Here is a 115,343-nt window from a genome sequence, read left to right as displayed (position 1 = left end):
CTCGCCGAGGCTGTGCCCGGTCATGGCGTCGGGGCGTACGCCCCACGACATGAGCAACTGGGCGACGGCGTAGTCGATGCTGAAGACGGTGGGCTGGGTGTAGAGGGTCTGCCGCAGCCGCTCCTTGGCCTCGCCCCCGTCGGCGGCGAAGGCCACCTCGCGGACGTCCCAGCCGAGGTGGGGCAGGAGGATGTCGGCGCACCGGTCGAGCGCGTCACGGAACACCGGCTCGGTGCGGTACAGCTCCGCGCCCATGCCCGCGTACTGGGCGCCCTGCCCGGGGAAGACGAACACGACGTCGGGTGCGGTGTCCGGCGCGGCGGCCACGGCACCGACGGCCCGCTCCAGCGCGGCAGCGGCACCGTCACGGCTACCGGCAACGACCGTACGCCGATACGGGAAGTCGGCACGCCCGAGCTGCAGGGTGTAGGCGATGTCGGCGAGCCCGGCGGTGGACTCCTCCGTCGTGAGCGCCGTCGCGAGGCGCGCGGCGGCGGCGTCCAGTGCTTCGGGCGTACGGGCCGAAAGGGGCAGCGCGTGCCAGTCGTCGCCCTCCGCGGGCTCGGTGGCCGGCGTAACAACGGGCGCCGCTTCGAGGACAACGTGCGCGTTGGTGCCGCCGATACCGAAGGCGCTCACCCCCGCGCGCGGCGGCAGCTCCGTCGCGGGCCACGGCACGCCCTCGCCGTTGACCGTGAAGGGGCCCTTGTCGAGGGAGAGCCGGGGGTTCGGGCTGCGGAAGTGGGCCGTCGGCGGGATGAAGCGGTGCTCCAGCGCCAGCGTCGCCTTGATCAGGCCGGTCACACCGGCCGCCGCGTCCAGGTGGCCGACGTTGGACTTCACGGAGCCCAGGCAGACCGACCCGGCGGCCGCGTCCGGGCCGAACGCCTCCGTCAGCGCCTGGACCTCGATCGGGTCGCCGAGCGGGGTCGCGGTGCCGTGCGCCTCGACGTACTGGACCGTGCGCGGCTCGACCCCGGCGACAGCCAGCGCCTCCGAGATCACCTCGGCCTGGCCGTGCGGCGACGGGGCGGTGAAACCGATCTTGGCGGAGCCGTCGTTGTTGACCGCGCTGCCCCGGATCACCGCGTGGATGTGGTCGCCGTCGGCGACCGCGTCCTCCAGCCGCTTGAGGACCACCAGGGCCACACCATCACCGGAGACGGTCCCGGAGGCGTCGGCGTCGAACGGCCGGCAGTGGCCGTCCGTCGAGAGGATCGCCCCCTCCTCGTACCGGTAGCCGCGCGGCTCGAACTCGCGCACCGCGACACCGCCCGCCAGCGCCAGGTCCGACTCCCGGCTGAGCAGCGACTGCACCGCCAGATGAACCGTCACCAGCGACGACGAACACGCACTCTGCACGGTGAAGCTCGGCCCGGTCAGACCGAGCTTGTACGAGACCCGCAGCGCGAGCATGCCGGGGTCGTTGCCGATCGCCACCTGGATCTCGTCCGAGATCCGGCCGTCGCCCGAGCCGCCGCGCGACGCGATCCGCTCCTGGAGGTAGCCGCTCCCCGACGTCCCGGCGAACACACCGGTCCGCCCCTCGAACGCCTTCGCCGGGTACCCGGCCCGCTCCAGCGCCTGCCAGGCGGTCTCCAGCAGCAACCGGTGCTGCGGGTCCATGAGTTCGGCCTCGGACCGGGTGACACCGAAGAAGTCGGCGTCGAAGCGGTCGAACCCGTCCACCGGGAAACCGGACTTCACATACGCCGGGTCGCTCAGCAGTTCCGCGGAAACCCCGGCCGCCGCCAGCTCCTCGTCGGAGTAGGACGTACGCCCCTCCCCGCCCGCCGCCACCATGCGCCACAGCTCGTCGACGTCCGCGGCGCCCGGGAAGCGGCCGCTCATCGCGATGATGGCCACGGCCTGCTCGGGCAGTGGCAGATCCGTCTCGTACGTCATGCGTTCTTCTCCCCGTGCGGGTGGGATGCGGACCGGCTGTCGTCGCCGGTGTCGTGCTGTACGGCGAGCAGCTCGTCCAGGGCGCTCGCGAGTTCCCGTACCGTCGGCCGGTCGAAGAACATCCGCAGCGTCGCGCCGACGCCGAGCTGTTCCTTGGTGAGGGCAACGGCTTCGGTGGCGAGCATCGAGTGGCCGCCGAGTTCGAAGAAGTCGTCGTCCAGTCCCACCCGGTCGACCGCGAGAACCCCGGCCCAGATGTCGGCGAGGGCCTTCTCGACGGGGGTGCCGGGCGCCGCGAACTCCGCGTCCAGCTCGGGGCGTACCGCTTCAGGAGCGGGCAGCGCGCGCCGGTCGACCTTGCCGTTGGGGGTCAGCGGGAGCCGGTCCAGGACGACGTACACATTCGGCAGCATGTACTCGGGCAGCGTCAGCGACAGGTGCTCGCGCAGTTCGGAGGGTCCGGCGGGTGTCCCGGCCGCGGCGACCCAGTACGCGACCAGCCGCGGGTCTCCGGCCGCGTCCTGGTCGACGACCACGACGGTGTCGCGGACGGCGGGGTGGCGGGTGAGGGCGGTCTCGATCTCGCCGAGCTCGATGCGATAGCCGCGGATCTTCACCTGGTGGTCCAGGCGGCCCAGGTACTCGTGGTCGCCGCCGGCCGCGCGCCGCGCGCTGTCGCCCGAGCGGTACCGGCGGGCGCCCGGCACGGCCGCGTCCGGGTCGGGCAGGAAGCGCTCGGCGGTGAGGGAGGGGCGGCCCAGGTAGCCGCGGGCCACGCCCGCGCCACCGACGTACAGCTCGCCGGCCTCGCCGTCCGCCGCCCGCTCGCCGTCCGCGCCGAGCACGTCCAGCGTCCAGCCGCCGATGGCGCCGCCGATCATGCTGCCCGCCGCGCCGTCGAGATCGGCCGAGGTCATCCGGCGGTAGGTGGAGTGCACGGTGGTCTCGGTGATCCCGTACATGTTCACCAGGGCCGGCACCTCGTCGCCGTGCCGCGCGATCCATGGCCGCAGCATCTCGGGCGGCAGCGTCTCCCCGGCGAAGACGACCAGCCGCAGCGACGCGAGTGCGGCCAAGGACCCGTGGCCGGCGGCGTACTCCTCCTCGTACCGCACGAGCTGCCGGAAGGCGGCCGGAGTCTGGTTGAGCACGGTGACGCCCTCGCGGTGCAGCAGCGCGTGCAACTCCTGCGGCGCCCGCCGCACTTCGTCCGGTACGACGACCAGCCGGCCGCCGTGCAGCAGGGCGCCCCACATCTCCCACACGGAGACGTCGAACGCGGCCGACGCGCACATCGACCACACGTCGTCCGGCCCGAAGCCGAACCGGTCACGGACGCCGCTCAGCAGGCCCGTCACATTGCGGTGCTCGATCATGACGCCCTTGGGGGTGCCGGTAGAGCCGCTGGTGTAGATGACGTACGCGAGACTCGCCGGACCGGTGCCGGGCTCTTCGGGGGCGGTCCGCGGGTACGCCGTCAGGTCGACGCCGCCGCCGGATCCGCCGATCAGCACGGTGTGCGCGGCGCGCAGCCCGCGCCCGGCCGTGTCCGCATCCGTCAGCAGGACGGCGGCCCCCGCGTCGCTGAGCGTGAAGCGCAGCCGCTCGTCCGGCGCCGAGGGGTCGAGCGGTACGTACGCCCCGCCCGCCTTGAGCACCGCGAGCAGCGCCGTCACCAGCGAGGTGGTGCGCTCCATTGCAGACGGCGGCCGGCACTTCGGGGCCGACGCCGAGGGTACGCAGGTGGTGGGCGAGCCGGTTGGCGTCGCGCTCCAGCTCGCGGTACGTCAGCCGGCCGTCGCGGCCGGTCACGGCGACGGCGTCGCCGCGCGCTGCCGCCTGCCGTGCGAACCACGCGTCGATGGTCGCCGGGGGTGCGTGTGTGGCCATTTGGTCAACGGTCACGGTGGGGGTTCCTCTCAGTGCCGGCGGCGCCGAACCGGGCCGCAGCGAGCTCCAGTACCGGCGTCTGCGGCAGGGCCGTCGCTTCCGCCAACGTCCGCTCGTAGGCGGCCAGCAGCGCGGCCGGGGTGTCCGGCCCGAACAGATCGGTGTCGTACTCAAGGCTCAGAGCGAGGCCCGCGCCGCGCTCTTCCGCGTACAGGCTGAGGTCGTACTTCGCGGTGTCCTGCGGGCCGGTGAGGTCCAGGGAGCACCCGTCGAGCCCGGCGAAGAAAGGCTCCGGCCGCTCCTTGATGAAGCTGAACATCACCCGGAAGACCGGCATGAAGTCGCGGCTGCGCCGGGAAACCAGGGCCTCGACCAGCTTGTCGAAGGGCAGCTCCTGGTGCGCGGAGGCGTCGAGCACCGCCGTGCGGACGCGGGTCAGGAGCTCGCGGAATCCGGGGCCGCCGTCCAGCCGGACCCGTACCGGCACCATGTTGATCAGGCAGCCGACCAGGTCCTGGAGTTCGGGCCGGTCCCGGCCCGCGACCGGGGTGCCGACCGTGTTGTCGGTGGCGCCCGACCAGCCGGCGAGCAGCGTGTGCAGACCGGCAAGCAGAGTCATGTACGGAGTGACACGCTCGCGGCGGCTGAAGTCCCGTACCACCGCCGTGAGTTCGGACGACAGCTCGCGCGTGACGACAGCGCCACGGAAGCTCCGCGTCGTGCCGCGCGGCCGGTCGGTCGGTACGGCGAGCGCCTTCGGGTCGTCCCCGAGCGCACCGCGCCAGTGCCCGACGAGGGCGTCCAGGGTCTCGCCCTGGAGCCGGTCGCGCTGCCAGGCGGCGTAATCGGCGTAGTGCAGCGTCACATCGGCCAACGAGTCCGGACGCCCGTAGAGCTGCCCCAATTCCCGGAACAGGACCTCCACCGACCACCCGTCAACAGCGATGTGATGGAACGTCACGACGAGCCGGTACTCGTCCGCGCCGACCCGCACCAGCCGGGCCCGCAGCGGCGGCCCGGCGGCCAGGTCGAACACACCCGCGGCCTCCTCGGCCGCGACGCGGTCCGCCTCGCCCGCCGGGTCGGCGGCGCCGGTCAGGTCCGTGTACGGCAGATCCAGCGGCGCCGGGTCCCCGATCACCTGGTACGGGCGGCCGGACGGAGCGGCGTACGTCGTCCGCAGCACCTCGTGGCGGGCGACGAGGGCGTCGAGGGCCCGGCCGAGGGCGGCCCGGTCCAGGGCGCCGCGCAGTCGCAGCACCGTCGGCACGTTGTAGAGGGTGGTGTCGGGGTCGATCTGCTGCATGAACCACAGCCGTTGCTGGGCGAACGACAGCTGGGGCCGCTCCTGCCGGGCCCCGGCGCGGGGACCGGCGGGCGCCCCGAGCACGGAGCCGCCCGCCGGCCCCTGCGCAGACCATTTCGCCCTGGCCCGTTCCATGGCCTCGCGCACCAGACGCCCCATCGCCTCCAGGGTGTCGGCGCCCAGCAGCCGGTCCGCCGCGACGTGCGCGCCGAGTTCCTCGTCGATGCGGGCGGCGAGCAGCCGCGCCTCGCCCGCCCCGCCGCCGAGAGCGGCGAACCCCGACTCCATGTCCACCGGCGCACCGGCGACACCCAGCAGCTCCGCCCACATCTGGGCGAGCTCTTCTTCCACGAATCCCATGGTGTTCATGCGGGTGAGATCTCCGGGCGGGAAGTGCGCACAGTTTCCTGGAGCAGATCGAGAAAGGCTTTCGGCAGCTTGCTCAGATAGAAGTGATCGCCTTCGAAGACGTGCACCTCGGCGTCGCCCGCGGTGGTGTGCGTGCCCCACAGCCCGGCGTCCGCCACCGGCACATCGGGGTCGCTGTCCGCGACGAACACCGTGACGGGGCAGCTCACCGCGGCGCCGCCGACCGCCCGGTAGGACCCCAGGGCTGCCAGGTCGGCGCGTATCGCCGGGAGAACGAGCTCGATCAGCTCCGCGTGCTCGCCCACGTCCTGGGCGGTGCCGCCCAGCCCCATGATCCGCGCGAGCACGTCGCTGTCGTGCTCCTCACCGACCGGACCCGGGCTCTCAGTACGTACCGGACACTCCGCACGGTTGGAAGGGGCCGAACAGGCCGACGCGACAAGTCCGGTGGGTTGCGGGCCACCACCCTCCCGCTCCAGCCGCCGCGCGACCTCGAAGGCGACGATCGCCCCCATGCTGTGTCCGAACAGGACCGGACGTGTGACGCCGAGCCGGCCGGCCAGCACCTCGGTCACGGCGTCCGCCAGCGCCTCGATGGAACGGGCAGGCTCCTCGTACAGCCGGTTCTCCCGGCCCGGGTACTGGATCACCAGCATTTCGATGTCCGCGTCCAGCGCCGCCGAAAGGCCGTAGTAGTAGCTGGCCGAACCGCCCGCGTGCGGAAAGCAGACCAGGGTGTGCGCGGCCTCCGGCTTCGGGTGGAAGCACCGGATCCAGCTCGCCTCAACGTCCATGTCGCCGCGGTTCCCGGCCTTCCTCACCGTGCCTGGAGCGCCGTGGCCCGCAGGGCCCGGTGCGCCTCGGCGAACTCGACGACCTGACCGGCCATCGCGGTCAACTGCCGCTGGATGTGCGGGTCGTCGCAGTCCCCGCCCGCGGTGAAACCCGCCGCCGCGCTGTTCATCGCGACCCCCAGCGGAGTGCTCCAGCCCCGGAGCGCGTGCACGACGTCCCGCAGGGCGCCCAGGGTGCTCACCGCGCCCTGCCAGCCCTGCCCCACGGACAGACAGCCGACGGCGCGCCCGGTGAGGTACGGCCTGCTGTCCTCCCGCAACTCCTCGGTGTAGTCCAGGGCGTTCTTCAGCAGGCCCGACACCGTCCCGTGGTACGCCGGACTGGCGAGGACCACACCGTCGGCGGCGGTGAGCGCGGCCAGCAGGCGGTGGGCCTCGGGCGGCAGTGCCACGGCACGCGGATCGTAGAGGGGCATGACCAGTTCGGCGCCGCCGACCAGGGTGACGTCCGCGCCCAGCCGGGCCGCTTCGGCCAGCACCACCCGCAGCCCCTGCTCCACGGTGGAGCCCGGCCGGGAGGACCCCCCGATTCCGACGACCTTGACGGCCTGCTGCATGAACCCACCCACTCGATTGGCGAACTCCCGGTCGCCCAGGACCGTTCGGCCCAAACCTTCGCCAAGCGAAACTTCGGGGTCAACGTCCTCCCGACGGGCAGATCCGATCGTCGGCTTCGGGGATTCCGATCGGGCGCTCGCCGCGCGTCCGGCCGATCGGCGCCGCCGATGGGAGCCATCGACGATCCGCGGGTCCTGTGATTGCTGGTCAGAGCCGGTACGGCGATAATTGTTTCCCTGCTTTCCCCTGCTTTCGCCCGCTTTCGACACAGGTCGACCACCGACGACCACCGACGACCCCTCCGCGACTCCACTCCCCGGCTCTACTCGATCGGCGATGTCCATGCCCCTGGTCGACGACCCGCTCGCCCCGCGCATCGCCGTGGTCGGCGCGACCGGCGCGGTGGGCGGCACCCTTCTCGAACTCATCGAGGACCGGGGACTGCGCTACCGGGAACTGCACCTGGTGGCCTCCGCCCGCTCGGCAGGCCTCGAAATCCGGGTCGGAGACCGCGACTACCGGGTTACGGACCTGACCGCCTTCCACTTCGGCGACGCCGATGTGGTCTTCTTCTCCGCCGGTCACGCGGTCAGCCGCGCCTGGGTGCCGGTCGCGGTGGCCCACGGCAGCCTGGTGATCGACAACACCTTCGCCTTCCGGATGAACGCCGACATCCCGCTGGTCGTCCCGCAGGTCAACGCCGCGGAACTGGACCGCCGCCCACCGGCCGGCGTGATCGCCAACCCCAACTCCGTCACGATCCCGCTGGTCCGCGTCGTCCGGGACGTGGAGCGCCGCTGGGGCGTGCGCCAGATCGTCGTGAGTACGTACCAGGCCGCGTCCGGCAGCGGACACTCCGGCATCGAAGAGCTCCAGGAGGCGTCCCGGCTCGCCCTGCAGGACCCGCAGGCGCAGATGCCGGCCAAGGAGTTCTCGCCGGCGCTGGCGTTCAACGTCGTACCTCAGATCGGCCAGGTGCTGGCCAACGGCTTCACGCTCCAGGAGCAGAAGCTGCTCCAGGAGTCACGGAAGATCCTGAGCCTCCCCGACCTCGACGTGACGGCGACCTGCGTGCGGGTCCCGGTGGTCAACGGTCATTCGGCGGCGGTGTGGGTGGAGTGCCTGTCGCCGGTGGACCGTACGGAACTGGGCAAACTGCTGGGCGAGTTGGAGGGCGTAACCGTCCATGACGACGGCATGCACGGGGACGTCCTGACGCCCGCCACCCTGGGCGACCCGAACCACATCCACGTGGGACGGATACGAGTCTCCCCCACCAACCCGAACGGTTTCCTGCTCTGGCTGGTCACCGACAACCTCCGGGTGGGCGCCGCGCTCAACGCGCTCCAGATCATGGAGGAACTGGTGGCGAAGGGCCACCTGTGAGGGCGCGCGCCACCCCCGGACGCCAGAAGGCCACCGGCACGTCGACGAGGACGTACCGATGACCTGTGGGCGGGTTCACGTCCGGGACTCACCCCACCAGCTGCAACTGGTCCTGTGCCATGAACTGGACCGTACGGTCGATGAACAACCGCATTTCCCGGGTGAGCTGCCTGCCCCGGCGCCACGCGATCTGCGTGAACACCTCGAACGGCGGCTCCCAGTCCAGGACCGTCAGCGTCCCGGCGGCGACCGCGTCGGACACCGCCATCGTGGGCAGCACGCTGACGCCGAGACCGGCCGCGAGCCCGCGCTTGACCGACTCGATGTTCCCGAACTCCAGCAGCCGTACGGGCCGGACGGCACCGGCATTGAGCTCGGCCTCCAGCAGCCCCCGGTACGCGCACCCCGCCTCGGGCGCCAGGACGCGCGCCCCGCGCAGCTCGTCGGTCGTCACATGGCGCACCGACGCGAGGGGATGGCCGGGCGCGGCGACCGCGACCAGCGGCTCCCGCCCCAGCACCTCGGTCCGTACGCCGGCGTGCTCCGTCCGCGCCTCCATGAGGATCCCCATGTCGAACTCGCCCTGCCGCAGCGCCTCGCAGGTCTGGGCGCACTGACTGGGCCGCAGCGCGAGCTGGAGCAAGGGATAACGGTGGTGGAAGAACTCAAGCACGGGCGGCATGCGGTACGACGTCAGGCTCTCCGTCGTACCGACGGTGAGCACACCCGAAGGCTCCGCCCAGCCGGTCGTCTTGTCCCGGGCCTCGTCGACCAGCGACAGGATCTGCTCGGCGTACGGTACGAGCCGCTCCCCGGCGGCGGTCAGGCGGATACGACCCCTCAGCCTTTCGAAGAGCTCCACGCCCAATGCCACTTCCAGGCCCTTGACCTGGGCGGTGACGCTGGACTGCGCGTACTTCAGCTCGGAGGCGGCGCGGGTGAAGCTCAGCAGCGTCGCGACGCGGTGGAAGGTGGTCAGCTGTCTCAGGTCCACGCCGGCTCCCGGCCGTTCACTGCCAGCCCATGTCCGGCTGAGGCCCCTCGGACGTCGTCCCGGCCCCCTCCGTCTCCGTGGCGGCCGACACGGCGGTGGCGGTGGCGATGGCCGTGTCGGTGGCCGTGTCGCCGGGGGTGAGGGCAACGACGGCGGGTGCGAGGAGCGCCGCGGCGGCGAGCGCGGTGACAGCGGCAGCCTTGGCGATACGGGCACTGAACATGACCGGCGTCCTTTCACGACGTAAATCCAAGAGGAAAACTTCGTCTGGCGAACAGGTCGTGGACCGATTCCTGGCGGATTCGTCCGCCTCGGAAGTAGCATCACCGCCGGTGAACCTTGGGGGAAGGAAAACGGTGGGCCGCTTTGGGTCATGACCCAAAGTGGCCACCGTGTCACTGACCGGCCCTGGCGGGCCGCCCCTGCGCCGTACGAAAAGACGATGGAGCGCCACCGCCGGAACGGGGAACTGAGCGATGCTTGAATTACTGGGACTGGATACGCCGACCGAAGCCGTGTACCGGGCCATGCTGGAGCGGCCTCAGGACGACGTCACCGCACTCGCGCGACACGTGGACCTCGCCGAGGACGCCGTACGAGCCGCCTGGGACAAACTGTCCCAGCTGTCCCTGATACAGCCTTCCGCAGCGCCCACCCAGCCACCCCGTGCCGTCAGCCCCGAGCTGGGCCTGGACTACCTGCTGGCCCGAAGACAGGCGGAGTTCGCCCTGCACCGGCAGCGCATGGCCGCGGCGCGGACGGCAGCGTCCCAGCTGATCTCCGAGTACGCCGACCGCCGGCCGGCGGCGGGCAACAGCCCGGTCAGCATGGAGCACCTGGCCGACGTGGCGCAGATCCGGGCGAGGCTGTCCGTACTCACCGACACCGTGCGGCAGGAGGTGATGGCTTTCTCACCGGGCGGCGCGCAGACCGAGGAGAACATGGCGTCCGCTCGTCCGCTCAACAAAGAACTGCTCGGGCGTGGGGTGAAGATGCGGACGATCTACCTGGAGAGCTTTCGCAACTGCGCGGCCAGCGTCGCCCACGCCAACTGGCTCACCACTCTGGGCGGCCAGGTCCGCACGGCCGGGACGCTCCCACTCCGTATGACCATCCTCGACCGGGAGACGGCCGTAATCCCTCTGAACAGCGAGGACAGCAGCGAAGGAGCGGTGGTCATCACAGGAAAGGGAACGCTCACCGCACTCTGCACCCTCTTCGAGACCGTCTGGGAGGCTTCTCGCCCACTGGGCGAGAAGCCCTGCCGCGACGAGTCCGAACTCGACCGGCAGGAGGCGGCGGCCCTGCGGCTGCTCGCCGAGGGCCACACGGACGAGGGCATAGCCAAGCGCCTCGGCGTCTCGCACCGCACGGCGCGCCGCATCGCGACGGCGCTGATGGACCGCCTGGGAGCCCGCAGCAGATTCGAGGCGGGCGTAAGAGCGGTCCAGCGAGGCTGGCTCCCCCACAACCTGTAACAGCCCCACTTACACCGGCTGACCGGCGGCCCGGCGGACGCTCAGCGGCCGCTGGTCGGTCCAGACGACCTCCACATGCGCCAGGCACTCCTCCCGTGACCCACGGAAGCCCGCACCCCGCCATCCGTCCGGTACGTCGCGCCCCTCCGGCCAGATCGAGTACTGCTCCTCATCGTTGATCACAACGGCGAAACGGCCCTCTTGGTCGTCCTGGACCACGACCCACCTCCACGGCTTCGCTAGGGGTTACACCGCCCACCCTGAGCCGCACCGCCCCCCGGCCACAACACCACACTGATGAAACGTCCCGAACCCCCACATCGGCAGAACCGATGGCGAACCACGCCACACCCACATTCGCCGACTGCGTGCTTCCTGTAAGGGGCCTACCTGGACGCGGAGTTCGCCCGCCTGGCCGGGAGCTGACTTCGACCACCCGCGTGGTGTCGTCCTGCATCCCCGGGAGTACCGAGGGGTGCCGTGGACGGATCAGAATCGAGAAGCGCGGGTCACCGAGCTGCAGTTAACGCCGTCCCCTGACCAGGAGGTGCCCAGACACCCAGGTCATCGCGTTCGCGTGAAGAGACCTAAACGGCGAGCCCGGATTTCAAAACGCCCTGGGCTGTGCGCACCGACCGGCCAACAAACCTGCCTGAACAGCGACACGGGAGGGGACGGGCATGGACGACGTCGGCAATCAAGGACGAGCACTACCCGCAACCTCTCAGGATGACGCTCCATAGCGGGTGGCGATCGTGGCGGCCCGGTTGCGCAGGGAGGTACGAAGCCCTTGCGGGGCCAGGACTTCCGCGTGCGTGGCGTGCTGCCACAGGGCCCATTCGGCGTGTCGCGAATCTTGGAAGGTCACGTTCAGCCGCAGCCAGCCATCCGCGTCGGATTCTTCGGCGCAGACGGCCAGCACGGTGCCCACCAGGTGCTCCCGCCGCGCCGGGTCCACCCGTACCAGCACGGCGACTTGGTCGCCTCCGGTCCGAAACTGCGCGCTGCGTTCCTGCCAGGCCCGGTCCAGGTCGACCGTGTCCGGTCGCTGCGCGGGTTCGTCGAGTGCTTCGGCGGCCAGCACCCGGGCCAGCCGGTAGGTACGGTCCGCGCCGCCCCTCGTGGCCAGCAGGTAGCTCTGCCCGCGTACGGTGACCAGGCCGATCGGGTCCACCGTGCGCCACTTCGGGGTCTGGTCCACAGCCGCGTACTGGATGCGCAGCTTGTGTCCGGCGAAAACCGCGCGCCGCACCTCGGCCACTACGGTGTCGGACACCTCATCTGCGGCCACGCGGCGCGAGAGAAGGTCGGTCTCCGGGTCGATGAGTAATCGCTGCGCCGCGCCGGCCGCGGTGCCTCGAAGGCCTTCGGGCAGAGCGTCGACCACTTTGAGCATGGCCGAGGCGAGCGCCGAGCCAAGGCCGAACAGCTGCGCGCCGCGCCGTGATCCGGCGACCAGCAGGGCGAGCGCCTCGTCGTGGTTCAGTCCGGTGAGCGCTGTCTGGAAACCGGGCAACCGTGCGAAACCGCCGTGCCGGCCGCGTTCGGCGTAGACCGGCACACCGGCCGCGGACAGCGCCTCTATATCGCGCAGCACCGTGCGGGTGGACACCTCCAGCTCACGGGCCAGCGTGTCCGCGGTCATCCGACCGCGCTGGCGCAGGAGGAGCACCAATGAGACCAACCGGTCAGCGCGCATATGGAAACTTTAGCGAAAATACATGACTAGGGATGTCACGTTTTGCTGGAAGGCTCCTTCACACGACGCCAAAGCTCGGCGGCTGCCGAGTCGATGGACGTACGCAGTGTCTGTGAATCGAATGGAGCCAGTGCGGCAATGGAACGAAATGCGGTCAACCCGGTGTCGTGGTCGGTGGAGATGGGCTTCAACCAGGGTGAGGTCGTCTCCGGGCACTCGCGCACCCTTTACATCTCGGGGCAAACCGCGATGAGCAGCGAAGGCAAGCCTGAGCACGACGGTGACATGGCGGCGCAGCTGGCGCTGAGCATCGACAACGTCAAGGCCGTGCTGGCCGAGGCCGGCATGTCCCTCGCGAATCTCGTCCGGCTCAACGTCTACACGACCGACGTCGACCTGCTCTTCCAGCACTACGGCGTACTGGCGGGACAGCTGGGCGCCGCCGGGGTCGCCCCGACCACCACGATGCTCGGGGTGACGCGTCTGGCGATCCCCGGCCAGATGGTCGAGCTCGAGGGCACCGCCGTCGCGTGATGTGATCTCGCCTCTTCCGCTGCTCGTACCCGTCGAACCGGCACGAGCAGCGGCAGGTAGCCGATCGCATTGCCCAGCTCCCTGCGCCTGCGTAGCGGCCGTACCGCAGTGAGCGGGAGTCTCACCGACGGTGCCCGCTCGGACGTCGGCCATGGCCTCATCGATCCCGACGATCACGCCCGAGCACATCCGGGTTGACGAAACCGAGGAGGACCGGCAGATCGACCCGTCAACAGGGCGGCATCGGTTCGATCGAACCGAGCACCTGCGTCAGGTTCCCCTGACACCCACGTCGGCCGACGCCTGAAGGGCTTCCGCCAGGACAGCGAGCCCCAGCACTCACGCTTCGACCAGAGCTACCGCACAGACGGGTCCCCGCCTACGGCGCGAACGCCGCTGTGCTCATCTACGTCGGCTACGCCTGGCTCAGTAACGCCGCCACTCGCGCCATGATCAACCTCGCCCCCCGCAGCCTGACACTCCTAGCCCCTGGTGCACCCACCTGAGAACGCCAGGACCCATGGATCCGAATGCGGATCAAGCGCCACCCGCTACACTGACCGCGGCGGCCTGGCCTCACGACCAGGTCTCCGCACGCTGTCTGCAAGCCTGTCTGGATCATCGCGTCTACCTTGACCGAGTTTTAGACACGTTTTCCGACAGATCCCCGCCTCCGTAGCTCAGGGGATAGAGCACCGCTCTCCTAAAGCGGGTGTCGCAGGTTCGAATCCTGCCGGGGGCACAACGCATTGTCGCTCTGACCTGGGGTTTCTCCCCCGGGGAGGGGCTCTATTCGGCCTCGGACGTCTCGTCCGGGGCCGTTTGCGTGAGCGGTGCGTGAGCGGACGGGCCGCGAGGGCCGGATATTCCTCCCGCCTGATCAGCATCAGTCGGCACAGACGCCGCCGTCGTGTCGGACGAGTGCCGCCGGCAGCCCACTAACCCCCGGCGATCCGCAGCGAGGGTGCTCTAGCTCGACTAGTCTTCCCTCGTTGCCGGAGCAGTACGGGGAGGGGCAGCAGTGGCGCAAGTGGGGCGTGAACATTTCGTCGCCGTCGTAGAAGAGCTCACGGCACGGTGGCTTCAGGGCGGCGAGCGAGAACTGCCCGTCCGCACGCGTGCGGAACTGATCGGAGAACGGGCCCTCGACTCATACGAGAGCACGGCGCCCGAGGGCGCTCTCCCCGACGCCCTCGCGGCGCTCGGTGCAGCTGACGCCCTCGGCTCCAACCTTCCGGCCCTGCGGCAGCGGCTGGGGCACCTCTCCGACGCGGTCAGGTATGCCCGGCCCCAAAATGCAGAGCTCCACGACCGCTCCGAACCGGATGTGACCCGGTTTGACGAGCTGCACGACCTTCTTCGCGTACAGGCCAGTGAGAGCCGAACCGCCTACCGGCCTCTCCGGCCCAGCCTGAAAACCGCCCGCGGCTATGAGAGCGAAGCCCCCGGTTTCGCCCTGCTCGTCTACACCTGCCAGCTACGCGACGCACTCGACACGCACCTGGAAGAGGTCAGAAGCACCCCGCCCATCGAGCACATCCAGCTCTCCCCTAATGACCGCGCTCGCCTCCTCCAGTACGTCCGCACCCGAGCCTCTGCCGCACTGGACCAAGCGGTCGACGGGTTGCAGACTGCCGTCGACGCCAGCACCAACGACGGGCATCCTCGGGGACGGAGCTACACGCTCGGCGATCTGGCTCAGGCCCTGCTGCTGCGCTACGAGGCCCTCAAGCGACCTTCTGACCTCGAACATGCGGTGAGCAATGCCAGGGCAGCGGCGCGGCTGGCTCGGAGCGTCGACGATCGAGACTTGTCCCTATTGTGGACGGGTGTGCTCGGGGTTGCGCTACGAATGCGGCACGATGCCGACGGTGACAGCGAAGATCTGAAAGCTGCCGCCGACGCACTATGGAAGATCAATGACCTGAACTCGCTGACCATCGAACGGGGCGCGCTGGACGGGTGGTTGCGAGCCGTAGGGGCTGTGCAGCGGTATTACTACGCCATCTCGCATGAAGTTTCCTATCTGGAGAAAGCGTTCGAGACCCATCTCGGCCTCTTGCAAGCACACGCATCGCTCGATCTACGCGATGCTCGTGGCACCTCCTCATCCGCGGTGTACGCCAGTTTCGGCTACAGCTGCCTCACCATGTATGAGCACTCAGCCGAGCCGGACCTGCTTGGCAGAGCCGCGCATGCCCTGGACAGCGCCTTGGACCGGGCAGCTTCCGAGGAACGCGGCCCGGTCGAATGGACTGAGTGGACAGGAGCTCTCGCCACAGCTCTGCGGCTCCTCTTCGAACAGCAGGGCGACTCCACCTCTCTAGAGCGGCTGGTCACCGTCCTCACCCTCGGCCTGAAGTCCCCAGCCCTACCGGAGTCGAGCCCAGACCGTACGAGGTGGCGTAACAAGCTCGGTGAGGCATTGCTGCGGCGCTATGAACTCACCGGCGCCGCCACGGACTTGCACACCGCTCGCGGCCTCCTGAGCCATGCCCACTCAGACGCCCTGCTCGCCGCTGCACATTACGCCGAATATCTACGCGCCAGCGACCTGCGGGCTCTGGACAGCGCAGTCCTGACCGCCGTCGCAGCGGTTCGAGCTGTTGTGGGGCCGGAAGGTGCACACCTTCCGGCAGCCTTCCAGCTCGCTCAGTGCCTGCTCGCCCGCGCAGACGTGCTGAGTGCGCCAGACGACGCAAGGCACGCAGCCGATCTGCTTAAGCACTGCCTGGGGTGGTCCGACCAGCCAGCCGAACAGCTAGCACTGCAGACCGTCGAGTACGGACACGCACTACTGACGCTCTATGAGGCACTGACGTCCCCAGTATTGGGCCACGAAGGGGGCGACCCCCCGGATATCAGCACCCTTGGAACCGCAGCTGTGACTCTCACGGAGGTGCTGGTTAATCCCGGCCCTCGGGAGAGGGTCAAAGCACGGGCTGCGAGCCTTCTGGAGCAAGCCGTGTCACTGGACAGGGAGCGCCGCGCGCGTTCCCTTCGACGGGCTGAGGACGACTACGACAGTCATCTTGACGCCCACGCGTGGCGGCAAGCTCACGCCGTCCTGGAGGAGCGGGCCACGGACCACAGGCGGCCTACTCGACCACGAGCGACGGACGACCTCCGCGGCGACCTCGAAGCGATCCGGAACGAGCTTCACCATCGTGTCGTCGATGTGGTGATGGAACACCCCGACGCCGGGCCAGTCGTGCAGGCCCGGTTGGTTACGGCCAAGGCCGACGTTCTTGCTCGTTGGTGTCTGGAGGCCGGTGAGATCCACGCCGCCCTCGAAGTCACGGAGTCGGGTCGGGCTGTGCTGGCGGCAGCGGCCGCAGGAGCAGACGTGATCGGTGACCGGATTGCCCTACGGGCCCTTTCCTCCCTACGGGAGCAAGGTATGGAAACCCGGGTCGCGATCGATGCCGCGGAAGTCGGCCTGCTGGCCAACGCCGACCCACGCCATGCCCTACCCGAGGCCGTCTCCGGGCGCAGTCGCCTTCCCCTACCAGAGAGCATGCGGGAGTCTGTGCGTGCTGCCCTTCGTGACGTCATTCCCGCACCCACGCCGCATGACATTGCGGAGTGGTGTGGTTCGCTGGGCATCGATGCCGTGGTGCATCTCTTCGCCGGACGGCACTGTGGCTGGGCTCTCATCACCCTCTGGGACGGGCGCATCGCTTCTCTGCGGCTGCCCCTCCTTCGACTGAACGCACCCGAGTTGGTTCATTTCACGGCAGCGCACGACAGCCAGCTACGTGTTCAAGGCACCGGGAACCCGCCAGACGATCTTTCCCGGCGGACGGCTATGCGCAATGTCTGCGACTGGGCCTGGAAAGCTGCGATCGGGGCACTGCACGAACATCTCGCCACCGTAGGGATCGAAGGTATACCGCGCGTCGCCGTTATTCCGGCCGGGCCCCTGGGCCTCGTGCCATGGCACGCGGCCCGGCACCGTGTGAAGGAACCCGGCGGATGGGGACACCGCTTCGCGATCGAGTCGATGGCATTCACCTACGCGCCGTCAGCACAAGCTCTGTCCTGGTACGCCTTCCGTGCCCTCCTGCCACTCACGGGAAGTGGCGTGGTTGTCGTCGACCCAACCCGAGACCTACCGCATGCCCGCCAGGAGGGCGAGGACGTTTACCGCTGGTATTACTCCAAGGGCCGACGGTTCAGCGGATCCGGCGAGCCCGGCTCAGTGCCCGCTACTCCGCGAGCAGTGCTGTCCGCACTGAGTGACACGTTCGACGATCTTTCACCCGCATACCCGGTGGCCCATTTCGCCTGCCACGCGCGCAGTCTGGCACTCGCCAGCGAGTCGCACCTGGTGTTGGCGAACGAGCAACGGCTCAGCGTCGCCACGGTTCTCGACCGGCTCCGATGGGATAGCCAAAGGCCGGGTCTAGCACCGCTAGTCGTGCTATCCGCCTGTGCCACGGCCGTACCGGGAGCGCACTATGACAGCGCCTTGAGTCTGGCCACAGCATTCGGGGCAGCAGGCGCGGCGGCCGTAGTGGGGTCGTTGTGGGCGGTGGACGACGCCACGACCGCTGCTCTGATGCGTGACTTTCACACGCTACTCAATCTGGAGGGACTGCCGCCCGCCGAAGCACTGCGCACGGCGCAACTACGTGCTTTGCGGGAGGCCCGGGCCCGAGCACGAGGGAAGAAAACCAAAGCCAAGGCCCTGGCTGGAGACCCTTCGTCCTGGGCCGCATTCGTCCATCAGGGTCTCGGAAACGCATCGGCCACTCAGGGCTCGGTCGTCTCCTCCGCTGTCGCCAGGCTCCCAGAAAGTGAGGGCTCCGACGCCGGCTCGGCGCCCGGTGGCCCGGGGCTTCGTCTGCCGATCTTCGCAAGCCTCCCCGGGCCAGATCCATCCGCCATCGTATGGAAGTGTCCGTTGGACGACTGCACCCAGCAGGCCGACGGCGATATGGACTCCCCATTCGACGCCGACTGCTGCCCGAGCCACCCCGACAACGCGTTCATTCTGGCTTAGGGGCAGAGTTGGGCGGCCTGGTCAAAGGACTCCTCGAACCCATCGCGAAGCGGTGGAGTGCGGTCATGGGCGGCCCCCTGCTTCTGTTCTGGCTGGCGGGTGCGCTGGCCGTGGTGTGGCGGCGGGGTTCAGGCAAGGGCCTATGTCGCCTGCCTGAGCGCCACACCGACGTGCTGTGCACGATCGCTGCGCAGAGGCCGTTGGGGCCAATCCTCTGGGCTGCGGCGGCGACCGCGGTAATCGTGATGTCGGCGTGGGCACTGTCAGCGTCGGCAGGGTTCGCACTCGAGATACTCGCCGGCCGTTGGGGTACCTCAAAGATCGCTCTCGCGTATACCCGGCACCGCATAGCCCGGCATCGCGCCCGCCGCAGTGACCTCGCTACCTGGCGTCAGACGCCACCCGCCGGCCTGAACGGCGAAAACCTTGATGCCTGGCACAGTCAGAACGGTTGGCGCGCCACCCGAAGGCGGGCCGCGTATGCGCGCTACCCACGGATGACCGACTCCCACCACCTGCTCCCTACGTCTGTGGGCAATGCCCTCGTTTCGGTGTCGGCCGAAGCACGTCGCACATACGGACTCGACCTCGCCGTCTGCTGGGACCCGTTTGTGAAGGCCCTAGAAGCACCCGTACGGAGCGAACTAACCGTCGCCGCGACCCGCGTCTTTGCTCGGGTGCAAGGGCTTGTGTGCGCGGCGGGCGCCGCTCTCTGGGCGGCCGTGATCCCGGGAGTGCTACCGCGGCTGCTATGGGTGGCGGTATGCGTACTGCTCGTCTGGGGCGCGCACCGTTCTATTCGGGCTGGCGTCGACGCGTACTGCCGTCACGTGGCCAGCCTCTTCGCTATTCATCGTGTGAGGCTCTACCGGGCGCTGGGATTTACTCCGCCGGCGACCGCACAGGCCGAGGCGGACTGCGGCGCAACGCTGAGTGCCGTACTGTCCCGTAGCCTTCCCACCGGCTCAGACCCGGTGCCGTATGAGTGGGCCTCGCCGGGCGATTCGAGCGCTTAGCAGAGCGGTTTCAGCGCACATCAGCCAGCAGAGCACGCGAGGGTTACGAAGAGGCAGACCCTAGCGAGAGCCTCGGTGGTCGGCCTTTTCACCGGTCACCGGCTTACCCAAAGGCATCTCGGAAGCGGATGCCGCAGGTTCGGATCCGTCAAGGCACAACGAATTACCGATCTGACCCGGGGTCTAGGTAGCAGATTCATCCGTCCTCGAACTCCTCGTTCGGGGCCGATTGCGTGGGCGGACGGCGGCCGGTTGCCTGAGGATCTCCCAACGGATCGGCACCATCCGGCACAGTGCTTTCCACCTCCTCGGACTGAGGATCTACCTCGGGTCCGGTGTGCCAGGATGTGACCCGTGCCCGCGGTACGAGCCGGGCCGCAGCCTCCGCAATTGCCAGATCCGCCTCGGGGAGCAGGCTCGTGTACGTGTCCGACGTGATGGTGATCGAGGAGTGGCCGAGCATCTCCTGGATGTCCTTGAGGCCGGCACCGGCCGCGTGAGCCAGGGTCGCGGCGCCGTGACGGAGGTCGTGGAGTCGGATCGGCGGGAGGCCCGCCGCCTCGTACAGCTCGATGAATCGTCGCGTGACGTTGGCAGGGTGGAGCAGTTCTCCGTTCTCGCGGGTGAAGACCCTTCCGGTCTCCACCCAGGCGCTCCCCCACTTCTCACGGTCTTTGTCCTGCTGGGCGCGGTGCCGCTTGAGGGCCTGGGCCGTGTCGGAGTCGAGGGCGATGGTGCGCGCTCCGGCGTCGGTCTTGGGATCGTCCTCGTACACCTCCCAGCCGTTCACCACGAGTTGCTTGGCGACCGTGAGAAGCCCGGCGTCCAGGTGCGTGTCGGTCCACCTCTGACCGCATGCCTCACCTCGCCGCAGTCCACGGAAGGCGACAAGGTGGAACAGCGCGTACAGGCGGTCCTCGGCTACATGGTCGAGGAAGAGGCCGGTGTGTTCCGGCGTCCAGACCATCACCGGCGAGGGCTTCTCGCCGGTGCGCTTCCAGTGGAGGATGCGCTCCTCTGTCCATACAAGCGCCTTGGGGCGCCTGCCCGCGTCCAACTCGACGTGGGCGGCCGGGTTGAAGGTGATCAACTGCTGGGCGATCGCGGCGTTCAAAGCGGCCCGCAGCGTGGAGCGAACGCGCTGGCGCGTAGCCGGGCCGACGATGCGGCGGTAGGGATCCATCTCAGCGATGGCCGCCTTCATCGCCTTACGGCGGGCGCGGGGCTCTCGCCCCTTCCAGGGGATCTGTGCGAGATCCTCGGACGCCTTGCGTCGTGCGGCGTTCCCCTCGGCGATCTCCACGTTGGCCTCGGCTATGGCCTCGAACATCTCCGACAGGTGAGTGACCCGAATGCGGTCGAGCCGTAGGTGTCCGATGCGCGGCTGGAGGTGGACACGGATGTTGCTCTCGTCGCGGCTGATCGCGCTCTGCCGTCCCTTCTTGCCCGCCAGCCAGATATCCAGCCACTCGCCGACCGTCAAACGGTTGGTGAGGTCCAAGCCGTGACTCAGCCGCCGACGGGTCGACTCGATGTCCGGCAGCGCGGCCTTCTCGTCTGCCACTTTCTCCAGCAACTCGGCGATCTGATCCAGATTTTCGGAGTCGTCGGCGTCGGCAAGGCCGAGGAGCGCGCGTATGTGGTCGAGGTCGGCTTGCGCGGCTTTGAGGCTCTCGTAGCCGGCACGGCTGAAGGAGCGGCGGGTTCCGTCGGCACGGGGCGGCAGTTCCTGGCGTACGGAGTAGGAGCCGTGCTTGCGGCCGGCGAGCCTGGGGCATTTCTTGCCGAGGGGCTTGCCGGTCTTGGGGTCGCGGCAGTAGCAGCGGCGGTGGGTGGAGCCTTTCAATGGCGTTCCTCCGTGGTGGAGTCAGGGGCCCATTCGGGCGGGTCGACGTCGTGGAGCGAGGGTGGGAGATCGGGTGGAGTGGCTCCGTCGTCGCGGAGGTCGCGGCGGAGGTAGCGGAGCTTGTACTTGGCGCTGATGGCCTGGTCGGCGTACGCACTCCGCTTGCGTTCGGCTTCTTCCTGCTGGGCGCGACTAGTTGCCGTCTTGGCCGCGAACCGTGCCTGCTCTTGTTCGTCGAGTGCGGCCAGGGCGGTGCGTACGAGGCTGGCGTGGGCTTCGAAGTCGGGCACGAGGCCCGGGTCGTGTCCGGGGACTTCCTGTTCGCCGGTGAAGCGACGCAGGGCGTCCCAGGTCGGCACGAGGCTCTGGAATGGGAGTTCCTGGGTCCGGTCGACGTAGCCGACCGGGAAGATCAGGCAGGCCGGGTACGTCTCCAGGGCGGCGGCCAAGACGATGACGTCCACCAGCGGGAGGCTGGCCCGGCGCCCCGACTCCATGTTGGCGATCACGTTGCGCGGGATGGGATGCCCGAGCTCCTCGCACCGGTCGGCCAGTTCCTGCGCGCTCCACCCCATCTCCTTCCTTCTCCGGCGGACCTCACCGGCCACGTTTGCCTGGACCCGGTCCACCCACTCCGGGAAGTCGTCCTCTTCATCATCGAAACCACGTTGTGTCATACAGACACATTAGCTTGAGGATGCTGATTGGTGGACGCCTGGAGACGGACGTAATGACCGCGTTCGCCGAGGGCTGTACCGAAAGGGATGCCGCATGCGCGAAAACACCACTGGGGGGCCGTCCAAGGGGATGAGCCGGGAGGTTTTGCTGGCCCTGCCGGTAGCCGTTGACCTGGAGACCAGCAACCGTGCCCTGGGCCTCGGTCGGAGCAAAGGGTATGAGCTGGCGAAGCGGGGCGCGTACCCGTGCAAGGTCCTTCGGCTCGGCAACGCCTACCGGGTTGTGACCGCAGATCTGCTGGATCTGCTCGGGCTGGCGGCATGAAGGGACGGCAACGTAGCAAACGATTCTGCGTTGAGCTGACACAGAATCGCTGGACTGTGGGCGCGTGTGGCCGTACGGTCCGTGTTCCCTCGGGCAACGAAATGGGCCCCCGGCGACGCAACGCCGGAGGCCCGAGCAACCCCGAGCGGCCCTGGAAGAACCAACCCGGCGGCAAGGGCACGCAAGCCCACCACCGCCAGACGAGGAGCTGCCCCGTGGAACACGCGGGAACCGAGCCCTATTCCACCCCCGACAAGCCCTCCTGGCCGCCGGTCGCCGTACCCGGCCAGCCGGCGGGCCGCCCTTCTCCAGCGGGAGGGCCGCCCGCCGCCGCCATACCCGATGCTGCCCCGGCATCCGAGGGGGAGCGGGTGCTGACGGAACTGCGGGAGCAGATCCGTCGGTATGTCGTGCTGCCGAGCGAGGAAGCGTTCACGGCAGTGACGTTGTGGGTGGCGGCGACTCATCTGCAGACGGCGTGGCAGCACGCTCCGCGGCTGGCCGTGGTGGGGCCGGCGAAGCGGTGTGGCAAGTCACGGCTGCTGGATGTGATCACCGAGAGCGTCCACGATCCGCTGATCACGGTCAACGCGTCGGCCGCCGCGGTGTTCCGGTCGATCACCGATACCCCGCCCACCCTGCTGGTCGACGAGGCCGACACCCTCTTCGGCTCTGCGAAGGTCGCGGAGAAGAACGAAGAGATGCGGGGCCTGCTCAACGCGGGACACCAGCGCAACCGCCCCACTCTCCGGGTCAGCGGACCCAACCACGAGGTGGCGAAGTTCCCCACCTTCGCCATGGCAGCCCTCGCGGGCATCGGCGACCTGCCCGACACGATCATGGACCGGTCGATAGTGATCCGGATGCGTCGCCGCAGGCCGGGCGAGGAGGTGGAGGAATTCCGCACCTACCGTGACACCCCGCCCCTCCATGCGCTGCGCGACAGGCTCGTCGCCTGGCTGGCCCCGCTCCACGCCGACGCGATGGAGCTGACCCCTGCCATGCCGGTCCAGGACCGCGCGGCCGACACCTGGCAGCCGCTGGTATCCGTCGCCGATCTCGCCAGCGGAACGTGGCCCGGCTTCGCCCGCACCGCCTGCCGGGTCATGGCCAAGCACGAGGCCGAGCAGGACCAGGACAGCAGTAGCCTGGGCATCCGTCTCCTGGCCGACATCCGCCGAGCCTTCGCCACCGAAGGCAACCCACCGGCGCTCCGCACCAGTCGTCTCCTCGACATCCTCAACCAGGACGCCGAGACCCCCTGGCCGGAGTACACCGCTAACGGCCTGACCCCTCGGGGCCTGCAGATCCTGCTCAAGGAGTACGGAATCAGCTCCGCCCCCCGCCGCTTCCACGGCAACGTCCAGGCCCGGGGTTATGCCCTCCTGCAGTTCACCGACTCCTGGGCGCGCTACTGCCCCGAGCCCGTACCGGAAGCCACGGCCGGGGCCTGACCCGGCACGACCCGTCGCGACTCGTCTCCGCGCAGGTCAGCGCGGTGACGAGTCGAGGTCCGGTGACGAGTCGACTCGATGTCACCGCCGCACCCGTACCTGCCCTGACCAGGCACGCGACGAGTCGCGACGGGTCTCTCCCACCCACCACCGGGCCACATCAGCCCCACCTCCGTACTCCTGGAGCACTCCCCTTTGCCTTCCCCCACCCTCGCCGCAGTACCGTCCACTGCCCCGGTGCCCTTGGCCGCAGCGATCCGCACGGGTGTGGCGCTGCTGGCCGTGGCAGCCTTCGCGCTCTCCTACGACGCCCTGCGTCAGATGGCCGCCGCCAGCCACATCCACCCGGCGCTCACCTACGCCTTCCCGCTCGTCATCGACGGGTTCATCGCCATCGGGATCGGCGCCCTGCTCGTCCTGCGGACCGCGCCACTGTCCGCCCGGCTCTACGTCTCGGCGCTGGTCGGCATCGCCACCGGCACAAGCATCTGGGCCAACGTCCTGCACGCCATCCGCCTCAACCAGCAAGCTCGCCACAACGGGCTCGCCCTCGACGACCTCACCGTCGGAGCCATCTCCGCCATCGCCCCACTCGCCCTGGCAGGAGCCGTCCACTTCTACCTCCTCATCGCCCGACGTCCCACGGCCACAGACCGCCACGGCAACGGCCACAACGCCACCGACGGCCACGAACACGCCGCGCAAACGGAGACCAGCAAGCCGGCTGAGCCACCCGCCACGAGCACCAACTACGAGGCAGAGCCTCCGCACCAGCCCTACGAGCTGGGAGGCGCTCAGCCGAGTATCTCCCTGGAGCAGGCCATCGACATCGGCCGTACGGCTCCCCTCGGACGAGGCAACCGCGTTTCACGCCGCAACGTCGAGAAGGCGATCCGGGACAAGGGATTCGGCATGTCCCGCGCCCGCCTGGACGAGGTCAAGAACCTGCTGCAGGCCGAACTCGACAAGGCCACGCCCCGCGCCGGCTGAACCTCACGGCCCAGGCCACTCCAGCCCGCCCCTCCCGCGAATCAGTACGGGAGGGGCGGGCCTCGCCCTCACCACTGCTTGCAGGAGCCCACATGCACAACCCCGCCAACGAACTCGCTTCATCTCGGCAGCAGCTGACCTCCACCCAGGCATCAGGCGGAGCAAGGTATGGCGTTGGACCGTCCAGGGGCCGGTCCAACGCAGATGCCTCCGCCCCGGGGGTGGCGGAGGACCTCGGGCACCAGGGGGTGCCCGAGCAGGACCAGCCCGTCAGCATCACCGCCGCTTCGCCACCGCGTGCCGCCGAAGCCGCCGCACTGCATCGCGTCGCGCGTCGCCGACAGCGCAAAGAGACGCAGCGCCGAGAGCGCGTCGACGTCCGCTACAGCACCGACGAGAAGGCCGCCATCCTGGCCATGGCCCGATCGCTGAACATCGCCGCAGCCCACTACGTCGGTGCCGTCGTCATGGCCCACATCCGCCGAGACCTCGCCCTGCCCAGCCAACGCACCTCACTCGACGACTACATCGACGAGTTGACCGCTCTTCGTGGCGAGGTCGCCAAGATCGGCCACAACATCAACCAGATCGCCAGGAAGCTCAACTCCGGCGACCGCCCCCACCTCGGGGACACCGCCTCCCTGGCCCAGACCGAACGCACCCTCGCCGCGGTCGGCACCGCCGTCCGCCACATCGCGGCAGCCACCAACCAGGCCGCTGCCACAAAGAGCCACCGATGATCGCCAAGATCAGCAGCGGCAAGAGCACCGCCGGCCTCATCCGCTACCTCTACGGACCAGGCCGCGCCAACGAACACACCGACCCCCACCTCGTCGCCTCCTGGGACGGCTACGCCCCCGACCCCGGCCGCGCCGACGACATCACCACGACCAGGAAACAGCTCGTCGACGACCTCGACCTACGCGTCAAGCAAGCCGACCGAATCGGCCGCGCCCCGAAGCAGCACGTGTGGCACTGCTCCCTCCGCGCCGCTCCCGGCGACCGCCTCCTCGACGACGCCGAGTGGGCGGACATCGCCCACCGTGTCGTCGCGGCCACCGGCATCGCCCCGACAGACGACCCAGATGGCTGCCGCTGGGTCGCCGTCCGGCATGCCGACGACCACATCCACATCGCCGCCACAAAGGTCCGAGGCGACCTGCGCCCCGCACGGCACTGGAACGACTACCTCACCGCCGACCGCGAACTCGTTGCTGTGGAGACGGAGTACGGGCTCCACCAGGTCACCCGTGGAGACCGCACCGCCGCCAAACGCCCCACCCGAGCGGAACAGGAGAAGGCCCACCGAAACGGCCAGGCCAAGACCGCCCGCGAACGCCTGCGCGCGACCGTCCGAACCGCTGTGGCCGCCGCTGCCAGCATGGAAGAGTTCGTCCTTCTGCTCAGCAACGTCGACGACATGCTCGTCGAAGTCGTGTACTTCCCATCCGGTGACGTACGCGGCTACAAGGTCGCGCGCACAGACAACACCAACGCGGACGGTGGGCCCGTCTGGTTCTCCGGCTCCGAACTCTCCCCGGACCTGTCCTTCCCGAAGATCCGGGAACGCCTCAACGGCATCGACCCGCAGCCCATCGAGCAGCCAGGCCGACGCAAGCCCAACCCTTGGCACCAGGCCACCGCCGCCGTCGAACGCATTCCCCACCACCTCGACCAGGCTGGTGACGTAGCCGCGCAGGGCCACCTGGCAGCCTTCGGTGAAGCCCTCGATGCCCTCCCGCTCGTTGCACCACAGGACCTGCGATACCAACTCCGTGAGGCGACAGCCGCATTCGAGCGCGCCACCCGCTCACGCATCCACGCCGAACACCACCACACGCGTGCCCTCCGTAGCGCCGTACGGACCATGCTTCGCGAGCCCGCCCCAAAGGACAGCACTGCCCTGGCGATGTTCCTCGACGCCGCGATCCTCGCGGTCACCGCCGCCGCCCGCTGGCACCAGCTCCACCACCACGACCAGCAAGTAGCCGCCGCTCAGCAGACCGTCGTCCACCTCAAGGCCGCCTACCACCAGGCTGTAGCCGAGCCACTGGCCGCCCTCGCCCTGAATCAACCGCCCCAGCAGACCGTGGACCGGCACGTCCGCCACCTGCACCAAGCTATGCCCGAGCACGCCGAACAGATCGTCGAAGATGCTGCCTTCAGCACCCTCACTGGTGCCCTCGCCAAGGCCGAAGCCGCCGGACATGACCCCGAACAACTCCTCCGGCAGGCCGCCGACCAACGTGCCCTGGATAACGCCCGCTCCCCGGCAAGGACTCTGGCCTGGCGTATCCAGCGTCTCAGCGCACGTCCGGCACCCAGTGTACGAGCGCGTGCAGCGATGGCCCGCAGCTCAGTACAGCGCTCCGTCCCCTCGCCCCACGTAGCAGCCGCCGTCCAGGCTTCGCATTCATCGCGGGGGCACCGGCGTTGATGGCGCGAGACTCTTCCGGATGACGCTGTCGGCGGCGCGCAGAGCCGCCGACAGCACTCCTTGCATCTGGTCCGGGAGGGTCTCTGCCCCGAGGGCGCAAGCTCGCACCAGAGCACGGCAGTCCTGCTCTTGCCGGTTCGTAGCGAGCCCGATGAACAGAGAGTTCGCCAAGTTTTCACGGGCCGCGTAGCCGTCCTCGGCCTCCGTCGCCCTCCGGTGCAAGTCCTCGACGATGCGGTGCGCGGCGGGAAGATCGGCGGACCCGACAACGTCGAGGACGGTCAGGCCCAGCCGGATGTCGAAGACGGTCATCCCCGGCTCGGCCTCCCGCTCAAGGTAGGTGGCTGCCATGTCCGCCAGGCGACCGTCGACTGGTTGTCCCGCGTCGCGGCGCCACAGGGCAGTCAGGCATGCCGTGACGGTCTGCTCCCACGGCTCGCCGGGCATCGTGTCGGCGAGGAGTGCCGAGGCGTGTGTCGTATCTCCCGCAGCAAGCGAGGCGAGTACCGCTACTTGGCGTCCGTCGAGCATTCGCCTGCCCACGCCTCGATGGGTCTCAATGTGCGCCAGGGCCTCGGACCAGCGCCCCCCGGTAGTAAGAGCGCGCGTGCCGTCCGCGAGAAGCACGCGCCACAGCCACGCGACGACCTCGTAGCGGTCCTTGTCTGTGGCGCTGAGGTCCGCCGGGATCGCAACGCCTTCGAACCTGGCTGGTGTGCCCGCCCCGACAGCCGCGTACAGGTCGAGCAGCCGCTGACGACCCACATCGGCGTGGCCGCCACGGATCTGGAGGCGGGCGAGATTGACGACGGGCTCCAAGCCGCGAATCGCGCTCATGGCGGGAAGGGGGCAGGCATGGAGATAGGCGGCAGCGTGCTCGTGGCACATCTCGCGCGCGAGGTCGGGAAGGCCGAGATCGGAGGCAATGAGCGCGGCCTGGTTGTAGACGGAGGACGCCACCCCCTGATCGGTCTCCGCCATCGCGGTGTCGGCCAGGTCGACGAGCGCGCGCACGCGCTTCGGCAGGGGGAGGCAAGCGGGCCGGAATCGGGCGACGAGCGGAAAGCGCTGAGCTGTGGTTCCGTGCGGGTCCATGGACTCCCCCGGGTGTGCGTGAGGACGGGTAAGGCGACGGTGGCCGCCGGTTACATGCTGGCGGCCACCGTCCACTACGCGTTGGGTGTCACCGCCAGTCGACGACGATGCGGTTCAGCGGGGTGTCGAGCGCGAAGAGGCCAGCTCGCTGCTCGATCGCGGGGGCGTCGAGGGGCTGGATCTCGAACGTGGCCTCGCGGCCCCGGTACTCCAGGTCCCACACGCGGATGGCTGCGGCGACCTTTGCTGCCAGTTCATCGCTGCCGGGACCGTGGCCGATGACCCCGAACTCCCACAGCTTGCCGCCCTCGGGAGTCTTCTTCTCCGACAGACGCCGGGCGAGGTAGGTGACGGCGCCCTTGTCGACGGCTGCGGTCGAGGAGGGGTAGGGGTCCTCGGTGAGCAGAGTGCCCTTGGCGGCTTGCGGGAACAGCATCCGGATCAGGCCGGAGGGAAGGGAGCAGGTGAGGAACAGTTCCATCCACTCCGGCGACTCCATGGCGCGGACCGTCATGCCCGTCCACTGCTCCGTGCGCGGCTCGTGCAGGACGCCAGCGAGGGCCTCGGCGTCGATCTTCTGCCCGGCGGGGGCCTGGAGCCGTACGGTTCCGTCCGCACTGAGCGGGATGACTCGGCGGTCGTCGTCGGCGATGCCCCGCCTGAGCGGCATGAAGGTGTTCATCTCGCTACCGAGGGACATCCACCGGCCATCGCGCTGCTCATAAGCGATGGACCGGGACACCGTGCCCTTAAGGCGCTGCGGGACGAGGAGCCGGCCCCCGGGAGCAAGCTGCTGCAACCAGGCATGTGGCACACCGTGCGCGCCCACGGTGGCGATGATTCGGTCGTACGGCGCACCTTCCGCGTAGCCGAGGGCCCCGTCTCGGGTCACCGCCTCCACGTTGGTGGTTCCGGCGGCGGACAGATGCGCGCGGGCGCCCTCCACGAGGTCGTCGTCGACATCGAGCGTGGTGACGTGCCCGCCCTCACCGACCAGATGGGCGAGCAGACCGGCGTTGTAACCGGTGCCTGCGCCCAGTTCGAGGACGCGCTCGCCCTCCCGGGCGTCGAGCTGGTCCAGCATGAGGGCGACCACGCCCGGCTGGGAGGCGCAGGAGATCGAGCTGCCGTCGGTGTCGTACTTGATGTGCACCGGCGCGTTGGCGTATGCGTCTTCGAGCGGCACATCGGGCACGAACACATGACGGGGCACGGTCCGCAACGCGGTCTCCACGGCGGGAGTGCGGGCGCTTCCCTCAGCGCGGAGCTGGTCCACCAGTGCGTTACGGAGGCGCTCGGCATCGGACGTCGGGGTGGTCATCGTGTCGGTTTTCACCCCTTTCACGCTATCGGCGTTGGTCGTTGACTCGGTCGGCGACGCGGTGTGGTCACTCGTTCCCATGACTGCCTCTCGTGCAATGTTGGACAGAGCGCTCTGGTCGTCCCGGAGGAGACCGGCGCGGTTGGCGTGGAAGATGATGTGGTGGGCGATGACGGCTCGCAGGCCGCGTGTGAGAGCGCCCCGTTTCGCGAGGCCGACGAGTGTGGCCCCCGTCCGCTCGAAAGCGGTCACCCACGCCCCGTGCCCGTGGAGCGGGCCGTCCCGGAGGGACAGGCCGTAAGCATCAGCGCTCATGAGCTTCCGCACGAACGGAGTCAGTTCGTCAACTCGTACGGGTGACAGAGCGCTGGTGACCGGCCGGAGGGCGGCGACCTTCGCCCATACGTCACCCTGCTCGAACCAGTCGAGTCCGGCGCCGCGCATCATGGCGCTCGCCAGCAGGACCGCAGTCTCCTTGCGCCCCAGGTGGTCCGGGCCCGGCTGGTAGGTGAGGAGGTGGCGGGAGTCGCTGTGGAACAGTTCGTGGGCGGCGTCCATGGCATCCGGGCCGCCAAACGCGTCGGACTCGGGCTCGTAGACACAGGGCAGCCACGACACGACCGTCCCGTCGCCCACAAGATCGCTCAGCAGCGACTCAATGATCGAGGAGGGCTCGTCTGCGAGGTACCGCAGCGGCCAGGGCTGTTTGTTCATGAACCACCAGCCGGTGAGCTGCCCCGCGGTCTCGGCTGCGATCAGGGCGGGCCCGACGCGTTCGTTGATGGCGTGCAGGGCGCTCTCGCGGTCGATGAAGGTGATGTTGTGCTGGTGCCAGCGGTCGGGGGGCATCAAAGTCCTTCGGTCGGTGAATCAGGCGATGAGCAGGCAGGAATCCCAGGCGGACTGGGGCGGTGCGGCGGTATCGGCAGCGAGAAGAGCCAGGGCTGTGCCGGCGGCTCCGTCGAGCAGGCCGGGCCCCGCTCCGGTGCCGCTGACGAGTGCCGTGGCCGCGCGTTCGAGGTCGTTGTCCACCGAGCAGATCGCGGTCAAAAGCCCCGGGATCGCGGCTCGGAGTCGACCGACGGTCGAGGGATGGGCGTCCTCGGCCGTGCGGACGGCGATGTGGGTGAGGCCGGCGAAACCGTGGCAGAGGCCGTTGTCCGTCGTGGCTCCGAGCTGGTCCGGGTCGCTGAGGGCGGCGGCGAGCGCGTTCTCCGCCGTGATCTGGCGTTCGGTGTCTCCGATGGCGAGCGCGGCAAGTTGCTGAGCGCGGGCAAGGCCGGAGGTGCCGTAACACCATGACGGCCGCCGGAGCTTGGATGCGGCGCGGCGACCGGTGCGTAGCTCGCTCCGAGTGGCCCAGTACGGCCAGGCCGGTCCTCGGTCCGTCTCCTCCTGCCAGCGGTCGAGCCAGGCCAGGATGGCGCGCAGCGCTCTGAGGTGCCCGTCCGTAACGGTGCTCTTCCGGGCGGCGAGGGCCAGAAGCGCGAGCACTCCGGCGATGCCGTGGGCCATGCCGGTGTTGGCGTGCCCACCGGGAAATCGTTCGTCCGGGCTGCCCGAGGGCCCGTTTGCCGTCCACCAACCCGGAAGGTCCTCGCCGGAGTGCCTGATCGGTTCGGTAAGGCGTACGCAGTAGTCGAGGACGGCGCGCACCATAGGGCTGCCTGAGTTCCGGCGTAGAAGGTAGGCACCGTATCCGGTCAGGCCCCGGATGGTGTCGAACTCGGCGAGCTGCGGCAGGCATCCGGCATCGATGCGGCGATGCGCGGCGTCGAGACGGCGTCTGACGTCGGTCTCGATCTGCCGGTCCATCGCGTTCAAGGCGCGCTGGTAAGAGCCAGGAAGATGGTCGGCGGCGCAGGCAAGGGCGTGGGCGAAGGCGGGCATCCCGTAGAAGGGGTGGCTGCCGGGTCCGCTCGTGAGGGACCCGTGAGACGCGGCAGCGAGCCAGCCGTGCGCATGCTGCCACGGTCCGAGGCCATTTGCCGCCCGTTCGATGTGGAGAAGCGCGATTCCGGGCGGGCCATAGGCGAGATGTTGCCGATGTGCCTGGAGGACGGAAGGCGCCCTGCCGGGGTCGGCGAGCCGCGCAGCAACGGCATCGACCAGGCCGAGCACCGGGGGCACGGTCACGCCGGCCTCCCGGTGGTGCGGGCAGTCCACGCCAGAGCAGCAGCGCGCGCCAGGTAGAGGCACACCTCTTCCTCCGGGAAGTTCACCGCGACGTGCCGCACGAAGTGGACGTGCAGAAGGGAGGTCAGGACGTCATCGACGGCGATGCCCTGGGTGTCCGGGCCGGGAAGGTGCAACCGGTACGCGGCGAGTGCCGCATCGCGCTCTGCCCAACCCGACACGATGGCGTCTCCGCCCTGGACCTCGCGCAGTGCGGCCCAGTCGTCGGCTGGGTTCGCGAGCCGTACGGCCTCGCTGAATTGCGGGCGGGGGACGGACACGGGCGCTGTGGGCGAGACGTGGTCGGCAAGCCAGCGCATCGCGGCCTCGGTGCTGCCGAGGAACGCGGAGACGATGGCAACGGTGTGGGCCGCCACCAGCGCTCGTTGCGCCGGTCTCTGCGGCTCTGCGAGCTGGCCCAGGACGCTGCGCGAGTCTGCCCGGAACACCTCCTCGGCAGCCTCCCAAGCGGCGCCGGAGCCCCAACGACCCATTTCCCGATAAGAGGTGGGGTAACGCAGATCTGCCAGCAGCCCTACGTTGCGCAGGTCGTCGGCCCACTCGCTCACGGTGCGAGCCGTCTGAGCGAAGGTTCCGCGGTCGGGAAGGGCGATGCGTACGCGGAGGTGCTGGTCCGGGTCGCGGAAGCGGATGAACCACCACGGCGGGTTGCCCAGGCGTTCGAGGAGTCCGGGGAGGTGCTGGGAAAGCAGGGCGTCCTGACGGCGAGGGTCTCCATACAAGGCGGCGAGCAGCACCGATGAAGCGGCGGGAGTCTGCAGCTGGGCCGCCGAGAGGGCGCGAGCCTGAGTGGGAACGGGCAGGGGCGGCCAGGACGGCGATCGGGACGCTTTGAGTGGCACTACGATCTCGTGGGCTCGCCCGCCGCACCAACCGTACGTTTCTGGTTCCGGGGCCTCAATGAGCACGGCCTGGTGCGAGCGGTCGAGGTGTCGGAGCAGGAGCGTCCGGTGGCCGGCTTCGTCCAGGTCGAGGAAGAGACGCCGGTCGTCCTCTACGAGGAACACGCGGCGAGGCAATCCCCGTTGTGCCCGCCATGCGGCGAGCGCGGTGTCCCACTCACCCCGAGAGCGAGCACGACCCGGTAGTTCGGCCGCCTCCAGCCGCCAGCGTGCGGGTGCCAGCACAGTACGCCCGTACCGCAGGCGCGGCAGGAACGGCATCGCCGCTGCGACGCCCCAGTCGAAGACGGTGACCTGCGCGCACTGGGCGCGCGACAGCTCGGCGAGGAACCGCGCCAACGGCGGAGTGTGCGTGTGCAGGTTCAGCGCGTTCATGCCGACGGCCTCGACTCGGCGCCCCCGTTCCGGAGCGGCCAGGAATATGCGGCGGCCGTCGCACCCCACGGCCAAGCAGCCCGGGGTGAGAACGGTGTCCTTCGGTGCGCGGTGCTCTTGGAGACTGATCAAGGTAGGCAGGACCTGCGGGGCGCGGGTGACGTGAGCGCTCTCCGGGAGCAGCGGCGGGAAGGAGAGCTGGGCGGGCACGGTGTTGCTGTCCGCGGCCGGAAGGTCGGCCAGCTGTGCGGCCAGGGTCTGACGCTCGGAGGGTGCCAGTACGCCGAGGAACCGGCCTGTCGAAACGCCGGCCCCCCGCGACACGCTCACGACCTCTAGCCGGAATCGTCCGCGCTGCAAGTCCTCCAGGCTGGCGGCGTGCACGCGCACCCCCACCTCCAGATGCGGCGGCAGTCGTGGCTCATCGGGCCCCACGTCCAGGAGGTCAATCTGTTCGTCAGTGAGCACGACCTCGTCACAGCCGTCGAGCGCGGCGCCCTGCGCCAGGCGTAGGAGGGAGTCGTCCCGCGCGGAGACGCGGGGCCGACGCGGAACGGCAGGACTGCCCGGGTAGCCGTCGGGGTAGCCGGTCCCGCTGTCCGCGACGGCCTCCACGAGCGGCACCATCGTGCCGATGCCGTACCGCTCGTAGAAGCGCTGGTGGTAGGCGTTCCACGCGGCTGTCCCGTACGGGCGGGTGCTCACCCGGGTCAGGATGAAGGCAGCACGCTCGATCTCCCGGGCCACTTCCTCAGGTAAGACGAGCTGCGCATCCAACCGCAGGTCAAGCGCGACAGGGTGCCGACGCAAGCCGGGCACGAGGGTCCGCATGCGCGCCGCGGTGCTGTCCCGGCCGCCGCGCGTGGCGCACTCTTCCAAACCCATCCGGACCGCGTGCAGCTCGCGTGCTGTCTCCGCTACCGGCGCAAGGCTGTCGACGTCGATCGCATCGAGTTGGTCGAGCAGATACCCGAGGGCGTCGGTCTCGGTGCTTGGCGCGTGCAGGCTCGAGATCAGCACGCGCCGCCGGACCAGCTCCGCCAGTAGACAGCGCACCTTCTCCGGACCGGCCTCGGGGAACTCCGCCCGGAGCTTTTCCACGAGGGCTCCGCAGCGAATCGGCGTCCGGGTCACGGCGAGGACCGCACGCACCGGTTCTGTCAGGGCCAGGGATGCCTCGACAGCGCGCACCCGGTCGTCACTGGCATCGGGTTGGAACGGCACGATGAGCCGGTCTCCCCGGCTCGTCACGGTGTTGTTGACGACGACGGGCAGCCGGTCGAGGAGTTCCGGGCAGGACTCCAGCCGTTCGACCACAGCGGCAAGCCACTCCGCCCCCGCGCGGCCCACGGCCATGTGAGCCTTGCCCCACTCCGCACGTGCCTGGGGGCCGAACGCCGCAGCGGTCACGCCGGCGAACAGACCGAAGGGTGTCGCCCGGTGTTGGGCCCGCAACAGGTAGCGGGCTACCGACAGCGCCGCGCGCCGTACGTCTCGATGGGGAGGATTCTCGGCCATATACACGGCCCGCACCTGCACGGCCAAGGCTGGGCTGGAGTGCTCCACGGCCTCGGCGATGTCCTGGTCCGCCCAGACCTCGCGAAGCCACGTCACGCAGGCAGAGGAGCCGTCGGGCGAGTGGTCATCCGGGTCAGGGCACGGAGGAACCGACAGAGACCGTCGGGCCACGGCACGCACGAGAGCGGTGGAACCGGCGCGGAACACTGTGGGCTGAGCAACCACCGATGACCTCCATGGGCGAGGGGATGGGCGGCTGGTGCCGCCGCGCGGAGACGCGACGGCACCAGACCGAAGGTGACCTGGGGTTCGGGTCAGGCGTTAGGCGACGTTGGTGGTGCAGGCGCCGCAGGTGGAACCGCAGTTGTCGTCGGTCAGGTTGACCAGACCTGCCGGATCAGCGATCTCCACGAGCGAAACATCCAGGTCGAAGCCGTCTGATGCACCCGGAATCTGCGGGCGTACTTCGGTACGGCTGGGCACTACGGTGCTGCGCGTCATGCTGCACTCCTTTTCATCGTTGGTTGTTGCTGAGCTGGGCTGGAATGCCCACCAGGAGCCGCCAGAGGAGCGATGCCGGACGGCTGGCCCTCGGACCAGCTCCTGGCCGCCCGGCACGAGGGGATGCGGCCCGCGCAGAAAGTACTGACCGGACCGCCCACTCACGCCAGGAAGTTGTGTGCAAGGGGGCTGATCGAGCAGAGGCCGATCAACGCTCCATGAGGTGGGTGAGGGCCTGAACCTTGAGACGATCAAGGCACGGCTCACATGCGTAGAAGGGGGCGTGCTGCCCGTCCCACTGCACCGGGCCGAGCCAGATCACCCGCACTCCGGTGCGCTCGCAACCGAGCCAGCAGTCACCGGTGATCCATGACGAGTCCATCGAGGAACGGCCCTTTCACCAGCCGGTCGAGACGGGCGATCCGGCAGCCTGATATCTGGCGGCGCCGGCCCAGAGCTGAAACGGCGGGCGGACGGGAACCAGAAGAGGCAAGGGCACCGCAGCCGGGCTCTCACTCGTCGCCCCCGGTACCGAGTTCGGCCCAGACCTCTTTGCCCCGCAGGCGTCCGCCCGAGCTCTGAAGGTCACAGCCCCAGCGGTCGGCCACGGCATCGATGAGGAGCAGCCCGCGGCCGGACTCGTCCTCCTCGCCCGCGTGGCTCAGCGCCGGCAGACGTGACGGCTCCTCGTCCACGATCCCGACGCGTACCCGTGTCGCGCTCGGCCGCCCGACAACGAGACGGATCTCGGGGCACGGGGTGTGCCTGGAGGCATTCGCGATCAACTCCGTGATGATCAGCTCGGCGCGGTCGGCGAGGTCGTTGAGGTGCCACATCCCGAGAACCCCCCGGACGAGCTTGCGTCCGGTCTCGGCCGTGGACGGCTCACACGGAAAAATCTCGCTGTACGTGGGATGGCTGGCGAGGACCGCCTCAACTGGTTTCTTCAGAATCGGCATGGGATGAAGCCTTCGTGTCGTCTCGGCGCCCGCTCCACCCCTCCCTTGTGGCTCTTCAGGGGCGGACCGAGCCGTCACCAGCCGCTCGCGGGGAGTGACCGACACCCAGATAACTCCGTTGCTTGGCAGTCTGGTTAGGGCGTTCAGGTGCTCGTCCGACGGGCTTACCTAGGACGTTTTGACCTGCCCTTTACCTGGTGGGTAGAGAGCGCGCGGGCTACCGTGCCCGCATGGACGCGATCCGCAACACCGTCCTTGAGGCGTGGATGACCGAGCACGGATACAGCTCAAACAGCCTGGCCGACGCCGTGAACAGGGCTGTTGAACAGCTGACGGGACACGTAGGCGGGCTCGACGGGTCATCGGTCCGGGCGTGGAAAGCGGGCCGAGTTGCCTGGCCAAAGTCAGCAACGCGTACCGCACTTGAGGTCGTCACCGGATTACCCGCCGTCGCCTTAGGGTTCGTGCCACGGGGCCGGCCTTCGCCCACCCCAGCGCCATCGCAGCAGGAGGAGCCCGACATGAAGCGCCGTACCCTCGTCGGCGGCATCGCAGCTGCGGCTGCCGCAGCAGCCGCCCCAGGGACCGCGTCACCACGCCGTATCGGCATGAGCGACGTCAACCGGCTGAACAAGCGCTTCGCCGAGATCATCGCCAGCGACCACCGCCACGGCGGGCAACCTGGCATCGAGGAGCGGGCCGCCGCGCTTGCCGACGAGGCGCTCAACCTCCAGAACGCGGGCAGCGCCACGCAGCGGGTACGCAGCAGTCTCTACGCCTCCGGAGCCGCATTCCGCTCGTCTGCGATGTGGGCCGCCATCGACGGCCGGCGCTACAACGTCGCGAAGGCGCACATGCGCGAGGCCCAGGCCCTCGCGGAGATGTCGGGGGACCAAGCGATCAAGTTCCGCATCTGGAGTCACGCGGGCACCATGTACCGCCACATGGGCCGCCCCGCCGACGCGTGCGCCGCCAACGATGTCGCCCGCAACCTTCACCTCACCCGCCGCGACCCGCTTTTCGCATCCCTCGGCCTGGCCCGCCAGGGCGCCATCCACGGCACGGCCCAGAACCGGACCGATACACGCCGCGCGTTCGAGCAGGCGCAGGACGCCATGCTGCGCGCCGATCCCACCGACCACCGGCCGGTCTGGTTGCTCGCCTTCTACGACCAGGCCGAACTAGACTCCTTGGCCCTCTCCGCCTACCTGGCGCTCGGCGACTACCCGACCGCCGAGTACCACGCCCACCGCTGCCTGTCTTCGCTCCGGCCCCACATGGTCAGGTCCCGGGCTATCACCACCACCCGTCTCGCCCACGCCCTTCTCGCGCAGGGTGCCGCCGAGGCCGCAACGGCCACCGCGATGAAGGTTCCCGCAGACGCCGCCACCCGCCACGCCCGCGTGTCGCGCATGCTCCAAGAGTTCGGTGCCGCGCTCCGCGCCACCGCACCGCGCAGCACAACCGTCCAGACCTGGACCGAGCACACGGCCACCTGGAGGACGGCCGCATGACCCTGGCACCCGTCACTGAGCTGCGCACGTTCACCACCCTGGCCCCCGCCCGCGGTGACCTCCTCGATGTGTACGCCGAGGTACGCGCCCCGCTGCTCCACCTGCCGAACTACGCGGTCACCGCGTTCGGCGAGCGCATCGACCGGCACGCCACCGAACCAGGGTTCACAGCCGTCCTCGCGTACGCGGACGGACATCCGGTCGGCTACGCCTACGGCAACACCATCGAGCACGGCGACCGGTACTGGCAGCGCACCAGCCCGATGCCAGCGGACAAGTACACCGAGCGTCCGGCCGTGGCCCTGAAGGAGATCGGCGTCCGGCCAGCCTGGCGGAAGACCGGCACCGCCCGGCGCATTCATGACGCCCTTCTCGCCACCCGAGATGAGCAGTTCGTCACGCTCATGGTCAACCCGGCTGCGGGGGACGGGAAGGTCCGCACGCTCTACGAGTCGTGGGGGTACGAGGACATCGGGCAGAGCCAGCCGTCACTGGCCTCGCCGGTTCTCACCGTGATGATCCGCGCCATGCGCTGACTGGCACCCGCCACGGCACGCCGTCTGGGCGCGAGCGGCGTGGGGCCTCCTCCGATGAAGGTTCGCCCAGCCACAGATTATGGGCAGGTCAACCCCTCGTCGCCAACCGTCGGGGTGAAGGTCCAACCCCCTCACCTGGATGAGCCTCCTTGGCACCCACCTGCGGTTGGTACGCCTCAGGTATTGGAACGGGCGCGACGGCGCGCGGGACCCTCAGTTGACGCACGGGCAACAAAGAAGGCGTTCCCCCCAAGAGGCGAGTCCTAGCTGAAGCCTCGCCCAGTTCAAGGTCTCCCACGATTGTCCGCCCCAACACCTCTGCAAGGAGCGGGGGGGTCGCGTTGCCCACCATCCGTCGGCCGGCGCGGAACGGGTGGTCGATGCACCATTCGTCGGGGAAGGTCTGCAAGCGCATCTGCTCCCGCACGGACAGGGGCCGATTGTCCCAGTGGAACGGCCCGGTGCTCGGTCCGGGAGACGCCGGCAAGGTCCAGGACGGCCTGTCCTTGGCCAGCTTCAGCAGAAACGACCAGTACCGGGTTCGCCAGCCGAAGAGTTCCTCCCCGTCACCACGGGCCGTCAGGTGGAGGTAGTTGCCCCCTTCGGGGATGGAAGGCAACAACGCCGCCCATTGCCCTGTGGCGGGAGGCTTCTCGTTCTCTTCGAGATCCCAGAGCACATCCCAGGCCCGCATCGGGTTGTCCGCGTGGGTGGCCTCCGGCAGGTGGACCTCCGCACCGTCCCGGTAGGCGATGCCGATGGCCCGGCGCCGGTGCTGTGGCACCCCGAAGTCGGCCGCGTCGACGACCTCGGCCACCAGCCGGTAGGAAGTGCCATGCCGGTCATTGATGCCCGTGAGTCCCTCCTCGATGACCTCGGAGGCGTTGTCGTTGCCTCGCAGGAATCCCTCGACGTTCTCAATGAGCAATGCCTTCGGGAGGAAACTCTCCACCAGGTCGAGCATCCCGTGCACACATCTGGCCCGGTCGTCTTGCATGCCGCTGCGGGCCGTCGAAGCCCACTGCGCGGCCTTGGAGAAAGGCTGACACGGCGGTCCCCCCGCGATGAGGTCGAGTTCGCCGGGCTTCATGCCCAGCGCCCGGGGCACGAGCTGCTGGGCAGCCGTGTTGACGTCTCCATCACCGGGCAGGGCCCATCCCGGCCGATTGGCCGCGAGTACGGACCTGGCTTCGGCGTCGAGTTCCACGCACGCGACGGTGTCCAGCCCCGCCCGTTCCAGACCTACGTCAAGACCACCCGCTCCGGTGAAGAGAGAAAGCACCTTCCCCATGGGCCGGGTTCCGGCTGACGATCGTGCGGCGGTCAACGGAGGCACTCCCCGAAGTTGATCTGCTCAGAGTCTTGACATAGGGAGCTCACCGGAGAAAACCTCGATTGTCAAGGCAGTCCGGCAACTGCACGGACGCCAGCGGCGGGATAATATCCAACGCACGTTCGAAAAGCGGCCAATGTCCCACCGATGGGCTAACTTCTTCCTACGCAAATGAGGGGGGTTGCCCATGGACTATGACGGTTGGAACAGAACGCTCGCGGAACACTTCTTCGCCATCCGCGAAGCGGCAACCCCTGTGTACCTGTCAGTGGATGATGCCCTGTTGGCCGACCTGATGACTAGTCGGACCAAGGTCGCCGCAGCTCTCCCGGCTGCCGCTGACGACTTCCGGGCCGCCATCAGGAGCGTAGTCTTCGGCCGCGGCCCCTTCGACGGCATCGCCTCCCGCGCTCGCCAGTGGCGACGGAATGGGGCCGTCGGCACTCCGCCGTTCATCGCTGTGCTCGCGGCGACCGTGCTCGCCGCCTCCCGGATGAACCGCTCCGAGGGCACCGTGCTCGGCAGGTTCTCCTACTACGGCCCGCTCCGCGAGCTGCTCGGCCTGTACGAAGGCTCCGGCATTCCGGACGGCTACGACGTGATCGTCCCCACCCTGTGGGATCACCTGAAATGGTGGCTGACCGAGCATGAGCGGGGCCGCCGCGGCCTGCCCTCCGCTATTCCCCATCCGACCCAGGTCAACATCGGCTGGTCCCTGTCCCAAGCCGTTCTGATCGGGTCCGACCGCGTGCAGGTTGGACTGTTCCTGGCAGCGATCGGAGCGCAGCCGGGAGACTCCGTCCCCGAAGCGGAACTCCTCGCCCGGTTCCAGGAGTGGGTACGGCTCAATCGGCCCAGCCCGCGAATCCAGCGCGCTCTGGCATCGACGGAGTTGCGACCGATCCTGGCGAGCATCCTGCAGCAGGAACTCACCCACTACGACGGACTCCCGAGAGACGCCGCTGGCCTGCCGTGTGTGCCCTTGTCTCTCACGACCGATGCCGGCGGTTTCCCGTACGGCATCGCAGCCCGCATTCCCTCCCACCTTTGTCTCGAATCGCTCAGTCTGAACGGCGACGTCATCAGGGTTCCCTCAGGCGCGGAATGGTTACCTCTCACACCTCCGGACCAGAAGCTCACTCCGGGATCACCGCTCGAACTGGCCGCCGATGCCGCCACACTGATACTCCCCGCCCGCGACCTCTACGTCCTTCAGGCCAACGACCTGGTCGGGAAGTGGACCTCCGTCAATACAGCGGAAATCGGGGTGCCGCATCGGGTATTGGTGAAGAATTCCTGCGCAGCGCAGGCCGAGACGGTGATGCTTGCCTGTGGATCAGATGCCGTCCGCCGGCCCCGCAGGGTTCAGGTGCCGTCCGGCTGGACGTTGTTCAGCGGCTACACACCGACCCGATCCGCGACCGTCGCCGGCGTCGTCGGCCCGCTGGCCCCGCTGCACCAGCAGTTGGCCCGCCTGTCCGGCGGCTTCCGCATCGATGGCGGCAGACAGACCTTCCTCCTCGGGTACGCGCCCGACCTGGTTCTGCCAGCGACTCCCGATGACCATCCGCGCACTGTCACCATCAACGGGGAGCCCTTGCCCCCGGTTTCCCCGGCCGCGACGGACACGATCACGATCCGGCTGGCGGACCGGGTGTACTCCGCCGGCGAGCACCAGATCGAGGTCGGGAATCGCAAGCTCACCTTCACCCTGGTCGAGCGCTACCGGGAGAGCGTTGCCCTGCCACTGCTAGCGCTCCCTCCGAGGAGTGACAAGCTGGCCACCATCCCCAGCAGGATCCAGAACACGGCAAGTCCGTCCGCGCGCGCCCCCTGGCTGCCGCCCGGCCACTTGTCCGGCTCGGTCTTCGGTAGCTATCAGCGCGACCCGCTTCCTTCGATGAGCCTTCTGCGCCTCAGCGGCTCGATCTACGCCCTGGGCGCGAATCGCCTCGCTGCCCAGCTCATTCCCGAAGCGCCGGCCTGGATCGCCACCATGGACCACGTGCCTCACGCGATCGACATCGATCCGCTGCTCGATGCTCTGCCTTTCCAAGCTCTATGGCTGCTTCAGGTGACCAGTTCCCGGAACGCCAGGGTCCGGCGAGCCCCGGTCGTCCAAACCGGCACGTATGGCGCGCCTTCAGGGAGCTGGAAATTTCTCAGCCAAGCCGACTGGCGCAGGCTGACCTCGGGAAACATCACCATCGCCACGGTGGCCTGCGCACAAGACTGGACCGACTACACGTCAGGGAAGTGAATCGTGCACGACGAGCTGCTCCTATGGTGCTCCGAACGCGGCGCCGGGAGCCTCGATGCCTTCCGCGACACGTACGCATGGCTGGAGAAGGGCAGGCAGGGTAGTTCCGCGCCGGACTGGCGCATCGCGCTGTACAACCTGCAGGTTCTCGGTCACGTCGAAGTGGACTGGGAGGCCCGGATCTGGAGCGTGACGCCACCGGTCCTCACCACCATGCCCAATTCCGGAGGGCACGCGCTCCTGGTGGGGCAAAGGCCGCTCTGGCTCATGCAGCGGCTGGAACGGCTACACGAGGACCCTGACTCCGATATCGCCACCCTCGCGCAGTCCGTGGTGCTGCTTTCGCCACTGCGACAGGCTGGTGGCCCGTCGGTACGGATGGTGACACTGGCGGATCCCGAGGACTGCCGCGCTCTGTGCGAGGCACTCGGCATCGCCTTCGAGGACCGTGCCGCGGATCAACTCGCCCTGCGGCTTCCCCGCTTCCAGGAGATGCTCACCGAGCGCGGCGTGCAGCGGGGGCCCGGCGGCATCGAGCCGCAGAAGATGTCCGAGGGAGGAAATGACATTTGGACAGATATCGAAGGTCCAGGCGAGCCGCCTCTCCACGGCGCCTACCGGTACCAGCGCTACAACACACACCGCTATATCTACTGGCTCGGCATGAGTGGCTTCATCGCCGACAAGCGCACCGTGGTGTACGCCGAACTCGCCCGCGCAGAACGCTGGGTGCTGCGGTACAACGCACAGCGGCGGGAACTTTACGCCCCGAGACGCATGCAGCTGCCGCACCTCCACGCCCGCGCTGCCGTGCTGCGCAGCGGGATGCTGCCGCAACTCACCGCACTGAACCCACAGGTAGCACTCGACCAGCAGCCGAACCGTGAGCGCAAGAGCTACGTCAAGTACGTGAACATAGACGAGCCATTCGCCAGACAGGTGGCCAAATCCCTGTACCAGAAACTTCAACTCGTCCCCTGAATCTGGAACCCGCGAGGATCTTCATGTCTGGTATCTCACCGTCGGCCGTGCACGGCCGGCTCGCCGAGTACTTCCAGCGGTACTACGACACCGCTTACTCCCTTCGCGACTCATCGGTGGGCGAGGAACTCAGAGCACTGCTCCGCACTCCCGGGGTTCTCTTTCAGGAGCCGTACCTGGAGCTGTTGCCCCAATACGTGCACTCAGCCCAGACCCTGGAAGAGCTGACGGCGGAGATAGGTCTTCCGGAGTTCGCCGGACTTCTGGGAGCCGGGCTCCTCCGGGGAATCCCCAGGCTGTACACCCACCAGGCAGACGCGCTGAGGTCAAACAGACAGGGCCGGGACATCGTGGTGACGTCCGGAACCGGTTCCGGGAAGACCGAGGCCTTCCTCGTCCCGGTGCTCGCCAGGCTGACTGCTGAATCACGTCGGTGGGCCGCAGCAGGGCCCCAGGATGCCGAGCAGCCCTGGTGGCGCACGTCACGGGACTGGCAGGCCCAACGCCACGGCAGCAGACGGCCCGCGGCAATGCGAGCCATGTTGCTCTATCCGATGAACGCGCTGGTGGAGGACCAGCTGATCAGGCTGCGACGCAGCCTGGACGCACCGGACGCACGCGGCTGGTTCGACAGGCACCGTGACGGCAACCGCTTCCACTTCGGACGCTACACCGGCCGCACCCCGGTGGCCGGGCCGCTGGAACTGGCCTTCAAGCCGAACTCATCCAAAATGAAGGAATTGCGCAGGACCTTGGCCTCAATGGAGGACCGAAGCCGCCAGCTGGAGCAGCGCATCGCGGACGGCCTCGTGAAGGACGAAGAAGCCCGCTACTTCCTCCAGCGCCCCTTCGGGGCCGAGATGCGTTCTCGCTGGGACATGCAGGTCGCTCCGCCGGACATCCTCATCACCAACTACAGCATGCTCAACATCATGCTCATGCGCCGAGATGAGGATCCCATCTTCGATCGGACCCGCGACTGGCTGAACAGTTCCAAGGACCACGTCTTCAGCCTGGTCGTGGACGAACTCCACATGTACAGGGGGACTCAGGGCACCGAGGTCTCCTACCTCCTGCGCAAGCTCATCGACCGGCTCGGGCTGTCCACCGACTCCGCCCAGCTGTCCGTGATCACCACCTCCGCCTCCATGGATCCGGAGAACCCGGTGGACCGGAAGTTTCTGAGCGACTTCTTCGGACGGTCAGCCGACCGCTTCTCCGTGCTGGCCGGTGAACGCGTCCGGACCAAGGGCAGGACCGATCTCATGCCCTGGGCGGACACCGGTGGTCAAGGAGCGGTGGCCCTGCCGCCACTTCCCCACCGGCACGCGGCACTGCAGGCCGCGTTCAGAGCGAGCGACGAGGACGATTCCCCCCGAGCGAAGCCACTGACCGACGTATCCGCCAGGCTCTTCCCTGGCCTCGCACCCGATAAGGCGCTGGACGCCACCGACGCGCTCATCTCGCGCCTCGACGGGGAGGCGGACGCCGGCTCACGATTCCGGCTCCACCTGTTCTTCCGGAACGTCACCGGCATGTGGGCGTGCGCAGATCGCAACTGCTCGGAGGTCCGGCCGCGCACTGCGGAGTCACCGGCGGACCGGCTGGTCGGGAAGCTCTACAGCCGGCCCAGGTATGCCTGTGAATGCGGTGCTCGCGTACTGGAGTTGCTGTACTGCGACACGTGCGGAGAGGTCTTCCTCGGCGGATTCAATTCTCCGGTCATCGGCCACGACCCCACCAGGCGCTACCTGGTCTCCACCGCGACCGATCTCGAATCCCTTCCGGACAAAGCGCGCTTCGATCGCACCGCCGATGTGTACAGCGTCTTCCTGCCCACCGTGGGAGAACGCTCCGATCTCGACGTATCGCCACACAAACACAAGGGTGGCCGACCGGGGGCGAGGAATCGGCCGGAGTACACGTTCACCTTTGTTCCGGCCATGCTGGATCCCGCGAGCGGCAAGGTTGGTAGCTACCCGGACGAGGAGAACAACGGATACCTGCTGGTGGCACAGAGCCAACCGCACGGCCACCTCGGGAAGGTTCGCGCCTTTCCCACGGTCTGTCCTTGCTGCGGGGAAGACAAAGAGATCTTCAAGAACGTCCGCCAGTTCGAGGATCCGTCACGGTCCAGGTCCCCCATCCGCACCATGGGTACAGGTTTTGAGAAGTCCAACCAGGTACTGACCGATGCCCTCAAGAGGCAGCTGCAGACGAAGATCGTCGTCTTCTCGGACAGCCGACAGGACGCGGCCCGCATCTCGGCGGGCCTGGAACGATCGCACTATCAGGACCTGGTCAGACAGCTCGTGATCACCACCCTCGACCATCCGAAGGATCTCGTGGCCCTGGCCGCAGAGTTCTTCAACGGGAACCAGGCAGGCCAGACCGCGCTGACCCAGCTCGCTGCGACCGGTTCACCCGATCTCGTTCCAGCGGTGGTCGCCCTGGCCCGTAACAGCCTCACCCCCGAGCACAAACGCGTACTGGCGGACTACCGAGCCAAGCACAGGGGCCCGACGCTTGTCGAGCTCGGCAACGGAGTCAGCGCGCAAGCGGTCGCATACGGGGTGCATCCCGGTGGACCCGCTTTCTCGCTGAGCGAAAGCACAGAGTCACGGAGCTGGACCGAACTCTACGACTGGACCACTGGCGTCCCGGTTCCGCGGCCTGATGCTTCCCTCACCAACGATCTCCGCGTCCTCAGCTCCGAGATCCACCGGACAGTGCAGGCCCAGGTCCAGCAGGCGGTCTTCGCGGGGGGCGGCCGCGATCTGGAGTCGCTCGGCATCGGCCATGCCGTGCAGGACCTCACCTTCAAGAGCCGGTTGCTGGATGCCGAAGTGTTCCGCCAGGTATGCCTGTCCGCACTAAGGCTGCTGGGCGTGCGCCGCCAGTTCCAGGAGCAGAGGCCTGAGCCGCCGGCGAATATGCACACGGCGGCGAGGAAATACATCAACGCCGTCGCACAGCGTCATCTTGTGTTCCCGGACGCACTGGTCCAGGAGGTGAAGAATGGCCTCGGTCTGAGCGACGCGGAGCCCCGGATCGAAGGGCAGAAGATCCGAATCGTCCTGGCCAGCGGGACACAATGGCGCTGTGAACGCTGCACCAGAAGGCACCTGCACGGCTCCGCAGGCGTCTGTGCCTTCTGTCGCAGCTCACATCTAGTCTCCGAACCCCTCGACCCAGGTTCCGTCACCCTGGACGACTACTACACCTTCCTAGCCCGCGAGGCTGGGCTCCCCTTCAGGCTCCACTGCGAAGAGCTGACGGGCCAGACCGACAACGACGACGCGCAGGCCCGGCAAGCCCTCTTCCAGTCGGTCTTCCTGAGCGGGCAGGACATCGAGCTGGTCGATGAGGTCGACCTGCTCAGTGTCACCACCACGATGGAGGCCGGCGTCGACATCGGCGCGCTCCGCGCGGTGGTCATGGCAAACATGCCGCCACAGCGCTTCAACTACCAGCAGCGTGTGGGCCGGGCCGGCCGCCGGCTCGACCACCTGTCCATCGCCATGACCCTCTGCCGTGGCACCAGGACGCATGACGATCACTACTTCCAGCACCCCGATCGCATCACCGGCGACCCCTCGCCGAGCCCATACGTGGATCTCGATCGCCTGGAGATCCTGCGCCGCTGCTACGCCGCAAGCCTGCTGACTCTCGCCTTCCGGTCGGTCGAGGGAACGTTCGGCTGGGAGCCGGGACGCAATGTCCACGGGCCCTTCGGCACGGTCAGTGGATGGCCGCAGGTTCGGGATGGCATCCGTACCTGGCTGGTCGGAAACGACGCTGCGAAAAGAGACGCGGCCCAGGTTCTCTTGCAAGGGGCGTCCCCTGACGCGCCCTCGGTGGATGATCTGGTGTCCTGGGCCACTTCCCGCCTCTATGCCGAGATCGAGGAGGTGGCGGCGAACGCGCCGGACGCGGGTCCGCTCAGTCAGTCGCTCGCGGAGCACGGGGTGCTCCCCATGTTCGGGTTCCCCACCCGGGTCCGCAACCTGCACCATCAGAAGCCGCACGGACCGGAACTCACCGATGTCATCGACCGGGACATCGACATCGCCATCTCGGAATGGGCACCCGGCGGCGAAGTAGTCAAGGACAAGGCGTTGCACACGGCGGTCGGCCTCGTGACGTACGAGCCCGCCGGCGGGCAGTGGCTGCCCGGCAAGGCCCCGGACGGTGACCGTCTCACGGTGGGCATCTGCGCAAAGTGCCTCTCCGTCAATCTCCGCGAATCCGAGCATGCGTGTCCGGTGTGTGGGGCCACCACGGGAGAAGCCGGCGACTACCGGGTGCTCCCATCGTGTCAGCCGCTCGGATTTCGCACCAGCTACAAGGCTCAGGACTACGACGGCACCTTCGAGTTCACACCACGCGCGTTCTCAGCGCGCCTAACCCTCGACACCACATCAGCGCTCGTCCCACGCTGGACTAAGGCCGCTGAATTCAGGAGTGGCGAGGGACGCATCGTGGTGGTCAACGCGGGAACCGGTGAGGGATACCAGTTCGGCAAGGTCAAGGGACACGATGGTCTGCTGGAAACGAAACTCCTGGCCGATGCCGACCGGGCGAAAGATCTGGGCCTGCCCACCAGGCCCTCGGTCAGCAACGAGGAGAAGTTGGCACTGGCCTCGGCGAAACTCACCGACGTTCTCCTGATCGGCCTCCGCGATCAACCCGCCGATCTGGCTCTCGACCCGAGACGCATGGCCGCACGAGCCGCTTGGCTCTCACTCGGTACGGTTTTCAAGCTCGCTGCCGTCAGGCTACTAGACATCGACGGACGAGAGCTCTCAGCGGGTCTGTACCCCGTCCGGGGAGAAGAAGAGGGCAGTGTCCAGGCACAAGTCTTCCTCTCGGACACACTGGAGAACGGTGCCGGATATTCGACCTGGCTGGGGAAGCGCCCTGCCGAATTCCTGCTCGCCGCGCGTGAGGTCGCGGCCGATCTCACCCGGCACCGCTCCGGCAGCTTGGTGGCCGCGCCGTGCGACTCGTCCTGCTACGACTGCCTGCGGGACTACAGCAACAGCGCCTACCACCCGCTGCTCGATTGGCGCCTTGCCATACAGATGGTCGAACTGCTCGATGGAGGAAACCTGGACTTCGCCGCTGAGGAGGTCTATGCGTTCCAGCGCGCCGAGCAGTTCGCCAGAAGCTTCTCGCACTGGAAGGCCGATTCCTCCAATGGCCTGCCAGTCCTGAAAGACACCCAGCACGAGGCTCTCGCTGTCCTCATCACGCATCCTCTCGAGTCCTGGAGCGGTCCCGCCCGCTCGAAACGGGTGGCCGGAGCGCTGGCCTCGCTGGAGGCGGAGGGCTTCGAGGTGTTCGAGTCCTTCGAGAACCCGGTCCTGGGCAGCGAACCGCCGCAGCGCGCGGTCGTCGCGGTCGATACGTTCGAGCTGCTTCGGCGGCCCGGCTGGATCGAGTCGAGACTGCAGAGCCTCTTCGACTGACCGGCCAAGCAGCGGGCAGGGCCGCCTTTCTGTGCCCCTGCCCGCTGCCAGCCGCTCCCCCGGGCTCGCGCACCTAGCAGTTCGCTCTTATCGGTTCTGGCGGAGATGCGCTGCCGGTGCCACTCAAAGATGCCCCAGCGAGTCCATGGCCGGGCACAGAGACCACACGACTGGAGTACGCTGATGCATTTTCTTGTAGTGCCTCGCAGCGAGGGCTTCACCGTGCCGTCCAGTCTTCCGGCACTCGTTCTCCGGCGCGATCTCTGGGATGATTTCGGATTTGAAACTATGTTCGATGCCTATCTCTACCCATCTCGAACAGAGGCGTCCATCGACCTGGGATCCGTCAAGATCATCAAAAGAGGGCAGCGCGGCGGCGCCACAGAGATCCCCGGTAGTTTCGTCCAGCTCGATGACAATTACTGCTCACTCGGGCAGGCATTTTCCTACTACGAAGCACTGCACGGACTTCCCGGTGAATTGCGCGACAGCATTCTGTTCGGGCTCCGCGACATCGCCATCGACCCCTCGCTCAGGGAATCGTTCGCCAACGAGCCGGCGATGGCCGCCTCACTCCTGCGCTACGGGAACGCCGAACTCGCGCTGAGAGACGCCACAGCCCTGCTCGGAGGCGCGACAGCCCCCCGGGACAGCGCGCTCGCGTTCACGTTCAGAACGAGTGTCGGAGGGGAAACCTTCTCCATTCGCTTTGGTTTCGCGGACCGCCACCCCCTGCCCGGCCGCATCAACGTCGTCGTGGGTTACAACGGATGCGGAAAAACGCAGCTCCTTGCCAACCTCGCCAATACTGCGCATGCTGACCTCACCGACCGAGCCGACGAGAGCTTCGTCCGGCGGTACGGAGAATTCCGCGAAGGGGCCGGTGCGCCTCGATTCTCCTCGGTCATAGCCGTCTCTTACAGCGCTTTCGACACGTTCGACCTGCCGGGGAAGAACCGACAGGAAGAGGAACGCCTGGAATCCAGCGGCGAGGTCTCCGGATACACCTACTGCGGCCTTCGGAGATACGATCGCAGTATTAGTTCGGACGCGTCCCGCACCGGGTCACTCAAGGGCGCCAAAGAGATCCAGGGTGACATCATGTCCGCCCTCGTCAGGGCCAGTACGTCCGAGCGCAAACAGAGACTGGTGGCAGCCCTCTCTCCGCTGAGCCGCGAGCCCTCGTTCAAAAGGGTCGAGCTGTCCGACACCTTCGATTTCGACAGCGATTCGTGGCGGGATTCCTTTTCGGGCCTCAGCACCGGGCATAAACTCGTACTCAACATTGTCGTGCAGCTTGTGGCCCACCTGGAGCCCGGATCACTGGTCCTCATCGACGAACCCGAATCCCACCTGCACCCTCCACTCTTGGCCGCCCTGCTCAAGAGCATCAACATATCTCTGGATCAGTTCGACTCCTACGCCGTGATGGCGACGCACTCCCCGGTCCTCCTCCAGGAAGTCCCCAGACGTTACGTCAGAGTCCTGCAGCGATTCGGAGATCTCACACTCGTTGCCACCCCGGAGATCGAAACTTTCGCAGAAAATGTAGGACTGCTCACACGCCACGTATTCAACTTGGACAGTAGCGCGACCGACTATCACTCAACTCTCCGGTCCATGCAGGAGAGTTTTCCCCTGGATGAGATCATGGAACTGTTCGACGGCGAGATGAGCGCGCAGTCCATTTCTTACCTGACGAGCATCCGTCGCGATCGGCCCGGGAGATGATTCGACTTCCCCGCCCGGAAAGGGACCGCCTGGCCGATCTTGATCTCGCTGTGAGCCGGAGACGTCCGTCCTCTCGACGGGTCCTCATGGGCGTGCGCACGGGAATCATCGACGCTTACGGCGACTACGAGAACGCGCTGCGGGATATTCGCCGGTTTACGTCGCTTGCCAACGGTTCCGATGTGCTCACCAAGGTGCTTCTGGGAAATTACGCGCTTCTGGACAGGGGCCGACCCCTGGAGGATCTCAGGAACTCGATCTTTCGGACAGCACTGTCCCGCAACTATCGGTGCCCGCTATGCGAAAGAGCCCAGGTCTGCGCCCTCGATCACTTCCTCCCGAAGAATCACTTCCCAGAGTATTCAATCCTAGCTGACAATCTTATCCCTGTTTGCGAAAGATGTAATCGACTAAAGGGTGATGAGTGCGACAGAGTAGACGGCTTGCTCATGTTTCACGCATACTTCGACGAATTCCCGGACAAAGAAATGCTATTCGCGGAGATAAATGTCGACAATACTGTCTCGATCAGATACTCTTTGCATCACTCCGATGAAATTGACAACTTCACCTTCGAGAGAGCCGAAAAGCAATTCGAGATACTTGGCCTTTTCGATTTCTACCAGATGGAGGCCGTAGCCGAGCTAACGGATCAAGTTGACCTATATGATGAAACATACGATTCTTTTGGCGGCTCAGGGCTGCGATCGACTCTTAGCGCCTTGGCTCGAGGGGCCGAAAGGAAGGGAGTAAATCACTGGAAGGCGGCACTTTATCGCGCCCTATCTAGAAATACAGAATTCTGCAGTGGCGGCTATCGGAAGCTGCTCGCAACACCAATCAACTGACGGCGTCGATTTTGGCGTGCGTCCCGCCGATGAAAACGCCTTCGCCTGACTTCACGGATTCAAACTCCTCCGCGCCCGCTAGGAGAGAGGCGCAGACGTCCACGAAGCCTTCCGTGAACTCGCCTGCTACCTCATAACCCACCGACAACTCGACTTGTGTTACTGAGGTTGAACTGGTCATGTCGCTAGGTGTGCAGGCGGGTTGAATGGTCAGGCCGGTCTCGGCGAGGCAGCCGTCTGCGAGTTCGCTGCGGTCCTGGATCTGACGTAGGCCGCGTCTGAGGAGCTGGATAAGGTCGTCCGGGGTGCTGAAGACAGCATTGGACAGCCAGCCGCGTCCAAGATCGAGGTCCCCAGATTCCTACACACTTCGCGGACGCGACCGGGCCCCGGCGATCATTCGGTCAGTTCGACACCTACTCACATGCGTGAGCGCTGCGTGAGCGGACGGCGCGAGACGAGCCGTCATACAGTGGACCTCCGCTCTTGCTGCAAGGCGCTGATCAGGCAGAACAACACTATGCGGCATGCTCAGGCACACTCCGGCAAGGATTCGATCCCACTCCTAAAGCGGGTGTCGCAGGTTCGAATCCTGCCGGGGGCACAGGCTAGTTAGCTGGTCAGAGACACCAAGGGCCCTGCCGTTCATTCGAACGGGAGGGCCCTTTCATGATCAGGTGCTACATGGATGCCACTTCCCCAAATGATCTACACCCAGCGTTGCCCGAAGGGGGGCGCTCCGGAGCATGGGGCCCGTAGAGCGCTGTCATTGACCGGGGCCAGCGCACAAGATCACACAAATTAGGGTCAACCCTAATCACATTTGATCATGGTGTCGGGAGCGTGGACGTGTGCCGCGCGCCACCCTGCCGACCGAGTGGTCATCGCCCGACGCCGAGCGGTCGGCGAGCAAATCCGACGCGTGCGCGAGCACCACAACCTGACGCAGCAGGACGTCTGCGGACGCTGAGGAATCGACGTCGCCACGTGCAGCCGCATCGAACAAGGCCACAGCAGCCCGCTCCTTGACACCCTCATCCGCATCGCCGACGCGATCGGCGTCCCGCTCTCCGACCTCGTACGGCAGTGAAGAGCCCCGGCCATCCGTCTCGGGGGAAGCGGACGGCCGGGGCCGCTGAGACCGTCAGCCCTTCGGCGGGATGACGAACGCCCGCGCCGGCCTCGGCTCAGGGTCACGCGAATCCGGCTGCTGCGCGCGCTTCCACGCTGCGGCCAACCACGTGTACTTCGGATCGATCCACTCCTGCGGCATGGTGGGTCTCCCTTCTGGTCGCAGCGTAGGAGGTCAGGGCTTCTTCGTGATGACGATTGTGCCGCCGTCATCCGAGTGCTGGCAGCTAGCCCGTACCGGGATGCTGCCGTCGGTGGGGTCGGTCCACATCTCCGGGCGCGGCGTGTACCCGGCGGACCGGATCGCTTCCTGCGTGCGGATCAGGCTGTCGGTGCTGCGGTTGTCCAGGTCCGGTGCCTCCGGTACGTGGTGCACGAAGTACCCGAGACGGGCGGCCAGACTGGCCTTGACGCGCGTGTTCAGGATCAGCGCGTGCCAGCCCTCGTCGACCACGCGGGACGGGGCCAGGCCAGCGGTCGGGTGTGCTGCGCAGGCGGCCTCGAACTTCAGCGCCTCCAGCGTGATCGCCTCGGCGACGTCGGGGGCCATGCCGGGGTTGCTCCACTGGATTGAAGCAGCCACGGCGGCAAGGTCTTCGGGGTTGATCAGGTCGCGGGCGTCCCGTGTCACGGGTGCCTCGGTGGTGATACTCATGGGTGGTGCCTCCTCGTTGTGGTGGAGGTGCATGAACCCGCTCCGGCCGGACGACCTGGCCAGGAAAACCCGGCCGGAGCGGGGGCTTAGTGGGAGCGTCGTTGCTCGATGGCGGGCGGCGCTGGGGCGAGGGCCGCCCGCGCAGGGCCCCGCCGGGGCGTACGGGGGTGAGAGTCCGTCACCAGGTCCTCGGCTGTGATAGCCGGGCCGTGCCACAGCAGGGTCGCCCCGTGCTCGTCGCAGTGGGCGCCCACGTCGTCCTCGTCGGGGAATGGGTGGTCGCCCTTGACGCACATCGTCATCGCCGCGCCTTCCGTTCGGCCTGCCGCAACCGCGCGCCCACCAGGCAGCGCGACGCGTGGCAGTCGGGGCAGGCTGCGGCGTGGTCCAAGACCGCCCTGTATGCCGCGAGATGACGCGGCGTGCACCCGTCTCTCGTTCGGTCGGCGAGCTGTGTCACCGCTCTACCTCTCTGTCGACTTCCGCCCAGACCGCTGTGCCGCCTCGGTCGTGGGTATGTCCGTATCGGTCCGCACTCGCGAGTGCCGTGAGGACTGCTGTGCGACTGATCGGCCCGAGTTCTTCGGGGAGGTCCACCTCGACTCGGATGCAGTCGGGCGTCTCGTCGAGTCGGGGCGCACCGTCAAGGGCCGCTGTGAGCATTGCGGCGATGGCGGCGGCCTTGGTCTCGGCGGAGCACACAGGAGTCCCCTCGTGATCGGTCGATCACCGATTGTGATGCTGAGTACTCAGCTTCGACCTGATGGGTTAGCTTTGTCAACGTCGAGTACGACTCCCGGAGCTGCCGCATATGCCACGCGAAACGCCCTATCTCCAAGTGGCCGACGCTCTGCGCGCCCGGATCAAAGCGGGCGAGTGGGCCATCGGTGAAAAGCTCCCGTCCCGTGCCCGATTCGCCGAGGAGTACGGGGTCGGGCAGAGCGTGGCCCAACGCGCCATGGAGCGCCTGATAATCGAGGGCCTCCTCGAAGGCCGGGCCGGATCCGGGACCTACGTCCGCCGACCGCGCGAGCGCCTGCGCATGGTCCGCTCACGACACCGCGAGCGCCGCGGCGGGTCCCCCTTCCGCGCGGACATGAAAGAGCACGGCCGCGCCGGGACTTGGGAGTCGCGCAGCGTCGCCCGCACGCCGGCCCCGGACCACATCGCTGAGCGCCTGGCCATCGAACCCGGTGACCTGTGCGTGGTCACGAACTACGAGTTCCTCGCCGACGGGCTGCCCGTTCAACTGTCCGAGTCCTGGGAGCCGATGGCTATCACGGACGGCACGCCGATCGTGCTGCCGGAGATGGGGCCGCACGCCGGCGCCGGGGTCGTCGAGCGTATGCGGTCTATCGGCGTCGAGATCGACACGGCGGTGGAGATCCCGCGTCCCGCACGTGCGAGCCAGGAGCAGGCAAACCTCCTCGGCATCTCGGTGGGTGATCTGGTCATGCAGATCGAGCGGACCTACTACGACACGGACGGGCGGCCGGTCGAGACTGCAGCCATCGTCGTCCCTGACGTCCGGTGGGAAATCGCGTACGAGATCGGCATACAGCGCGACTAGCCCCGGACGGACGAAACGCCCCCTGCCCCGGCCGAAGCCGGAATAGGGGGCGTCGTCGTCAGGATCGGCGGCGGTCAGCAGGTAGCCCCAGCACAGGGTTCTGTGAGGGCGGCGGGTCGGAGTCTTCTGGCGGCTGCGGGGCACCGTCGCGGCGGCAGATCCGCGCGTACGGGTCATAGGACGGCGTCTGCCAGGCTCCGGTGCTGGTCGACTGGGTCATAGAAACCCGGATGTGGTGGGCGGCCGACCGCTCGGCCGAGGAGAACGATCGAGGCAGGGGTGGGCATGGCCAGTCGTGGGGACCAGCGGTCACGAAGAGTGTGCACCCGGACTGCTCAGGCATGCTCAGCCCTCTTGCTGACGGTGGCTTGCGGAGTTCCTGAGGTCAATATTTCGGCTGACGAGCTCGCTGGGAGCTGGTCCAACCCGGCTGGTACGTCTGTTGAGTTGAAACGTGACGGGACGTTCGCAGCCAGCGGGCTCGACAAGACCGAAGCCGCCGCGCTCTACGCCGAGCCCGGCAAGGGTCAGCGCGGCACCTGGGAATTTGCGGTGCTCAGCGAGGACGCAGACCGTCCTGGGCATGCCGCCAAGGCAGACCACGGTTGGGTCGCCGACGTCACTCTTGATGACATCGCCTGCGAACTGCAGTTCAACGTCTACGGCGACCCGGAAAGCCCCATCGTCTGCTTCACCCAAGACACCTTTTCCGAGTGCACGGCTGAGGAAGGGTTTCGTCGCGATCGCGGATGACGCGCACACGACTCGCTCAGCTCACGGGCCGGGGCCCTCGCCGAGGTCCAGCGCGTTGCTCATCAGCACCTGCCTTGGACCGGCCGCATGCACTGCCGCGCATACGCACCTTTTATGCGTGGCCGCGATGGGGATGGGGATAAGGCGGATGTGGCCAACGAAGACCTACCCGTACCGCGGCGTAGCGAAGCCAAGCGCGCCCAGGACCGGCGCCGCCGTCGGCGCATGCGGAACAACGGAGCCGTCGAACGCTTCACAGTGGAAGAGATCGGTGAACGGGACGGCTGGATCTGTGGCCTGTGCCAAGACCCGGTTGACCGGGCCTATCAGCACCCAGATCCTCGGGCGCAGAGCGTCGACCACATCCGCACCATTGCGGACGGCGGCTCCGACACCCGCGACAATGTGCGTCTCACCCACTGGGGCTGCAACCACGAACGCAACAACAGCACCCCTCTGAGTACCGTCGAGGACGCCGAATCGCAGCGCGCTGTCCTCCAGCGGATACCCACACTGCGGGCCTATGCAGAGAGCCTCACGCCGGAGGTCGTGATCCGCCGTTCTCAGGCCTTCCACTCACCGGACAGGTATCGCGCCAAGCTGGCGTATCGGGTGGAGCGCTACGAGCGCGAAGGGCGCTGATCACGCTCGCATCGCAGCTACCGCCGAACCGCGAGCAGTTCGCGGCGTACCAGCACTTTGGCGATCGGCTCGCCGGTGGCTTCCGCGTAGGCCAGCCGCTCCTTGACTTCTCGCAGCGTGCGCGGCCGGTAGCCGGGGCCACCGCAACAGCTCTTGTGGAAGCGGATGCCGGCGTTCAAGAGCAGGGAGAGGACCCGCCATCCCTCGCTGTCCCGCCTCGGAGGCGGAGCAAAGGCAGAGCCGACATGGATCAGTGGATCGGCGCAGCGAGGACAGCGACGCTCGTGATCGTTGTTTCGCGTGGGGTATTCCTGCTTGTACGAAGCCCGGCAAGGCAGGCAGACGTAAGAAGTTCTCGCGTGGCCGAACATGTGGTCAGCCTAGATGTGACGTCGGCCAGGCTCCACGGCTTTCTGCCCACCTGGCGCCCGCGACGACAAGCACACCGAGTACCGGCTCAAATACGTTGCTGAGCTGACAGATTGTGCCACTCGTGACTGCACCCGCCGACGCAGTGCAGCGCCCGCCTGCGGGCATTGGCAATGCTGAAGAGGGCGACGAGCAAACGAAATGACTTCACTAGGGGAGGGGAAGGGGCGTGACGGTGCGTGCACACGATCAGGCAGGCCGTCATCGTCCCCGATTCGGGCGGGCTGTTGCCAGCCGGCTGGGTGTGCTGCCCGCACCGCCGACCGACCAGTCGCTGCGTCCACCCGGCGTTGTGGAGGGAGAGTCGGGTGTTTACAGTTGGGCGCTCATTCGCCCGCCGTGCCGTGCATCCGGCGGGCGCGTCTTCACACTCCGGGGAGATTCATGCGCAAGCGCGCAATCTTCGCTGTACTCACCGCTGCCGCCGCACTGGGCGCGTTCACCGTCCCTGCGGCGTACGCGGACGAGACCGTCGGCGACATCCAGATCACCGGCGTCGCCGTCAACGGCGGTAAGAACATAGTCGTCGGCACCGCCGACACGACCGTCACCGTTTCGGTGACCGCGACCGACCCGTCGGGCATCTGAGACGCCGATTTCCACCTGTGGCGCGGCGCCGATCCCAACAACCCCGACGGGTACATCACGCCTGACCAGGACACAACCTCCGCGGATTGTGTCGCCGCCAACGCGACCACCTCCACCTGCTCCAAGACGTTCACCTTCGAACCGAACTGGTGGCTCACCAACGCCGACGCCGGGACGTGGAAGGTCGGCGTCGATGTGTGGGCCGAGGACGACAGCCGGACCCACCGGGACGCCTATACGACCACCCGCCTCCAGCGGCTCTCCAAGCTGACCGCCAACGCGGGGCCGGAGCCGGTGGGCGCCGGGAAGACTCTTACCGTGACCGGCAAGCTCACGCGGGCGAACTGGGACACCGGTGCGTACGCGGGTTACACCGCCCAGCCGGTCAAGCTTCAGTTCCGCAAGGCGGGCACCAGCACGTACACGACCGTCAAGACGGTGAACACCTCCAGCACCGGTGGCCTCACCACCACCGTCACCGCGTCAGCGGACGGCTACTGGCGCTGGAGCTTCGCCGGGACCACGACCACCCCGGCCGTCTCGGCCGCCGGTGACTTCGTCGACGTTCAGTAGAGACCCGTGCAGTAGGGAAAGCGCGATAGCTTCGGGCCATGGAACAGCGCATCAGCTTGATCACCCTCGGTGTCGCCGACGTGAAGCGCGCCCGGGCGTTCTACGAGCGCCTGGGCTGGCACGGGCAGGAGGTCGAGGGGACCGTCTTCTTTCAGGCGGGTGGTCTCGCCGTGGTCCTCTGGGGGCGTGACAAGCTCGCCCTCGACTGCGGGATCGAGGACTCCCGTACGGGCGGCTTCGGCGGTATCGCCCTCGCGCACAACGTGCGGAGCCCGGCAGAGGTCGACGAACTCATCGCCACGGCTGAGCGGGCGGGAGCGACCGTCACCAAGCCCGCCGCCACGACCTTCTACGGCGGGTACGCCGGCGTCTTCACCGACCCCGACGGCCACCCCTGGGAGATCGCGCACAATCCGGGCTTCCGTCTCGCCGAAGACGGTTCGCTCTCCCTCCCTGACTTCGGGAGCCTTTAGCGCCGGCCGTCGGGAGTGTGAGGGGGCGGGTGCCGGCTGTTACGCGTTACAGGTGATCTTCATCTGGGCCGCCGCGTGGTACGCGCCGACCAGGTCCTCGTCCCCCCCGGTCGCGGCCCCGGTCGATGAGTTCGACCGCGAAACGGCCGCCCTGTACGTCGTAGTTGCCTACCTGCGCCAGGCTGCCCCGGTGGGCAGTCCGGCGGACGGCGAAGGCGGCGTACGACGCGTCCTCGTCCTCGGGGGCGGCCGGCGAGCAGGAAGCGCGCACGCCCCCGCGGCAACTCGGTTCGCTCAGTCGTCCTCTTCCAGTCCGTCGGCCGTTTCCCCGCCCACGTCGATCACGCCGCCGTCCCGGCCGCGCGGTTGCAGCTCCACCTGGATGCGGTGCGTCGTGTCGCTGGCCGTCGTACGGCCCACGTCCGCCGTGACCACCCCGATGCGCAGGCCGCCCTTGCCGCCCGTCTCGCGGCGGACCTGGACGGCGAATTCCAGGCTGACCTTCTCCACCCGGAAGCGCAGCCCGCTCGCCCTGCCCCGGCGCTGGGCCTCTTCCAGTTCGGCCCGTACCTGGCTGATCACGTCCGCCAGTTCCGCGCCCTGTGCCGCGTCGTCAGCGTTCAACTTGCTCACATCCCCCCGCTGCAGCGAAGGCCCCATTGTCACCCGCTGCGACTACGCTGGTACAGCATGGGGGCGCCGAAAAGTGAAACCAACTTCCGTACGGATCAAGAAACTTGGCGGGTACGGCTGCGCATGGCCGACGCGCGCGGCCAGGTGGTCGGAGCGGGCGTGCTGCTCGGCGACGGGCTCGTCCTGACCTGCGCGCATGTCATCCGGATACCCGGAACCGACGATCACCACCCTGCCGTGACGGTCGAGTTCCCGGGATCCGGCAGCGCCGACGCGTGCTCCCTGCGCGCCACCGTCGTACCGAAACACTGGGTCCCACGAGCCGACGACCACACCGGCGATCTCGCACTCCTCCAGCTCGACGGTCCACCGCCGGTCGACTCGCACGCCATCCTCCACCGGCTGCCGACCATCTGGAACCGTCGAGTCCACTTCGCCGGCTACCCCTCCCGCCTCACCGGCGGCAAGTGGGCCGAAGCGCTCATCAAGGGCCCCGGCGGCCCCGGCGACGAGTGGGTGCAGATCGATCCGGTCACGGAGGCCGACACCATCTTGGTGCGCTTCAGCGGCGCCGGCGTCGTCGACAACCGCACCGGCCGCGTCATCGGGATCGTCGTCAGCAAGCTCGACTCCCAGCGCGGGGGTGCGCACCACCGACACGGTTACATGATCCCGACCGGCACGATCGTCAAGCACCTCGACCTCGTGCGCGAGCGCTACGTGAGCGGCCGGCCACCCGTCCCGGCCACCCTCACCGCCAGTCCCGCCGAGCCGGAGGCCGACCCCGGCCCCGCGTCCGCCGGCCCCGCCTCCTCCCGCCCCGCCGCCGACCGCGGGTTCGCGCGCTGGCTCACCCGCTGGCTGGCGGGCGAGGACGACCTGGCCGACGTGGAGATCACCTTCGTACGGGACGAGGACCAGGACGCCGCCCTCGCCCTGCGCACCACCCTCACCCTCGCCGACCGCGAACGCTCCCCCCGCACCTCCATCACCACCTCCCGCCCCGACCACACCGGCACCTTCCCCCGCGCCGGCAGCCTCGACCTGGCCCTCGACGTCGGCGGCAAAACGCCCGCGCAGATCGCCGAGGAGATCGCCGAAGGCATGGCGCTCGACGGCCCCGGCCTGCTGCCCCTGCCCGCGCGCATCGCCGCCGACGCCCTGCCGCTGACCACCGTGGCCCGCGGCGTGGACGACGCCCTCCAGCCGCTGGAGACGGTCGGGCTGCTGCACACGCTCGTACGCCGAGGCGGGCGTCTCCTGCTCGTCTTCCGGCAGCTCGACTCGCCCGCCCTGCACCGTACGTACGAACTCCTCCTCGATCCGGCCACGCGCCCCCAGCGCTGGCTGGAGCGCATCGGCCGCCGCGTCGAAGCCCTCGCCCGTACGGAGGAACACGCCCGCGAGTTACGACGGCGGGCGGCGACCTGCGTCAGCCCGCTGCCGTCCGTCCCCCGGTACGCTCCCGACCTGGAGCTCAAGGCGGCCCGCCTCGAAGCCGATCCGCAGCAGGACACGACCGGCTTCCTCGTCAAGCTGTCGTACGTCGAAAGGACCGTGGAGACCGCCCTGCTGGAGGCGGAGACCGCCCACCGGACGCTGACCGCGCAGCTCGCCCGCCACCAGGACCTGCGCGGCCTCCTCGACGGTCACCAGGCCCGCCTCGCCGCCCACGGCATCACCGAGGCGGCGGCCTCCCTGCACCAGGAGGCGCAGCGGCTGCTGACCGGCGGGCCGTGCGAGCTGAGGGTGGCGGAGGCGGCGGTCGAGCGGTTCGTACAGGAGGCCCGCAAGGCGCTCGAAACGGGGCAGCAATGACGATGAAGTCGTGCCCGCACCCCGGCTGCACCGGGCAGGTCACCGAAACCGGCTTCTGCGATCTCACCGGCCTTCCCGTGGACGCCGAGGCGGCGGAGGCAGCGACGGAGGCACCCGCCCAGCAACGAGCCCCCGCCGGCCCTCAGTTCGTCCTCTCCCCCGCCGGTGACCGCCTCATGGACCTGCCCCACGTCGAGGTCCCCGACCCCACCCTCCTCGTCGAACCCGCCGCGGACCAGCCGTCCTCCCACGTCATGCGGTGCGGCAACCCCGACTGCACGGAGTACATCGGCGTCGTGACGTCCGAGGGGCGCTGCAGCTGCGGTACGCCGTACGCGCTCCAGCCCCAGCTGAGCGGCGACGACGTACTCGCCGACCAGTACCAGGTCGTCGGCCCCATCGCCCACGGCGGCCTCGGCTGGGTCTATCTCGCCGAGGACGCCCAGCTCTACAACCGGCCCGTAGCGCTCAAGGGCCTGCGCAACCCGCACAGTTCACTGGCCCGCGAGGTCGCGCTGCGCGAGCGCCGCCACCTCACCGACCTCAACCACAAGGACATCATCCGCGTCATCAACTACGCGACGCACCGCCCCACCGGCACCGACTACATCGTGATGGAGTTCGCGGGCGGCATGGCGCTGCACCAGATCGCGGAGCGGATCGCGCGCGACGAGGAGCCGTTCGCCGGGCCGCGCGTGCACGAGTTCATCGTCAGTTACGGGATCCGCATCCTCGACGCGCTCGGCTATCTGCACACGCACGAGCGCAAGGTGTACGGCGACATGAAGCCCGACAACGTCATGCACTGCGGCGACGGCATCAAGATCATCGATGTGGGCGGGGTACGGGAGTTCGGGGCTCCCGGACCGTACACCGACCACTACAAGGGCCCCGAGGTCGAGCGGGACGGCCGGGCGTACCCCCAGTCCGACCTCTACAGCGTCGGCGTGACCCTGCGCGAGCTGGCCGACTCCGCCCACCACCCGGCCCCCGGCCTCGGCGCCGAGTCCCTGCACCGCGCGCTCGCCCGCGCCACCGACGAGGAGCCGCGCAAACGGTTCGCCACGGCCGCCGAGATGTCGCTCCAGCTGCGCGGCGTCATCCGCGAACTGCGCTCCTTACGGCTCGGTACGGAGACCTTCGAGCCCTCCCGCCTCTTCGAACCGGCGTCGGCCGCACTCGACGGCGGTCTCGGCCAGGCCCCCACCCTCGACCGCTGGGCGTACGGCACGCACCGCCTCCCCCTGATCGCCGCACGGCCCTCCCCCGACGAGGTCGCGGCGGGCCTGCCCGTACCCAAGGCGGACCCCGACGACCCGCACGCGGCCTCCCTCGCCCGCATCTCGTACGACGCACCCGGCCTGCTGCAACTGCTCGCGGACTGGTCGCCGTCCCCGGAACTGCACCTGCTGCGCTGCCGCCTGCACCTGGGCCTGGCCCGCCGCGAATTCGCCCGCCGCAGCCATCGGCGTATCGACCACCACAAACGGGCGCGCGACGAACTCGGCCTCGCCACCCGCCTCATCGGCGCCATGGCCCCGCACGACTGGCGCCTGCGCTGGCACACCGGGCTGCTGCACCTCGAACACGACCGCATCGCCGAGGCCCGCGAGGAGTTCGACCTCGTCTACGACTCGCTCCCCGGCGAGTACGCCCCGAAGCTGGCCCTCGGTTACTGCCACGAACGGCTCGGCGAACCGGGCCGCGCCAGGGACTACTACGAGGCGGTGTGGCTCCGTAACCACTCCCTGGGCAGCGCGGCCTTCGGGCTCGCCCGCATCCATCTCGCCCGGGAGGAGCGGGAGAAGGCGCTGGACATCCTGGAGCACGTACCCAAGGACTCGCGGCACCGCACCGCCGCGCGGACCGCGATCGTACGCATCCTGGCGGGCCGGCGGCCCCCGGACGGCGCGCCGCCGCCCCTGGAGTCGATCGTCACCGCCCTCGCCCGGATCACGCAGTTGCAGGAGGAGGAGGGGCTGACGGACCGGCACGCGGTACTGCGGCTGGAGACGCACATCAGGGAGGTCGTCCTGGACTGGGTCTGCGGCGCGCCCGGCGGCCTGGACAGCGGGAGCAGGGCGCGGCGGCTGGCGCAACTGCGCGAGCGCGTCCAGGACGAGGACCTCACCGAGAACAGGCTGCGCAGACGCCTGGAGGAGGCGTACCGGGGCCTCTCCCAGCAGGCCGGCGACGTGCGGGCGCACGCGCTGCTCGACCTGGCGAACGGGATCCGGCCACTGCGCTGGACACACAAGGAGCACACATGGCTCAGGACGGCACAGAAGATGCGGCAGATGCGAGAGACCTGGAAGACGCCGCCCCCACAGGGGGCGCGGGAGCCGTCTTCCTCGAAGTGAGCCAGCAGCCGTACATCTCGGTGGAGCGCGGGGCCGAGGGCGGGACGCGCATGTGCGCCGTGGTGACCGTGACGGTGGACCTGGCAGCGGCTCGGGAAGGGGCGGCGGCTCCGGCACCCCTCTCCCGCGCGGAGGTACTGCTCCTCGACTGCTCCGCCTCCATGGGCTACCCGCGCGAGAAGCTGTGGGCCGCCCAGGACGCGGCGACGGAGGCGGTACGCGCGCTGCCCGACGGCACGTACTTCGCGATCGTCGCCGGACGCCACACGGCGGAGCTGGTCTACCCCACGGGCTCCGGCCCGTCGGCGACGACTCTGGTACGTGCCGACGCCACCACCCGCAAGGAAGCCGAGGACGCCATCGCCCGCCTCGTACCGAGCGGCGGCACGGCCATCGGCAGCTGGCTCGCCCTCGCCCGCGAGCTGTTCGGACCACGGCCCGCCGCCACCATCCGGCACGCGCTGCTGCTCAGCGACGGACGTAACGAACACGAGCAGCGCGCCGCCCTCGCGGCCGAAGTCACCGCCTGCCAGGGCTTGTTCACCTGTGACGCGCTGGGCATCGGCGAGGACTGGGACCCCGACGAGCTCCAGCTGGTCGCCGGCGGGCTCGACGGCAAGGCCGACGCCGTACGCGACCTGGACGCGCTGCCCGGCGAGTTCCGCGCCGTCACCGCCGAGTCGGTCGGCCGGCGCCTCACCGGCCTGCGCCTGCGCCTCACGCACCGCGCCGGCAGCGGCCCGCTGACCGTCCAGCAGGTCCACCCCACCCGCCGGGACCTGCTTCCCGACCGGGTGACGATCAGCGACCGGTGCCTGGAATTCCGTACGCCGCCGTGGGGCGACGAGACCCGCGAGTACCTGGTGTGCGTCGCCGCTTCCCGTACGCCGCAGGAGCCCGTCGACCGGGCGCTGTGGCTGGCCGACCTGAAGGTGGTCCGAGAGGTGCGGGACGAAGAAGAAAGCATCGCGCCGCAACTGCCACCCGCGCGCGCTCTCGTGGTCCACTGGACGCGCCATCGCGACCTCTACAGCACGTACGACCCCAAGGTGGAGCACTACGCCCATCACGACGCCCTCGTCCGCGGCCTCGAAGAGGGCCGCGCGGCCCAGCGCGCCGGCGATCCGGTACGGGCCCGCGCGGCCTGGGGCGAGGCCGTGCGCCGCGCCCACGCGATGGGCAACGAGCCCATGCTGCAACGCCTCGGCGACGTCGTACGGATCATCGACGCGGCGGCCGGCGAGGTGGAGATACGCCCGGACATCCGGCCGCTCGACATCAATTCGGCGATGGTGCTGCGCGCCCACAGCACGATGCTGCCGCCGCAGAAAAAGCGCACGCAGCACAAGCCGCAGGACCCCGAGTGCCGATGACGACGTATCTGCCACGCCGGTTCTGGCGTTCAGCCACCGGAGCTGACGGCGTCAGCACCGTCCACTACCTGCGCCGCCAGCTCACGTGGCTGCTCGCGCTGACCGCCGTCGGCGGCGCCGCGCTGTTCGGCGCGTACGAAGAAGTCCACAGCGACTCCGTGTCGATCCGCGACCGCACCGGCCCCGCCGTCGTCGAACTGGCCAGGGCCAACACCTCCCTCCAGGAGGCCCACATCACCGCACGCGAGCACCTGGACTACCGGGCCCGCAACCACAGGTGGCCGGACATCCTGGCGCGCGGCGAGGAGTACCGGACCAAGGTCGCCGAGGCGAAGAGCAGCCTCGCCCGGGCCGCCGCCACAGGCGCCCTGAACCGCGAGGACCAGCAGACCCTGCGCATCGCGTCCGGGCTCGTCGACAGCTACGCCCTGCGCATCGACGGGGCGTGGACCCAGTCGAAGCAGCCGAAGCTGAGCCACGCCAACCTCGCGTACGCGGAGCGCATGATGTACGCCCGCAAGTCCGGCATCCTCGACCGGATCGCCTCGCTCCAGGCCCGGCAGGGCGCGGCGCTGGACCGCCAGGAGGACTGGGGAGCCGCGCCGCTGCTGGCCTGGCCGGTGGCGGTCACGGCGTGTGTGCTGCTCGGCGTGCGGCTGGTGGGCACCCAGGTGTTCCTGCGGCAGCGCGTCCGGCTGCGGCTGAGCATTCCGCTGGCGGCGGTGACGCTGCTGCTGGCGGCCGTTCCGGTGCTCGCGTTCGGGACGTGGCAGGCACACGCGAGCCAGACGCTCGTACAGCACGCGGCCGACGGGCTGACACCGGCGGCCGGCTCTTCCGGCACACCGCTGGGGGCCGCCGCCGTCGCCGACGCCGAGACCGGCATGGACAAGGCCGTACGGGAGGGGAACACCGAGGTCTGGTCACGGGGCACGGTGTTCATTCCGCTCGGGGCCGTGCTGATGGCAGGGGTCATCCTGTGGACGCTCCAGTCGCTGCTCGTCGAGTACGCCGTGCCCCGCCGCCGCACGGGAGGCCACCGATGACCCGCCCCCTGCGGTCCCTGCGGCTGCTCATGGCTCTCTGCCTCTTCACCGGGCTCGCCCTGACCTCGGCCGCCTGCGCCAAGGAGCCGCCGCCCACCGTGAGCGTGCTCGGCCCCTGGACCGGCGACGAGGCGGAGAGCTTCGAGACGGTGCTGGAGCAGTTCACGGGGAAGTACGGGATCGAGGTCGACTACCAGGGCACGACGTCGTTGCGCGAGACGCTCCTCGCGCAGATGCAGGCCGGATCACCGCCCGACATCGCCGTACTGAACAGCCTCGGCGAGCTCACCGAGTACGCGCACAACCGGGTGCTCGTACCGCTTCCCGAGCAGGTCCGCGAGCGCTCCCCGGAACCGTGGGCTCCCGAACTCATCATCCGGGGCCGCAAGAACACGTACTGGACGCCCATAAAGGTCGACCTCAAGAGCGTCGTCTGGCACTATCCGGGCCGCCCCGCCCAGCAGGGCGCCTGGTGCATCGGCGTGGGCTCCGGCGCGACGACGGGGTGGCCGGGCAGCGACTGGATCGAGGACATCCTGCTCCAGAAATCGGGCCCGGCGGTGTACGAACAGTGGGCGACCGGCGAACTGGCCTGGGGCAGCGGGGAAGTCCGCGAGGCGTGGAAGACGTGGGGCCGGCTGATCGGGTCGCGGGCCGACGCCGCCCTGCGCAGCGACTTCGAGGGCAACGACGGCAAGGGGCTGCTGAAGCGGACCGGTGGCGGGTGCGGGCGCGAGCACCAGGGCAGTTTCGTCCGGCGGCTGTACGGCAAGGACATCGCGTACGCCCCGACCACGAAGGCCGTCGCGGAGCTCGACAACAACCGGGGCGCGTACGAGGTGGCCGGTGACATGGCGGCGATGTTCAGGGACACCGCGGGCGCACGGGCCCTCATCACCTTCCTCACCGGCGACGAAGCGCGGGCCACCTGGGCGCGGGCGGTGCCGGAAAGGAACCGGCCGTTCTTCCCCGTCTCCGTCGGCTCGTACGGCGACGCCTGGGCGAACCGGGCGGTGAACGAGACGCTGACGGGGGCGCGGCGGCTGTGCGCGGACGCGTCGGACGTGATGCCGGCGGGTGTGCGGGGCGCGTTCTACCGTGCGGTGCTGGAGTTCCTGGCGGCGCCGGAGGACGAGGAGCTCCTGACGGGCCTGCTGCGGCAGCTCGACGACGAGACGGCCCGCCACCGCGAACTGGGCACGCCCCGGGTCCCGTCGGTGTGCGCGGCGCCGCCGGGCGGGTAGGGCGTGCTGAGCGGTCAACCAGCCCCTGAACAACCGTGCCACCTGCCATAGGATCCCGCAGGACGTCGGACGCTCATTCGATCCGACGACAAACTGGGGGGAACTTCAATGTCCTACGACAGACTGAGCCGCCGTGGCTTGCTGACAGCCACCGCCGGCGCCGGCGCCGCGCTGGTCACCGGCTCGACCGTGGGAACCGCCTCTGCCGCTGAGGTGCCGCCGCCGAGCCCGTACCAAATCAAGCTTCCGCACCAGATCGAGGCCGAGGCGCTGATCGACTATCTGCGGATGCGTCCGTGGAGCGACGGCGCCAACCGCTACAAGACCGCTGGGGAATTCCCCGACGAAAACTCCGCGGTGGTCTGGGGCACGCCCGGACACCCGGAACAGTTCTCCTCGTTCGCACAGTGCTCGTCGTTCATCACCTTGGTCCTGCAACGCGCCTACGGCACCGGAACGGCGTACGGATGGGCAACCAGGGAATACTTCAGCCAGTACTTCAACACCGAGGCCGGCAGGTTTTACCCGACGGCCGAAAAATTTCGTGAGGGCTTCGCGAACGCTGCGAACATCCCCCATTTCACGGCGGTCACCAAGCCGGTCAACCTCCGCCCCGGAGACCTCGTCGCCCTGGACTACGACCCGGCGGGCACCAGCGAGCCGTACACCGGACACATCGTGATGATCCGGGAACGCAAGGGGACATGGAGCTCGCCGGTGGACAGCCAGGTCGGCACCGATGTCGTCCCCTACGTCTTCGACATCATCGACTGCACCAGCAACCCGCACGGCAACCCCGCCGCCTCCGAAACCGCCGAGGCCACCTACCGCGGCTTCCCCGACACCCGCATCCAGGAGACTCCCGGCGGAACCCCCGAATGGACCGAGCACAACGGCGCCGGCTACGGCCACATGGTGTTCTACGCGGACGCCACCACGAAGCTCTTCTCCGGCTACCGCTGGGGCGTTAATTCCTCCACCGCCCACAAGGTGGACGCACGCCCGATCGCCGCAGCCCGCGTCTACCTCGGCTGACTCCGGCCGATACGGCACACCGTGGTCGGCGCGGCTGAGGAGACGAGTGCCAGCGGTCCCGGTCGACCGTTGTCCGGGCCCGCTCCCGCACTCAGCGGCGCAGTTCCTCCGGGCAGGCCGTGCCCCGCGTCAGCCCGTACGGCGCCGCCACCCGGTACACCCCGGGGGCGGGCGCGAGCAGTTGTGTCCACTCGTCGCCCGCCGCGTCCTCCTCCGCCTTTATCAGGCAGCCGTTCGGGTTGGTGAACGTCCGGTCCGCCGGGCCCTCCCGCCGCTTCGACTCCGGCGTCTCGCTGGGCGGTTCGACCCGCTCCCCCTCGGCGTCGACCAGGCCCAGCCACGGCGAGTACGGGATGCGGATCAGCACCCGGCCCGCGCTCTTCACCCGGATCGTCAGCTCGCCCGCGCCCGCGCGGTCCACCGTCGCGGGTGGGTCGGCCAGCGGCGTCGGGTCGTCGACGCGGAAGAGCTGCCAGTTGGCGTCGCTCCAGACCGGCTTGAGGTACGGCTGGCCGGCGCGTACGAGGTCCGATTCCTCGATCGCGCCGCCGGCCGAGTCCGGGGCGCCCTTGGGCAGCACGACGTAGTGCACGGCCCAGCGGTCCAGCCACTCCCGGTACGTGTCGCTGTGCAGCGTGTCGTCGTAGAAGAGCGGGTTGCGCTCCATGTCGGCCTGCCGGTTCCAGCCGCGCGCGAGATTGACGTACGGAGCGAGCGCCGACGCCTCGCGGTGGCTGCTGGCCGGGACGACCTCGACCCGCCCCTTCTCCGCGCCGACCTCCTGCAACTGGTTGACCAGCGGCGCCAGCTCACGCGCCCAGGACGCCGTCGGCGCGGTACGTATGACGTCGTCGACGGTCTTGATGCCGACCCAGGCGTTGAAGCCGACGGAGGCGACCACGATGGCGTACCACTTGAGCGTCCTGGGCGCGGCGAACGGCAGCGCGGCCAGCAGCACGACACCCGCGAACACCATCGCCAGCCGGGAGACGTTGCTGCCGATCTGAGAGTCGATCAGCCAGGTCAGCAGCACGCCGGCGGCGTAGACGGCGGCTCCCGTGCGGACCGTCTTCCAGTCGCTCGGTACGAGCACGAGCACCAGGACGGCGAACAGCCACGGCAGCGAGGCCGTCGCCAGCGACATCGGCTGCGTACCGGAGAACGGGAACACCCAGGAGGACAGGGCGACGACGACGACCGGCGCCACGCCGAGCGCGTACGCTCCGGGGCGGCGCTTGTTGAGGAACAGCGCGGCCGCGACGACACCGAGGAACAGGCCGGCGACCGGGCTGCTCGCGGTGGCGAGCCCGGCCAGCGGCGCGGCGACCGCCGCCTTCGCCCACCGGTTGGCGGCCCAGCGGCGCGGCCAGCAGAACACCGCGGCCACCGCGCCGAGCGCGAACATCATGCCGAGGCCGAAGGTGACGCGCCCGGACAGGGCGTTGCAGAGGAAGGCGAAGACCCCGGCGAGGGAACACCACAGGGGATTGCGGACCGCCTTGACGCGGACCAGGATCAGCGCGGTGAGGGTGGCCGACACGGTGCCGACGATCATCATCGTCGTACGGACACCGAGGACGGACATCAGATACGGCGAGACGACGCTGTACGACACCGGGTGCATCCCGCCGTACCAGGCGAGGTTGTACGCCGAATCGGGGTGGCGGCCGACGAACTCGGCCCAGGCGTCCTGCGCCGCGAGGTCGCCGCCGCTGTTTGCGAAGCAGAAGAACCAGACGATGTGCGCCAGTGCCGCTGCGGCCGTCGTGATGGTGACGGGGTGCCGGAGGAAGCGGCGGGGGCGGTCGTCGGGCAGGGCCGCGGGGGGCGTCGGCGCGGACACCCGCACACGCGCCGCCGGACCGGGCCGCTGGGGCCGCTGGGGCCGCTCGGTACGGTCCCCGCACTCGGCGCGCGTGGGCTCAGCGGTGGTCATTACAACTCTCCCCGTTTCTCCCCGGGTACCAACAACCCCCCGACACGCATGAGGACGCCGTCCCCGCGTCCCAAGTTGCCCGGACGCTAACACGCGGCGCCCGTAGTGCTGCCGCCGGTTCCCGCGTCCGGCGGCAGCACTCCGCTCATCGGCCCAACGTCAGCCGACGCGGGTCAGCCTGTCGCCGAAGCCCGGCTCGACCACGTCCTTCTGGAGCGCGACCGGCGCCTTGACCTGACCGGGTCCGGAGCCGACCGTCACCTGACCGACCTCGTCACCCGCCTTCGCGGCGTGCGGCAGCGGCTTGCCCGCGTCGGAGATCGCCAGCTCCACCTTCAGGCCCGGCCAGCCGACCGCCTTCAGGTCCTTCGTCGCCACGACCGGCGTCTGCCCGCCGAGGCCGTCGTCGACGTAACCGACGACCTGCCCCTTCTTCACGACGGTCGCCGACGTGACGTCCCGCTGGGCGGCCTGGATCAGCTTGAGGCTCCTGGTGATCGCGAGCTGCAGCTTGGAGTCGGGCGTGGTCGCGTCCTGCTGGCCCATCACCGCACCGACGATCCGGCGCTCCTTGCCGTCGATGACCGTGTCGGCGGTCCACAGCAGGTTGCCGCCGGCGGGGGTGGAGGAGCCGGTCTTGATGCCGCTCACGCCGGGCTGCAGCAGGATGTTGTTGTTGTTGTAGATCTTGCCCTCGATGCCCGGGATCTCGGCCTGGGGCATGTTGACGATCTCGCGGAACACGTCGTTCTCCATGACCGCCTTGGCCAGCTTCAGCTGGTCGACCGCGGTGCTCACCGTGGAGGCCTCAAGGCCGCTCGGGTCGGTGTACGTCGTGTTCTTCATGCCGAGGTCCTTGGCGGCGTCGTTCATCTTCGTGACGAACTCGTCCTGGGACTTGGCTCCCCAGCGGGCCAGCAGCCGCGCCGCGTTGTTGCCCGACGGGATCATCAGCAGCTGGAGCATCTGCCGCTCGGTGAACTGCTGCCCCTCCCTGATCGCGGCGGTCGACTCGTCGGGGAGCTTGGACTCCCTCTCGGCCTGTTCGTCGACCGTGATCTTCGGGCCGGTCTCGTCGCCCTTGAGCGGGTGCTCCTTGAGGATCACGTACGCCGTCATCGCCTTGGCGACACTCGCGATCGGCGAGGGCTTCTGCTCCCCGTGCGTACCGATGCTGCCGACACCCTGCACCTCGACGGCCGACTGGCCGCCCTCGGGCCACGGCATGCTGATCGCGTCACCTTCGAAGGTGTACGTCGGCTTCGCCGTCAGCGCGAGCGTGGGCGAGGGAAGCGGGCGCAGGAACTGTGCGACCGCGAAGACGATCAGCAGCAGCAGAACCAGCGGCGTCCAGATCTTGACCCGCCGAACGGCGGTCCTGACCGGGGTCTCGGGCGGCGGCGGGGTGTTCGTCAGCTCGGCGAGCAGGTCGAGCGGCGGCCTGGGCGGCAGCGGCTGCTGCCGCGTACGTTCCGCCTCCGGCACGGGGGCGGACGCGGGAGCCGGCCCGGACGGCGCGGGGCCGGCCGGGGGCGCGGCGGGGGCACGGCTGGGCCTGGCGGCCGGCGGCCGTACGTCGTCCCGCTTCAGCGGAACGAACTGGCTGGTGCGCTCGGCGGCGGACTCGGTGGTCCCGGGCTTGCCCACCGCCTTCAGCGCGGTGGTCGGCTGATCAACGGCCTGCCGCGGCCGCACAGCCTTGAACACAGCAGTGGCCTGGTCAACCCCACGCCCCGCGCCGGGGCCGTCTCCCGGCGACTCGTCGCCACCGGCCGGCGTTGCGGCGGCCGTGGGAGTGTCTTCGCCCCCATCGGACGCATCCACCGATGCCTCGCCACCCGCCCGACCGCCTTCGCGGAGGGCGCGAGCGGTCTCGCCCGAAGCATTCGCGTTCGCATTCGCGTTCACGTCGGCCGCAGCCGACTCACGCGGGCCGCCCTGCGCCTCGGCGGCGACAGCCGCCGGTCCAACGTCACGCCCCGTCCAGGAGCCGCCCGCGCCAGGCTGCGACCCAGCCGCCCGACCCGTACCCGACGCGTCCGCGTCAGCCCGCGTCGAGGCTTCCGCCTCGGCCGCCGACGGCTCATCTCCGTCGGCCTTGGCCGCCCGGCCCGCTCCGGGGGCATCCGCGTCCACCTCGGGCTGCCGTGCAGCCGCGGCGTCACCGTCCGACGTCGCCTCACCGCCGGCCTCGTCGTTGGCGGGCGCGGCCGCCCGGTCCGCGTCCGCCGACAGCGCCGCCGCAGCCTCGCCCGCCGGCGGCTCGTCGCCGTCCGTAGCGGCCGAACTCGACGCCTCGGCGGCATCGGCCGCCCGGCTGCCCTCGCGGCCCGCCGTGGACGCGTCAGCGGCGTCGGTCCGGTCCTCCGCAGCCGCGGCCTCCGCGTCGGCCGGCGTTTCCGCGGTGGCGACCCACGCCGCCACCGCGGCCCGCAGGCGCGCATCGCGCTCGGGGGTCTCGGCCGCCTCGGGAGTCTCGGGGATCTCGGCCGTCTCGGGAGTCTCGGCCGCCTCCGGGGTCTCTGAGGCCGGGGGAGACTGCTCCGGGGGCGGCATCTTGAAGACTGCCGTCGGCTGATCCACGCGGCCGCGGTCCTCCGGCTCCGGCCTCTCGGCCGACTCCCGGAAAACGGCGAGCCGCGGATCGCGTTCGCCCGGAGCCGTCTCCCCCGACGACTTCCGCTGCTCCGACTTGTCGGGGGACTCGCCCGCCACCGATGCCTCCTTCATACGCGCCCGCGCATACGTCCGCTGTCCGCGGTCCGATGTCCGAACCGTGTACCAGTGTCCTGTCTGAGACCCCGGCCTCTTCGCTAGACGAGAACGACATACCTGCCGGTTCCCGTACGAAGCACCCAGGCGCTCTCGACAGATGAATGTGAGAGGGGTCACCCTGTCATTCATCCACGCGGGGAGGCATGGATGGGCAGGAGCCGCAGAACACTTCCGGAGGAGCTTCTACTGCTCGCTCTGGACCCGGCAACGGGTACCACAGCGCAGCCGCAGTCGCTCGACCTCGGCCTGGCCGGGGCACAGCTAGTAGAGCTGGCTCTGGCAGGACGGATAGCCCCAGACGGGGATCGTATCGCCGTGGTGATGGCACGGCCGACAGGAGATCCGACATTGGACTCCGCACTGGAACTGCTGCGCAGGCGCGGCAGCCCGGTTCGGGCGGTCCACTGGATCGGCGGACCCCGACTGGGGCTCCGCCAGACGTATCTCTCGCATCTGGAACGGTGCGGCATGGTGCATGCCGTGGCGGGACAGATGTGCGGAGTGCTGCCGACGACTCGCTACCAAGCGACGGAATCGGTGATTTGCCGGGAAATCAGGTCCCGGCTGGACAGTGCGATCCGCACCGGCGTACCGCCGGACCCGCGGACCGCGGCGCTGGCCGCGCTCGCTCACGCAGTGGGTCTCGGCAAGCATCTCTACCCCGGCAACGAGGGGCGCTCATCACGCTCCCGTCTCCGGGATCTGATCAGGCACGACCCCATGGGCGGACTCGTGGCGCACGCCGTGATGGACGTTCAGAACGGTGTGGCCGCACAGCCGCGCCGAGGACCCGCACCGGGTGGCCGACCGCAGTCGGCCGTACCGATGCAATCGCAACCGCAACTGCAATCGCAAGCACAGTCACGCCGCGACGGCATGGCGCGCCTCGCAGCGCACTGAGCCGGGCCGCAGCCCGAAGAGCAGCACCCGAGCACCACCCGTAGGACCAACGCCGCACCGACGTCCCCAAGACCCGGTTCGGGAGCCGCACCGAAGCGCGCGGGGTAGTGGAACGGCCGTCCAGGACATCCGGGACAGGACCGGACCGCCACCCCGCGCGCTTGCGTCGGCACCGTGTGTGGCCATTTCCCAGCGCGGACATGACCATTGGTGGCAGTCTGCTGAGCAGTAGAGCGTGCTGGCAGTACATAGGCACAACGCACTCAGCCGGAGGTGCAGTTCCCGTGGCGTCCAACGTCAACCCAACCGTCAGGCGACGCCGACTCGGCCAAGAGCTCCGCCGGCTCCGCGAGCTCAAGGGCATGACGGCCGAAGAGGTGGCGGAGCGCCTGCTCGTCTCCCAGTCGAAGATCAGCCGCCTGGAGAACGGCCGCCGCTCCATCAGCCAGCGCGACGTACGCGACCTGTGCGGTGTGTACGACGTCGAGGACCACCGCATCGTCGACTCCCTGATGCAGATGGCCAAGGATTCCCGCCAGCAGGGCTGGTGGCACGCCTTCGGCGACATCCCGTACAGCGTCTACATCGGCCTGGAGACCGACGCCGCCTCACTGCGCGTGTACGACCCGCAGATCGTCCCCGGCCTCCTCCAGACCCCGCGGTACGCCGAGGCGCTCATCACCGGCGCGCTGCCCGAGACGGCGGTGACCGACGTGGAGAAACGGGTCAACGTCAGACTGCGCCGACAGGAACGCATCCTCACGGCCGAGCAGCCGCTGCGCCTGTGGGCCGTCATCGACGAGGCCGCGCTGCGCCGCGTCGTCGGCGACAAGCAGCTCATGCGCGAGCAGCTGGAGCATCTGGTGGAGCAGTCGCAGCTGCCCCATGTGACGGTCCAGATACTCCCCTTCGACATGGGCGCGCATCCCGGCATCAGCGGCCATTACGCGATCCTCGAGTTCCCGGACGCGGCCGATTCCAGCGTGGTCTACATCGAGGGCGTCACGAGCGACCTCTACCTGGAGAAGGCCAACGACGTACAGAAGTACAGCGTGATGTACGAGCATCTGCGCGCCCAGGCGCTGAATGTCGAAGCGTCGCGGCAGTTCATCGCGGACATCGCGAAGGAATACGCGCGCTGAAGCAGCGCCTCCGCCGAGGAAACCGGAACGGTACACCGTGGCCGCCCCGCAGCGGAAGGCTTACATGGAATATGCCATCCGGTCGGGTGAACGCCCCCCTCACGCCGCCAAGTTCGCGAGTAGCGTCGCTCCCGCCAGCACAAAACGTTGGCGTCTCCCTCCACGACCAGCAAAATCGGAGCGAACATGGCAATCCATCAGGGCGCTACGGACACCTGGACGAAGTCCTCGTACTCCGGAGGTAACGGCGCATGCGTAGAGGTCAAGTCCCCGGTCACACACGCCGTCGCGGTGCGGGACTCGAAGGCGCCCGAGGGCCCTTCGATCACCTTCGCTCCCGGTTCCTGGAGCGCATTCGTGGGCGGGGTCGGCCAGGGGACTTTCGACCTCGGCTGACAGGTCCGCGCTGAGCAGCCCGAGTTACGGCAGAGAGCCCTCTCGACCGGTCCGCCGTCCTGGCCGAGGGGGCTCTGGCGTACCCGCCCCGCATACGCTCAGCGCAGTTCGTTCACGTACCGGTCCGTTCCCGGGACCGTCGGGATGAACGGCGCCACCAGTTCCACCCGCCCCAGCCCCGAAGCGGCCACCTCCCCGTCCAGCCCGCCGAACCGCTCCTCCCACGCCTCGCGCGGGTCGGCCTCGAGGAACCACAGCAGCGTCAGCCGGGTGTCGACCCCCTCGACCTGCTTCACGTAACTCATCCGGTCGCCCGGCAACGGCGTCGGCCGGAAGGCGGTGACCATGGCCGCCGAGGAGCCGGTACCCGCCAGCCGCTCCGGCAGGTGCCTGTCCCGCAGCCACTCCAGCAGCTCTGCCCGACGCTCGGGGCTCTCGGCGTCGACGACCTCCAGCACCAGCCCCTGGTACGGATGGTCGAGCGCATGGAAGTCGCGTGGCCCGGCGACCCCGTCGCGGTAGACGGTCGCCTCGTGGTCCTGGAAGGCCGTGAAGACGTGCGTACGGTCCTGGTGGACGCGCCCGTCGCGGTTGAGCCGCTTGTTGATGCCGACGGTCCACTTCATGTGCTCGTCGTAGCGGCCCTCCGTCACCCAGTACGTCGAGAGGTAGCAGCCCGCGGTGACGGGCTGCGCGACGGCGGACTTCTCCGGGTAGCGCAGGAGCTGAAGGTCGCGGGTGGCGACCCAGCGGCGTCCGGCGTACATCCAGGGCATGGCCATCGCGCCGGCGATGTAGTGATCGTCCTCGTACCAGCGGTTGTACGCGTGCTCGTGGCCCTCGTGCGGCTCGGCCATGGTGATCAGTGCGTGTCCGGGCCGCACGCCGTAGGGCCCCACGCCCGCCAGTTCCGCGTACACCTCACTGCGTGTGTCGTCATCATCCATGGCGTGCCTGTCCCTTCCTTCCGACGCCGGGCGGACCTACTCTGACGCCTCGTCAGATGGATGGCCAGAGCGTGGAGGCGACCGAATGCCGATGCCGATGCCGATGCCGCTTCAGGGGAAGACCGTCGTCGTGTCGGGTGTCGGCGCCGGGCTCGGGCACCGGATCGCCGCGGCCGCCGTACGGGACGGCGGCAATGCCGTCCTCGGCGCCCGCACCGAGGCGAATCTGGTCAAGTGCGCCTCCGAGATCGATCCGGACGGCCGGCACACGGCCCATCTCGCCACGGACATCACCCACGAAGAGCAGTGCGAGGCATTGGCCGCGCTCGCCGTCGCGCGCTTCGGGCGCATCGACGCGGTGGTCCATGTCGCCGCCCTGGACAGCTACTTCGGGGGCGTCGAGAGCGCGGACTTCGCCACCTGGCAGAGCGTTCTCGACGTAAACCTGCTGGGGACGCTGCGGATGACGCGGGCCTGCCTGCCGGCGCTGAAGGAGCGGGGCGGCTCGGTCGTCATCATCGGTACGTAGTCGGCGATCGCCGCACCGTCGCAAGTCGAGCAGGCGGCCTACGCGGCCTCCAAGGGGGCGCTCACCTCGGCGATGTACTCGATGGCGCGCGAACTCGGGCCGTACCGGATCAGGGTCAACACCGTGCTGCCCGGATGGATGTGGGGCCCGCCGGTCCAGGCGTACGTCCGGTTCACGGCGCACAGCGAGGGCGTGCCGGAGCCGGAGGTGCTGGGCCGGCTGACGGAGCGCGTGGCGCTGCCCGAACTGGCCACGGACGGCGACGTGGCGGAGGCCGTGACCTTCCTGGCCTCCGACCGGGCCCGCGCGATCACGGGCCAGTCGCTGCTGGTCAACGCGGGTGAGCTGATGCGGTAGTCGCGTAGTCGCTGCCCTGCTTCCTCCCTCTTTCCGACCGCACGGGACCCGCGTCCCGTGCGGTCGCCTCCGCGTGTACGGCGCCTGACGAAGCGTCCGCCCATCGTGTTACCGCCGTCGCGTTCACGACAACGTCCTGGTGAGTCAAGAACAGGCAAAGGCGTTCTGCTTTATGACCTGCGTTCATATACTTGACCATGGAAAGCCTTGACCAGCCCCCCGAACAAACGGTTCAATCCCCAAAGTCCCCGCTCCCGCACGGGGGCGCCGCCCCATTGGACGTACTGACGAAGCACGATCCAGTTCACTGAGTTGAACGCAGCGACAAGGCGGACCCCTGGAGGGGGCATGAACAGTCTCGACTGGGCCGTGCTCATCGGCTACTTCGGAATCATGGTCGCGATCGGCGTCTGGTCCCACAAGCGCGTGGACAACGTCAGCGACTTCTTCACGGCCGGCGGAAAGATGCCCTGGTGGCTCTCCGGCATCTCCCACCACATGTCCGGCTACAGCGCGGTCATGTTCACCGGTTACGCGGGCATCGCGTACAAGTACGGCGTCACGTCGTTCGTGACGTGGTCCTTCCCCATCGCGATCGGCATCGCGATAGGTTCCAGCCTGTTCGCCCCGAGGCTCAACCGGCTGCGGTCGAGGCTGGGTGTCTCCTCACCGCTCGAATACCTCAAGACCCGCTACAACCTGCCCACGCAGCAAGCCCTGGCCTGGTCCGGCGTCCTGCTCAAGATCGTGGACGTCGCCGCCAAGTGGGCGGCGATCGCCACGCTGCTGACCGTCTTCACCGGCATCTCGCTCAACCAGGGCATCCTGATCACCGGCGTCGTCACCGGTATCTACTGCACGGTCGGCGGCCTGTGGGCCGACGCCCTGACGGAGCTGGGGCAGTTCATCATCCAGCTCTTCGCCGGGCTGGCGATGCTGATCGCGGTGATGGGGGAACTCGGCGGGTTCAGCTCACTGTGGACGGTGTGGGACAAGCTCCCGGAGAACCACAGCGACCCGCTGACCGGCGACTTCACCATGATGTTCCTGCTCGCCTATCTCTTCATCAAGACGTTCGAGTACTCGGGCGGCATGTGGAACCAGGCCCAGCGCTACATGGCCACGGCGAACGCCCGCGAGGCCACGCGGTCGGCGCGGCTGTCCGCGACCCTGTGGCTGGTGTGGCCGCTGGTTCTCTTCTTCCCGATGTGGTGCGCGCCGCTGCTGGTAGACGCGCAGAAGCCGGACGCCTCGGACTCGTACGCGCTGATGACCGAGCAGCTGCTGCCGCACGGTCTGCTGGGGCTGGTCATCGTCGGCTTCTTCTCCCACACGATGGCCATGTGTTCCTCGGACGCCAACGCCATCGCCGCCGTCTTCACGCGCGACATCGCGCCCGCTCTGTCGGTCAAGGCGCGCAGCTGGTCACAGCGGGCGGGGCTGGTGGCCGCGCGGCTGTCGACCGTGGCGTTCCTGGCGTTGTCGATGGCGATCGCGACGCAGGTCAATTCGCCGGCGTTCAAGGACATCATCACGATCGTCATCAAGTGGGTCGCGGGCCTGATGGGACCGATCGCGATCCCGTTCATGCTCGGACTGCTGCCCCGGTTCCGTAAGTCCGGGCCGACGGCCGCGCTGGTGTCGTGGGCGTGCGGGCTGTTCGCCTTCTGGGTGGTGAACTACGGAATGGACGGCGTCGCGACGCAGTACCAGGTGTCGGTGCCGCTGGCTGTCTCGCTGGTGCTGTTCATCGCCATCGGCTTCGTCAAGCCGGAGGACACCCCGGAGCGCGACGCGGTACTGGCGCGCATCAACTCGGACGGGGACGACTCGTCGGCGGGCGCGGCGGCGGTACCGGCCCCTGCGGTCGCCGGTGCCGGTGATGCCGCTGCGCGGGAGAGGGTGAAGGAGTAACGCGGGGCCAATGCGGGTCGGGTCGGGTCGGGTCAGGCTCTCGGGTAGCGGGACAGCCAGCCGGGAGCGTTGACCGCGGGGCCGTGGAGGGCTGGGCCCTGGGTCATCTCCATCGCGAAGTCGTCGGCGAGTTCGAGGACGGTGGCCCGCCCCTCCAGCTCCGCGACCCACCCCGGCGGCAGCGCGGTCTCGCCGTGTAGGGCGCCGAGCAGGCTGCCGCAGAGCGCGCCGGTGGCGTCGGAGGCTCCGCCGTGGTTGACGGCGAGGCGCAGGCCGTGGCGGATGTCCTCGCCGACGAGGGCGCAGTAGACAGCGACGGCCAGCACGTCCTCGGCGGTGCGGCCGTCGCCGAGGGACTCGACGCGGGCCGGGGACGGCATGCCCTGGCGTACGGCGCCGAGGGAGTGCTTGAGGGCGTCGGTCACAGGCTGGTGGCCGGGGCGAGCGGCGAGCTGGGCGAGGGCGCGCTGGACGGATGCGTCGACGGTCTCGCCGCGCGCCAGGCCGTGCACGACGACGGCGAACGCCCCGGCCGAGAGGTACGCCGTGGGGTGGCCGTGGGTCTGCGCGGCGCACTCGACGGCGAGCTGGAAGACGAGCTGCGGCTCCCACCCGACGAGGAGCCCGAAGGGCGCGGAACGGGTGACGGCGCCGGAGTCGCGGGCGGTGGGGTTCCTGGGCTTGTCGAGGGTGCCCATGGTCCCGTCGGCGAGCCCGGTCAGGCACTCGCGGGAGGGGTCTCGGCGGGCGTACAGCCACTCCTCGCGGGCGAGCCAGCCGTTGTCCTTGCGGCGCTCGTCCGGGCCCCAGTCGCGCTGGGTGAGGGCCCACCGCAGATGCGCTCGGTGTACGTCGGTGGGCGGGTGCCAGGCGCCTGTGTCGCGGCGTACCTGGGCCCGTATGAGGCCGTCGACGGTGAAGAGGGTGAGCTGGGTGCCGGCGGTGACGGCACCGCGTCTCCCGTACGCGGGGACGAGGTCGGTGACGGCGTCGATGCCGTGGGCCGCGCGTATCTCGTCGAGGCTCAGGGCGGCCACGCCGGCGCCGAGCGCGTCGCCGACCGCCCCGCCGAGCAGGCAGCCGCGTACCCGGCTGCGGAAGTCCTGCTGCTCGGCGCGGCCCCATACGGATGTGACTGGTGCGCTCACCGCTTCTGCCCTTCGGGTGTGTGTGCCGGCGTACGACGTCTGGACGAGCTCTGGAGGACGTCTGGCGCAGCACTGTAATCGAAGGGGAACGGGGCGTTCAGGGGACAGGTGTGCGGTGCGGGCTCCTCAAACGCCGGAGGGGCTGAAGTTGCCCAGGGGACAATTCCAGCCCGTCCGGCCATTGAGGACAGGCCCGCGGGGCGTCCGGGTCAGTCGGTGATCGGGATCTTGCCGTTCCCGTCGGCCGGCGCCTGCGCAGTGGCAGCCGGCTTCGTGCCCCGCTGGGTGATGCCCTTCAGCAGCTCCGCCATATCGACCCCGGTCGTGGAGCTGAGCAGCTCCATGCCCTGGGCGACGTTGTCGGTGACCGTACGGGCCAGCTGGCTCGCGCCGTCCGTAGAGATCACCGTCATCTTGTCGATGGCGCTCAGCGGCTCCGCCGCCTTCGCGACGACCTGCGGCAGCACCTCGACCAGCATCTGGAGGACGGCCGCGTCGCCGTACTGCGCGAACGCGTCGGCCTTCTTGCGCATCGCCTCGGCCTCGGCGGCACCCTTCGCCGCGATGGCGGCCGCCTCCGACTCACCCTCGATCCGTACGGCCTCGGCAAGCGCCGCTCGGTGCAGCTTCTCGCCCTCACCCGTGAGGCGGGAACGCTCGGCGTCCGCCTCGGCCTCCTTGACCTGGGCGATACGCCGCGCCTCCGCCTCCTGCTCCGCCTGGTAACGCGCGGCGTCGGCGGGCTTGCGGACCTTCGTGTCGAGCTCGCGGTCGGTCAGCGCCGCCTGGCGCTCGGCGACCTTCTCCTGCTCCGCCAGGACCTCCTGCTGGCGCGCGGCGTCCGCGAGCGGGCCGGCGGCGTTGGCCTTGGCGGCCGCGGCCTCCGTCTCGACGCGGATCTCGGCCTGCTTCAGGTAGAAGGTCCGCTCGGCGATGGCGATCTCCTCGGCCGCCTTCAGCCGGGCCTGCTCCGAGGCCCGCTTGGCGATGGCCTCGGCGATGTCCGCCTCCTGGCGGGCACGGGCGGCCTCGGGGCGGCCCAGGTCCTCCAGGTAGGAGCCCTCGGTGGTGATGTCCTGGATCTGGAACGCGTCGAGGATCAGGCCCTGCCCGGACAGGCTCGCCTCGGCCTCCTCGGCGACCTGCCCGGCGAAGGCGGCACGGTCACGGATGATGTCCTCGACCGACATGCGGCCGACGATGGCGCGCAGCGCACCGGACAGCACCTCCTGCGTGAACCCGACAATGCCGTCCTGCTGCTGGAGGAACCGCTGGGCCGCGGCCCTGATCGCGTCCTCACTGCCGCCGACCTTGACGATCGCGACGCCTTCGAGGTTCGCCTTCACACCGCGCAGGGTGACGGCGCCGCGGACGGCGATCGGAATGTGCCGGCTGGAGAGGTCGAGGGTGAACTTCTGCTGTACGAACGGCACGACGAAGACGCCGCCGCCGACGACGACCTTCTGGCCGCTGTTGTCGGTGGAGGTGTGCCCGGTGACCGGGTCGGTGGACGTCTTTCCGCGGCGGCCGGTGATGATGAAGGCCTCGCTGGGCCCGGCGACCTTGTAGCGCGTGATGACGACAAGGGCCAGGAGGACGAGGAGTACGACGACTCCGACGACCGCGACGATGACTGGACTCATGATGAATTCCCCCCTGCCTTCCCAGGGGACGGCAGCAGTTGGAACGGTACGTACTCAGGACTGTTGGAAACGGGTGGGACGGACGGGGATGGACGAGGTATGACCGGATGGAACCGGTCCTCAGCGTTCGACGGGGCGCACCGCGACCGAAGTGCTCGACAGTGACGCCTCGACCCAGATCTCGGCGCCCCGCGCAACCGGCACCGCGCTCTTGGCCGCGAGTTTGACCGGCTGGCCGCCGAGCCGCAGCAGCACCTCGCCGTACCCCTCGGCGGGTATCGCGGTCACGACGGACCCGGCGGTGCCGACGAGGTCGGTGCCGCGCGGGGTGGCGTCGGTCTGGTCACGCATCAGCGCACGGCTGAACTTCCACGCGATCCAGCCCGTGACGACCCCCGCCGCAACCCCGGCTCCCGTGGCCGCAGCGGCTCCGAGACCCGTGGCGCCGAGCACGATCGCGCCGCCGAAGCCGAACATCGAGAGGAACCCGGCAATGACGGGCAGCGAAAGCAGACCGTCGAAAAGGCCGTCGAGGACTCCCCCGAAAAGCCCTTCCAGTATCCCGTCGAAGATCAGCGAGAGCGCCAGCAGCACGACCCCCGCAATGCCGAGACCGAGAAAAACAGTCATACGCCACCCACCCCCGTGTGCGCCGATCGTTGATCTATTGACCTATTGATCTATTGGAACAACTTGAATAAGACGGATGGTCTCATGCAGGACTGACAGAAGGCATTGCCGGGTTCCGGCAATCTTTGCGCGCCCTTGATGCCGCGTCACTCCAGCACCGGCAGCAACGCCGGAAGATGACCGTCCGACGCCTCTGCCGCCCGCTGCCGCTCGACCGGTACGTCGCCGTACAGCGTCGTCCGCGGCTTCGAGGGACGCCCGGCGGCCTCCGCGATCGCGACAAGATCCTGGACGGATCGGTACGAGCCGTAACTCGAACCCGCCATCCGGGAGATGGTCTCCTCCATCAGGGTCCCGCCGAGGTCGTTCGCGCCGGAGCGCAGCATCTCGGCCGCCCCCTCCGCGCCCAGCTTCACCCAGCTCGTCTGGATGTTGGTGATGTGAGGGTGAAGGAGGAGCCGGGCCATGGCGGTGACGGCCCGGTTGTCGCGGTCCGTCGGACCGGGGCGGGCGATGCCGGCCAGATAGACGGGGGCGTTCGTGTGAATGAACGGCAGCGTCACGAACTCCGTGAAGCCGCCGGTCTCCTGCTGGATCCGGGCCAGGGTCCGCAGATGGCCGAGCCAGTGGCGCGGCTGGTCGACATGCCCGTACATCATGGTCGAGGACGACCTGATGCCGAGCTCGTGCGCGGTCTTCACGACCTCGATCCACGTCGCGGTCGGCAGCTTGCCCTTGGTGAGGATCCAGCGCACCTCGTCGTCGAGGATCTCGGCGGCCGTGCCGGGGATGGAGTCCAGCCCGGCCTCCTTGGCCGCCGCCAGCCAGTCCCGGATCGACATGCCGGTGCGGGTGGCGCCGTTGACGACCTCCATGGGCGAGAAGGCGTGCACGTGCATGCCGGGGACGCGTTCCTTCACGGCGCGCGCGATGTCGAAGTACGCCGTGCCGGGGAGGTCGGGGTGGATGCCGCCCTGCATGCACACCTCGACCGCGCCGACCTCCCAAGCCTGCTGGGCCCGGTCGGCGACCTGCGAGAGGGACAGGGTGTAGGCGTCGGCGTCCGTGCGCCGCTGCGCGAAGGCGCAGAAACGGCAGCCGGTGTAACAGACGTTGGTGAAGTTGATGTTGCGCGTAACGATGTACGTGACGTCGTCACCGACGACGTCACGGCGCAGCTCGTCGGCGATGCGGCAGAGGGCGTCGAGGGCCGGGCCGTCCGCGTGGAGAAGTGCGAGCGCCTGGTCGTCGGTGAGCTTGGCCGGGTCGTCGGCGGCCTGCTTCAGCGCCTGCCGTACGTCGGTGTCGATGCGCTGGGGCACCATGCCGGGGGCGGCGGCCTCACGCAGCGCGTCCCAGTCGCCGTACACGTTGTCGAAGTCGTCGCGGCGGTCGGTGGTGCGGCCGGTCGTGTCGATGGTGAGGTGCAGGTCGGTGCGCCCGGTGCCTGCCGCAGCAGCCGTGAACCCGTGGTCGGGCTCCTGCCACGGCAGACCCCTCGGCCGTACGTCCTCCCGCGCCAGCCCGGTCTCCGCGTCGGCGAGCGCGCGTACGTGCGGGACGAGCCGGGGGTCCAGCCAGGGCTCGCCGCGCTGGATGAACTCCGGGTAGATGGTGAGCCGTTCGCGCAGCTCGAAGCCGGCGGCGGCGGTCTTGGCGGCGAGCTCGTCGATGTGCGGCCAGGGGCGCTCGGGGTTGACGTGGTCGGGAGTGAGCGGCGAGACGCCGCCCCAGTCGTCGATGCCCGCGCCGATGAGGAGGGCGTACTCGGAGTCGACGAGGTTGGGCGGGGCCTGGATGCGCGCGCTCGGCCCGAGGATGTGGCGGGCCACGGCGATGGCCGCGGCCAGCTCCTCCAGCTCGGCGTCGGGCATGCCGCGCATGGCGGTGTCCGGCTTGGCGCGGAAGTTCTGGACGATGACTTCCTGGATGCCGTGGTAGGCGCGGGCGGTCTTGCGGAGCTCGAAGAGCGAGTCGGCACGCTCTTCGTACGTCTCGCCGATGCCGATCAGGAGCCCGGTGGTGAAGGGGACGTTGGAGCGCCCGGCGTCTTCCAGCACCCTCAGCCGTACGGCGGGCTCCTTGTCGGGGGAGCCGTGGTGCGGGCCACCGGGCTCTGCCCAGAGCCGGGTGGCGGTCGTCTCCAGCATCATCCCCATGCTGGGGGCGACGGGCTTGAGCCGCTGAAGGTCCGTCCAGGACATGACACCGGGATTGAGATGAGGCAGCAGCCCCGTCTCCTCCAGCACGCGGATGGCCATGGCCCGTACGTACGCGAGGGTGTCGTCGTACCCCTCCGCCTCCAGCCACTCACGCGCCTCGGGCCACCGCTCTTCGGGCCGGTCGCCGAGCGTGAACAGTGCTTCCTTGCACCCCATTTCGGCGCCGCGGCGAGCGATGTCGAGGACTGCGTCAGGGGAGAGGAACATGCCGTGGCCGTCGCGGCGGAGCTTCCCGGGAACGGTCACGAAGGTGCAGTAGTGGCACTTGTCGCGGCACAGGCGGGTGAGTGGGATGAACACCTTGCGCGAGTACGTGATGACGCCGGGCCGCCCGACGGCGTCCAGCCCGGCGTCGCGCACGCGGGCGGCGGAGGCGGCGAGGTCCAGGAGGTCGTCACCGCGCGCCTGGAGCAGCACGGCGGCCTCACCGGTGTCGAGCGCGACCCCGTCACGGGCACGCTTGAGGGCGCGGCGCATGGCGTTGGAGGTGGGGACGCTGCGGGCACCACCCCGGCGTCCGTTCCCAGCCTCGCTCCCAGGCTCGTTCCGAGGTCCGTTCCCGTTCCCGTTCCCGTTCCCGTGCGGTGCGCTCGCGTCGCGTGTCGTCATGCGTCCGAGCATACGAGCGACGCACATCGGCAGGGCCCGCTCTGCGGAGCGCCTGCCAGGAAGGCGGTGATGGCGGGGGCCGCTTCGCGAAGGCTGCTGAAGTGGCGGTGCACGCCGTCGACGGCGGCGGTGTTCACGCCCCACACAGTCATGCCGGCGCGGAGCCCGGCCTGTACGCCGGATGGCGCGTCCTCGATGACGAGGCAGTTCTCCGGCCGCGCACCGAGGCGTGCGGCGGCCAGCAGGTAGGGGACGGGGGACGGCTTGCCTTCCGCCACCCCGGCAGCGTCGACGACCACGTCGGGAACCGGTAGCCCGGTACGCGCGAACCGCCCACGCACGCGGTGCTCGTAGTTGGAGGTCACCAGCGCCCAGGCACCGGCCGGCAGCCCGCGCAAGAGCTCGGCCGCACCGTCGAACGCCGTGTACTCCCCGGACCGTACGTCCTCGTCCTCCAGCGCGTGCAGCGCGGCCAGGCACTGCTGCGGGTCCTCGGCGGGGGCGACAATGGCGAAGGTCTCCAACGGCCGCGTCCGCAACGCGACGCGATACACCTCACCGGGGTCCACCCCGTACCGCACGGCCCAGTCCGCCCAGACCCGACGCTGGTTGTCGAGAGCGTCGATCAGCGTGCCGTCGACGTCAAACAGGACACACCGCTTCGCGCAGCGGCGGCAGGGAGGTTCGGGGCTCGGGGAGAGTGACGGGGCCGGGGCCGGGGGCGGGGCCAGGGGCGGGGCCGGGATTGCGGTCGGGGTCACGGCCTCGATGATGCCAGCGGTGCCGGGCGGGGGCGTTGGTGACCCTGGGGCGTTGGTCGCATCTGCTGTGGGGGCCGCCTTTACCAAGGTTGGCGTCGGAGGTCCGCCCGGGGGGAGCCCACGGGGGAACTCCGGCAAGTGGTTGCTGTATCGCTGCCGGGCGACGGGTTTGGAGGTGGGGCGCGGCAGGTTTACGGGGTGGTGCGGCCCCAGGCTCAGCGACTGCGGGAACGGCCGTTGATGCGACATCCCCATTCCCACGCACACGACCACCCACGCCGGTGGACGGCCGGCCAGCCGGGTCGACCTGCGGACTATCCCGCCTGCGGGTGGGGCGCGACAGTTAAATGGGGGGACTCGGGCCGGTTCAGCGTCCGCCCCGGCCGGTGGTCGGTTGGGCAGCAAACACGTTGCTGATGTGGACGGGTGGTGAGGCACCGACTGCGACTGCGCAGCCCAGCAAATGGATCACGCGAGCCGCCCTCCGAGTCGCCCGAGCCAGGGTGTGGGTAGAAACGCTCCCGTGAGAGCCGGAAACGGTAGGGCTGAGACGGGTGGGGTTGGAGGGGGCCGGCCCGTCAAGTGCCGGGTTCGTTGCACACAAGGCCCCGAAGCGGGCCGTGGGAGCGGACGAACCCCACCCACGACGATCGAAGGTCCCGCGATGGCCGGGAGCGAAACGGCTGAGACCGGTGGGGCGGGAGGGGCGCTGGGATTCATCAAGTGCTGGAATCGTCGCGTTCCCAGGCGCCCCGAGCCGGGCCGGTGTGCGGTCGAGCCCGCAGCGGAACGAACGCCCCGGCGGCCCCAGCCCGCCATCCAACACGCGAGCCGTCCGTGCGAGCCGAAACGCTTCAGCGATGACCGCAAGCAAGACGGCTGAGGCGGATGGGGCTGGAGGCGCGTTGGGGCTCCTCAAGTGCCGGGTTCGTCGCATTCCAACGACCCGGACCGAGCTGCTGGAACAACCGAACCCATCAACGACGAAAGCAAGCTTCCGCACGGCCCAACCGTGTGTCGGTGGAGGCTGATGTGGCTGGCGGGGCATCGCATGGACCGAATCCATCACATGACACCCACCCAGACCACCCCCATGCGTCGCAACTGGGGCGAAATGGGCATACAGAGTCGTCATGTGATGGATTCGGACCACCGAGCCCCCTCAAGCCCCTCGAGTGCCGCGAGCCCCGTCGAGAACGTCGGGCCCACCCCAGCGGCCGCGCGGCCGCACTGTCCGTCCGGCCGGACCATCGGCAGGACCACTCGCTCCCGGGCAACCCTCCACCCACCCACACCAACCACGTGCTTGAGGCCGAGCCGACCACCGGGCGGGGGCGGACGCCACGCCCGCCCGAGTCACCCCATTCAACTGTCGCGCCCCACCCGCAGGCGGGATGGTCCGCAGGTCGACCCGGAACGGCCGGCTGTCCGCCGTCGTGGGTGATCGTGTGCGTGAGAATGGGGATGTCGCACCAGCGACCGTTCCCGCAGTCGCTGAGCCCGGGGCCGAGGCGCCCCCTCAACCTGCCGCGCCCCACCCACTCACCCGCAAGCCACCAAGCCAACCCGCGCCACTCCCCCACCTCGCGTGCAGGGCGTTTTCTTTTGGGCCGTCCCCGTGGAAAGCGTTAGCGGTGGGCCGGGGCGGCGGGTCAAGGGGAGCCCGAAGGGATCTCGCGCAGCGACGCGACCGCAGGGAGCGCCCTTGACGCGCCGCCCCGGCCCACCGACCCTGAAGCGCTCGGGACGACCCGAAACCCCCAGACGCGATCCGTGGTTCAGCTCGGCGGCCCCCGGTCCGCCAAGGTGGCTCCGCGCAGGGCGGTCAGTTCAGGGGTCAGGGGTTCCGGGGTTCCGGGGTTCACTCCGTCACGGTGTCGACATCGAGCTGAAGACTACGAAACCCAGGACCATGCCGATGGCCAGGCCCGCTCCCGCGACGATCAGGCCCGTCACCGCCAGCGGTTCGTCCTTGTACTTGGCGATTCCGCCGAAGACCAGGCCGAGGATGCCGAACAGCGGCGGGCAGATGAACAGCGCTACCGCGCCGAAAACGATCGCGACGATGCTTAATGGGCTCTTCTGCATGTGCGTAGCCTCTCCCCCGAGGTGCCGGCCGCAGGGCCGGGCGCTGTCCATGCCGAGGTGGCCAAGGTAGCGGCGCCCGGGCGCCGAGCACAGAGGGGCGGGGCATTCTGGTCAGATGAACGTCGCGTACTCATCCAGTACGCGAAGGACTTCCGCCTCGCCCGCCGGCGGCAGTTGCAGCACCAGCTCCGTGATGCCCAGGTCCGCGAAGTGCGCCAGCTTCCCCGGGGTGGGTTTCACCGCGTACGGGACCACTTGCAGGCCCTCCGGATCGCGCCCCGCGTCCTCCCATGCCGTACGCAGCACCGGCACGGACTCCGTCAGGCCCCGGCCGCCGATCGGGAGCCACCCGTCCGCGTACTCCGCGATGTGGGCGAACAGCTTCGGGCCCGCCGCCCCGCCCACCAGCGTGCGCGGGCCGGTCACCGGACCGCGTGGCTTCTGCACCGGCTTCGGGTGCGCGTATGACGCACGTACTGAGTCGAACTCCCCCTCGTACGCCGTCGGTTCCTCCGACCACAGTGCCCGCATCAGCGCCATCCGGTCCCACGTCCGCTCGCGGCGCGTGGCCCACTCGACGCCGTGGTCCGCGGCCTCCTCCTTGTTCCAGCCGTAGCCCACACCAAACGTGAAGCGGCCGCCGGAAAGGTGGTCCAAAGTCGCGATCTGCTTGGCCAGGTCGATCGGATCGTGCTGGGCGACCAGCGTGATGCCGGTGCCGAGGCACAGCCGTTCGGTGACCGCGGCGGCCTGGCCGAGGGCGACGAAGGGGTCGAGCGTACGACCGTACTCACGCGGGAGTTCGCCGCCCGCCGGATACGCGGACTCCCGGGACACCGGGATGTGGGTGTGCTCGGGCAGGTAGAGGCTGGCGAATCCGCGCTGCTCCAGCTCGCGCGCGAGCCGTACCGGCGTGATCGTCTCGTCCGTTAGAAAGATCGTGGTGGCGATGCGCATGCGGGAGCTCCTCATCATCGTGACCTCGGCCTGCCTGCCTGCCTGCCTGCCTGCCTGCCTGCCTGCTGAGCGTCAAGCTACGTCCTGCCGAACGTCGGCGCATCGGTGCCACAGGTACCAGCAAACCTCGACCGACGGCCCCCTTCCGTTGCAGGGGCGTTCACGGCTCAATATCAGTGTCTCTGTACGCAGCAACTCGTAACGCACCGACGGAGATGCCGGCATGACGGGTTCGACGACTGGACCGACGCGACGCGCACTGTTCGTGACCGGAGCGGCCGCCACCCTTACCTTGGGCAGCGTGAGCTTCGCGAATGCCGCGCCCGCCGACGGCGAGGAGACCACGACCGTACGCGGCACACTCCCGCCCGGGTCCCCCGACTACGTCTACCTCCCCGTCGAAGTACCGCGCGGCGTACGCGAGATCGCTGTGTCGTACACGTACGAGAAGACACCCGTGCCCACCGGCACCCAGGGCAACGCCCTCGACATCGGCATCTTCGACGAGCGCGGCACCGACCTGGGCGGCCGCGGCTTCCGCGGGTGGTCCGGCGGAGCTCGTACGGAGTTCTTCGTACGAGCCGACGCCGCCACGCCCGGCTACATCCCCGGCCCGGTGCGCGCCGGGACCTGGAACATCGTGCTGGGTCCGTACACGACCGCGCCCGAGGGTCTGCCGTACGCCGTGACCATAACGCTGCGGTACGGCGCCCCGGGCGAGACCCCCGCGCCCGTCTATCCGCCCGAGCGCGCCAAGGGGCGGGGGCGCGCCTGGTACCGGGGCGACTGCCACCTGCACTCCGTGTACTCCGACGGACGGCGCACGCCGGGCGAGATCGCCGCAGCCGCCCGCGCCGCCGGGCTGGACTTCATCAACACCAGCGAGCACAACACCCACTCCTCCCACACCGCCTGGCAGGGCCTGTGGGGGGACGACCTGTTGATCCTCACCGGTGAGGAAGTCACCACCCGCAACGGTCATGTCGTCGCCGTCGCCACCGATCCCGGCACCTTCGTCGACTGGCGCTACCGCGCCCGCGACAACCGCTTCGGGCACTACGCCCGCGAGATCCGCCGCGCGGGCGGCCTCGTCGTACCCGCGCATCCGCACGCCACCTGCATCGGGTGCAACTGGAAGTTCGGGTTCGGGGACGCGGATGCCGTGGAGGTGTGGAACGGGCCGTACACCCCGGAGGACGAGATCGCCCTCGCGTCCTGGGACAACACCCTGACCACCAACAGTCGCCGCTGGGTCCCGGCCATGGGCAACAGCGACGCCCATCGCGAGCCGCAGCTCGTCGGTATGCCGCAGACGGTGGTACTGGCCGACGACCTGACCCGCGCGGCGATCACCGACGGCATCCGCGCGGGCCATTCCTACATCGCCGAGTCGTCCGCCGTGTCGCTCACCTTCGGCGCCTCGGGCGGCCGTGGCCGCCACGCGGGCATCGGCGACCGCCTGGAGGTCGCCGCCGACGCCCCCGTCACCGTCCGCCTGGAGGTGACCGGGGCCCCCGGCTGCACCGCCCACTTCGTCACCGACCAGGGCGCGCTCCACACCGCGCCGCTGCCGGAATCCGGCGCGGGCGCGGTGGAGTGGCGTACGACGCCGCAGTACGCGACGTACGTACGCGCGGAAGTCCGCCACCCACCGAAGGTGCCCGGCCTGCCGGGAGCACTGGCGGCGCTGACGAATCCCGTATTCCTGGGGGCCGCCGGCCAAGTCGGGGGAACGGGGCGAATGAAAGGGCACTTCGGCTCCTCTGTGGGGTGACGCGTTCGCGCACCGAGGAGGGCTTCATGAAGCGTCCGGTAACCGAGGGGCCAAGGCCGTCACGGCGCGATGTTGTGGTTCATGCGGAACACGTTCTGCGGGTCGTACTGGCGCTTGATCGCGCGCAACCGGTCGTAGTTCTGGCGGTAGTTGGCGCGTACGCGGTCCTGGTCGTCGGCTGCCATGAAGTTGATGTAGCCGGCTTCCTCGGTGTGCGGGCGCAGCGCCTCGTCGTACGCGCGGGTCCAGGCGATGTTGTGCTCGGTGTCGGCGGGATTCTTGTAACTGGCGCCGAAGGCGGCGGAGAAGGACGCGTCGCGGTAGGCGAATGCCGTGTCCTCGCCGCCGACGCGGTGGCAGGCACCGTCGATCGGGAAGATGACGGTGTCGCTCTCCATCGACGGAATCGTCGCGCCGTATGTCATGTGGACGTCGATGGCGCCGTCGGTCAGTTCGCGGCTGAAGTTGCCCTTCCAGTAGTGGTAGAGGCCTGGCGGCAGGTCCTCGTCGAACAGGGTGTTGATCACTGGGTACGGCATGCGGTCGACGTACTGGCCGATGACCGGACCCAGTGCGCCCAGGCGGCCGCGGATCTTGTCGTCCTGGTCTGCGGGGCCGGTGAAGCAGGTGAGGACGCCGCAGACCGGGCGGCCGTGCCAGCGTTCGGGCAGGAACGGGAGCTGTGGGCCGAGAAGGACGGCGAAGAGGGAGTTGAACTCCTCCGGGGCCTCGGCGTTCATGTCCCGCCAGCGGCGCGCGACGTCGCCGTCGAGCGGGTAGAAGGTGGGGCCGCCGAGGATGTCGCTCACCGGGTGCAGCCGGAACTTGAAGGAGGTGACGATGCCGTAGTTGCCGCCTCCGCCGCGCAGTGCCCAGAAGAGGTCGGGGTGGTGCTGGTCGGCGTCGCAGGTGAGGAGGGTGCCTTCGGCGGTCACGACGTCGGCGGAGATGAGGTTGTCGCAGGACAGGCCGTAACGGCGGGAGAGGTGTCCCATACCGCCGCCGAGGGTGAGGCCGCCGATGCCGGTGGTGGAGACGGCTCCGCCGGTGGTGGCCAGACCGAAGGCGTGGGTGGCGTGGTTGAAGTCGCCCCAGGTGCAGCCGCCCTCGGCGCGGGCGGTACGGGCCTCGGGGTCCACGCGGACGGCGCGCATCCGGGACAGGTCGGCGACGAGACCGCCGTCGCATGTTCCGTATCCGGCGACCGCGTGGCTGCCGCCGCGGACGGCGAGGGGGAGCTCGTGGTCGCGGGCGAAGCGTACGGCGGCGATGACGTCGGCGGCGTTGGCGGCCCGCACGACGACGGCCGGGGTGCGGTCGTGGATCGCGTTGTAGACGCGGCGGGCCTCGTCGTATGCCGGGTCGGCGGGGGTGATGACGTCGCCGTGCACGGTGGCGCGCAGCAGGTCCAGGGCCAGGTCGGTGGGCTGGGTGGTCAGCGTTGTCATGGCGGGCACCGGCTTTCTGGGGGCGCGAGGAGTGGCTTCATGCGTCCGTTGTACGCCGGGGGGTTCGCCTCGGGCATCGCACGTACCACCCACTTCGGCCGGGCCGGGCATGGGCAGAACGGCCCATGGGTGCGCGGGCGGGGGGTGCCGCTGCGCGGGGCTCTTTCCCCTACCCGCCCCTTCCCGAACCGGGGCTCCGCCCCAGACCCCGCTCCTCAAACGCCGGAGGGGCTGGAAAATCCAGCCCCTCCGGCGTTGTCAGGTCAGGCCGTGGGAGTACGCGTAGGCCGTGGCGGCGGTGCGGGAGGTTACGTTCAGCTTGGCGAAGATGTTGTTCAGGTGGCGGGCCACGGTGTGCTCGCTGATTACCAGCTCGCGTGCGATGTCCCGGTTCGTGCCGCCCGCCGCGACCAGCCGTAGTACCTCGCATTCCCGTGGGGTGAGGCCCCCGGGCAGCGTCTCGTGCCTCTCCCCCAGCAGAGCCGCCGCGCGCCGGGCGTCGGGAACGGCGCCGAGTTGTTCGAAGGTGGTGCGGGCGGCCCGGAGCTCCAGCCGGGCGGCCTCGTCGTCACCGGCGGCCCGGTCGGCGGCGGCGAGCAGCATGCGTACCTGTGCGGCCTCGTACGGGATCCGCAGCTCCAGCCAGCCCGCCAGCGCCCGGCGCAGCGGCCGCAGCGCCTCGTCGGGGTCCTGTGCGCCGTGCCGGGCGAGTTCGAGCGCGCCGCGCGCGGTGTCGGCCATGGCGCTCAGCAGGGTCGCGGCGGGAGACGGGGGGCCGCCGGCGGCGAGCACTTCGAGCTCCGCGACCGCGGAGGCGGCGCCGTCCACGTCCCCCACGGCCAGGGCCACCTCCGTCTGTGCGGCACGCAGCCGCGCACGTCCCAGCAGGTCGGGCGACGCGTCGCTCTGGCAGGCCAGGGCCAGGCGCAGGCCGGTCACGGCGGCGTCGGCCTTCCCCTGGGCGAGGCGGAGGAGGGCAAGTCCGGGCTGCGGGACACGGCCCAGTTCGTGGGCGTGTGCGTACGAAATGGCGGCGGCTTCCAGGTGGCCCCGGCGGCGCATGATCTCCCCGGCGGCGTAGTGGGCCGCCGCGGCGGCTTCGAGGGAGTCCGGCAGTACCTCCTCACAGACCCGCTCCGCCTCGGCGGCGGCGACAGACCATGAGCCGAGCAGGTCGAGCACCTCGACGCGGTGGACGCGGCAGAGCCCGCGGAAGGGGTTGTCGGTGAGGGGGCTGCCGGGGCCGCCACCGCTCTGCGGCGGGGACGACGGCGTGGACGACGACCTGACGTGCTGCGACCAGGGCACCGAACACCAGGCCATCGCCGCATCGGTCCACTCCACCGCCCGCCCGAAGTCCGCCGCCGCCATGCACTGGTTGAGCGCCAGGCAGTAGAGCCAGCCGGTGAACATGCCGCTCAGCTCGCCCGCCGTGACCGCGCACATCGCGTCGTCCAGCAGAGCGAGCCCCTCCGCCGTCCGGCCGTCCGCGAGCAGCGCCGCCGCGTGCGCCTGGCGGCTCAGGGCGATGAGGTCGGGGCTGCCGGAGTGCCGGGCGATGCGGTACATCCGGCGGGCGGCGGCGAGTGCGGCCCCGTGGTCCCGGTTCCCCTGCGCTTCTTCCGAGTCGGTCCAGGCGAGGAAGCACTGCTCGGGGCACTCCGGCTCGTGCTCCAGGTGGTGGCGGGCCCGGTGCAGCCAGCCGGCGGCCGCGGCGGGACGCCCCAGCTCGCGGTACTCGAAGTACAGCCACCACGCGGCACAGCCGGCCCGGCGGTGGTCGCCGGCGGCGGCATACCCCGCGTGGGCACGCAGGCGGGCGTCGACCGACTCGTCCACGTGACCGGACCACCACGCGGCGTCGGCCAGGGTGTCGAGATCCTCGGGAGCGAGGGCACGCGAAGCGTGGCCGTCAAGGGCGCGCAGCAGCACGTACGCCTCGGCCCAGGACTCCCGGGCCGCCGCGTCCCGCGCCCGCTCGACGGAGGGGGCCTCCTGGACGGCCATGGCCGCTCCCTTCCCTCCCAGAATATGAGCGGGCGGGCAAACCCGCCCATATCCGAAGGCCTGGACCGACTCGGCTCGTACGGCTCACTCAGTCGACCACCCGTGGATCACGGAAGTAGTACACGACCGTCACGCCCATGCCAGGGGTGTGCGTGTAAACCACGGTGACCGCCTCGGCCGAATCACGCGCCATCGGCGTGGTGTACGTGTACTCCACGGAGGGTGGGCGCCAGCCGGGAATCTCCCGCCCGGCCGCAGGATGCCGTCTGATGACTTCGAGCGCGGCCCGGGCCACTTCCCGCTCCCCCTCCGTGAGGTCGGCGAATGCCTTCTTGGCAGGGTCGGCCTCTTCCAGCGGGAGCTCGCTCATTGGCCACTACCCTCGGAGCGTGCGTCTTCGAGAGCCGCCATGATGTCGGACGAGTTCCTGATCCGGACCCGGTGACGGTACGCCCGTACGACTGCGGCCGCGCCCTCGAAGTCGTTGGTGGGGGATTCCCCTATGGCGGCCGACAGCTCAGCTTCGAACTTCTCCCGGTCGCCGGGGAAGCCGTAGCGATCGAGCGCACGGCGCAAGTCGTCCACGGTCCGGATCTCCGGCACGGGCATCGCTCCCCAGCCGTGCTCGGGCTGTGCGCTCATGATTCGCTCCAGTCGGACGTGGCTACCATCCCCCAGTATGGCGCCGGACACCGAAGACGGACATAGCGCGCCATCCGCCACCGGCAGCGCGGGCGGCCTCACCACGTCTCACAGCCCTTGCGTCCGCACTCGGCCCACAGCAACTTCCCGCCGCCCGGCCGCCCGGGGTAGTACGCGCTGCCGAGCGCGTAACCGCCCCACCTGTCCGCGCACGCCTGGACGAGCTCGAGACCCCGGCCCCCCTCGGCGGTCTCGTCGGCAAGCGCCGCCATCTCGCCGGGCGCCCCGCTGAACGATGCGGGGATGAACGGGTTCGCATCCCACACGGCGAGGCGCAAGCGGTCGGGGCCGACGGGACGAAGGCGGAAGGCATACGGGCTGTCGGTGTGACGGTGAGCGTTGGTGACGAGCTCCGACGCCAACAGTTCGGCCGTATCAGCGAGTTCGGCCAGCTCGTACGTGTCCAGTACGGCCCGCAGGGTCGCGCGGGCGATTCCGGGAGCGCGGGGATCGTGCGGAAGATGGAGGGTGTAGGCCCAGGGCGGGTTTACGGTGGCCATGGAAGTCTCCGATCGCTGTGGGGAGTTGGACCGTGACGCGCGTGATGGGTGGATGGTGCGGTGCGGTGCGGTGCGGTGCCCGTTGACGTTGCCGCTCCGTCGAGCGGTGTACTCCCGGACGAGTGGCCTGAGTCACAAGCTAGCGCGCTCCAGACATAAAGTGTTTGCAGATTCGGCAATTACATGAGCCTTTCCCTCTTGTGGGTGACACACTCAATGCCTCGCGGACGAAAGGAAGTTGAGGAATGGCCGCAAGGGTCACTCCCACGGCACGGCGCCTGCGCCTGGGCACGGAGTTGCGGAGACTCCGCGAGCGAGCAGGGCTGTCGGCCACCGAGGGTGCAAGCCTGCTCGGCATCAGCCAGGCCCAGCTCAGCAACATCGAGGCCAGCCGGTTCGGTGTGAGCCCCGAGCGTCTGTACGCGATGGCGCGCAACTACCGCTGCTACGACGACGCCTACATCAAGGCCCTCGTCGCGTTGGCCACCGAGCGCAAGGGTGGCTGGTGGGAGACATTCCGGGAAGTACTCCCGACGCCGCTACTGGACCTTGCCGAGCTGGAGCACCACGCCACCCGGCTGCGGTCCGCCACCACGTCACACATCCCGGGGCTGCTTCAAATCACGGACCATGCCCGCGAGATCTTCCGGCAAGTCGTCCCAGAGTTCTCGCGTACCGAGGTTGAGCACCGTGTGAACCACCGGCTCCAGCGGCAGGCGGTGCTTGACCGATCAGATCCAGCACCGTTCCACGCGGTCATCCACGAAGCCGCTTTGCGCGTGCCTGTCGGCGGCCTGTCTGTCGCCAAGCGACAGCTGGAGCACTTGATCGAGCAGAGCCAACGAGAGCACATCACCATCCAGGTGATCCCGTTCGCTATCGGCGCCTACCCGGGTTCCGGACAGACGATCTTGTACGCGTACGGCCCGGCTCCCCAACTCGACACCGTCTCGCTGGACCAGTCACATGGGCCTGCGCTTGTGGACGCCGAGGCGCAGTTGGAGATGTACCGGGTGCTTCTTGCCCGGATGGAGGCCGTAGCCCTGGGGCCTTCCGCGTCACGCGACCTCATCCACAACCTGACGCACGACCTGTGAAAGGAACCTGATGCAAACCGCTGAGTGGCAGAAGTCATCGTTCTGCGGACAGGGCGAGTCCTGCGTCCACGTGGCAGCCAACCGCCAAGCCGTCCTCCTGACCGAGAGCGCAGACCCCAGCCACGCGACACTCAACACGACCCCCGCCACACTGGCCGCCCTGCTCCTGCATATAAAGGCCGACCATGAGTGAAGCGCTGGCGTGGCACAAGTCGTCGTATTGCCAATCCGGCGACGCCTGCCTGCACGCAGCCGCCCACGAAGGCAACGTCCTGCTGACCGAGAGCGCAGATCCCGCCCACGCCGTACTCAGCACCACCCCCACCGCCTGGAAGGCGCTACTTCAGATCCTCACGCCAGTTCGCCCATGACCGGCGGCCTTCTCCGCCTCACCGTTCTGGGGTGCGCCCCCCTTACTCCAGCGTCGACGACTCGGGAGCTCAGCCACAGCAACGCCGCGTGTCGGTGAACGCGCGCCGCCCGCACCGGAGGGTGGCCGCCGAGGCTGGCAGCGACAGCGGGTGCAGCCGGTGCCGAGCACCGGCCCGTACTTGTCGACCGTGGTGCCGTTGCCGAGCTGTCCCTCGCCGTTGTGACCCCAGGTCACGACGGCCCGCCCGGCTGGTGAGCGTCACACTGTGGCGGGCGCCCGTGGCCAGGAGGCGCACCCCGTCGAGGCGGGGGATCCCAACCGGCGGAGGCAGCGCCTCCGATCCGCAGACGACAGAGGGCCGGGGAAGCCGTATTCGGCTTCCCCAGCCCTTCATGACTCAGGTATGTCGTCGGTACGTCGTCCGGCTGGGCGGACTCGGCGCGATCAGTCCTCGACGACCAGCGCCGGGGTGTCCTGCGTCAGGACCTCGCCGCGGAAGAACGCCGGGCTGACGCGCTGCATGGCGAACATGAGCACCGCACCGAGCAGCAGCAGGCCGACACCGATCACGAAGACCGAACCGACACCGAAGAGCGAGCTTCCGCTGCCGTACGCCGGGTCCCACATGTCGTACAGCGTCTGGCCGAAGACAGCGGTGAGCATTAGGGCGCCGACGCCCGGGAAGATGCCCTTGACCATCAGGTTGCGCGCCGAGGTGCGCAGCTCGCGGCGGAAGTACCAGACGCAGGCGAACGCGGTGATCGCGTAGTAGAAGCAGATCATCAGGCCGAGCGCGTAGATCGTGTCGACGAGGACGTTCTCGCTGAGCAGCGTCATCACCGCGTAGAAGACGCCGGTGGCGACGCCCGCGATGACGGTCGCGCGGCCAGGGGTCTTGAAGCGCGGGTGCACCTTCGAGAAGGAGGCCGGCATGGCCTTGTAGGTGCTCATCGCCAGGGCGGTGCGCGCGACCGGGATGAAGGTGGTCTGCAGGCTGGCGGCCGCGGAGGCGACGACCGCGAGGAAGAGCAGGATGCCCAGCCCGGAGCCCATGATCGGTTCGGCGAGGACCGCGAAGACGTTGTCCGAGGTCTCCGGGTTGCCGAGGCCGGTGCCCTTCTCGCCGACGCCGGCGTACATCTGCGCGGCGATGGCGACCATCAGGTACGAGACGACGATCACGACCATGGCGAGCGTCGCGGCGCGGCCGGGCGTCTTGGCGCTGCCGGTGCTCTCCTCGTTGATCGACAGGCAGGCGTCCCAGCCCCAGTAGATGAAGATCGAGAGGGACAGGCCCGCGGTGAAGGCGGCGAAGGACTCGACCGCGAAGGGGTTCATCCAGGACCAGGAGAAGTCGATCGAGTTGGCGACTTCGCCAGACTTGGTGAGCGCCATGTAGACGAACATCAGGAGTACCGCGAGCTGCAGCCCGACCAGGGCGTACTGGACCCACTTGGTGGCGGTGATACCGCGGTAGCTGATCGCCGTGGCGATGGCGATGAAGGCCAGCGTGGTGAGGATGTGGGCGGCCTTGTTGTCGTCAAGCGCGGCGACGTCCGCACTGCCGGTCAGCTCACCCAGGAGCAGGTAGAAGAAGGAGGTCGCGACGCCTGCGAGGTTCGAGAGCACCACGATGGTGGCGACCAGCAGGCCCCAGCCGCACATCCAGCCGATACGGGGCCCGAAGGCCTTCACCGACCAGGTGAAGGAAGTACCGCAGTCGGGTATGGCCTTGTTCAGCTCGCGGTACGCGAAGGCCACCAGCAGCATCGGCAGGAACCCTGCGAGGAAGACCGCGGGCATCTGCAGCCCGACCTCGGCGACCGTGGGGCCGAGCGTGGCCGTGAGGCAGTAAACAGGTGCAACGGTGGAGATGCCGATGACGGCGTTGCCCATAAGCCCGACGGAGTTTCCGCCGAGGCCCTTCTCGCGTACGCCGCCCTCCATCGAGGGGGCGCCGCTTACCGTGTCTCCGGCCTGGGGCCGTGTATCCACATGAGTCATAAGCGCGACGTTAACGGCTGCGTTTTCCACATCCGGAGCACTTGACTCCGCTCCAAAGATCCTTGCATTTAGTGGTGCCGGACGGCCCATCGGTTGAGCATTGAAGGTCACAGGCAACTAGCGGTCAGCTATTGCCAGGTCATTCCGAAAACTTCCGTGGTGCGGAAACCGCAACGCTGTCCGTTATGCCCGTTTCGAAAGTTTCCCGTACGTCTTTTCGGAGGGCTCGTCCGGTTCATCAGGTCCAGACGATCGCCTGCGTCTCGCTGTACGCGTGCAGCGCGTACGAGCCGACATCCCGCCCCACTCCACTCTTCTTGAAGCCGCCGAACGGCGCCTCCATGTTCCGCCCGATCGTGTTCACGCCGACCCCGCCGGCCCGCAGTCGCCGCGCGATCCGGAAGGCACGGGCCACATCCCCCGACCAGACGTAGTCGATGAGCCCGTAGTCGCTGTCGTTGGCCAGTGCCACGGCTTCCTCCTCGTCACCGTCGAAGGGGACGACCACGACGACCGGCCCGAAGATCTCCTCGCGGACGACGCGCATGTCGTTCGTACAGCCGGCGAAGAGGGTCGGCGCGACGTAGAACCCCTTCTCGTACGACGGACGCTCGCCGCCCGCGACCAGCCGGGCGCCCTCCTTCCTGCCCAGCTCGATGTACGACTCGACGCGGTCGCGGTGGGCGGCGGAGATCACCGGGCCGACGACCGTGCCCGGGGCGGCGGGGTCGCCCACCTTGAGGAAAGCGGCGTAACCGGTCAGCTTCTCCACGAGCCGGTCGTAGATCCCGCGCTGCGCGATCACGCGCGTCGGGGCGGTGCAGATCTGGCCGCTGTAGAAGGAGAACGCCGTCCCTATCCCCATGACGGCGGAGTCGAGGTCGGCGTCGTCGAACACGACCGCCGCGCCCTTCCCGCCCAGCTCCATGAGCTGACGCTTCATGCCGCGCCCGCAGACTTCGGCGATGCGCTGTCCGACCGCCGTGGACCCGGTGAAGCTGACCATGTCGACGTCCGGCGAGTCGACGGCGGCCTCACCGGCGGCGGGCGCGGAGCCGGTGACGACGTTCACGACACCGGGCGGAACTCCGGCCTCCACCAGCGCTGCCGCCATGCGGTAGACGGACAGCGGGTCCTGCGGGGCGGGCTTCACGACGACCGTGTTGCCCATGGCGAGCGCGGGCGCGACCTTGCCGGCCGCGTTGGCCCAGGGGTTGTTGTACGAGGTGATGCACGTGACGACGCCGACCGGCTGGCGCACGGCCAGGGCGCCGAAGACCCCCGCCTTTCCCATCGGCCCCGCCGGATTGACCTGCGGCGGCAGCCCGGTCTCGACGGGCTCCAGCGCCCCGCGCGCGTACCGCCGGAAGCGGGCAGCCCCCACCGCCACCTGCATGCCGAGCGCGGTCGCGGTGGTGGCGCCGGTCTCGGCGCTGGCGAGTTCGGCGTACGCCGCCGCGTCGCGCTGGATGAGGTCGGCGGCCCGGTCGAGGATCGCGGCGCGCTCCTCGGGGGCGGTACGGGACCAGGCCGGGAAGGCGGCCCTGGCGGCGGAAGCGGCGGCGTACACCTGCCGGCGGCTCGCCTCGGGGGCGAGCCCGGCCACTTCCTCCGTGGCCGGGTTGATCACCTCGTAGTGACCGCCGTCCGGCTCGGTCCACTCGCCGCCGATGAACAGCCGCTCGGCACCGCCCGTCACTTCGTCGCCACCGTCCTCGTGTCCCGGCCCGAGCGCAGCACCGTGCCCGGCACCGCCCCCGTGACCTGGTCGTCGCGTATCGCCTCGATGCCGTTGACGCGTACGGACACGACCCCGATCGCCTTCGAGTCGAGCCGCGGACTGTCGCCCGGCAGGTCGTGCACCAGCGTGGCCGGGCCCGCCGCGATCCGCTCCGGGTCGAAGAGGACGAGGTCCGCGTGGAAGCCCTCCTCTATACGTCCGCGCTCGCGCAGCCCGAAGAGCTGGGCGGGGTCGTCGGTCAGCATCTTCACGGCCTGTTCGAGTGGCACCAGCTTGCGGCCGCGCAGGCAGTCGCCGATGAAGCGTGTCGTGTACGGCGCCCCGCACATCCGGTCCAGGTGCGCCCCGGCGTCGGAGCCGCCGAGCAGGACGTCCTCGTGCTGCCAGGTGCGTTGGCGCAGTTCCCAGCTGGCGGGGTCGTTGTCGGCGGGCATCGGCCACAGGACGGTGCGGAGATGGTCGTTGGCGCATATTTCGACGAGGCAGTGGAAGGGGTCCTGGCCGCGTTCGGCGGCGATGTCGCGTACGACGCGTCCGCTGAGGCCCGCGTTGGCGTCGGAGTACGTGTCGCCGATGACGTACCGCTCGAAGTTGGCGAGGCGCCGGAAGACGCCGGCCTCCTTGCTGTCGGCGCGGCGCAGCATTTCCCTCCGTACATCGGCGTCGCGCAGCTTCTCTATGCGCTCGGCGACGGGGAGGGCGAGGATGTCGCCCCAGCCGGGGATGAGGTTGAGCGCGCAGAAGGTGCCGAGGGACATGTTCATGGGGGTCAGGATCGGCATGGTGAGGGCGACGATCCGGCCGCCGGCCCGGCGGGCGCGTTCGCTCGCCTGCAACTGGCGCGGGACGCGGGTGGGGACTGCCGCGTCGATGGTCAGGACGTTCCAGTTGAGGGGGCGGCCGGCGGCCGTCGTCATCTCGACGAACAGGTCGATCTCGTCGTCCGTGAACTGGTCGAGGCAGCCGGCGACGATCGCCTCCAGCTGGGTTCCCTCGTGCTGGCCGACGGCTCGGGAGAGGGCGATCAGTTCGACGGGCTTGGCGTGCCGGGAGGCGACGGGCCGGCCGTCACCGTCGGAGTGGGTGGACGACTGGGTGGTGGAGAGCCCCCACGCGCCGGCGTCCATGGCGTCGTGGAGCAGCTGGAGCATGTGCGCCATCTGCTGCTCGGTGGGCTGCCGCCCGGTTACGGCGTCGGGGCCCATGACGTGGCGGCGCAGCGCGCAGTGGCCGACCATGAAGCCGGCGTTGACGGCGATGCGGCCTTCGAGGGCGTCGAGGTATTCGCCGAAGGTGTGCCAGTTCCAGGGGGCGCCTTCTTCGAGGGCGACGAGGGACATGCCCTCGACCTTCGACATCATGCGGCGCGTGTAGTCGGCGTCCTCGGGGCGGTCGGGGTGCAGGGGCGCGAGGGTGAAGCCGCAGTTGCCGCCGACGACGGTGGTGACGCCGTGGTTGAGGGACGGGGTGGCGTACGGGTCCCAGAAGAGCTGGGCGTCGTAGTGGGTGTGGGGGTCGACGAACCCGGGGGCGAGTACGAAGCCTTGGGCGTTCTCGCTGGTACGGGCGGCCTCGTCGACGGTGCCGGGCGCGGCGATCACCGCGATGCGGCCCTCGCGGATGCCCACGTCGGCGACGTACGCGGGGGCGCCGGTGCCGTCCACGACGGTGGCTCCGCGGATGAGGTGGTCGAGCATGGCGGTCCCTTCGGGGTGGAGTCGGAGGGTGGGTGCGGGGGGCGGAGCCACTCAGCCGCCGGCCGCCTGCCGGAACCGCGTAGTCCGGTGCACCGGATCCGTGTCGATCTTCGGAATGACGTGCTCACCGATCAGCTTGATCGTCGCCTTCGTGTCCTCGGGCGACACCCCGATCGGCAACCCGAACGAAAGCTGGTCCGCCCCCGCCTGCTCCCACCGCTCACACTGACGCAGCACCTCGTCCGGATCCCCGCAGATCATCAGCTCCTCGGCGATCAGCAGCTCGATGATCTCCGCCGAATACTCCGGCAGCAGCTCCGGCCACTCCGGAATCCCCGCCGGCCGGGGGAACGTGTCGTGGTACCGGAAGAGCAGCGACTGCAGATAGTTCAGCCCTCCCCCCACCGCGATCTCCACCGCCTTCTCATGCGTCTCCGCGCAGATCGCCGTCGACGTCACCATCACGTTGTCGTTGACGAAGCCCCCGATCGGCTCCGCCTCCTTCACCGCGTTCTTGTACGACTCGACGACCCACTCCATGTCGGAGACCTTCTGGACGCTGAAGCCCAGCACGCCCAGCCCCTTCTTCCCCGCCATGGCGTACGACGACGGCGACCCGGCGGCGTACCACATCGCCGGGTGCGACTTCCCGTACGGCTTCGGCAGGATCTTCCGCGGCGGCAGCGACCAGTGCTTGCCCTGGAAGCCGACGTACTCGTCCTGGAGCCACATCTTGGGGAACTCGGAGATCGTCTCTTCCCAGATCTCCTTGGTGTGGTTCATGTCCGTGATCCCCGGCATGAAGCCGAGAATCTCGTGGCTGCCGGCCCCGCGCCCCGAGCCGAACTCGAAGCGCCCCTCCGACAGGTGGTCCAGCATCGCCACCTTCTCGGCAACCTTCACCGGGTGATTCACCGGCGCCAGCGGGTTGAAGATTCCGGACCCCAGATGAATACGTTCCGTCGCGTGCGCGAGGTAGCCGAGGAAGACGTCGTTCGCCGAGAGGTGCGAGTACTCCTCCAGGAAGTGGTGCTCGGAGGCCCAGGCGTACTTGAAGCCGGACTTGTCCGCCTGGATGACGTACTCGGTCTCCTCCATCAGCGCCTTGTGCTCCGCCTCGGGGTCGGCCTTGGCGCGCGCGGCCGGCACGTACCCCTGTACAAAGAGCCCGAATTCCACGGTACTCCCCCTCCGGAGAAAACTGACACACCGTCAGTTATGAATATCCACGACTGTTCCACTGCCCCTCGGGACCGTCAATACCTGATACACCGTCAGAAAAGACTGACACCCGCCAGCCACCCGCCGTCGATGACGAACGGCTGCCCCGTGATGTACGACGAGTCGTCCCCGGTCAGGAACAGCGCCAGCGCCGCCACCTCCTCCGGCTGCCCGATCCGCCCCATCGGCACGAGCTTCTTGTAGAGCTCTTCCACGGCGGCCTTGGCCTCCACCGGGTCGGCCGTCGCATCCAGCGCGGCCGGATTCGTCATCGGCGTGTCCACGGCCCCCGGGCACACGGCGTTCACCCGTATCCTCTTCGCCGCCAGTTCCACGGCGGCGACCCGCGTCAGCCCGAGAATCGCGTGCTTCGTGGCGGCGTACGCACCCACGAAGGCCATGCCCGTCAGGGCGGTGTACGACGCCGTGTTGACGATGGTCCCGCCACCGGCCGCCTCGATCTCGGGCGCCACGGTCCTGATCCCCAGAAAAGCGCCCACCTGGTTGACCTGCACCACCTGCTGGAACTCCTCCAGCGGCGTGTTCACGAGCTCGTTGAACCGCAGGATCCCCGCGTTGTTGACCAGCCCGTCGATCTTCCCGAAGGCGCCCTTGGCGGCGGCCACGGCAGCGGCCCAGTCCGCCTCCTGGCTCACATCGAGATGGACGTACGCCGCGACGTTCTCCCCGGCACTCTCCCCCAGCTCCTTGGCGAGCGCCGCGCCCTGCTCGTCCAGCACATCGGCCAGCACCACCTTCGCGCCCTCCGCCACGAAGAGCCGCGCCTCCTGCTCGCCCTGCCCGCGCGCCGCGCCCGTGATGACGACGACGCGCCCGTCCAGCTTGCCCATGCCAGGTCTCCCTCAGTTCAGGTGGGGGGCCACTTCGGCGGCGAACGCCGCCATCTGGTCGGTCAGTTCGGTTCGGCTGCGGCTGCGGAACCGCACCTGGATCTGGTGCACACCCATCGCGCCGTACGCCCGCAGCGACTCGGCGACGGCCTCCGGCTTCCCGGCCACCGTGCGCCGCCCGACGTCCCAGGCCGCGTCGCCGACGTACAGCGGCTCGGTGATGGCGCCGACGGTGAGGGGCCGGGTGACCCCCACCTCCTCGCGGATCGCCTTGAGCCTGGCGATCTGCTGTGGCAGCCGATCGCGCGGATCGCCCTGCGGAAGCCACCCGTCCCCGCGCAGAGCCGCCCGTCGGACGGCGGCGGGCGACGACCCGCCCACCCACACGGGCACGCGCTCCTGCGCCGGGCGCGGCCTCTGCCCGAGCCCGCTGAAGGCGTACCGCTCCCCGGCGAACTCGGGGTATTCGTCCGGCCCCAGCGCCGCCCTGAGCGCGTCGATCGTCTCGTCGAGTACGCCGCCCCGCCCGCCGAAGTCCGCGCCGACCGCCTCGAACTCCTCCCGCACGTGCCCGGCGCCGACCCCGAGGATCAGCCGCCCGCCGGAGAGGTGGTCGAGCGTCGCGTACTGCTTGGCCGAAGCAAGCGGATGCCGCAGGCCGACGACGGCGACGTGGCTGAGCAACAGAACGCGCTCGGTGGCGCCGGCGAGAAAGGAGAGGGTGGCGACAGGGTCGTACCAGACGGTACTCATCGCGTCGGCCAGCCGACGCGGGATCGCGACGTGGTCGCAGCACGCGATGTAGCCGAACCGGCAGCGGTCAGCAGCCCTGGCCACCTCGGCAAGATCCTCCGGCCCGGCCTCGGCCTCCCACGACTCGGCGTAGAGGGTGCTCTGCGACTGGACCGGGAGCTGCATCCCGTACATCACCATGGGAACGCCACCTCATCTGATGGACCGTCACGACTGGCCAAGGTGGCCATCGTCGTTCCTGACGGTCCATCAGACAAGGGGCGGGGGCGGGCCGTCTCGCGGTACCGGGCCGTTCCGCGCGGCCACAGCGCCGCAGCCGTTCGTTACTAGACGGAAAGCGGCACCGCGTGGATCTCGCTGGCCGGGTGACCGGCCCGCTCATGGATGCGCTGTACCGCGTCCGCGGAGGGTGCCTCGGAGAGGCAGTACACAACTCCGGCCTCGGGGTCGGCCCACGCGCGCTCGAAGTGCACTCCTTCGTCCGCCTCGATCTCCAGATCCGCCCGGTGCGCTGCCGACAACTGCTCAGCCGTGATGCCCTTCATGTCGTGGTGGACGTCCATAAATGTGGTCATCGACCGCCACCTCCCGTCGTCTCGTCGTCTGCTCCTTCCATCGTGCGCCCGCCCCCGCACCGGGGCGAGCCGGGGTTACGACCTCACGTGCCGGCCGAGCGCGCATGCACCACCCACGGTACGTACGGCAACCCATCGGGCACGGAGAGCGAACAACGCGCGCGCACGTGCCCACGACCCGTCGGCTTAAGACGGCGTCCGCTCAGAAGACAGCAACAACCGGGGTCAGCGGCCGGGCAGAGAGCCCGCGGTCGCGGTCGCGAGCATGTGAGAGCTGGAGGAAAGGAGTGCCGGGTACGGCTCTGCCAGCCGGGCGGACTCCAGTGCGGCCGCGAACATGGGGGACCCGACCAGCCGCTCCCCGGTGTGCTGCTCGGCCGCCTTCAGGCAGGACCACGCGGGCCCTTCGATGCCGTGTACAGCGATGCCTTCCAGGCCGGCGGCCGCCATCTCCTCCTCAAGACCTTCGGCGGTGTGGAAGTAGGCAGCCGTGAACCCCTTCCTGCCGGGCTCATGGCGGCCGGTGCGGAGGATGTCCGCCACGGCGTCGCGGACCCGCTCCGTACCGAGGAGGGTGGTCGCCACGTGTTCGTACAGCGACGCGTACCGCCCGATCGCGGCTGCGGCGACCAGCCCGCCCGGCCGTACGACCCGCCTTGCTTCGGCAAGCGCACGGTCACGGTCCGCACGCTCCAGCAGGTGGTAGAGCGGGCCGAGGAGCAGCACCACGTCGTACGAACCGGCGCCGGCGGCGAGCTGCCGCGCGTCCCCGACCTCCGCGCCGACACCGAGAGCGGCGGCCTGCGCGACGTGGCGGGGGACGGGGTCAACGACATGGACCTTGTAGCCGTCTGCGCTGAGCCACTGGGCGTGAATCCCGGGCCCGCCTCCCACATCGAGAACGGTCGCCGGAGCCGGAGGCAGGAGGCGCCGAAGGATCTCCTGCGTACGGACGAGTTCGAGGGCGCCGTCGGCAGTGGCTGTCAGCCGGGTCGCTTCGTCGAAGGTGTCGGTGTAGAAGTCGTGGATCTCGGGCGCGATTTGAGGGGCCGTTCCCATGTGAGGGATGCTCCACCTTGACCGGTCCACCGGTCCACCGGTCCACCTGTCCACCTGTCCACCTGTCCACCTGTCCACCTGTCCAGCGAACAGGAGTACATCTCGATGCCGACCCTGAAGTACGAGCAGATCGCCGACTCACTGCGGCAGCGCATCGCGGACGGCGAGTTCCCGGCGGGCGCACTTCTGCCGTCGGGCCGCGACCTGTGCGAACAGTGGGGCGTCTCGCGGGCCACCGTCATCAAGGCGTACGACATCCTCAGGAACGACGGACTGATCGTCGCGAAGCAGGGGCACGGCTTCCGCGTCACCGAGACGCCGCTCGCCCGCCCCGCGGGCAACCGCAGATCGGGCAGCACCCGCACGACCGGAGCCCACCCGTTCCGCAGGCTCGGCACCCCGACGCGGGAGGAGCCTCCGCGCCATGTCGCCGAACTGCTCGAGCTGCAAGACGGCGCCACCGCACTGCGGCGCGACCGCCTTGTCCTGCTGGACGACGGGACTCCCCTGACACTGGTGACGGCATGGTTCCCGCTGGACGTGGCCGACGCGTGCCCACGGCTGGCGCAGACCGGACCGATCGCGGAGGGAACAACGCACTACGTGACCCGGACGACCGGGCGGGCGCCAGTACGGGCCTCCGATGTGACGCGAGTACGACTGGCCATGGACGCCGAGGCCGACCGGTTCGGCGAGAAAGCCCCGCTCGCCGTCGCGGTGGAACTGCACGTGGCCTACGACAACGAGGACCGCCCGCTCGTGGTGGAGGAGGGCGTCACGCCTTCCGGCCTGTGGGAGCGCACGGACAACTACCCGATGGGGTACGAACTCTGACGACCTCAGACTGGACCGGTCCACCGGTCCACCGGTCCAGTCTGAGGTCGTGGCAGAAGCCACGCCCCCAGCCGTTGCTGTGGGTTGACTCCAAACGCCCGCCTGGCCGGGCAAGCAGGAGGCACCATGTCACGCTCCAGCCCTTCCTCTCAACTCCCCAAGGCGGAAAGGAGAGTCGAGGAGTGGTCCATGGGATACGCGATGGTGTACGCCTCGGTGGCCCTTGCACGCCGGCACGCCTTACGCCGACTGGCCATGTGGGGGTGGGCCGGAGATACGTACGACGCGGTGCTGATCGTTTCGGAACTGGTGTCGAACGCGATCAGCCACGGACGGCGTGTGGGGCACGAACTAAGCCTCAGGCTCGCCACGCTGGAGTGCGGCACGTTGGTCATCGAGGTGTCCGACCCGGTCGCCGACTTCCCGGGCTTCGACAGGTGCTCCGAGCCGGGAGAGGATGCGGAGAGCGGCCGGGGTTTGCTCGTGGTACGCCTACTCGGTGGAGAAGTCACCTGGTACCCGAGACCACACATCGGCAAAACAGTGCGCGTCTCCCTCCCGAGTCACCCCAGCAGCGCGTAGACGGCAGAGGCGCGCGCTGCGGGCTCATGCGATCCCGCGGCGGTCATGTTGATGTCGGCGAAGGCCATGCGCTTGCCCAGCTTGGTGACGCGCGCGTCGAGCACGACGTCCGCGCCGATGACCGCGCGCTGGAAGGACGTCGACTGCTGGACGGTGGTCATGGGCACGAACGCGCCGCGGGCGGCTGAGACAGCGATGACCGTCGCGGTGTCCGCGGCGGCCATGAGCGCCTGCCCGGACATGCCCCCGCCCTCCCGCGCCAGCCGGTCCGACCAGGGCAGCCGCAGTACGGCATGACGCTCCCCGGTTTCTACGACGGCCAGCCCGAGGTCGAGCACCCAGGGAGCGAAGTTGTCGGCGAGGATCTTTTCCGCTTCGACGAGCGTCAGTGTCAGTGTCATGCGTAGATGATCCCGCCCGGCCACGGCTGCAACCAGGGGTTCGGCGCGTTTCCCGGCTGCGCTCGCTGTACCGCCCTCGGGTAATCGCACACATGATCCGATACGTTGGCGGTTCGCAGCCGCAACGACCAACGGGGCTGGCACAACGGGGGATTTCGCAGAATGAGTTATCAACAGCCGCAACCGCAACCCCAACCGCAGCCGGGGCCGTACGGGGGGTACCTGTATCCGCAGCAGCAACAGCCTTTCCCAGGACAGCCGTACGGCCAGCAGCCGCAGCCGCATCCCGGTGGGTGGGGCGGGCCGCCGCCGATACTGCCGCCGAAGAAGACCAACACAGCGCTGATCGTGACGTTGAGCATCATCGGGCTGGTGATCTTCGCTGTCGTCGCGCGGGTCGGTGCCAATGTGGCCAGCCGTGGCGCAGGGCCCGCCAGTTCCTATCCCGACGCCGAGTACAGACTCACCCTGCCCAAGACCCTTCTCGGCGGGATGTACACACTGGCCGACGACCTGTCCAGCTCCGCCCCACAGGAGAGCAGCGGAAGCTGGGACAAGAGCGATATGAAGAATTGGACGGGCGTCGCGGCGCAGTACACGGGGAAGGGCGGCGCCGAGTCCGGAGAGATTCTTACCCTCTCCGGGTTCTACGGCCAGATCAGGCACCCCGAAGACGCACGCGCGAGCCTGCTGCGTGGGGCTTCCCAAGGGGAAAACGTGACCCTTGCCGTGCCCGCCGAGGAAGTCACACCCGCAGGAGCGGACCTGTCACTGAGCTGCCAGGTAGTGACCTCCGACCAGGCCGGAACCAAGGCCACCGTGCCCATGTGCGCATGGGCCGACGACAACACCAGTGCGGTCGTGGCCCAGGTCGGCGAGGACACGGTGTCGCAGGCCCCCGAGGAGGTCGACCTCGAAAGGGTGGCCGCGCGCGTGCTGGAAGTGCGGGATGAGATGCGCCGGCCGCTGGGCTGAGGTTCCCGGAACGCGGCTCACCCGATCACGGCCCCGGCCACAGTCCTTCGTCGGTGAGCCCGAGCAGCTCGATCGCGTTCCGCCGTACGATCCGGTCCACCACGTCCGCGTCCAGGTGGCCCATCTGACGCTCGCCGACCTCCCTGGACTTGGGCCAGGTGGAGTCGGAGTGCGGGTAGTCCGTCTCGTACAGGACATTGCCCACGCCGATCGCGTCGAGGTTCTTCAGACCGAAGGCGTCGTCGAAGAAGCAGCCGTACACGTGCTGCGTGAAGAGCTCGGACGGCGGCCGCAGCACCTTGTCGGCTACGCCGCCCCAGCCGCGGTTCTCCTCCCAGACGACATCAGCGCGCTCCAGGATGTACGGAATCCACCCGATCTGCCCCTCCGCGTACATGATCTTCAGGTTCGGGAAGCGCTCGAACTTGCCGCTCATCAGCCAGTCGACCATCGAGAAACAGCAGTTGGCGAAGGTGATCGTCGAGCCGACCGCCGGCGGGGCGTCGGCCGAGGTCGACGGCATCCGGCTCGACGATCCGATGTGCATCGCGATGACCGTTCCGGTCTCGTCGCACGCGCGCAGGAAGGGGTCCCACTCGTCGGTGTGGATGGACGGCAGACCCAAATGCGGGGGTATCTCGGAGAACGCGACCGCACGGACGCCGCGCGCCGCGTTCCTGCGGACCTCGGCGGCGGCGAGTCCGGCGTCCCAGAGGGGGATGAGCGTGAGCGGTATGAGGCGGCCGCGGGCGTCCGGACCGCACCACTCCTCCACCATCCAGTCGTTGTACGCCCGGACGCCGAGCAGTCCCAGCTCGCGGTCCTTGGCCTCCGTGAACGTCTGGCCGCAGAAGCGCGGGAAGGTGGGGAAGCAGAGGGCCGACTGGACGTGATTGACGTCCATGTCGGCGAGGCGGTCGCGTACGGAGTACGAACCCGGCCGCATCTGCTCGTACGTGATGACTTCGAGTTTGATCTCGTCCCTGTCGTACCCGACAGCCGTGTCCAGCCTGGTCAGCGGGCGGTGCAGGTCCTCATACACCCACCAGTCGCCGACCGGCCCGTCATCACCCTTGGCGCCCATCACGGGGGCGAACTTCCCGCCGAGGAAGGTCATTTCCTTCAGCGGGGCGCGGACGATGCGCGGACCCGAGTCCTTGTACTTGGACGGGAGCCGGTCCCGCCAGACGTTGGGGGGCTCAACCGTGTGGTCGTCCACCGAGATGATTTCCGGGAAGGTCTCCATACGATCCAAGGTAGCGTCAATCTGACGATCCGTCAGCTGGGCGGCCATGGGTAGGTAATGGGTAGGCGCCTTCCAGTGCTGACGCATTCGCCACGGACAAGGCAAACTGACTGTTGCGACTGGGCGGTAAGGGCAGACCGCAGGCGGCAGCAGAGGCAGGGGGAGTGCGATGGACGGCGTACCACGGGTCCCGGAGCAGCGGACTCCGGCTTCCGGTCCGCGCCCCGACGAGGGCACTCAGCACAAGCAGGAGCAGGAGCACGAGCAGGAACGACAAATCACCGAGGCCGTGCGCTTCAGCGTGCTCGGTCCCGTGCGTGCCTGGCGCGGCGGCGAATCCCTCAACACCGGATCCCCGCAGCAACGCGCCCTGCTGGCCGCCCTCCTGCTCCGCGACGGCCGCACCGCGACCGCGTCCGAGCTGATCGACGCGATCTGGGGCGAGGAGCCGCCGTCACAGGCCCTGGCTGCGGTACGGACGTACGCCTCCAGGCTGCGCAAGGCGCTGGACCCGGGGGTGCTGGTCAGCGAGTCCGGCGGGTACGCGATACGGCCGGGCTCCGACACCCTCGACCTGGCCGTCGCGCAGGAACTGGCCGCCGACGCCGAGAAGTCGCGCGCCTCCGGCGACCGCTGCCAGGCCCGTACGCTGATCAACAAGGCGCTCGGCCTGTGGGACGGCGAACCGCTGGCGTCGGTCCCGGGACCGTACGCCGAGAACCATCGGGCCCGGCTGGAGGAGTGGCGGCTCCAGCTCACCGAGACCCGCCTCGACCTGGACCTGGAGGTCGGCTGCCACGCGGAGGCGATCTCGGAGCTGACCGCGCTGACGGCGGCGCACCCCCTCCGCGAGCGCCTCCGCGAACTGCTCATGCTCGCGCTCTACCGCAGCGGCCGTCAGGCGGAAGCCCTCGCCGTATACGCCGATACGCGCCGCCTGCTCGCCGACGAACTGGGCGTGGACCCGCGCCCCGAGCTCTCCCAGCTCCAGCAGCGCATCCTGGAGGCGGACGCCGACCTGGCCCGCCCCGTGGAACCAGCGCCCTCGGCGGCCCCCACGGTCGTACGCCCCGCACAACTCCCCGCGAGCGTCGCCGATTTCACCGGCCGGTCATCCTTCGTACGCGAACTCGGCGACCGCCTGGCCACGGCCGAGACGAGCGTCATGGCGGTGTCGGCGCTGGCCGGGATCGGCGGCGTAGGCAAGACGACCCTCGCGGTGCACGTGGCGCACGCGGCCCGCTCGCACTTCCCGGACGGCCAGCTGTACGTAAACCTGCAGGGCGCCGGCTCGCGAGCAGCCGAGCCGGAAACGGTCCTGGGCGCATTCCTGCGGGCCCTCGGCACCCCCGACACCTCCATCCCCGACACCCTGGACGAGCGCGCGGCCCTCTACCGCTCGACCCTCGACGGCCGCCGCATCCTGGTCCTGCTGGACAACGCCCGCGACGCGTCCCAGATCCGCCCCCTCCTCCCCGGAACCACCGGCTGCGCGGCGCTGGTGACGAGCCGGGCGCGGATGGTGGACCTGGCCGGAGCGCACCTGGTCGACCTGGACGTCATGTCCCCCGAGGAGGCGTTGCAGCTCTTCACGAAGATCGTGGGAGCGGAGCGCGTAGCTTCCGAACGCGAGGCGGCGCTCGACGTTGTAGGCGCGTGCGGCTTCCTCCCCCTGGCCATCCGCATCGCGGCCTCCCGCCTGGCTGCCCGCCGCACGTGGACGGTCTCGGTCCTGGCGGCGAAGCTGGCGGACGAACGCCGCCGCCTGGACGAACTCCAGGCCGGCGACCTGGCCGTAAAGGCGACCTTCGAGCTCGGCTACGGCCAGCTGGAACCGCAGCAGGCCCGCGCCTTCCGCCTCCTGGGCCTGGCGGACGGCCCGGACATCTCGCTGGCCGCGGCGGCGGCCGTACTGGACGAACCCCTCCAGACCACGGAAGACCTCCTGGAATCCCTGGTCGACACGTCCCTCCTGGAATCAGCGGCGCCAGGCCGCTACCGCTACCACGACCTGGTCCGCCTCTACGCCCGAGCCTGCGCCGAACGCGACGAGCAACCACCGGTGGAACGCGAGCGGGCGCTGTCGCGACTGCTGGACTTCTACCTGGCCACGGCGGCAGAGGTGTACGCGCTGGAGCGGCCGGGGGACCGGACGGTCGCGCATCTGGAGCCCACTCAGGGCTCCGGCCTGCGGTTTACCGAGCGGTCCGACGCTCTCGACTGGCTGCACGCCGAGGCAGGGTGCCTGCTGTCCTGCGTACAGCAGACCCTTGGCAGGAACACGCTGCGTCGTGCGGTGGACCTACTCGTGGCGGCGAAGGACCTCGCCGAGTCAGGGGCCAACTCCCGGCGCTACGAGAGCGCCGCCACGGCCGCCCGGGACGCCGCGGCGGCGGCCGGCGACGCCCACGCCGAGGGGCGCGCCCGCACGACACTGACTCAGGTACACATCACAGCGGGCCGGTTCGGTCAGGCGGATGAAGAGGCGCACCACGCCATGGCACTCGGCCGTGCCGCCCACGATCCTTGGGTCAGCGGCAATGCGCCCAATGAGCGGGGCATCATCGCCATCTACCGCAAGCAGTTCACCGAAGGCGAGGCATATCTGCGACAGGCCATCGAAGCCTTTCACGCGGACGGCAACCGTCCGGGCGAGGCCAGCGCTCTGTGCAATCTGTCTCGGATCCACCTTGCACTGGGCCGTACGGAGAGCGCGATTCAAGTAGTCGAGCAGGGCATCGAGATATACGACCGGTTGGGACTTGCTCTGCGCCTGGCCAATGGCCGCTACGCCCTCGGGGTCGCGCTCACGCAGGCCGGCCGCCTGGGCGAGGCGCTCGACCAGTTGACTCAGGCCCTGGGAATCTTCCACGAGAACCGGCAGCCCCTGTGGGAAGGCGTCACCCACTTCCGAGTGGCAGAGGTGCATCTCGCGGCTCACCGCCCCACCCTGGCCGCTGCCCACGCGGAGCAGGCGATCGCACTGCGCGGCATCGGCGGGGAATGGCGCCGCGGCACCGTGCTCACCGTGCTGGGACGAGCGCTGCAGAGCATTGGGCAGGCAGACAGGGCCCGGGCCTGCTGGAACGAGGCGCTTGCGATCTACGAGGAGCTGGGCTCCACCGAGGCTGCCGAAGTGCGGGCTCTGCTGCATCCGGCCGCTGTCGCCTGAGACCGGCCGGGGCGTTCATCGTTCGTTTATCACCGGACGGCAGTCTTATCCCATCGAGCCGTCGCGTCGGGGGGCAGACGGATCGACGATGAGGCCGCCCCACTAAGGTGAACGGCCCTGACATGCCCGTCCGGCGATCCACGGGGGAATCGCCGGGCGGGCATCGCCGACCTGAAGTACGACCTGAAGCACAACTTGAAGTACGACTTGAAGTACGACTTGAAGTACCGAATGACTCACGGGAGATGACGACGATGACGATGAGCGACGCCAAGCGGACCGCAGGCGACATCAAGCCGGAAGACAGCCACGTCTCGGGCGAGGACATCACCACGCAGGACAGCCACGTGTCGGGCGGCGACATCACGACGCAGGACAGCCACGTCTCGGGCGGCGACATCACCACGCAGGACAGCCACGTCTCCAGCCCGCCCAAGTAGACCTTCCTGACGGGGAACGGCCGCGGTGGCGCGGAGGGGAGCCACCGCGGCCGCCGCATGTCCGGGGACGGCTGGCGGCCACTCGCGGCTAAGTGATGCGGGGGGGGCAGGCGGGGGGAGCCCACGGGGAGGCCCGGCGATTGGCCGCTGTCTCGCTGCCGCCCTAGGGTGAGTGGGTGGAGCGCAAGAGCTCTAGGCCCGGACTTCGCGGGTCGCTGAAAAGGTTCGCCGCAGCGGCTCTTCGGCGTCCGAACCCGACCGGATCGGACCGGCATTGCGATCGCCGTTGCGGACCGGACTGAGCGGCGATCGGTCGTGACCAGTTGATCTTCACGATCGGGTGACCTGCGAAGTACGGGTCTAGGGGGCGGCTCGGCCCCAGACTCAGCGACTGCGGCAACGGCCGCTGGTACAACACCCCCATTCCCACGCACACGACCACCCACGCAGGCGGCGGGTTGCTCCGGCCAGTCGACCTGCGGACCGGCCCGTCTGCGGGTGAGGCGCGACAGTTCAATGGGGCGACTCGGGTGGGTGTGGCGTCCACCCCGTCCGGTGGCCGGTGAAGCTACAAGCCCGTTGCTGATGTGGGTTGAGGGTGGGGTGCGCGAACGCGGTAGCTGTGCGGGTGGGTCGAAACGCTCCCATGGCGGCGGAAAGCGATACGGCTGTGACCAATGGGGTTGGAGGAGCGCCACGCCTCGTCAAGTGTGGGGTTCGTTCCATTCGACCCCTGAGCGGGCGGTCGAAGCAACCGAACCCCACACAAGCGGGCTATGGCTTCAGCCCTGGCGCCCGACACAAACCCACCAAACCGCGCAATTCTCACCAATGAGCCGAAGGGCTCCTGCGTCTTGCCCCCGTCAGGCCGCCGGGCCGACCGCCGGTGAGCGGCCACACCAGCCCACCAGCCACACCAGCCACTCCAACAGGCCGCCCGCACGGACGTGCGGGACTGACGCGGGCCGAAACGCTCCCGTGGTGGCGAGCGATACGGCCGGGGCCGGTGGGGTTGGAGGGGGGTTGGGATTCGTCAAGCGTTGGGTTTGTTGCGTTCCGGGCGGCCTGGGGGTGGGTTGCTTAAGCGACCGTGCTAGGTGGAGACAGACTGGGTCGGGAGGGTCGTCTCGGCCGCCGTGTGCGGGTCCACCGGTGCCCTGTTTCCGTCAGGCCGCGGGGCCGACGGCCGGTGAACCGTCACGGCCAGCTCACCAGCCACACGAGTTACACCAACCAGTCGTCCGCGCTGTTCGTGTGGGGCTTACGCGGGTCGAAACGCTCCCGTGATGGCCGGAAGTGAAACGGGTGAGATGGGTGGGACTGGAGGGACGTTGAGATTCGCCATGTGCCGGGTTCGTCGCGTTCCGACGCCCCGGAACGGGGTGTTGTAGCGACCGAAGCCGATTGGTGACCAAGGTGGGCAGCCGCGTCGGCCACCACTGTGCGGAGTGGTCGACGGCCGCAGCAGCAGCTACATCAGCCTCCCTGCCCACCGGTCCGCCGTGGGCCGTCGGGAGTCGTCTTCTTGTGGGTTGGGTGCGCTCCTACGCCTGGCCGGGCCATTGGCGTGCAACGAACCCCGCACATGACGCACCCCGAGGCCTACCCCATGGACGAAAGCGGGGCGAAAGGGATGTGCGTGTGTGTCAAGTGCTGGGTTCGTCGCATGCCGGGCGGCCGGGTGCCGGGACAGCGCCCCATCCGGTCCGGCCGAGAGCGTCAGCCACGCCTACGGCCAGGCCGACAGGTGCGCACCCCTGTCGGCTTGGCCGTGAGTGTCGAGCCGGCCTGTGGGCCGGGCAGCCGTCCGGCCCTCGACCCTGGGTGCCCCTCCACCCACCCACACCAGCAACCTGCTTGCGGCCCAACCGACCACCGGCCGGGGCGGACGCCACACCCACCCGAGTCACCCCATTCAGCTGCCGCGCCCCACCCGCGCCTACACGAGTCCGCACGTCGACCCCGCAGACCATCCGGCCACCGGCGGGGGTGCTGGCGTGCGTGGGAATGGGGATGTCGCACCAACGGCCGTCCCCGCACCCGCCGAGCCAGGGGCCGCGCCGCCCCCTAAACAGACCGCGCCCCACCCACTCACCCGACAGCCACCGAACCGACCCGCGCTACTCCCCGAGCCCCCGTGCAGGGCGTTTTTCTTTGGGCCGTCCCCGTATAAGCGTTAGCGGTGGGCCGGGGTGGCGGGTCAAGGGTGGGCCGCAGGCACATCGCGCAGCGACGCGACGCAGGAGCGCCCTTGACGCGCCGCCCCGGCCCACCGACACTCGAGCGCCCGGGACGGCCCGAAACCCCCAGAAGCAAGCCTTGGTTACTGCCCCCGTCACGGTTGCCGTGC

93 protein-coding genes, 1 tRNA gene and 4 pseudogenes (1 of these 98 running past the window's edge) are annotated in these 115,343 nt (G+C 69.1%); 43 read left to right on the top strand and 55 right to left on the bottom strand.

What is annotated here, in order from left to right; all coding sequences use genetic code 11:
• The 6 genes and pseudogenes from J7E96_RS11550 to J7E96_RS11530 all read right to left on the bottom strand — a co-directional run.
• Window positions 1-1,905, bottom strand: partial view of a beta-ketoacyl synthase N-terminal-like domain-containing protein gene (locus J7E96_RS11550; RefSeq protein WP_215130192.1) — the 5' end (the start) only. It extends 2,745 nt beyond the left edge of the window; the window shows 1,905 of its 4,650 coding nt (coding positions 1-1,905); it begins with the start codon at window positions 1,903-1,905; its stop codon lies off the left edge, out of view.
• Window positions 1,902-3,602, bottom strand: a complete 1,701-nt coding sequence (locus J7E96_RS11545; protein WP_251069740.1) for an amino acid adenylation domain-containing protein — start codon at window positions 3,600-3,602, stop codon at window positions 1,902-1,904. Before J7E96_RS11545 ends, J7E96_RS11550 begins: the two co-directional genes overlap by 4 nt.
• A 13-nt stretch (window positions 3,603-3,615) precedes the next feature.
• Window positions 3,616-3,795, bottom strand: a pseudogene (locus tag J7E96_RS38725) (AMP-binding protein); the annotation flags it as partial.
• Window positions 3,796-3,799: 4 nt separating this feature from the next.
• Window positions 3,800-5,470 carry a condensation domain-containing protein gene (locus tag J7E96_RS11540; RefSeq protein ID WP_215130188.1) on the bottom strand — a complete coding sequence of 557 codons (1,671 nt, stop codon included), beginning with the start codon at window positions 5,468-5,470 and terminating at the stop codon, window positions 3,800-3,802.
• Window positions 5,467-6,264 (bottom strand): thioesterase II family protein, encoded by a 798-nt coding sequence (locus tag J7E96_RS11535; protein WP_215130186.1) that lies wholly within the window; start codon window positions 6,262-6,264, stop codon window positions 5,467-5,469. The genes J7E96_RS11540 and J7E96_RS11535 overlap by 4 nt, the downstream gene beginning before the upstream one ends.
• Before the next feature lie 23 nt (window positions 6,265-6,287).
• Window positions 6,288-6,881 (bottom strand): NADPH-dependent FMN reductase, encoded by a 594-nt coding sequence (locus tag J7E96_RS11530; protein ID WP_215130184.1) that lies wholly within the window; start codon window positions 6,879-6,881, stop codon window positions 6,288-6,290.
• Window positions 6,882-7,218: 337 nt separating this feature from the next.
• On the opposite strand from J7E96_RS11530, the gene J7E96_RS11525 reads away from it, so the two are divergent.
• On the top strand, window positions 7,219-8,268 hold the full coding sequence (locus tag J7E96_RS11525; RefSeq protein ID WP_251069739.1) for an aspartate-semialdehyde dehydrogenase: 1,050 nt from the start codon (window positions 7,219-7,221) through the stop codon (window positions 8,266-8,268).
• Window positions 8,269-8,356: 88 nt separating this feature from the next.
• On the opposite strand, the gene J7E96_RS11520 is transcribed toward J7E96_RS11525, so the two are convergent.
• Both J7E96_RS11520 and J7E96_RS11515 read right to left on the bottom strand, forming a co-directional pair.
• Complete coding sequence (locus tag J7E96_RS11520; protein ID WP_215130182.1) at window positions 8,357-9,262, bottom strand: LysR family transcriptional regulator; 906 nt, start codon at window positions 9,260-9,262, stop codon at window positions 8,357-8,359.
• A gap of 16 nt (window positions 9,263-9,278) precedes the next feature.
• Complete coding sequence (locus tag J7E96_RS11515; RefSeq protein ID WP_215130180.1) at window positions 9,279-9,485, bottom strand: hypothetical protein; 207 nt, start codon at window positions 9,483-9,485, stop codon at window positions 9,279-9,281.
• A gap of 253 nt (window positions 9,486-9,738) precedes the next feature.
• Here J7E96_RS11515 and J7E96_RS11510 point away from each other — a divergent pair, with 253 nt between their 5' ends.
• Window positions 9,739-10,740: a helix-turn-helix domain-containing protein gene (locus J7E96_RS11510; protein ID WP_215130178.1), complete on the top strand. Its 1,002-nt coding sequence runs from the start codon at window positions 9,739-9,741 to the stop codon at window positions 10,738-10,740.
• A gap of 9 nt (window positions 10,741-10,749) precedes the next feature.
• On the opposite strand, the gene J7E96_RS11505 is transcribed toward J7E96_RS11510, so the two are convergent.
• Complete coding sequence (locus J7E96_RS11505; RefSeq protein ID WP_215130176.1) at window positions 10,750-10,959, bottom strand: MbtH family protein; 210 nt, start codon at window positions 10,957-10,959, stop codon at window positions 10,750-10,752.
• Between the two features lie 505 nt (window positions 10,960-11,464).
• On the bottom strand, window positions 11,465-12,439 hold the full coding sequence (locus tag J7E96_RS11500) for a YafY family protein (RefSeq protein WP_215130174.1): 975 nt from the start codon (window positions 12,437-12,439) through the stop codon (window positions 11,465-11,467).
• 138 nt (window positions 12,440-12,577) lie between these two features.
• Here J7E96_RS11500 and J7E96_RS11495 point away from each other — a divergent pair, with 138 nt between their 5' ends.
• The 3 genes from J7E96_RS11495 (at window position 12,578) to J7E96_RS38425 (ending at window position 17,978) form a co-directional block, all read left to right on the top strand.
• Window positions 12,578-12,973 carry a RidA family protein gene (locus J7E96_RS11495; RefSeq protein WP_215130172.1) on the top strand — a complete coding sequence of 132 codons (396 nt, stop codon included), beginning with the start codon at window positions 12,578-12,580 and terminating at the stop codon, window positions 12,971-12,973.
• A gap of 669 nt (window positions 12,974-13,642) precedes the next feature.
• A tRNA-Arg gene (locus J7E96_RS11490) sits at window positions 13,643-13,715 on the top strand.
• 279 nt (window positions 13,716-13,994) lie between these two features.
• A complete protein-coding gene (locus J7E96_RS38425) occupies window positions 13,995-17,978 on the top strand; it encodes a CHAT domain-containing protein (protein WP_215130170.1) in 3,984 nt (1,327 codons plus the stop codon).
• Between the two features lie 1,212 nt (window positions 17,979-19,190).
• Here the strand turns inward: J7E96_RS38425 and xerC are convergent.
• Together xerC and J7E96_RS11475 are read right to left on the bottom strand one after the other, a co-directional pair.
• Window positions 19,191-20,840: a tyrosine recombinase XerC gene (xerC, locus tag J7E96_RS11480; RefSeq protein ID WP_251069738.1), complete on the bottom strand. Its 1,650-nt coding sequence runs from the start codon at window positions 20,838-20,840 to the stop codon at window positions 19,191-19,193.
• Window positions 20,837-21,517, bottom strand: coding sequence for a helix-turn-helix domain-containing protein (locus tag J7E96_RS11475; RefSeq protein ID WP_215130168.1), 681 nt, complete (start codon window positions 21,515-21,517; stop codon window positions 20,837-20,839). The genes xerC and J7E96_RS11475 overlap by 4 nt, the downstream gene beginning before the upstream one ends.
• A 94-nt stretch (window positions 21,518-21,611) precedes the next feature.
• On the opposite strand from J7E96_RS11475, the gene J7E96_RS11470 reads away from it, so the two are divergent.
• The 5 genes from J7E96_RS11470 to J7E96_RS11450 all read left to right on the top strand — a co-directional run bounded on the left by J7E96_RS11470 (window position 21,612) and on the right by J7E96_RS11450 (window position 26,723).
• Window positions 21,612-21,842 carry a hypothetical protein gene (locus J7E96_RS11470; RefSeq protein ID WP_215130166.1) on the top strand — a complete coding sequence of 77 codons (231 nt, stop codon included), beginning with the start codon at window positions 21,612-21,614 and terminating at the stop codon, window positions 21,840-21,842.
• A gap of 215 nt (window positions 21,843-22,057) precedes the next feature.
• Window positions 22,058-23,296 carry a DUF3631 domain-containing protein gene (locus J7E96_RS11465; RefSeq protein ID WP_215130164.1) on the top strand — a complete coding sequence of 413 codons (1,239 nt, stop codon included), beginning with the start codon at window positions 22,058-22,060 and terminating at the stop codon, window positions 23,294-23,296.
• Between the two features lie 195 nt (window positions 23,297-23,491).
• Window positions 23,492-24,286: a DUF2637 domain-containing protein gene (locus J7E96_RS11460; RefSeq protein WP_215130162.1), complete on the top strand. Its 795-nt coding sequence runs from the start codon at window positions 23,492-23,494 to the stop codon at window positions 24,284-24,286.
• A 221-nt stretch (window positions 24,287-24,507) separates the two neighbouring features.
• A complete protein-coding gene (mobC, locus tag J7E96_RS11455; protein ID WP_308295911.1) occupies window positions 24,508-25,026 on the top strand; it encodes a plasmid mobilization relaxosome protein MobC in 519 nt (172 codons plus the stop codon).
• On the top strand, window positions 25,023-26,723 hold the full coding sequence (locus J7E96_RS11450) for a relaxase/mobilization nuclease domain-containing protein (RefSeq protein ID WP_215130158.1): 1,701 nt from the start codon (window positions 25,023-25,025) through the stop codon (window positions 26,721-26,723). The genes mobC and J7E96_RS11450 overlap by 4 nt, the downstream gene beginning before the upstream one ends.
• Here the strand turns inward: J7E96_RS11450 and J7E96_RS11445 are convergent.
• The 7 genes from J7E96_RS11445 to J7E96_RS11415 all read right to left on the bottom strand — a co-directional run bounded on the left by J7E96_RS11445 (window position 26,700) and on the right by J7E96_RS11415 (window position 35,590).
• Window positions 26,700-27,818, bottom strand: a complete 1,119-nt coding sequence (locus tag J7E96_RS11445; protein ID WP_215130156.1) for a hypothetical protein — start codon at window positions 27,816-27,818, stop codon at window positions 26,700-26,702. The two genes, J7E96_RS11450 and J7E96_RS11445, sit on opposite strands and share 24 nt — an antisense overlap.
• 88 nt (window positions 27,819-27,906) lie before the next feature.
• Window positions 27,907-29,988 carry a methyltransferase, FxLD system gene (fxlM, locus tag J7E96_RS11440; RefSeq protein ID WP_215130154.1) on the bottom strand — a complete coding sequence of 694 codons (2,082 nt, stop codon included), beginning with the start codon at window positions 29,986-29,988 and terminating at the stop codon, window positions 27,907-27,909.
• Window positions 29,989-30,009: 21 nt separating this feature from the next.
• Window positions 30,010-31,305 (bottom strand): lanthionine synthetase C family protein, encoded by a 1,296-nt coding sequence (locus J7E96_RS11435; protein ID WP_215130152.1) that lies wholly within the window; start codon window positions 31,303-31,305, stop codon window positions 30,010-30,012.
• Window positions 31,272-34,226 (bottom strand): lantibiotic dehydratase, encoded by a 2,955-nt coding sequence (locus J7E96_RS11430; protein WP_215130151.1) that lies wholly within the window; start codon window positions 34,224-34,226, stop codon window positions 31,272-31,274. The genes J7E96_RS11435 and J7E96_RS11430 overlap by 34 nt, the downstream gene beginning before the upstream one ends.
• 225 nt (window positions 34,227-34,451) lie before the next feature.
• Window positions 34,452-34,631, bottom strand: coding sequence for an FxLD family lanthipeptide (locus J7E96_RS11425; protein WP_016825826.1), 180 nt, complete (start codon window positions 34,629-34,631; stop codon window positions 34,452-34,454).
• 208 nt (window positions 34,632-34,839) lie between these two features.
• On the bottom strand, window positions 34,840-35,013 hold the full coding sequence (locus tag J7E96_RS11420; RefSeq protein WP_015612046.1) for a hypothetical protein: 174 nt from the start codon (window positions 35,011-35,013) through the stop codon (window positions 34,840-34,842).
• Between the two features lie 130 nt (window positions 35,014-35,143).
• Entirely contained in the window at window positions 35,144-35,590 is a 447-nt protein-coding gene (locus tag J7E96_RS11415; RefSeq protein WP_215130150.1) for an ATP-binding protein, read from the bottom strand.
• A gap of 230 nt (window positions 35,591-35,820) precedes the next feature.
• Between J7E96_RS11415 and J7E96_RS11410 the strand changes: the two genes are divergently transcribed.
• Together J7E96_RS11410 and J7E96_RS11405 are read left to right on the top strand one after the other, a co-directional pair.
• Window positions 35,821-37,104, top strand: a complete 1,284-nt coding sequence (locus J7E96_RS11410; protein WP_215130149.1) for an XRE family transcriptional regulator — start codon at window positions 35,821-35,823, stop codon at window positions 37,102-37,104.
• On the top strand, window positions 37,101-37,640 hold the full coding sequence (locus J7E96_RS11405; RefSeq protein ID WP_215130148.1) for a GNAT family N-acetyltransferase: 540 nt from the start codon (window positions 37,101-37,103) through the stop codon (window positions 37,638-37,640). Before J7E96_RS11410 ends, J7E96_RS11405 begins: the two co-directional genes overlap by 4 nt.
• 88 nt (window positions 37,641-37,728) lie before the next feature.
• Here J7E96_RS11405 and J7E96_RS11400 read toward each other — a convergent pair whose 3' ends face one another.
• The gene (locus J7E96_RS11400) at window positions 37,729-38,931 is read right to left on the bottom strand and encodes a DNA cytosine methyltransferase (protein WP_215130147.1); all 1,203 of its coding nucleotides are present in this window, start codon (window positions 38,929-38,931) and stop codon (window positions 37,729-37,731) included.
• Window positions 38,932-39,160: 229 nt separating this feature from the next.
• On the opposite strand from J7E96_RS11400, the gene J7E96_RS11395 reads away from it, so the two are divergent.
• From J7E96_RS11395 to J7E96_RS11375, 5 genes are all read left to right on the top strand, one after another.
• The gene (locus tag J7E96_RS11395; RefSeq protein ID WP_215130145.1) at window positions 39,161-41,233 is read left to right on the top strand and encodes a hypothetical protein; all 2,073 of its coding nucleotides are present in this window, start codon (window positions 39,161-39,163) and stop codon (window positions 41,231-41,233) included.
• Between the two features lie 3 nt (window positions 41,234-41,236).
• Complete coding sequence (locus J7E96_RS11390) at window positions 41,237-42,214, top strand: hypothetical protein (protein WP_215130143.1); 978 nt, start codon at window positions 41,237-41,239, stop codon at window positions 42,212-42,214.
• Between the two features lie 23 nt (window positions 42,215-42,237).
• Window positions 42,238-47,685 carry a DEAD/DEAH box helicase gene (locus J7E96_RS11385; protein WP_215130141.1) on the top strand — a complete coding sequence of 1,816 codons (5,448 nt, stop codon included), beginning with the start codon at window positions 42,238-42,240 and terminating at the stop codon, window positions 47,683-47,685.
• Window positions 47,686-47,868: 183 nt separating this feature from the next.
• Window positions 47,869-49,416, top strand: coding sequence for an AAA family ATPase (locus tag J7E96_RS11380; protein WP_215130139.1), 1,548 nt, complete (start codon window positions 47,869-47,871; stop codon window positions 49,414-49,416).
• 92 nt (window positions 49,417-49,508) lie between these two features.
• Window positions 49,509-50,264: an HNH endonuclease gene (locus tag J7E96_RS11375; RefSeq protein ID WP_215130137.1), complete on the top strand. Its 756-nt coding sequence runs from the start codon at window positions 49,509-49,511 to the stop codon at window positions 50,262-50,264.
• Here J7E96_RS11375 and J7E96_RS38720 read toward each other — a convergent pair.
• From J7E96_RS38720 to J7E96_RS37215, 3 genes and pseudogenes are all read right to left on the bottom strand, one after another.
• Entirely contained in the window at window positions 50,257-50,445 is a 189-nt protein-coding gene (locus J7E96_RS38720) for a hypothetical protein (protein WP_215130135.1), read from the bottom strand. The genes J7E96_RS11375 and J7E96_RS38720 overlap by 8 nt on opposite strands.
• A 15-nt stretch (window positions 50,446-50,460) precedes the next feature.
• Window positions 50,461-50,607, bottom strand: a pseudogene (locus J7E96_RS37220) (IS630 family transposase); the annotation flags it as partial.
• A 474-nt stretch (window positions 50,608-51,081) separates the two neighbouring features.
• Window positions 51,082-51,276 (bottom strand): hypothetical protein, encoded by a 195-nt coding sequence (locus J7E96_RS37215; protein ID WP_251069736.1) that lies wholly within the window; start codon window positions 51,274-51,276, stop codon window positions 51,082-51,084.
• Between J7E96_RS37215 and J7E96_RS38420 the strand changes: the two genes are divergently transcribed.
• Window positions 51,238-51,354 carry a helix-turn-helix transcriptional regulator gene (locus J7E96_RS38420; protein ID WP_308295912.1) on the top strand — a complete coding sequence of 39 codons (117 nt, stop codon included), beginning with the start codon at window positions 51,238-51,240 and terminating at the stop codon, window positions 51,352-51,354. The genes J7E96_RS37215 and J7E96_RS38420 overlap by 39 nt on opposite strands.
• Window positions 51,355-51,408: 54 nt before the next feature.
• Here the strand turns inward: J7E96_RS38420 and J7E96_RS38135 are convergent, their stop codons facing one another.
• From J7E96_RS38135 to J7E96_RS11355, 3 genes are all read right to left on the bottom strand, one after another.
• A complete protein-coding gene (locus tag J7E96_RS38135; RefSeq protein WP_285439440.1) occupies window positions 51,409-51,537 on the bottom strand; it encodes a hypothetical protein in 129 nt (42 codons plus the stop codon).
• Between the two features lie 33 nt (window positions 51,538-51,570).
• Window positions 51,571-52,050, bottom strand: coding sequence for a hypothetical protein (locus J7E96_RS11360; protein ID WP_215130133.1), 480 nt, complete (start codon window positions 52,048-52,050; stop codon window positions 51,571-51,573).
• Between the two features lie 86 nt (window positions 52,051-52,136).
• Window positions 52,137-52,352, bottom strand: coding sequence for a hypothetical protein (locus J7E96_RS11355; RefSeq protein ID WP_215130131.1), 216 nt, complete (start codon window positions 52,350-52,352; stop codon window positions 52,137-52,139).
• A 509-nt stretch (window positions 52,353-52,861) separates the two neighbouring features.
• Between J7E96_RS11355 and J7E96_RS11350 the strand changes: the two genes are divergently transcribed.
• The 3 genes from J7E96_RS11350 (at window position 52,862) to J7E96_RS11340 (ending at window position 55,015) form a co-directional block, all read left to right on the top strand.
• Window positions 52,862-53,620 carry a GntR family transcriptional regulator gene (locus tag J7E96_RS11350; RefSeq protein ID WP_215130129.1) on the top strand — a complete coding sequence of 253 codons (759 nt, stop codon included), beginning with the start codon at window positions 52,862-52,864 and terminating at the stop codon, window positions 53,618-53,620.
• Between the two features lie 354 nt (window positions 53,621-53,974).
• On the top strand, window positions 53,975-54,373 hold the full coding sequence (locus J7E96_RS11345; RefSeq protein ID WP_215130127.1) for a hypothetical protein: 399 nt from the start codon (window positions 53,975-53,977) through the stop codon (window positions 54,371-54,373).
• Window positions 54,374-54,523: 150 nt separating this feature from the next.
• Window positions 54,524-55,015, top strand: a complete 492-nt coding sequence (locus tag J7E96_RS11340; protein ID WP_308295910.1) for an HNH endonuclease — start codon at window positions 54,524-54,526, stop codon at window positions 55,013-55,015.
• A gap of 17 nt (window positions 55,016-55,032) precedes the next feature.
• On the opposite strand, the gene J7E96_RS11335 is transcribed toward J7E96_RS11340, so the two are convergent.
• Window positions 55,033-55,386, bottom strand: a complete 354-nt coding sequence (locus tag J7E96_RS11335; RefSeq protein WP_215130125.1) for a deoxyxylulose-5-phosphate synthase — start codon at window positions 55,384-55,386, stop codon at window positions 55,033-55,035.
• 86 nt (window positions 55,387-55,472) lie between these two features.
• On the bottom strand, window positions 55,473-55,649 hold the full coding sequence (locus tag J7E96_RS37210) for a DUF5958 family protein (protein ID WP_251069735.1): 177 nt from the start codon (window positions 55,647-55,649) through the stop codon (window positions 55,473-55,475).
• A gap of 179 nt (window positions 55,650-55,828) precedes the next feature.
• Between J7E96_RS37210 and J7E96_RS11330 the strand changes: the two are divergent.
• Together J7E96_RS11330 and J7E96_RS11325 are read left to right on the top strand one after the other, a co-directional pair.
• Window positions 55,829-56,605: pseudogene (locus J7E96_RS11330) on the top strand (DUF5707 domain-containing protein).
• Window positions 56,606-56,643: 38 nt separating this feature from the next.
• A complete protein-coding gene (locus tag J7E96_RS11325; protein ID WP_215130123.1) occupies window positions 56,644-57,078 on the top strand; it encodes a VOC family protein in 435 nt (144 codons plus the stop codon).
• 46 nt (window positions 57,079-57,124) lie between these two features.
• Here J7E96_RS11325 and J7E96_RS11320 read toward each other — a convergent pair whose 3' ends face one another.
• The gene (locus tag J7E96_RS11320; protein WP_215130121.1) at window positions 57,125-57,349 is read right to left on the bottom strand and encodes a hypothetical protein; all 225 of its coding nucleotides are present in this window, start codon (window positions 57,347-57,349) and stop codon (window positions 57,125-57,127) included.
• Window positions 57,350-57,372: 23 nt separating this feature from the next.
• Complete coding sequence (locus tag J7E96_RS11315) at window positions 57,373-57,711, bottom strand: trypco2 family protein (protein ID WP_308295909.1); 339 nt, start codon at window positions 57,709-57,711, stop codon at window positions 57,373-57,375.
• Window positions 57,712-57,768: 57 nt separating this feature from the next.
• Between J7E96_RS11315 and J7E96_RS11310 the strand changes: the two genes are divergently transcribed.
• The 6 genes from J7E96_RS11310 (at window position 57,769) to J7E96_RS11285 (ending at window position 66,587) form a co-directional block, all read left to right on the top strand.
• Complete coding sequence (locus J7E96_RS11310; RefSeq protein ID WP_215130119.1) at window positions 57,769-59,529, top strand: serine protease; 1,761 nt, start codon at window positions 57,769-57,771, stop codon at window positions 59,527-59,529.
• On the top strand, window positions 59,526-61,889 hold the full coding sequence (locus J7E96_RS11305; RefSeq protein WP_215130117.1) for a serine/threonine-protein kinase: 2,364 nt from the start codon (window positions 59,526-59,528) through the stop codon (window positions 61,887-61,889). The genes J7E96_RS11310 and J7E96_RS11305 overlap by 4 nt, the downstream gene beginning before the upstream one ends.
• On the top strand, window positions 61,796-63,262 hold the full coding sequence (locus J7E96_RS11300) for a VWA domain-containing protein (RefSeq protein WP_215130115.1): 1,467 nt from the start codon (window positions 61,796-61,798) through the stop codon (window positions 63,260-63,262). Before J7E96_RS11305 ends, J7E96_RS11300 begins: the two co-directional genes overlap by 94 nt.
• Window positions 63,259-64,308 carry a hypothetical protein gene (locus J7E96_RS11295; RefSeq protein WP_215130113.1) on the top strand — a complete coding sequence of 350 codons (1,050 nt, stop codon included), beginning with the start codon at window positions 63,259-63,261 and terminating at the stop codon, window positions 64,306-64,308. Before J7E96_RS11300 ends, J7E96_RS11295 begins: the two co-directional genes overlap by 4 nt.
• Window positions 64,305-65,552, top strand: coding sequence for an extracellular solute-binding protein (locus tag J7E96_RS11290; RefSeq protein ID WP_215130111.1), 1,248 nt, complete (start codon window positions 64,305-64,307; stop codon window positions 65,550-65,552). The genes J7E96_RS11295 and J7E96_RS11290 overlap by 4 nt, the downstream gene beginning before the upstream one ends.
• 108 nt (window positions 65,553-65,660) lie before the next feature.
• Complete coding sequence (locus J7E96_RS11285; protein ID WP_215130109.1) at window positions 65,661-66,587, top strand: hypothetical protein; 927 nt, start codon at window positions 65,661-65,663, stop codon at window positions 66,585-66,587.
• Between the two features lie 91 nt (window positions 66,588-66,678).
• On the opposite strand, the gene J7E96_RS11280 is transcribed toward J7E96_RS11285, so the two are convergent.
• The gene (locus J7E96_RS11280) at window positions 66,679-68,523 is read right to left on the bottom strand and encodes an MFS transporter (RefSeq protein ID WP_215130108.1); all 1,845 of its coding nucleotides are present in this window, start codon (window positions 68,521-68,523) and stop codon (window positions 66,679-66,681) included.
• Window positions 68,524-68,682: 159 nt separating this feature from the next.
• Entirely contained in the window at window positions 68,683-71,238 is a 2,556-nt protein-coding gene (locus J7E96_RS11275; RefSeq protein WP_215130107.1) for a D-alanyl-D-alanine carboxypeptidase, read from the bottom strand.
• A 207-nt stretch (window positions 71,239-71,445) separates the two neighbouring features.
• On the opposite strand from J7E96_RS11275, the gene J7E96_RS11270 reads away from it, so the two are divergent.
• From J7E96_RS11270 to J7E96_RS11260, 3 genes are all read left to right on the top strand, one after another.
• Window positions 71,446-72,198, top strand: coding sequence for a GPP34 family phosphoprotein (locus tag J7E96_RS11270; protein ID WP_215130106.1), 753 nt, complete (start codon window positions 71,446-71,448; stop codon window positions 72,196-72,198).
• Between the two features lie 284 nt (window positions 72,199-72,482).
• A complete protein-coding gene (locus tag J7E96_RS11265; RefSeq protein WP_215130105.1) occupies window positions 72,483-73,340 on the top strand; it encodes a helix-turn-helix transcriptional regulator in 858 nt (285 codons plus the stop codon).
• Window positions 73,341-73,526: 186 nt separating this feature from the next.
• Window positions 73,527-73,736 (top strand): DUF397 domain-containing protein, encoded by a 210-nt coding sequence (locus tag J7E96_RS11260; protein WP_069928331.1) that lies wholly within the window; start codon window positions 73,527-73,529, stop codon window positions 73,734-73,736.
• A 98-nt stretch (window positions 73,737-73,834) separates the two neighbouring features.
• On the opposite strand, the gene J7E96_RS11255 is transcribed toward J7E96_RS11260, so the two are convergent.
• On the bottom strand, window positions 73,835-74,683 hold the full coding sequence (locus tag J7E96_RS11255; protein ID WP_215130104.1) for a hypothetical protein: 849 nt from the start codon (window positions 74,681-74,683) through the stop codon (window positions 73,835-73,837).
• A 103-nt stretch (window positions 74,684-74,786) separates the two neighbouring features.
• Between J7E96_RS11255 and J7E96_RS11250 the strand changes: the two are divergent.
• Together J7E96_RS11250 and J7E96_RS11245 are read left to right on the top strand one after the other, a co-directional pair.
• A pseudogene (locus J7E96_RS11250) lies at window positions 74,787-75,569 on the top strand (SDR family oxidoreductase).
• Between the two features lie 348 nt (window positions 75,570-75,917).
• Complete coding sequence (locus tag J7E96_RS11245; RefSeq protein ID WP_215130103.1) at window positions 75,918-77,483, top strand: sodium:solute symporter family protein; 1,566 nt, start codon at window positions 75,918-75,920, stop codon at window positions 77,481-77,483.
• A gap of 32 nt (window positions 77,484-77,515) precedes the next feature.
• Here J7E96_RS11245 and J7E96_RS11240 read toward each other — a convergent pair whose 3' ends face one another.
• The 7 genes from J7E96_RS11240 to J7E96_RS11210 form a co-directional block, all read right to left on the bottom strand.
• A complete protein-coding gene (locus tag J7E96_RS11240; RefSeq protein ID WP_215130102.1) occupies window positions 77,516-78,631 on the bottom strand; it encodes an ADP-ribosylglycohydrolase family protein in 1,116 nt (371 codons plus the stop codon).
• Between the two features lie 209 nt (window positions 78,632-78,840).
• Window positions 78,841-80,274, bottom strand: coding sequence for a flotillin family protein (locus J7E96_RS11235; RefSeq protein ID WP_215130101.1), 1,434 nt, complete (start codon window positions 80,272-80,274; stop codon window positions 78,841-78,843).
• A 120-nt stretch (window positions 80,275-80,394) separates the two neighbouring features.
• Window positions 80,395-80,904, bottom strand: coding sequence for a hypothetical protein (locus J7E96_RS11230; protein ID WP_215130100.1), 510 nt, complete (start codon window positions 80,902-80,904; stop codon window positions 80,395-80,397).
• A gap of 146 nt (window positions 80,905-81,050) precedes the next feature.
• Window positions 81,051-83,735 carry a bifunctional FO biosynthesis protein CofGH gene (locus J7E96_RS11225; RefSeq protein WP_285439439.1) on the bottom strand — a complete coding sequence of 895 codons (2,685 nt, stop codon included), beginning with the start codon at window positions 83,733-83,735 and terminating at the stop codon, window positions 81,051-81,053.
• Window positions 83,732-84,385, bottom strand: coding sequence for an HAD family phosphatase (locus J7E96_RS11220; protein ID WP_285439441.1), 654 nt, complete (start codon window positions 84,383-84,385; stop codon window positions 83,732-83,734). Before J7E96_RS11220 ends, J7E96_RS11225 begins: the two co-directional genes overlap by 4 nt.
• Window positions 84,386-86,365: 1,980 nt before the next feature.
• Window positions 86,366-86,584 carry a hypothetical protein gene (locus tag J7E96_RS11215; RefSeq protein WP_215130099.1) on the bottom strand — a complete coding sequence of 73 codons (219 nt, stop codon included), beginning with the start codon at window positions 86,582-86,584 and terminating at the stop codon, window positions 86,366-86,368.
• Window positions 86,585-86,695: 111 nt separating this feature from the next.
• Complete coding sequence (locus J7E96_RS11210) at window positions 86,696-87,541, bottom strand: LLM class F420-dependent oxidoreductase (protein ID WP_215130098.1); 846 nt, start codon at window positions 87,539-87,541, stop codon at window positions 86,696-86,698.
• 223 nt (window positions 87,542-87,764) lie between these two features.
• Between J7E96_RS11210 and J7E96_RS11205 the strand changes: the two genes are divergently transcribed.
• A complete protein-coding gene (locus J7E96_RS11205; RefSeq protein ID WP_215130097.1) occupies window positions 87,765-89,315 on the top strand; it encodes a CehA/McbA family metallohydrolase in 1,551 nt (516 codons plus the stop codon).
• A gap of 59 nt (window positions 89,316-89,374) precedes the next feature.
• Here the strand turns inward: J7E96_RS11205 and J7E96_RS11200 are convergent, their stop codons facing one another.
• The 5 genes from J7E96_RS11200 to J7E96_RS11180 all read right to left on the bottom strand — a co-directional run bounded on the left by J7E96_RS11200 (window position 89,375) and on the right by J7E96_RS11180 (window position 93,972).
• Window positions 89,375-90,763, bottom strand: coding sequence for an FAD-binding oxidoreductase (locus J7E96_RS11200; RefSeq protein WP_215130096.1), 1,389 nt, complete (start codon window positions 90,761-90,763; stop codon window positions 89,375-89,377).
• A 258-nt stretch (window positions 90,764-91,021) separates the two neighbouring features.
• Entirely contained in the window at window positions 91,022-92,770 is a 1,749-nt protein-coding gene (locus tag J7E96_RS11195) for a LuxR family transcriptional regulator (RefSeq protein ID WP_215130095.1), read from the bottom strand.
• Between the two features lie 88 nt (window positions 92,771-92,858).
• Window positions 92,859-93,140 (bottom strand): hypothetical protein, encoded by a 282-nt coding sequence (locus J7E96_RS11190; protein ID WP_214975806.1) that lies wholly within the window; start codon window positions 93,138-93,140, stop codon window positions 92,859-92,861.
• Entirely contained in the window at window positions 93,137-93,412 is a 276-nt protein-coding gene (locus J7E96_RS11185) for a hypothetical protein (RefSeq protein WP_215130094.1), read from the bottom strand. The genes J7E96_RS11190 and J7E96_RS11185 overlap by 4 nt, the downstream gene beginning before the upstream one ends.
• A gap of 98 nt (window positions 93,413-93,510) precedes the next feature.
• Window positions 93,511-93,972 carry an ATP-binding protein gene (locus J7E96_RS11180; RefSeq protein ID WP_215130093.1) on the bottom strand — a complete coding sequence of 154 codons (462 nt, stop codon included), beginning with the start codon at window positions 93,970-93,972 and terminating at the stop codon, window positions 93,511-93,513.
• 245 nt (window positions 93,973-94,217) lie between these two features.
• Between J7E96_RS11180 and J7E96_RS11175 the strand changes: the two genes are divergently transcribed.
• The 3 genes from J7E96_RS11175 to J7E96_RS11165 are packed head-to-tail and all read left to right on the top strand — an operon-like array spanning window position 94,218 to window position 95,440.
• A complete protein-coding gene (locus J7E96_RS11175; RefSeq protein ID WP_215130092.1) occupies window positions 94,218-95,069 on the top strand; it encodes a helix-turn-helix transcriptional regulator in 852 nt (283 codons plus the stop codon).
• Window positions 95,070-95,079: 10 nt separating this feature from the next.
• Entirely contained in the window at window positions 95,080-95,262 is a 183-nt protein-coding gene (locus tag J7E96_RS11170; protein WP_215130091.1) for a DUF397 domain-containing protein, read from the top strand.
• Window positions 95,255-95,440 carry a DUF397 domain-containing protein gene (locus J7E96_RS11165; protein WP_215130090.1) on the top strand — a complete coding sequence of 62 codons (186 nt, stop codon included), beginning with the start codon at window positions 95,255-95,257 and terminating at the stop codon, window positions 95,438-95,440. Before J7E96_RS11170 ends, J7E96_RS11165 begins: the two co-directional genes overlap by 8 nt.
• Before the next feature lie 446 nt (window positions 95,441-95,886).
• Here the strand turns inward: J7E96_RS11165 and J7E96_RS11160 are convergent, their stop codons facing one another.
• From J7E96_RS11160 to J7E96_RS11125, 8 genes are all read right to left on the bottom strand, one after another.
• Window positions 95,887-97,446 carry an APC family permease gene (locus tag J7E96_RS11160; RefSeq protein WP_215130088.1) on the bottom strand — a complete coding sequence of 520 codons (1,560 nt, stop codon included), beginning with the start codon at window positions 97,444-97,446 and terminating at the stop codon, window positions 95,887-95,889.
• A gap of 238 nt (window positions 97,447-97,684) precedes the next feature.
• Entirely contained in the window at window positions 97,685-99,145 is a 1,461-nt protein-coding gene (locus tag J7E96_RS11155) for an aldehyde dehydrogenase family protein (RefSeq protein ID WP_215130086.1), read from the bottom strand.
• The gene (locus J7E96_RS11150; protein ID WP_215130084.1) at window positions 99,142-100,884 is read right to left on the bottom strand and encodes an amidohydrolase family protein; all 1,743 of its coding nucleotides are present in this window, start codon (window positions 100,882-100,884) and stop codon (window positions 99,142-99,144) included. The genes J7E96_RS11155 and J7E96_RS11150 overlap by 4 nt, the downstream gene beginning before the upstream one ends.
• Before the next feature lie 51 nt (window positions 100,885-100,935).
• Window positions 100,936-102,063: an LLM class flavin-dependent oxidoreductase gene (locus tag J7E96_RS11145; protein WP_215130082.1), complete on the bottom strand. Its 1,128-nt coding sequence runs from the start codon at window positions 102,061-102,063 to the stop codon at window positions 100,936-100,938.
• A gap of 95 nt (window positions 102,064-102,158) precedes the next feature.
• A complete protein-coding gene (locus J7E96_RS11140; RefSeq protein ID WP_215130080.1) occupies window positions 102,159-102,956 on the bottom strand; it encodes an SDR family NAD(P)-dependent oxidoreductase in 798 nt (265 codons plus the stop codon).
• Between the two features lie 12 nt (window positions 102,957-102,968).
• Window positions 102,969-103,889, bottom strand: a complete 921-nt coding sequence (locus J7E96_RS11135) for a TIGR03619 family F420-dependent LLM class oxidoreductase (protein WP_215130078.1) — start codon at window positions 103,887-103,889, stop codon at window positions 102,969-102,971.
• Between the two features lie 146 nt (window positions 103,890-104,035).
• Complete coding sequence (locus tag J7E96_RS11130) at window positions 104,036-104,284, bottom strand: SCO4226 family nickel-binding protein (protein WP_215130076.1); 249 nt, start codon at window positions 104,282-104,284, stop codon at window positions 104,036-104,038.
• Between the two features lie 225 nt (window positions 104,285-104,509).
• A complete protein-coding gene (locus J7E96_RS11125; protein ID WP_215130074.1) occupies window positions 104,510-105,343 on the bottom strand; it encodes a class I SAM-dependent methyltransferase in 834 nt (277 codons plus the stop codon).
• 105 nt (window positions 105,344-105,448) lie between these two features.
• Here J7E96_RS11125 and J7E96_RS11120 point away from each other — a divergent pair, with 105 nt between their 5' ends.
• Together J7E96_RS11120 and J7E96_RS11115 are read left to right on the top strand one after the other, a co-directional pair.
• On the top strand, window positions 105,449-106,177 hold the full coding sequence (locus J7E96_RS11120; RefSeq protein WP_215130072.1) for a GntR family transcriptional regulator: 729 nt from the start codon (window positions 105,449-105,451) through the stop codon (window positions 106,175-106,177).
• 126 nt (window positions 106,178-106,303) lie between these two features.
• Window positions 106,304-106,759: an ATP-binding protein gene (locus J7E96_RS11115; protein ID WP_215130071.1), complete on the top strand. Its 456-nt coding sequence runs from the start codon at window positions 106,304-106,306 to the stop codon at window positions 106,757-106,759.
• On the opposite strand, the gene J7E96_RS11110 is transcribed toward J7E96_RS11115, so the two are convergent.
• On the bottom strand, window positions 106,741-107,154 hold the full coding sequence (locus J7E96_RS11110) for a PaaI family thioesterase (RefSeq protein ID WP_215130220.1): 414 nt from the start codon (window positions 107,152-107,154) through the stop codon (window positions 106,741-106,743). The genes J7E96_RS11115 and J7E96_RS11110 overlap by 19 nt on opposite strands.
• Window positions 107,155-107,265: 111 nt before the next feature.
• On the opposite strand from J7E96_RS11110, the gene J7E96_RS11105 reads away from it, so the two are divergent.
• Window positions 107,266-108,135: a hypothetical protein gene (locus tag J7E96_RS11105; RefSeq protein WP_215130069.1), complete on the top strand. Its 870-nt coding sequence runs from the start codon at window positions 107,266-107,268 to the stop codon at window positions 108,133-108,135.
• Window positions 108,136-108,160: 25 nt separating this feature from the next.
• On the opposite strand, the gene J7E96_RS11100 is transcribed toward J7E96_RS11105, so the two are convergent.
• Window positions 108,161-109,381, bottom strand: coding sequence for an amidohydrolase family protein (locus J7E96_RS11100; RefSeq protein ID WP_215130067.1), 1,221 nt, complete (start codon window positions 109,379-109,381; stop codon window positions 108,161-108,163).
• A gap of 169 nt (window positions 109,382-109,550) precedes the next feature.
• On the opposite strand from J7E96_RS11100, the gene J7E96_RS11095 reads away from it, so the two are divergent.
• On the top strand, window positions 109,551-112,553 hold the full coding sequence (locus J7E96_RS11095; RefSeq protein WP_215130065.1) for a BTAD domain-containing putative transcriptional regulator: 3,003 nt from the start codon (window positions 109,551-109,553) through the stop codon (window positions 112,551-112,553).
• 245 nt (window positions 112,554-112,798) lie between these two features.
• Window positions 112,799-112,993 (top strand): hypothetical protein, encoded by a 195-nt coding sequence (locus J7E96_RS11090; RefSeq protein ID WP_251069733.1) that lies wholly within the window; start codon window positions 112,799-112,801, stop codon window positions 112,991-112,993.
• The last annotated feature ends 2,350 nt before the right edge of the window (window positions 112,994-115,343 follow it).

This window comes from Streptomyces sp. ISL-96, assembly GCF_018614035.1.
Classification (GTDB): Bacteria; Actinomycetota; Actinomycetes; order Streptomycetales; family Streptomycetaceae; genus Streptomyces.
The sequence above is the reverse complement of the archived record's forward strand: the minus strand, read 5'-3'. Positions and strand labels throughout refer to the sequence as shown.

Bases quoted from the DNA above. Each gene is read 5' to 3' on its own strand.
- J7E96_RS11535 (WP_215130186.1), bottom strand. From the start codon at position 6,264: ATGGACGTTGAGGCGAGCTGGATCCGGTGCTTCCACCCGAAGCCGGAG.
- J7E96_RS11255 (WP_215130104.1), bottom strand. From the start codon at position 74,683: ATGGATGATGACGACACACGCAGTGAGGTGTACGCGGAACTGGCGGGC.
- J7E96_RS11245 (WP_215130103.1), top strand. From the start codon at position 75,918: ATGAACAGTCTCGACTGGGCCGTGCTCATCGGCTACTTCGGAATCATG.
- J7E96_RS11170 (WP_215130091.1), top strand. From the start codon at position 95,080: ATGCAAACCGCTGAGTGGCAGAAGTCATCGTTCTGCGGACAGGGCGAG.
- J7E96_RS11425 (WP_016825826.1), bottom strand. From the start codon at position 34,631: ATGACGCGCAGCACCGTAGTGCCCAGCCGTACCGAAGTACGCCCGCAG.
- J7E96_RS11310 (WP_215130119.1), top strand. From the start codon at position 57,769: ATGGGGGCGCCGAAAAGTGAAACCAACTTCCGTACGGATCAAGAAACT.
- J7E96_RS11205 (WP_215130097.1), top strand. From the start codon at position 87,765: ATGACGGGTTCGACGACTGGACCGACGCGACGCGCACTGTTCGTGACC.
- J7E96_RS11515 (WP_215130180.1), bottom strand. From the start codon at position 9,485: ATGTTCAGTGCCCGTATCGCCAAGGCTGCCGCTGTCACCGCGCTCGCC.
- J7E96_RS11380 (WP_215130139.1), top strand. From the start codon at position 47,869: ATGCATTTTCTTGTAGTGCCTCGCAGCGAGGGCTTCACCGTGCCGTCC.
- J7E96_RS11095 (WP_215130065.1), top strand. From the start codon at position 109,551: ATGGACGGCGTACCACGGGTCCCGGAGCAGCGGACTCCGGCTTCCGGT.
- J7E96_RS11160 (WP_215130088.1), bottom strand. From the start codon at position 97,446: ATGACTCATGTGGATACACGGCCCCAGGCCGGAGACACGGTAAGCGGC.
- J7E96_RS11500 (WP_215130174.1), bottom strand. From the start codon at position 12,439: ATGCGCGCTGACCGGTTGGTCTCATTGGTGCTCCTCCTGCGCCAGCGC.
- J7E96_RS11140 (WP_215130080.1), bottom strand. From the start codon at position 102,956: ATGGGCAAGCTGGACGGGCGCGTCGTCGTCATCACGGGCGCGGCGCGC.
- J7E96_RS11210 (WP_215130098.1), bottom strand. From the start codon at position 87,541: ATGCGCATCGCCACCACGATCTTTCTAACGGACGAGACGATCACGCCG.
- J7E96_RS11360 (WP_215130133.1), bottom strand. From the start codon at position 52,050: ATGAGTATCACCACCGAGGCACCCGTGACACGGGACGCCCGCGACCTG.
- J7E96_RS11400 (WP_215130147.1), bottom strand. From the start codon at position 38,931: ATGGGGAAGGTGCTTTCTCTCTTCACCGGAGCGGGTGGTCTTGACGTA.
- J7E96_RS11230 (WP_215130100.1), bottom strand. From the start codon at position 80,904: ATGACTGTTTTTCTCGGTCTCGGCATTGCGGGGGTCGTGCTGCTGGCG.
- J7E96_RS11150 (WP_215130084.1), bottom strand. From the start codon at position 100,884: ATGCTCGACCACCTCATCCGCGGAGCCACCGTCGTGGACGGCACCGGC.
- J7E96_RS11420 (WP_015612046.1), bottom strand. From the start codon at position 35,013: ATGGACTCGTCATGGATCACCGGTGACTGCTGGCTCGGTTGCGAGCGC.
- J7E96_RS11300 (WP_215130115.1), top strand. From the start codon at position 61,796: ATGGCTCAGGACGGCACAGAAGATGCGGCAGATGCGAGAGACCTGGAA.
- J7E96_RS11285 (WP_215130109.1), top strand. From the start codon at position 65,661: ATGTCCTACGACAGACTGAGCCGCCGTGGCTTGCTGACAGCCACCGCC.
- J7E96_RS11225 (WP_285439439.1), bottom strand. From the start codon at position 83,735: ATGACGACACGCGACGCGAGCGCACCGCACGGGAACGGGAACGGGAAC.
- J7E96_RS11415 (WP_215130150.1), bottom strand. From the start codon at position 35,590: ATGCCGATTCTGAAGAAACCAGTTGAGGCGGTCCTCGCCAGCCATCCC.
- J7E96_RS11395 (WP_215130145.1), top strand. From the start codon at position 39,161: ATGGACTATGACGGTTGGAACAGAACGCTCGCGGAACACTTCTTCGCC.
- J7E96_RS11405 (WP_215130148.1), top strand. From the start codon at position 37,101: ATGACCCTGGCACCCGTCACTGAGCTGCGCACGTTCACCACCCTGGCC.
- J7E96_RS11235 (WP_215130101.1), bottom strand. From the start codon at position 80,274: ATGAGTCCAGTCATCGTCGCGGTCGTCGGAGTCGTCGTACTCCTCGTC.
- J7E96_RS11190 (WP_214975806.1), bottom strand. From the start codon at position 93,140: ATGAGCGAGCTCCCGCTGGAAGAGGCCGACCCTGCCAAGAAGGCATTC.
- J7E96_RS11185 (WP_215130094.1), bottom strand. From the start codon at position 93,412: ATGAGCGCACAGCCCGAGCACGGCTGGGGAGCGATGCCCGTGCCGGAG.
- J7E96_RS11450 (WP_215130158.1), top strand. From the start codon at position 25,023: ATGATCGCCAAGATCAGCAGCGGCAAGAGCACCGCCGGCCTCATCCGC.
- J7E96_RS11180 (WP_215130093.1), bottom strand. From the start codon at position 93,972: ATGGCCACCGTAAACCCGCCCTGGGCCTACACCCTCCATCTTCCGCAC.
- J7E96_RS11335 (WP_215130125.1), bottom strand. From the start codon at position 55,386: ATGTTCGGCCACGCGAGAACTTCTTACGTCTGCCTGCCTTGCCGGGCT.
- J7E96_RS11495 (WP_215130172.1), top strand. From the start codon at position 12,578: ATGGAACGAAATGCGGTCAACCCGGTGTCGTGGTCGGTGGAGATGGGC.
- J7E96_RS37210 (WP_251069735.1), bottom strand. From the start codon at position 55,649: ATGACGGCCTGCCTGATCGTGTGCACGCACCGTCACGCCCCTTCCCCT.
- J7E96_RS11130 (WP_215130076.1), bottom strand. From the start codon at position 104,284: ATGACCACATTTATGGACGTCCACCACGACATGAAGGGCATCACGGCT.
- J7E96_RS11165 (WP_215130090.1), top strand. From the start codon at position 95,255: ATGAGTGAAGCGCTGGCGTGGCACAAGTCGTCGTATTGCCAATCCGGC.
- J7E96_RS11510 (WP_215130178.1), top strand. From the start codon at position 9,739: ATGCTTGAATTACTGGGACTGGATACGCCGACCGAAGCCGTGTACCGG.
- J7E96_RS11175 (WP_215130092.1), top strand. From the start codon at position 94,218: ATGGCCGCAAGGGTCACTCCCACGGCACGGCGCCTGCGCCTGGGCACG.
- J7E96_RS11125 (WP_215130074.1), bottom strand. From the start codon at position 105,343: ATGGGAACGGCCCCTCAAATCGCGCCCGAGATCCACGACTTCTACACC.
- J7E96_RS11525 (WP_251069739.1), top strand. From the start codon at position 7,219: ATGTCCATGCCCCTGGTCGACGACCCGCTCGCCCCGCGCATCGCCGTG.
- J7E96_RS11100 (WP_215130067.1), bottom strand. From the start codon at position 109,381: ATGGAGACCTTCCCGGAAATCATCTCGGTGGACGACCACACGGTTGAG.
- J7E96_RS38135 (WP_285439440.1), bottom strand. From the start codon at position 51,537: ATGCCGCAGGAGTGGATCGATCCGAAGTACACGTGGTTGGCCGCAGCG.
- J7E96_RS11385 (WP_215130141.1), top strand. From the start codon at position 42,238: ATGTCTGGTATCTCACCGTCGGCCGTGCACGGCCGGCTCGCCGAGTAC.
- J7E96_RS11470 (WP_215130166.1), top strand. From the start codon at position 21,612: ATGCGCGAAAACACCACTGGGGGGCCGTCCAAGGGGATGAGCCGGGAG.
- J7E96_RS11215 (WP_215130099.1), bottom strand. From the start codon at position 86,584: ATGCAGAAGAGCCCATTAAGCATCGTCGCGATCGTTTTCGGCGCGGTA.
- J7E96_RS11355 (WP_215130131.1), bottom strand. From the start codon at position 52,352: ATGACGATGTGCGTCAAGGGCGACCACCCATTCCCCGACGAGGACGAC.
- J7E96_RS11270 (WP_215130106.1), top strand. From the start codon at position 71,446: ATGGGCAGGAGCCGCAGAACACTTCCGGAGGAGCTTCTACTGCTCGCT.
- J7E96_RS11545 (WP_251069740.1), bottom strand. From the start codon at position 3,602: ATGGAGCGCACCACCTCGCTGGTGACGGCGCTGCTCGCGGTGCTCAAG.
- J7E96_RS11295 (WP_215130113.1), top strand. From the start codon at position 63,259: ATGACGACGTATCTGCCACGCCGGTTCTGGCGTTCAGCCACCGGAGCT.
- J7E96_RS11120 (WP_215130072.1), top strand. From the start codon at position 105,449: ATGCCGACCCTGAAGTACGAGCAGATCGCCGACTCACTGCGGCAGCGC.
- J7E96_RS11090 (WP_251069733.1), top strand. From the start codon at position 112,799: ATGACGACGATGACGATGAGCGACGCCAAGCGGACCGCAGGCGACATC.
- J7E96_RS11325 (WP_215130123.1), top strand. From the start codon at position 56,644: ATGGAACAGCGCATCAGCTTGATCACCCTCGGTGTCGCCGACGTGAAG.
- J7E96_RS11260 (WP_069928331.1), top strand. From the start codon at position 73,527: ATGGCAATCCATCAGGGCGCTACGGACACCTGGACGAAGTCCTCGTAC.
- J7E96_RS11445 (WP_215130156.1), bottom strand. From the start codon at position 27,818: ATGGACCCGCACGGAACCACAGCTCAGCGCTTTCCGCTCGTCGCCCGA.
- J7E96_RS11280 (WP_215130108.1), bottom strand. From the start codon at position 68,523: ATGACCACCGCTGAGCCCACGCGCGCCGAGTGCGGGGACCGTACCGAG.
- J7E96_RS11115 (WP_215130071.1), top strand. From the start codon at position 106,304: ATGTCACGCTCCAGCCCTTCCTCTCAACTCCCCAAGGCGGAAAGGAGA.
- J7E96_RS11135 (WP_215130078.1), bottom strand. From the start codon at position 103,889: ATGGTGATGTACGGGATGCAGCTCCCGGTCCAGTCGCAGAGCACCCTC.
- J7E96_RS11305 (WP_215130117.1), top strand. From the start codon at position 59,526: ATGACGATGAAGTCGTGCCCGCACCCCGGCTGCACCGGGCAGGTCACC.
- J7E96_RS11540 (WP_215130188.1), bottom strand. From the start codon at position 5,470: ATGAACACCATGGGATTCGTGGAAGAAGAGCTCGCCCAGATGTGGGCG.
- J7E96_RS11475 (WP_215130168.1), bottom strand. From the start codon at position 21,517: ATGACACAACGTGGTTTCGATGATGAAGAGGACGACTTCCCGGAGTGG.
- J7E96_RS38720 (WP_215130135.1), bottom strand. From the start codon at position 50,445: ATGACCAGTTCAACCTCAGTAACACAAGTCGAGTTGTCGGTGGGTTAT.
- J7E96_RS11350 (WP_215130129.1), top strand. From the start codon at position 52,862: ATGCCACGCGAAACGCCCTATCTCCAAGTGGCCGACGCTCTGCGCGCC.
- J7E96_RS11195 (WP_215130095.1), bottom strand. From the start codon at position 92,770: ATGGCCGTCCAGGAGGCCCCCTCCGTCGAGCGGGCGCGGGACGCGGCG.
- J7E96_RS11530 (WP_215130184.1), bottom strand. From the start codon at position 6,881: ATGCAGCAGGCCGTCAAGGTCGTCGGAATCGGGGGGTCCTCCCGGCCG.
- J7E96_RS11290 (WP_215130111.1), top strand. From the start codon at position 64,305: ATGACCCGCCCCCTGCGGTCCCTGCGGCTGCTCATGGCTCTCTGCCTC.
- J7E96_RS11200 (WP_215130096.1), bottom strand. From the start codon at position 90,763: ATGACAACGCTGACCACCCAGCCCACCGACCTGGCCCTGGACCTGCTG.
- J7E96_RS11410 (WP_215130149.1), top strand. From the start codon at position 35,821: ATGGACGCGATCCGCAACACCGTCCTTGAGGCGTGGATGACCGAGCAC.
- fxlM (WP_215130154.1), bottom strand. From the start codon at position 29,988: ATGCCCCCCGACCGCTGGCACCAGCACAACATCACCTTCATCGACCGC.